Genomic DNA, 115,343 nt, shown 5'->3' with positions numbered 1-115,343 from the left:
GACATGACACAGGTTCGAGAAGTCACGAGTCCAGCACCGCAAGCGGGTGGTTCGACGCGGCGCGGCTGGGTCGGCGTCGGCGCCGTGACGGGCGCCACGTTCACGGTCGTCACCTCCGAGATGCTCCCGGTCGGCCTGCTCACCCCGATGAGCGACACCCTGCGGGTCAGCGAGGGGGCGGCCGGACTCTCGCTCACCGCGACCGGCTTCGTCGCGGCGGCGGCCTCACCCCTGCTGCCCGCGGCACTGCGGCGGATCGACCGCAAGCTCGTGCTGTGCGGACTGCTCGCGGTCTTGGTGCTCGGCAATCTCGGCTCGGCCTGGGCGCCCAGCTTCGGCGTCATGATGGGCGCGCGGGTGCTGGTCGGCATCGCGATCGGCGGCGTCTGGGCGATCGCGGCGAGCATGGCGGCGCGCCTGGTGCCCGCGCGCTCGGTCGGCACCGCGACCGCACTGGTGTTCAGCGGTGTCGCGGTGGCTTCGGTGATCGGCGTCCCGACCGGCACCTACCTCGGCGCGCTCGCAGGCTGGCGCACGGCGTTCGTCGTCACCGCAGGGCTCGCACTCGCGGTGCTGCTCACGGCGGCGGCGGTAGTGCCGAAACTGTCCGCGACACAGGGCGTTTCACTGCGCGCCGCGCTGCGCCTGACCCGACGACCGCAGATGAGCACCGGACTGTTGGTGATCGCCTTCCTGGTGACCGGGCACTTCGCCGCCTACACCTACATCCGTCCACTGCTGGAGAAGGTGACCGGGGTCGGCGCGAGCACCATCGGCACCCTGCTGCTGATCTACGGAATCGCCGGTGTACTAGGCAATTTCGGCGCGGGCAGCACCGGCGTCCGCAATCCGCGGCGGACCCTGCTGACCATCGGCGTGCCCCTGGCCGCCACCGTGCTGCTGGTGCCGATACTCGGCGGATCCCTGATCCTGGCGGTGGTGCTCATGGTGGTGTGGGGCCTGTCCTACGGCGGGGTCTCGGTCACTGCGCAGAACTGGGTCTTCGCCGCCGCACCGGACGCCAACGAGGGCGCGTCCTCGTTGAACGCGGGCGTCTTCAACGGCGCCATCGCGCTCGGCTCGTTGCTCGGCGGCCGGATGGCGGACGCGTTCGGCGTCACCTCGGCGATGTGGCTCGGTGGCGTGCTGGTGCTCATCGCGCTGGCGATCGCCACCGTCAGCCCCACACCGGGCCGGTCCGAGCAGCGCGGATAGCGAAAAACGAGGTGCGGCGCAGATCATCGGCCGCATAGCATCGGCCCATGTCCCTACGCGCCGTTCCCGCCTCGATGGACCCGACCGTGGTCGGGTCCATCGACGACGAGTTGGACCGGATCGCGCGCGAGTATCGCGTCTCGGTGCGGCTGGCCATCGAAAGCGGTAGTCGTGCTTGGGGTTTCCCGTCTCCCGACTCGGACTACGACTGCCGGTTCGTCTACGTGGCGAGCCTGGACACCTACCTTTCCCCTTGGCGCACCCGCGATGTCATCGAGACACCGCTGGCGGGGCTGCTCGACGTGAACGGCTGGGACCTCGCCAAGGCGCTGCGCCTGCTGGTCGCGGGCAACGCGGTGCTCATCGAATGGCTGATGTCGCCGATCGTGTACCGCGGCGACCCCGCGTTCCGCGACGAACTCCGCGCCTTGGCCGACGACGTCGCCGACCGCAGCCGGGTAGCCCGGCACTACCTGCATCTGGGCAGCAAGCAGTGGGAGTTGTTCGACCGCAACAGATCACTGAAGAAGGTGTTCTATTCGCTGCGCCCCGCCATGGCGCTGCGGTGGCTGCGTCAGCATCCGGACGCGGCGGTCGCGCCGATGCATCTGCCGACCCTGATGGACCAGTGCGAGCTACCCGCAGATCTGGTCGCCGCCGTAGCGGAGTTGACCGAACTGAAGTCGCGGACCCGCGAAATGGGCAGTGGCACAGTGCCGGTGCCGATCGCCTCGTTCATCGCGACCGAATTCGACCTGGCCGCAGACGCTTTCCCGAAGACCCGGGAACCGGACCTGGCGCACGCGCGCGCTCGCACGGCGGAGTTCTTCCGCCGCGAAGCCACGCGTTAGCGGGTTACGCCTCGGCGAGCGCGGCGGCGTACGCCTGGGCCAGCCGGCCGGTGGCGGTCGGCCGTTCAGGGTCCGGGCGCGGTACGCCCAGGTGGGATTCGCGCAGTTCGTCCATGAAGTCCGCCCAGAGGTCAGGGCCGCCCTGTTCGAGCAGTTCGGCGCGCACCCGCAGTCGCCTGGTCGTCGGGCGGTGCCGCAACCCCCACGAGCCGAGCTGCGCCATGATCGGCACCAGTTGCACGGCCGCCTCGGTCAGCCGATATTCCGCCTTCTGCCCGGGCCTGCTGTCCTCTCGGCTGAGCAAGCCCGCGCTGACCAGCCGCTTGAGCCGGTCGGACAGGATGTTCGAGGCGATGCCCTCCTCCGACCCGGCCAGCAGTTCCCGGAAGTAGCGCCTGTTCCCGAACATCACGTCACGCAGCACCAGCAGGGTCCACCGGTCCCCGATGACCTCGATCGTCGCGTTGATCGGGCAGCCCGAGCGTCCCTCGTCGCGCATCCACCACTCCTGTCCCGCGGCATCCCTTCGAAACTTCTGCTTGCAATATACAACCAGTTGCCCCTACGCTGTGCACAAGCGATTGCGAAATGCAACCAGTAGTGAAAAGGACAGCATCATGCCGAAGCTCCGTGTACACAATCTGGCGATCTCATTGGACGGCTACGTCGCCGGACCGAACCAGAGCCCGGAGAATCCGCTGGGCGAAGGCGGCGAACGCCTGCACGAGTGGGTGTTCCAGACCCGAGCGGGCCGCGAAATGACGGGCAGCGCGGGCGGCGAGAGCGGCATCGACGACGACTTCATCCGCGCGGGCGATGCGGGCATCGGCGCAACGATCATGGGCCGCAACATGTTCGGGCCGATCCGCGGCCCGTGGGAGAACGAGGACTGGCAGGGCTGGTGGGGCGACAACCCGCCGTACCACCACGACACCTTCGTCATGACCCATCACGCGCGTCCGTCGTTGCCGATGGCGGGCGGGACGGTCTTCCACTTCGTGAACGACACGCCGGAAAAGGTGCTCCAGCAAGCTTTTACGGCCGCCGACGGCAAGGACGTCCGGCTGGGCGGCGGTGCCGCCACGGTACGTCAGTTCCTGCGGGCCGGCCTGGTCGACGAACTGCACCTGCCGGTGGTCCCGATCCTGCTCGGCGGCGGCGAACGACTCTACGACGATCTCGGCACGCTGCCGGGTTACCAGGTGAGTTCCGTGGTCTGCTCCCCCGCGGTCACCCACGTCCAGTTCACCCGCAAGTCCTGACCGGCAGGTCCCCGGAAACGGTGAAAGGCCCCGCACCGAGCCGGTGTGAGGCCTTTCAAAAGCTGGGGAGCGAGATCAGAGAACGCGAACGTCCTGCGCCTGCGGGCCCTTCTGACCCTGGCCGATTTCGAACTCCACGCGCTGCCCCTCGTCGAGGGACCGGAAACCCGAGCCGCTAACAGCCGAGTAATGCACGAAGACGTCGGGGCCTCCGCCGTCTTGCGCGATGAAGCCGAAGCCCTTCTCGCTGTTGAACCACTTCACAATGCCCTGAGCCATTTCATACTTTCTGTAGACGAGCCAGATTCTGACAATGGAATGTCCTGGTCTCGTAGATCAACGATGCCATGATCCGACGAATTTCTCCACACGTACCCCCACCAACTGTGAGCAATCCAACCCTCACGGTGGGGTGTGGCCCTCACCTCCCATGCTCCGACAGGCCCCGATCCGGGAACACGACGCGAAACAGCCGCGCGGGCACCTGAGATTCCTGCCAGGCGCGTTCGTCGCTGTCCTCCGACGAATCGGCCTGGGCGGCCTTGACGGCATAGTTGGCGGCGTGCACGACATGGCCCGCGGCGTGCGCGGTGGCCGCGGCATGTCCGGCGGAGCGGGCCGCGTATTCGCCCGCGCCCTCGAGCCCGTGCGCCGCGTCGTGCGCGGCGAACGCGGCCCGGCGCGCCTCGGGCATGGTCAGCTCGCCGCGCACCCAGGCGCGCGCCGCCTCGATCGCCGCGCGCGGCCGTGCGTCGTCCGGGCGTGCGCGCTCGAACAGCGGCAACACATGTTCGGCGCAGGCGGCGGCCCAGAGCGCCAATGCGGTGTGGTCGCCTCGGTTGAGGGTCATGATCCCGCTCCGATCGCCTCGATCCGCACGGCCCCACTCCTCTTCGACGAGCACCCGCCGATCCTTGGTTCACATCCAGTTGCCCTGTGCCGCAATGGCCGTCGACGCCCGCTGCACCAGACGCCGATAAGTCATCCTACGACTTTTCCCGGTGTCGCGCAGCACATCTCGGTCAGGAACGGAGGTATCGCACCTGACGCGGCTTGGCCTCGGCGTGCGTCGCGCGCCCGGAAAGATGCTCGGGCACACCGACCTCCCACCACGCCCCCGCCTCGGTCCAGGAGGACGGTTGCGTGCGGACGACCAGCACCGCGGGCTTGGATTCCCGGATCGCGGCAGTCCTGGCCTCGGCATAGGCGGCCCGGAATTCGGCCAGGTCGGTCGCGGTATACACGGCACAACCCAACGCTCGCGCATGCGCGGCGAAATCCACCCGGGGCGGGTCGGCATGGGTGCTGCGGCAATCGGCGTAAAAGTTGTTGAATGGTGCGCCGCCCTGGCCTTCCTGCAATCGGGCGATTACCGCATAACCGTCGTTGTCGCAGACCACTGCGACGAACGGATGCCCGGCGAAAGCCGCGGAGAAAAGTTCGGAATTCAACATGAGATAGGAACCGTCGCCGAGCAGCGTGGTGACCAAACCGTCGGTATGTGCCATGGCGGCGCCCCACGCACCCGCGAGCTCATAGCCCATACACGAAAAGCCGTATTCCACGTCCATCGTCGGCGTGGCACCGGTGGCCCGCCAGCCGCCGACCAGCTCGCCGGGCATGCCGCCCGAGGCCGTCATGACGTAGTCGCTCGGGCCGCTCAGCTCGTTGACGACGCTCACCACCTGGGCGTAGCTCGGTGTGCCCGGGGTGGGCGCGCGGAGGTCGTCGATATGCGCGTCCCAGGTGCCGCGATGGTGGGCGGCGCGGGACGTCCACTGCGGGTCGACGCGCCATTGCGCCAACTGCTCGGTCAGGTCGGTGAGGGTGGCGTCGGCGTCGCCCACCACCGCGAGTGCGCCGTGTTTGACCGCGTCGAAGCGCGCCGCGTTGATTGTGACCAGGCGGACGTCCGGCGCGAACACGGTCCACGACGCAGTCGTGAAGTCCTGCAACCGCGTTCCGACCGCGAGCACCAGATCAGCCGTCGCGGCCATGACATTCGCGGAGGCCGAGCCGGTGACCCCGAGCGGACCGCCGTAGAGCGGATGCGCGTGCGGTACCAGCGTGCGACCCGCCGTCGTCTCCACCACCGGAATGCCATGGCGTTCGGCGAATTCCAGGACGGTACGGCCTGCGCCCGAATAGCGCACGCCGCCCCCGAGCACGAGCAACGGTCGCGTCGACGCACGCAACGCCGCTGCGGCCTCGGCCAATGCGCGGCGATCAGGACGGGCACGCACGAGGCGGTGCACCACCGGCGCGAACAGCGCGTCGGGGAAGTCGTAGGTCTCGGCCTGTACATCCTGCGGCAGGGCCAGCGTCACCGGGCCGGCGTCGGCCGCATCGGTGAGCACCCGAACTGCCTGCGGCAGTGTGGAAATCAACTGCTCCGGCCGGGTGATCCGATCGAAGTACCGGCTCACCGCGCGGAACGCGTCGTTGACCGTCGCGGTCGCATCGCCGAAATGTTCGACCTGCTGCAGCACCGGGTCGGGCGCGCGGGTGGTGAAGGTGTCGCCCGGAAGCAGCAGCAGGGGAAGACGATTGGCATGCGCCACGCCGGCCGCGGTAACCATGTTCAACGCACCGGGACCGATCGAGGAGGTCGCGACGCCGACCTGGCGCCGGTGCGTCGCCTTCGCGTAGCCGACCGCGGCCAGCGCCATGCCCTGTTCGGTATTGCCACGCCAGACCGGGATCTCGTCGCGCCGCTCGTGCAGCGCGGTACCGAGACCGAGCACGTTCCCGTGCCCGAAGATGCCGAAAACCGCCGGGAACAGCGGGACTTCGCGACCGTCCAGCGTCTCCGAGCGCTGCGCGACCAGCCACGCGACCAGGGCCTGTGCCGCAGTCAGTTTCATCCGATCCGTCCTTCGTGAGTGGTGACGGGGCAGCGCGGATCCCGCGGTTCGTCGTCCCAGCTGCCGCGTACCCAGCTGTGCGCCGGGTCGTCGCAGAAGGCCATCGAGCGCTGCGGCCCCGGACCCGCGAGCACGTTGAGGTAGTACATCGGGTAGCCCGGCGCGGCGATGCACGGTCCGTGATAACCGTGCGGGACCAGGAAGACGTCGCCGTCCCGCACCGCGACGTTCTCGTCCAGCAGGCCGTCGGCGGTATAGGTGCGGTGCATACCGAAACCCGTCCGGGACGGGGTGATGCCGTCGCGTCCGGCGATGCGGAAGTAATAGATCTCCTCGTTGACGACCTCGCAGTCGCTCGCCTCGTCGTGCTTGTGCGGCGGATAGGACGACCAGTTGCCGTCGGGGGTGATCAACTCACAGGCGTTCAGCTTGTCGGCGTGCTCCCACACCCCCGGCACCCCGAAGTTGGTCACCTGGCGGGTGGCCCGGCCCGCGCCGCGGACATCGACCGGCACCTGCTCGGCGGGACCGTATTTCGGGGTCAGCCGGTTCGCGCAACGGGCCATCGGCAGTGCGACCTCGAGCGCGCCCTGCGCGTGCAGCGTGACTTCGGCGTCACGCGGGACGTACGCGAAATCCGTCACCCGGGTGAAAACCGAGTCCCGGCCGGCCAATTCGAAGGTCATGTCGTCGACCTGCACCGTGCACGACCCGGACAGCGGGAGCACGAACGCCTCGAACTCGCCGGTACGCAACACCCGGGTCTGGCCGGGCGCCAAGGTGAGCACGCGCAGCCCGGTGTAGTTCCAGCCGGCGTCCTGCGGCGCGAGGAAGACCGGATCGTTTCCCGCACCGAGGGTTCCGGCCGGTCGGTGCAGCTTCATCGCGCCTCCCGCAGCATCTTCGCCGCCTGGTCGACGGCCGCGGCCACGTCACCGTCCGGCGGGTACAGCAGCGTGCGACCGACGACCAGACCGCGGACCACGTCGTGGCCGAGCGCGCCATCCCAGAAGGCGAGGTCGGCCGCGGGGTCACCCGACGGGGCGCCGCCCAGCACCACGACGGGGAGCGTGGTCGCGTCGAGGACCGAAACATCCTGTGGGGCCGGGATCTTCAACCAGGTGTACGCGGAGGTGACGCCGAGTCCGGAGGCCACCGTGATCGCCCTGGACAGCGACGGCGCGTCCTTGCTCATCACCAGCGACCCGGACTCGTTGCGGTGATAGGGCAACGGTTCGACCATCGCCATCAACCCGTTCGCGGCCAGTTCCGAGACCGCCTGCGCGCAGGCCTGCAGGGTCGGCACCGTGCCCGCATCCGAATCGACCAGGCGGAGCAGCATTTTGCCGCCGTCGAGGCGGAACCGGGCCAGCGAGTCCGCGTCGTAGCCGGTGAATCGGTCGTCGATCTCCCACTCCGCGCCGGCCAGACCGCCGCGGTTCATCGAGCCGATCACCACCTTGTCGTCCAGCGCGTCCAGCAGCAGCAGTTCCTCGACGATATCCGGGGAACCGAGCACACCGTCGACATCCGGGTGCGCGAGCGCGATCAGCAACCGCTCCAGCAGCGTGCGCCGGTCGGCCATGGCGGTGCGGTCCGATCCGACGCCCAGGGCGCCGCGGGCCGGGTGATCGGCGGCGACCAGAAACAGGGTTTGCTTGTCCGCGAGCAGATTCGCGCGACGCACCCGCTTCGCATAGGCCCGTTCGACCGCCGCCGGGTCCGTCGCGCGGACGCGCAGCAGCTCACGCCAGCGTTCGTCGGTCAAATGCACCGTAGTTCCTCCGATTCCGGGTTCACCCGCTGATTCAGCGGCATAGCAGTTCCTCGATTTCCGCGTCCGTCGGCATGGCATCGGCGCACGCCAGACGCGAGGCCACCAGTGCGCCCGCGGCATTGGCGTAGGTGGCGATGCGGTGCGGATCCCAGTCCGAGAGCAGGCCGTGGATCAGGGCGCCGCCGAAACCATCCCCCGCACCCAGCCCGCACACCACCTCGACCCGGCACGGGGGCACCGTCCAGCGCTCGTATTCGGTCGCCACGAGCACGCCCTCGGCACCCCGCTTGATCACCGCCAGCCGCACGCCCCGCGCGAGCAGCCGGTCCGCCGCCGCATCGGGATCGGCGGTGCCCACGGCGACTTGGACCTCGGTGCGATTGCCGACGACCACGGTGACGTGATCGATCATCCAACCGATCTCCTGCTGCGCGGTCGCGACATCCGGCCAGAACATCGGCCGATAGTCGAGATCGAGCACCGTGTGCCCGCGACGTGCGCGATGCTGCAGCACCGCGCGCTGCGTGCCGCGGCCGGGTTCCGCGCTGACGCCCGTCCCGGTGACCCACAGCAGCGGCACCGAATCCACTACGTCCCAGGGCACCTCGTCCACGGTGAGCGTGAGATCCGGCGCGATGGGCGCGCGATAGAACAGCAGCGGCGGGTCGGCGGGCGGGTTCAGCTCGCAGAACACCACCGGCGTCAGCAGGTCCGGGGCGGTCGACACGTAGTCGGCGCGGACCCCGGACGCACCCAACGCCTTTCGTACATAGTCCCCGAAACCGTCCGGCCCGACCTTGGTCAGCACCGCGCTGTCCCGGCCGAGCCGGGCGGCGGCCACCGCGACGTTGGTCGCGGTGCCGCCCAGCGATTTCGCGAACGATTCGACCTCGGCGAGGCCGACGCCGCTCTGCTGCGGATAGAGGTCGACGCCGACGCGGCCGATCGTCAGCACCTCCAGGGCGGTCACGACACCACCCGCTGCAATTCGTGTTGCAGCGCGTCCAATTCGGCTCCGCCCGCCATCTGCCGGGTCAGCTCCGAGACATCGATCTCCGACTTCTCGTACGAGCCCAGCATGGCGCCGCGCTTGAGCAGCAGGAAACGATCGCCGACCGGGTAGGCGTGATGCGGGTTGTGCGTGATGAGGATGACGCCTAGGCCCCGATCCCGCGCCTGCACCACGTATTTCAGCACCACACCCGCCTGTTTGACGCCCAGCGCGGCGGTCGGTTCGTCGAGGATCAGCACTTTGGCGCCGTAGTGCACGGCCCGCGCGATCGCGACGCACTGCCGTTGCCCGCCGGACAGCGTGCCGACCGGTTGCTCCATGTCCCGCAACTCGATACCCATGTCCGACAGACCTTTACGCGCGATCGCCCGTCCTTTCGCGCGGTCCAGCAGCCGGAACGGGCCGTAACCCACGGTGGGCTCCGAGCCGAGCACGAAGTTGCGCCAGACGCTCATCAGCGGGACCACCGCCAGATCCTGGTAGACGGTGGCGATGCCGTGATCCAAGGCCGCACGCGGGGAGGACAATCGGACCGCCTCGCCCTCGATCCGCAGCTCGCCCCGATCGTGCTGGTGCACGCCCGCAAGGATTTTGATCAGCGTCGACTTGCCCGCGCCGTTGTCACCCAGGATGCAGGTGACCTCACCCGGGTTCACCACGGTCGACACCTCTTGCAGTGCGACCACACCGCCGTAGCTCTTGCCGAGGTCGATCGCCTCGATGAGGGGGACGCCCGTCGCATCGCCCCGCGCTGCTGTAGTCATCGGCGTACCCTTTCGGCTCGCTTCTGGAATCTGTTGTTGACCAGCACCGCCGCCAGCAGGAGCACGCCCAGGAACAGCATGAACCAGTCGCTGTCCCAGCGCGCGAACACGATGCCCTGGCGGGCCATGCCGAAGATCAGCGCGCCGATCGCGGCGCCGACGGCCGAACCGAAACCACCGGTCAGCAGACAGCCGCCGACCACCGCCGCGATGATGTAGTGCAGTTCGAGCCCCACGCCCTGATTCGCCTGCACACTGGCGAAGCGCAGGATGCTGCACGAACCGACCACCCAGCCGGCGAAGGCCGTGGTCATGAAGAGGATGATCTTCGTCCGATCGGCGGGCACGCCCACCGCCCGCGCGTTCGGCAGCGCACCGCCGACCGCGAAGATCCAGTTGCCGAACCTGGTGCGCACCAGCACGATCGCGGCGATCGCGGTCAGCACGATCCACCAGATGACCGAGGCCTGGATCCGGGCGTCGCCGATGTTCAACGTCGAGGCGAACACCCACCCGGCCGAGTTGTAGCCCTCGGCACTCCGAATACCCGACACCTGAACGGTTCCGGTGACCAGGCGGGTCACGCCGAGGTTGAGGCCTTGCAGCGCAAGGAAAGTGCCGAGCGTGACGATGAAACTCGGTAGCCCGGTGCGCATCACGAGCCAGCCGTTGAACGCGCCGACCAGCAGGGCCAGCACCAGCGAGGCCAGTAGCGCGAACCAGACGTTCCATCCGGCGTGCACCGCCAGCAACGCGGTGACCAACGCCGTCGAAGCGGTCATCACACCTGCCGACAGATCGAATTCGCCACCGATCATCAACAGCGCCACCGCGACCGCCATGATGCCGAGCGTCGACGAATCGTCCAGCCAGGTCGCGACGCCGAGCGGGCTCAGGAAGCGCTCGGTGATGATCGAGAAGAACACGAACACGAGCAGTGCGCCGAGTGCGGCGCCGATCTCGGGCCGGACGGCGAGCCGTTGCAGCAGAGACGGTCCGTCCTGCGCGGCCGGTGTGGTCTCGGTCGTTTTTGTGGCAGTAGTCATCTCATTCACTCCTGACCTCACCGCGTGCCCTGTGCCACGAGCGCGGCGACGGCATCGACGTTGTTCTTGTCGACGAAGGCCGGACCCGTCTGCACCGGTGCGCCGCCACCGACGGTGTTCAGGTTCGTCCGGTAGGCCTGCAACAGGACCACCGGCAGGTAGCCCTGCTCGTACTGCTGCTGGTCGACCGCGAACAGCAGTTTGCCGCCGCGAATCGCCTCCACCACATCGGTATTGAGGTCGAAGGTGGCGACCGTGGCCGCCGAGCGGGACTCCTGCACCGCGTCGACGGCGCGGGCGGCGACCTGAGAGTTCAGGGTGAGCACCGCGTCGATCGAGTGATCCGCCTCCAGCGCCCCCTTGATGCGGGACTGCGCATCGGTCGGATTGTTGATGTCCACTTGGAGTGTCGCCGCGTTGCCGAAGGCTTTGCTCGCCCCCTCGCAGCGTTGGTTGGCGCCGATATTGCCCGCCTCGTGGATCACGCAGAGCATCTTGGTCTTCTTCGCGTCGGCCAGTCGCTTGCCGGCCGACTGCCCGGCCAGCGACTCGCTCTGTCCCACATGGCCGATGGCGCCATACTTGACGCTCTCCGCCTCGCCGGAGTTGATGGTCACCAGCGGAATGCCCGCGGCGACCGCCTTTTCGATCGAAGGCCGCAGCGCGTCAGGGTTGGCCATCGAGACGACCAGCCCGTCCACGCCTTGGGCGACCGCGTTGTCGATGAGCTTGGCCTGCTGGCTCGGATCGCCCGAGGAGTTGTATTCGACCCGGACCCCGAGATCCTTACCCGCCGCCTCTGCGCCGTTCTTGACCACGTTCCAGAACGCGTCGCCCGGGCTGCCGTGCGTGACCACCGCGACCGAGTTCAATGTGCCCGCGGCAACGGGGCTTTGGCTCGGCGCGACCACGTCGGCGCCCGGCCCGCTACACGCGGCGAGGACCGCGGCCGCGGCGAGCCACGGCACCAGGCGGCACGAGCGTTGCCACCCGCGGTGCAGTCGATGAGACATCGTTGTCATCACTTCCCTACTGGATCGGTGCGGCCGTCGACACGAGGCCCGCGAGGTGGCGCAGGCTGCGTTCGGTATGCCGGCTCGGCAACTCCGCCGAGTCGGTGGGCTGCAGGGCGGTGTCCTGCTCCATCACGTACCAGCCGCGGTAGCCCGCGGCCTGCATGCTGTGCACCAGCGCGGCGACATCGACGTCACCGTCGCCGAGTGGGACGTACAGGCCTTGCCGCACTGCTTCGCTGTATTCCATTGCACCGCCTCGCACTTCGTCGGCAACGGCGATGCGCACGTCCTTCAGGTGCACGTGCCCGATCCGGTCGGCATGGCGCTGCGCGAGCCGCACCGGATCGGTTCCGCCGATCAGCAGATGGCCGGTGTCCAAGCACAGGTCGAGCTCCGAATCGGCAAGGAAGCGTTCGACTTCCGCCTCGGTCTCGACATGCGTACCGACGTGCGGATGCAGCACCGTGCGCAGGCCGTGCTCCGTGGCGATATCGCGGATGGCGGCGGCGGTGCCGATCAGGGTGCGCCATTCGTCGTCGTCGAGTTGCGGGCGGGCATCGTATCCGCCGAGCCCGGTGGCGGCGGCCAGCACGACCACGTCGGCGCCGGTGGCGGCGAACAGGGCGATCGACTCCCGGGCCGCTTCGATCGCCCGCTCCGGCGCCTCGTGCAGCACCAGCGCCAGGAATCCGCCCACCGACGAGATGCCGAACGTCCCCAGCAGCGACCGCAGTTCGTCGGGGTCGCGGGGCAGATATCCGGGCGGGCCGAGTTCGGTGGCGGTCAGGCCGAGGGCAGCCATTTCCGCGAGGACGGTGCGCGCGTCGAGCACGTGCCCCCAACCGGGAACCTCGCAGACTCCCCAGGAGATTGGTGCGGCCGCGATGCGCAGCGGGTAGAGCGGTTCGGTCATCAGGACTTCTCCGACCTTCGATGTCGAGTTGGAGCGCTCCATGCGATTGGAGCGCTCCAACTATGTAACGTGGGTCATAGTGTGTCAAGAGGGCGCCCGTTGGCCAGAATATCGCTACTACCTGGTAATACATGGCCGATCAGGCGAAACGATCAGAAACCATATCGCGCCGATAGTCCGATTAGAGCGCTCTATTGATTAGCGCGCTCCAACCTTGTAACGTCCGACACTGCACACATCATCGAACCGGGAACGGAGGCGACATGGCACGGCCCACCATGGAGGATGTCGCCGAGCGCGCCGGCGTCTCCCGGGCGCTGGTATCTCTGGTCATGCGCAACTCCCCCAAGGTGAGCGAACATCGTCGCCGTGCCGTGCTGCAAGCCGCGAAAGATCTCGGCTACCAACCGCACATCATGGCGCGCTCGCTGGCCAGCCGGACCTCGAACATCGTCGGCGTCATGGTCTCCGACCTGCGCAACGCCTTCTTCGCCGATGTCGTCGAGGGAATGGACACCGCCGCACAGGAATCCGGCCTCGAACTCATCCTCAACACCGGCCGGCGCAGCGCCGCTCGCGAACGCAGCGCCCTCGAGAGTCTGCTCGCGTTCCGTCCCGGCGGCATCATCCTGCTCTCGCCGATTTTGCCCGCCGCCGCCATTCGCGATGCGGCACAACAGGCTCCGCTGGTCCTGGTGTCGCGGAGTTCGGCCATTCCCGACGTCGACACCGTCAACGACGACGGCGAGGTGGGCGCCGCTTTGGCCGTGGATCATCTTGTCTGCCTGGGGCATCGGCGAATCGTGCACCTCGACGGCGGCGGCGCGTTCACCGCGGCGCCGCGCCGCAAGGGCTACCGCGCCGCGATGGAACGGCACGGCCTCGAGCCGATGGTGATCCCCAGCGAACACACCGATGCCGCCGGTATCGCCGCGGTCCGCAAACTGCTGAATCTGTTCTCCCGCGACAGCTTTCCGACCGCGCTGGTGTGCGGCAACGACTTCAACGCCGTCGGCGCCATGTCCGCGCTCGAAGAAGCCGGTTTACGCGTGCCCGACGATGTCTCCGTCGTCGGCTACGACAACACTTCGCTCGCCGCGCTGCGCCACGTCTCCCTCACCACCATCGATCAGCCGCGCATCCAAATGGGCCGTCTCGCCATCGAAGCGCTAGTCGAACGGCTACGCGACGACCGCACCGAGCCGGTCCGTCGCCGCCTGCAGCCCTCGCTCGTCGTCCGCGCGACGACCGGCGCCCCCAGCAACTGAATTCTCGCTGCCCACAAGGCAGTTCCGCACGTTCTCAGGAGGAGAGCCGATGTCATCCCATCAAGCCGTCACCCTCGGTCTCGCCGGCACCGGCCGGATCGGCACCGCGCACGCCGAAACCCTCAAGAATCTGCCGAATGTCGCCAACGTCGTCGTAGCCGACGCCGACGCCGACCGGGCCCGCGCCACCGCCACCAAACTCGGTGTCGAATTCGCCCCCGACCTCGACGCCCTGTTCGCCGCCGACCTCGACGGCATCGTCATCGCCACCGCCACCGACTCCCATCCCGAACTCATCCTGCGCGCCGTAGCCGCCGGCATCCCCGTCTTCTGCGAAAAGCCCGTCGCCGCCGACATCGAAGGCACCCTCGCAGTCCTCAACCACCTCGAATCCTCCACCGTCCCAGTGCAGATCGGCTTCCAACGCCGTTTCGACGCCGGCTACCGCGCCGCCCGCGACGCCGTCGCCGCCGGCTCCCTCGGCTGGCTGCACACCCTGCGCGCCACCACCCTCGACCCCACCCCACCCCCCGCCGACTACATCCCCCGCTCCGGCGGCATCTTCCGCGACTGCGGCGTCCACGACTTCGACATCATCCGCTGGGTGACCGGCCGCGAAATAGTCTCCGTCTACGCCACCGGCACCAACCAGGGCGAACCCTTCTTCACCGCCGCCAACGACGTAGACACCGCCGCCGTCATCCTGCATCTGGACAACGACACCCTCGCCACTGTCTCCCTCACCCGCTACAACGGCGCAGGCTACGACGTCCGCCTAGAAGCCCTCGGCGCCAAAGGAAACGCCATAGTCGGTTTGGACGACCGCTCCCCCCTCACCTCGGTAGAACCCGACTACCTCCCCTCCACCTTCCCCGCCTACCCCGGATTCATGGAGCGGTTCCGCCGGGCGTACACCGACGAACTGGTCGCGTTCGTTGCGGTGGCGACGGGGAAGCTCGAAAACCCTTGCAGTCCAGTGGATGCGTTGGAGGCGTTTTATGTGGCCGAGGCGTGTGAGCTTTCACGGCGGGAGGGGCGGCCGGTTCAAGTCTCCCGAGTCCGCCGCTGATCTTGAGAAATGTCGGCGCCGGCTGTAGGCATGGCTACAGCCGGCTCCACCGCTGGAAGGAACAGCTTGGTCGGTGAGCATCGCTAGACGGAAAGCCTGCAGAAGCTCCCCTCCTATCGCGCCGTCTCCTCGAACAGGTTGGCGTGACGACCTTTCAGCACGCCGCCGCAATTGACGCCAGGATCGCCGAAGGACATGACGGATCGCGACCGTAATCCCCCCACGATCGACGGATGAACGACAACCATGATCGATCGACTGGTAGATCGGCCACCGAACTTGCGAATCGACTCGAAGGCCCGATGGCTAACGTGTCGGCACTAGAACAGCGCTATCACCGCAAGCCCAATAATCAGCGTTGACCCAAAAGCAGCTCCTCCGCACAACGCAGCCCTCGCGGGCGATGCGGCGTCGATCCTGCTCAAAATCACGGTCAGTAGCCCGACGATGGTGGCCACCGCGACCAGGAGGCACAGGGACAGCACCGCTACAGGCGCATCGTCCGACAATTTGGCTTCGATCTCTATAGGCGGCGTTGCCAAGGCAACGCCCGGATTCGCCGTGATCACATGCTTCTCCTGCGGGGGCGAAGGGGATGGCCAGACAGCTGCCAGCGACGCGGTAGCTGGCTCGCCGATTGACCTGGTTACGCTGTTCATGTGAGCTCCGTTCTGGTTCGTCGATAGAGGTAGATCGGGGTTTCCGAAGCTGTCCCCGCCCCTGGCCGGGTGGGGGCAGCGCTCCTAACGCATGGCCCGAAGGCCAGAAAGCGTGATGCTCAATAGTTGCTATCGATAAAGCGGTCGATTCTGCTGGAGGGTCTATTCGCAGGGTCGAGCAGTCGTCGATGGACAGACAATCACTGCTTCCGTGAGTAGCACGACCGACTAGCTGATGAAGCCGGCTGAAACACCCAATCGAGCAAGGGATTGCAGGGTGCGCGATGACCACGATCACGCTTCGGCGACAACAGTTTCAGTCATAACTGGCCGCACAGGGTGTCGACCGTGCAGCAAAGTACGCCATGGCTCCCATTCGGGCGCCACAACCATGAGGTCTTACGCCGTCGATCGAGACGTCACTGACGGGTTCCTAGAGGACGCTGTTAGCTTGCACGCGCCAGCACGTTATCCAAAAGCGCGTCAGCGTCGGCTCGTCGATCATGCTGTTTAAGTGAATGAAGGATGCGCAGCACGTCGCGTTCCGACCGGTTTCCGGCGTAGGTGATTATGGTCTCCGTCGCCTCAGCCATGCCCAGGTCACGGCAAGAAATGACAGCGTTCGCCGTCTCCGCTGGCGGGGCTTCACTGCCGACATAACGGATGAGACCGTTGGCCCGCTCGAAGTTGCCGACCGAGATGTACACGGCGAGATCCTTGGCAGGCGGCCACGCGACGTCGGGGGTCACGAATTTGCGCCGGTCCCCCTTAGAGTGGGGGACCGGCGCAACGACCGGAGTGATGGCGGCAGCGGAGATGGTCCGTTCAGCCGGCTTTGCGGCCGCACGCTCCCGGAGTCGCTCGAGATCGTCCCACGAGATGACAGCGCCCGGACCCGCCTTAACCAGCGCAAGACTGTGCAGTTCCCGAAGGTGTATCGCCTTCGGGCGCTTCCGTTTGCCGTTCGCCAGGTCGGCCAAGACCGACTTGGACAGGTACCTACTCTTGAGCTCGGCCAGCTCCGCGCGCACCTCGTCCGCACGGGCCTCGTCCGCCCGAGCGCTCAGCTCCTTCTTCAACTCCTTCAATCTCTCCGCGACAGCGTCCACGATGGCTCTGCAGGAGAGGCCGGTCAGGCCTATCAAATCGCGTATCGCCTCGGCGAGCTCCAGCCACTCCTGCGACAGCTTGTTGCGGTCGAGGTCAGCAAACTTCCCTAGCTGCGGCAAACGGATCGCCTCCATTCAGTCGTTGGTACGAACCTTGCCATTCTCCTTCGTGGAACGTTCCTTTCCAATAGGTTCCTCCAGTTTCGCCTGACCTACTTTCATGCCGAAAATTTCTGCGCCTGTCCCAGATTTCGAACCATAGACTCCACTGTCCTGATATCCAGGACAGTGGAGTTTCGGGAAAGCCGGAGTCGGGACACGGAACCCACACTTTCGGGACACGAGTCTGTAATGTCGATCCGCACCACCTTCACGTGTCCCACTTTCTTTCAGGACACGATCACGTCCCCGATCCACGGGCCGATGCTGTTCAGTAGTTAAGGAAGCCGACACCAGCGATCCACGCCCAACCAGTTGGGCGCTTGCAGGAGTCCGGCTCGTCCCTTGACCGTGGAAGGTGGGTTTCAATATGGCTGTGCCGTCATGGGAGGATCCCCAGCTAGGCGCTATGAAACGCGTAGCGCTCTGGCTGGTGCAGTCCGTCGGCGTCGGCGAGCTGTTCACGAAGTCACAGCTTCGTGAGGCGTTTCCCGGAACGTCGCAGATCGATCGGCGCATGCGCGACTTGCGTGACTTCGGTTGGCGCATCGACACCAACCGAGAGGACCCCGCGCTCGGGTCACACGAGCAACGGTTCGTAAAGCAAGGCGACCCGGTGTGGGAGCCGGGTAAGGCGACGAGGAAGGCCGGCGCAACCGTTACTGCCGCTGAGCGGCACGCCCTGCTCATGCGCGACGGGCACAAATGTCGTTCATGTGGAATCGGTCCCGGCGAGCAGTACGCCGGAACCTACGTCACGTCGCAGCTTGATGTCGCTCGCCGTCCGGTACGGATGCCTACGGGTGAAGTTGTCGTGCAGCTGGTGATCGAATGCAACCGTTGCCGCGTCGGAGGACGCGATTTGACAGCGAACCTCGATGATGTCCTCACACGGGTCACCCGCTTGCCCGTCTACGAACGGAAGATGCTCGCCGGCTGGGTTGAGCAAGACGCGCGCAACTTCAGTGATGCGGAAGAATTATGGGCGGCTTACCGAACACTGCCGGCAGACGCCCGGGAGAAGGTCCGTGCCGCTCTGCAATAACAACATGGCGCCGCGGACACGCTACCGTTCCTACTGAGGAGAATTTGAGACATGTTCACCGACTTCGGAAGCCCACCGAACGCTGCCAGCACGCGCTCGCTGGTCGACCAGCGGGTTGAGGAGCAGCACAAAAATGCTGGCGTCGCAGAGACCTTGACTGTTGAATGGCGCGGTCGGCCGCTGCACGTCGAGGTCATCGACATGCCGCTAGAGGTACTCTATTACAACCCTGGCACGCATCGGATTCGCGCGCAGCGAAGTCTGGATTCAGATCGCGATGCTGCCCTCAGTGCAGATCCGTGGAGTTCCGAAGGGCAAGACTATCTGCGGCACTTGCTGACTGTTCGCCCAGCGCAGCCAGACCACCGCGACCCTGACTTCGATGCCTTGATCGACAGCCTCAAACAACACAAGCAGATCGAGCCGGGTCTGATCACCCGCGACGGCATACTCGTCAATGGAAATACACGCTGCGCAGCACTTCGTGATCCCGATGCCGATATCGGCGCCACCAGCATGCGGGTCGGCGTACTGCCGGAGTCCTGCACCTGGGACGACATAAACGACGTCGAGATTTCACTCCAGTTGCGTCCCGATAAGAGACGCGACTACTCATATATCAACCGTCTGCTGGCAATAGACGAGCAAAGAGTTCAGCTCAATCGCGAGCTCTCGGCGATCGCCAAGGCGTTCCACTCCACAGTCAAGGCGTGCGAACGCGATATCTGGGTTTTTGCGCAACTACAGGATCTAATCAAACGCAGCGCTACCCCTGGAGGAGCATCTCTACGATTGATGGATTTCGAGGGTGCCCAAGAAAGACTCGCTGAGCTATATCGAATCTATGAGAAGGAGCACAGCAAGAGCAAGGAAAAGGCTGACCTTCTCAAGGAAGCCCGTCTTGCAGCGATCGTGCTGGAGTTTTCCAAGACAGACGTCCGGACCATCGGAGGTGATTTCCATAGCCGGTACCTGGACAGGACATTGCCGGAAGAGTTCAAAGCGGCCGATACTACCACTCCTTCTACCGTTCAGATTCCAGGCTTGAATCGATCAGTTAAGGCAGCAGGAGCAGAGGTGGCAGCGGCACGTGCATTCACCGACGTCGTCCTGCGGGCGAAGACGATCGAGTCCGTTGGCACCGCAGCGTCTTCAACCGAGCATACGGCTGCGCTAAAGACCATCAAATCGGTTCGCGATGCATTCGACGAGGCCATCGACTCTGCAGGTCGGGATGCTCGGCTGAGGAAGAAACAGCTTGCTGCGCCTGACCGGATCGTCGAGGCCTGCAAGGATCTGGAGCAATCCATAACCGACCTGGTGCTATCTCGGGGCAGTGCCAGTCTCGATGAGGGAGCATTCGACGATGCTTTTGTTCAGCTCCGTGCAGTCCTCGACAAATTGGCAATTGAGGCACAACGCACTATCGACCTCCCTGGCGAGGGACTTTCATGGCTGATCGCCGCGCTGGATGTGAAGCGACCGCAGTCGTGAGTGATGTCAATAGCGCACCCTCCCTGCGTCTAGGCTTCGACGTCACGCGCACACGGGTCGAGTTGCGAACCCTGCCTGCCTTCCAAAGCGACTTTGCCCAGCTCACAGCTCGAATCGCGACAAGGGGACAACGCGGTCCGCTCTCCGCGGAGGTCGATCTCGATGACTTTTTGGTCAATCTGAACGAGCTGGCTACCTGGATTCACCCCGACGTCGACTGGGCTCCTGATCTCATCGAACTTGTCAACGGGGTGCTCGATGACGCTGAGACCGTAGAGCACAATCTCGAGGACCGACGTCCAGAGGGCCCTGCCGATGCTGTCCAGCTGACTGACGTCATCGACTTGCTCGGCACAGAATGGACTGCCGACCTGACCTCGTTTCAACAGCGCGACATAGCTCGATTGCTCTCACTGCGCCACGGTGCCAACTTCAGTGTCCCCGGCGCCGGCAAGACACGCGTCGCACTCGCGGTCTATGCGGCTATGCGCGAGCGCGGGGAGGCCGAACGGCTCTTGGTCGTTGGACCGAAGTCGGCCTACGAGTCCTGGGAGTTCGAAAGCTCCACATGCTTCAAAGAACCGCTACGCACCGGCGTGGTGGGAAATGTAGACGACCCCCTCGCGGAGCTCCGCATCGTGAACTACGAGCGGCTCGACCGTTCACTGGGCAACCTGGCTGATTGGCTGCGGGCACGACCGTCGATGGTGGTGCTCGACGAAGCCCACCGTATGAAGCTCGGCGCCAGCGGCACTTATGGTTCCGCATGCCTCGCTCTCGGTCCGTTGGCGAATAGGAGGCTGATCCTAACCGGTACACCAGCCCCCAATGGGGCAAGGGATCTCGAGAACTTGCTGTCGTTCGTATGGCCAGGGCATGGAAAACGAGTGGTCACCGAGGCTGTCGGGGGTGGAGATCTTGCCTACGCGAGCACAATTCTCCGCCCTCTGTTCACACGCACCACCAAAGACGAGCTCGGCCTGCCGCCGTTCCAGCCAAAGATCCGCTATATCAGCATGCCTCCAGTGCACGCAGAGATCTACGAGGCTCTGAAGGGCAACTTTTCTGCTCGCGCGGAAGGCTCGCGCGGCAGTATCGAAGCGCTGGGCCGGGCAATGCTTCGGCTGCTCATGGCGGCCATCAGTCCTGCTCTGCTGTTGGAAGGAGCGAGCCAATACGAACCGCTCGAGTATCGACTTCCGCCGCTGGAACCTTCCCCCGAAGACTCACTTTTCGAGCTTCTGCAGAAACTTCCGAGTCTGGGGCTGTCACCGAAGTACCAGGAGACACTGCAGATCGTTGCGGACAATACTTCCAACGGTCGCAAAACGCTGGTGTGGACAACATTCGTTCGGAGTCTTACGACCCTCGAGAAATTGCTTGAAGGCTATAATCCGGCCGTCGTCTATGGCGGAACCGTCGATCGTGACGAACAGCTACGCCGTTTTCGCCAAGATCCAGATTGTCATGTTTTGCTATCCAATCCTGCCACCCTAGGCGAGGGCATCAATCTCCATCAGGTTTGCCATGATGCCGTGTACGTGGACCGTGATTTCATGGCCGGACGGTTCCTGCAGAGCTTGGATCGCATTCACCGCCTGGGCTTGGCACCTGGTACCGAGACGCGTGTAACGATTCTGGCTACCCGCCACACAGTCGATGAAATAGTTGCGCTGCGGCTGGACGAGAAACTCGAGTTCATGGGCCGAATCCTCGATGATCCTGGGGTCCAGCAGCTCGCTGACCTGCAGGAAGAACCCGCAACCGGTGCCGGCATGGACGCCGCAGATGTACGCGCGCTGCTACGCCACCTCGACACAGGAAAGGACAGCCGTGACCCACTGTGATCGCGCTACCAATCCACCAATGCCTTGGCCAGGTTCCGATAGTCGAGCAGTCTCCCCTGTTTGGTTACTTCCTCCCACGCACCCTGCTGCTCTGAACTACCATATGCAGCAACGGCATTCGACAGCTCGTCGTATGCAATATGGTAGGTCGCATCGACCTCGCCAGTCCCTCGCGCGATCGAAGCAAGCCGACTAGGTAGCGGTTCTGCCGTCACGGTTACGAGATGAGGCAATCGTCCACGGCGATGCCTGATCATGTTGCCATTTTCGTGGCGGATGTTCTGCACCCGATCGGAGCGAATAGTCCATTTGCATGCAATTGCCGCGTGAAGCCACGGATGCCTTGTGCTGGTAGGCGTGCCAAGCAGTCCAACCAGCACGTCGGGCTTGATCAGGTAGTCGGTGCCAAGTGTCACACGGAGGTTCGGATCGTGGGCGATCGCTGCGTCCACACCAGCTAGATGCTGATATTGCGCATAGCCGACGATGCTCTGTCCACGAGCGAAATCCCACTTCCGCCTAGGATCCAGTAGCGGCAACTCGCTGACCAAGTTCGCGAGCACCATAGTCTCGAGCAAGCCACCCGGGTTCACCGGCGGCACATCAGGCGTTGTATCTGTCGAATTCGGGTTCGGCGCACCAAGTTGCTCGAGCGCGTGGGCCGCAAGCCGCAAGCTCGTCGGGTTGTCGACGTCCGCGGAGTTGGGAACCCACTTCCAGCCGAGCTTGTTCTTCTTGCTCGGCTTCCAGCCCAGCAGCTCCGTCCTGAACGAGGCGCTCATAGCTGGCAAATCTAGCTTGTCCGGAGCGTCCGCTGATCATCTTCGCGTCGATCCCATATGATCGCTCACATGTTCGGGTCCGTCTTCCAAGACGCTGGTGACTGCAGTCACGCTGTCCTCCAGTGTTACATGCTCCCAGAGGCGGACCACCCTCCAACCCTCCGCTGCCAGAGCAACATCCGCGGCACGATCACGCTCCATATTCCGGCGAAGCTTTGGCGCCCAATACCATTCGTTGGTCGTCGGCTGCCGTCCGTGCTCCGGGCAAACGTGCCAGAAGCAGCCGTCCACAAAGACCGCGACCTTGCGGGCCGTGAAAACGATGTCCGGCCGAACCTTCATCGAGCCGAGATCGAGCCTGAAGTCCTTGCGATACCGGTAGCCGAGCCGGTGCAACGCACTTCGCAACGCGATCTCCGGCTTGGTACCTGTTCGCCGGTTGGCTCGCATGTTGCGCGAACGGCCCTCGTTGAGCGGCGCAGGGTAGAGGCCGCGCTCGTGGGCTCTGGCCCTGGCGGATCGTTCCTCAGTCACATCTGTCACAGTTCCGGGCAGGCGGGTGTGGTGCAAGAAGGTGTAGTACTGAAAGATACTCCCGCACACACCACCACTCGACCGAGGCCTCCACACCGAAAGGCACTAGCGTGACCGACCTTCGCGCCGTAGAGAGTTGCGCAAGCAAACAGATCGTTGGGGGCGTAGTGATGGTGGATCGCATGATGAGCCTGCTCGTTCGACGCGACGGGGCGAGGACATGACTCGAAGTGGATCGAAGAGCGCGACCAAGGCGTCGAAGGAGCCCGAGTTCACCTCGATCGAGATCTGCGCCGGTGCCGGCGGCCAGGCCGTCGGCCTGCATCAGGCAGGCTTCGGCCATCTAGCGCTCGTCGAGATCGACCAGTATGCGGCCAAAACTCTCGAACTCAACATCGAAGACCACCAGTTGTGGACGTGGGAGCGGAAGCACTGCGACATCCTCGAGGCCGATGTCAAAGAGTTCGACCCCTTCGACACCACCCTCATGAAAAAGAGCTCCGGGCTACTGCGCCAGCGTGGGCTGGATCTGCTGGCCGGCGGCGTGCCGTGCCCGCCGTTCTCTCATGCCGGAAAACAGCTCGGTAAACACGATGAGCGCGACCTCTTCCCTCGGATGCTGGAGCTGGTCGAGATCCTGCAACCACGGGCTGTGATGATCGAGAACGTCCGCGGGCTCATGGATCCAAAATTTGCGGACTACCGCAAGTTGATTCAGGACGAGTTGGAACAACTCGACTACGTCGTCTGCAAATGGGGAGTCCTGGAAGCTGCCGACTTCGGTGTACCGCAGCTCCGTCCTCGTGCAATCCTCGTCGCGTTTCGCCGTGAGGTGCTCGGAGACCTCGAATACGTATGGCCCACTGCCACACATGAAGACCCGGTCAGTGTCCTGGAGAGCCTCGAATCCTCCATGCTGGAACGGTTCGAAGCGTACTTCGACGGTGAGCACTCGAAGCGAGCTCACGCCGCCTACGCACGGTGGCGCAAGAAGGCGGCCGATCGCGACGCTGAGCTCAAGGGCAAGGGAGGAGGCATCGCACCCACCCTGGTCGGCGGATCCAAGAAGCACGGCGGCGCAGATCTCGGGCCGAGCCGAGCAAAAACCGCCTGGAAGCAACTGGGCATCTCAGGAATGGGCGTCGCCAACGACATCAAGACCTGCGCAGAGAAGCGGAGCGAGGACCGAGACCTTTTCGGCCCCGACGGTCCCATGCTCACTGTAAAGCAGGCCGCTATCATTCAAGGTTTCCCGGATGAGTGGGAATTCTCGGGCGGAAAGACCGCGCAGTATCGCCAAGTAGGAAATGCGTTCCCACCACCCGTAGCAAGAGCCGTGGGCAAGTCGATCCTCGAAGTACTGAAAGCAGCCAAGAAGCGCGACCAGCGAAGTACCAAGCGCGGCACGAAGAAGACACCTACGCCCGTCAGCCCTACTCAGGAGCAGTTCGAGCTGTGGGGTACCGATGATGCGGCAACGCTGGGCTGATCCGCTTGCGATCACCGTCAACTCGATACCTGAGCCGAGGTCATGCGGGAAGCAAACGCCCGATGACCTCGGCTAACTGCTTTACATTCCTGCACTCGTGCATGGTCACGTGCTCTGCGTACACCTCGGCTGCGGAGTCGCCCGTGGCCCAGGAGCGGGAGGGTTCTGGGTTCAGCCAGTAGGCGTGCTTGGCTCGGTCGCACATCACCTGTAACGCTTCGAGGTTGGGGTTGGTGCGGTTGGTGCGGGCGTCACCGAGGATCAGCAGCGAGGTGCGGGGGCCCAGGGCTTCGAGGTACTGGTCCACGAATCCTTGCAGCGCTTCGCCGTAGTTGGAGCTGCCGTAGCGAGTTACGTTGGCTTCGCGGATGATTCGGGCGGCCAGGTGGGGGTGGGTGGGTCGCCGGGGGTGAAGTGGGAAGTGATTTCGTCGCAGGTGTCGATGAAGCCGAAGCTGCGGACCTTGGTGAATTGGTCTTGGAGGGCTTGGACGAGGTGGAGGGTGAATTCGGAGAAGCCGGTGACGGAGCCGGAGAGGTCGGCGAGGACGACGAGGTCGGGGCGGCCGTGTTTGCGGGCGCGCAGGACGGGGTCGATGGGGACGCCGCCGGTGGCCATGGAGCGGCGCAGGGTGCGGCGCATATCGATGTGACCGCGGACGGATTTGCGGCGGCGGGTGGCGAGGCGGGTGGCGAGTTTGCGGGCCAAAGGGTTTACCAGGCGGCGCATTTCGGCGAGGTCCTGTTCGCGGGCGCCGAGGAAATCGATCTGGTCGGAGCTGGTGTCGACGCCGCGGCGGGCGATGTATTCGGTGCCGCGCAGTTGAGCGGAGCGCAGGCGGGCCTCGGATTGGACGGCGGTGCGGAATCGGTTGAGGCGGCGGGCGGCTTCGATGGTGTGGACGGTGTCATCGAGGGGCGACGAGCCGCTCATGCCGGCGACGACGCGGTCCACAAGCTCTTCGGGGCGAAGGGATTTCATGGTCAGGTAGGAGGACCAGCCTGCGCCGGACGCGGTGGTGACGGGTGTGGTGGATCGACCGGAGCCCGCGCCCCCGTAGGCGCCGAGTTCGGTGAGCGCCTGGCGGGCGAGTTCGGCGGCCGCTGCGGGATCGTCGTCTACCAGCGCAGCCACCAGGCGATCCCGCAGCGCGGCAATGGATTCCGGGGTGGCGGGGGTCGAGGCCTGCGGCTGCTCGGTGGTCAGGAAGTAGAGGTCGAAGAGCTGGTCGAAGACGGCACGCTGGCCGTTGCGGCGCAGCAGGCACGCCGCCATCCCGGACCGCAACCGATTGCGGTCGGACAGGCCGAGCGCGACCATTGCCGCTGCGGCATCGAGGGTTTCGCTGGGGCCGGCGGTGATGCCGTGATCCCGCAGCAGACCCACGAACTCGACCAAACGGTCCGTCATCGTCTCGGGAGGCTGGGAGCCGACAGTCATCTCGATACACCTTCGTCCGGCTCCGGCAAACCCAGCTTCTCGCTCGCAATCCGGTGGTCCGCTTGATATTTCAGCAGCACGCCGAGCGTCGAGCGGATCACGTTGCCGGTGACGGCGCGCGCGCCCAGCGCGACGAGAGTCCGTGCCCAGTCGACGGTTTCGGCGACGGACGGCGGCTTGCGCAACGACAGTTCGCGCAGTGCGCCGACGACCCGCACCACGGGTTCGCCGAGCGCTTCGTCCAGTTCCGGCACCTTCAACCGGACGATGGCTCGCTCCAATTCAGCTGTGGGGTAGTCGATGTGGAGATACAGGCAGCGGCGCTTCAGTGCGTCGGAGAGGTCGCGGTTGGCGTTGGAGGTGACGAGGACGAACGGCGCGCGGACGGCGGTGACGGTGCCGAGTTCGGGGATGCTGACCTGATAGTCGCCGAGGACCTCGAGCAGCAGCCCTTCGAGTTCCACATCGGCTTTGTCGAGTTCGTCGATGAGCAGCACGGTGGGGTCCGGGTTGCGGATGGCGGCGAGCAACGGGCGGGCGAGCAGGAACTCGTCGGTGAAGACGTGGTCGCGGGTGCTGTCCCAGTCTTCACGCTCGGAGGTGATGCGCAGCAGCTGTTTGGCGTGATTCCACTCGTAGAGGGCACGGGCCTCGTCGATGCCTTCGTAGCATTGCAGCCGGATGAGATCGGCGGCCGCCGCGGCGGCGACGGCCTTGGCGAGCTCGGTTTTGCCGACGCCGGCCGGTCCCTCGATCAGGAGGGGTTTGCCGAGGTGCCCGGCGAGGAAGACCGCGGTGGCGATATCCAGGGACGGAAGGTACCCGGCCGCGGTGAGCCGCTGCGTGACCGCGTCGACGGAGTCGAAGAACTTACTCATCGGTAGCCAGTCTAGAACGCCCCGCTACCAGGGCTTGAACTGAACCGCACTCGAGGTTCTACCGTCGAGCCATGATCTTCACCGACATCGAACGCGCCTATCTCGCCGGTCAGCGGCTGGCCCGCCTCGCCACCGTCTCCGCCAAGGGCGCACCGCAGCTCACCGCCTTGGGGTTCCGGCTCAACGCGGACGACACCATCGATATCGGCGGGCCGAATCATGTTGCGACACAACGCTACAAGAACATACTCGGGAACCCCCGGGTCAGCCTGCTGATCGACGACATGACGCCGGACGAGCCGGGCGCCGTCAAACCCGGCTGGGGTCGCGGCATCGAGATCCGGGGCGTGGTGGAAACCCTGACGGTGGACGTGCCGCCGGTCGCGCCGGACTGGTTCTCGAACGACATCATCCGCATCCACCCCCGCCGGATCAAGAGCTGGCACCTCGACCACGCCAATCCGGACGGAGAGTCACGCAACGTCAGCTGAGGGGCACGAAGCCCCGTCCTGTGCCGTTGATCATGAATTCCCGAGTTGGACCACAGGGAACCGCCCCGCCCCGAGTAAGCTCGTCGTTTGCTGTCAACGGGCAGGCTGCCGCGCAGCGGACGACACCCGCTCATGGGCCGGAATCGGGAGACTCATGTTCATTGCGATCGCCGCGACGATGACGGTCATCCTGATCTGGTCGTGCCTGTCCCGGACGATGGCGCGCTGGAAGGTGACCGCACCGCTGGCGATGGTGCTGGTCGGCGCGGTGGTCAGCTGGAGCAGCGACCACTGGCTGACCGCGGCGATCAACACCGACACGGCACAGCGGATCGTCGAATTCATTTTGGCGCTGTTCCTTTTCACCGATGCGACCGAGGTGCGCGACGGCCTGTCGGGGCGGCGGCACACCGGGATCTTCCGGCTGCTCTTCCTCGCCTTCCCGTTGAGCCTCGGTGCCGCGTATCTGCTCGGATTCGTGCTGCTGCCGGGTGTTTCGTGGACCGTGCTGCTGTTGATCGCGTGCATCGTGATCCCGATCGACCTGGTGCCCGCGCAGGCGATCGTGCGGGATCTGCGGGTGCCGGAACGGGTTCGGCACGCGCTCAACGTGGAGAGCGGATTCAACGACGGACTCGTCGCCCCGATCTTCCTGTTCGCGCTGGCCGCGGCGGAGGCCAGCGCGGACTCCGACCAGGCGCTGAACGCCCTCGGTCACGCGGTGCCCGCGGTGGTGAAATCGATCCTCATCGGACTGTCCATCGGGGCGCTGGCCGGATATTGCATGACCTTCGCCGCCCGCAAACGCTGGACGGACGCGCGCGCCGTACGCATCGGGACTATCGCGATTCCCGTGCTCACCTACAGCGTCGCGGTCTGGCTCGACGGCAACGGATTCGTGGCCGCCTTCCTGGCGGGCATCGCCTACAGCACGACCCGGCACGAACTGCCCGGCGAGCCACTGCAATCGACCGAGGACGTCGCCGAGTTCTCCGGGCTGGCAATGTGGTTCATCGTCGGCAATGTGGCGGCGGCGACGCTGTCCTGGCTCAGCTGGCAGGTCATCGTCTACGGGCTGCTCGCGTTGACGCTGGTCCGCCTCGTGCCGGTCGCGCTCTCGTTGCTCGGTTCGCCGTTCACCAGGCGGGAGCGGCTCATGATCGGCCTGCTCGGGCCGCGCGGTGTGGCGTCGATCGTGTTCGCGCTGCTGGCCTTCAACGGCTTGCGCAACGATGACGACGCGTTCCTCGTGATCGGCGTGACCCTGGTGGTGGTCGTCGGCAGCGTGATCCTGCACGGCATCGGGGCGCCGCTGATCGCGGAACGTCTCGGTAAGCGACGGCGCGACAAGGGAATAGCCGCGGGGGCAGGATAGGCCTGGGCTCACAGCCGATCCGTGTATGGGGGTTAACCCCTAATACCAATGACTGAAATTCTCCGGAATGGGGACAACACCCGTGACGTGGCGCGCCGGATGCGCGAGAGTGAGACCGTGCAGTCGGTGCTGCGCCGGGTATGCCGGGGGCGCCTCGCGAAGTAGCGGCGACACAGTTGATCCCGACCTGTTCGCGGCGCGCATGTCAGCGACCGCTGTGCGACGTGGACAGACCGCAGCCGGGGGATGGTGAACGCACAGTTCGCCGCAGAGTGAAAGGATCCACGTTGTTCTCCACCACCAAGTCCACGCCGTCGCGGCGTCTGCTGGCGCGGGCCGCCGTCGCCGGTGCGATCGTCGCTGTTCCGTTGACCGCCATGGCCATTCCGGCCTCGGCGGACGCGAACATCGCCGTGCCGGGCGTCACCGAGGTCCGGCACCGGCCGCACCACAACCACAACTGCGATTTCGGCCCGTTCGAGAACTGGCGCTGCAACAACGGCCCGTTCGACCGCGGCAGGCACGACGACCCGTTCTGGCAGTTCCGCCAGAACCGCCCGCACGGCCTGTTCGGCAGCAGCTAGTCCCCGGAAACGACGGTGGCCCGGCACCATTCGGGTGCCGGGCCACGCGCAGTCGGAAACCTACGCGGTTTCGGTGATCGGCCGGTCGACCCAGCTCATCAGGCCGCGCAGCTTGGCGCCGGTGACCTCGATCGGGTGCTCGGCATTCTGCTTGCGCAGACCCTCGAGCTCCTTGTTGCCACCCTCGACGTTGGCGACGAGGCGCTTGACGAAGGTGCCGTCCTGGATGTCCTTGAGGATGTCCTGCATCCGCTTCTTGGTGTCGGCGTCGATGACCCGCGGGCCCGACAGGTAGCCACCGAACTCGGCGGTGTCGGAGACCGAGTAGTTCATCCGGGCGATGCCGCCCTCGTACATCAGGTCGACGATGAGCTTGAGCTCGTGCAGCACCTCGAAGTACGCCATCTCCGGCGCGTAACCGGCTTCGACCATGACCTCGAAACCGGTCTTGACCAGTTCCTCGGTGCCGCCGCAGAGCACGGCCTGCTCGCCGAACAGGTCGGTCTCGGTCTCTTCCTTGAAGGTGGTCTTGATGACGCCGGCACGCGCGCCGCCGATCGCCTTCGCGTAGGACAGGGCCAGCGCCTGACCCTCGCCCTTCGGATCCTGGTCGACCGCGATCAGCGCGGGCACGCCCTTACCGTCGACGAACTGACGACGCACCAGGTGGCCGGGGCCCTTCGGCGCGACCATCGCGACGGTGATGAACTCCGGCGCCTTGATCAGGCCGAAGTGGATGTTGAGGCCGTGGCCGAAGAACAGCGCGTCGCCGTCCTTCAGGTTGGGCTCGATGTCGTTGGTGAAGATCGACGCCTGGGCGGTGTCGGGGGCCAGCACCATGATCACGTCGGCCCATGCCGAAACCTCGGCCGGCGTACCGACGGTCAGGCCCGCCTCCTCGGCCTTGGGCCGCGACTTCGAACCCTCCGCGAGGCCGACGCGGACCTCGACACCGGAGTCGCGCAGGCTCAGCGAGTGCGCGTGGCCCTGGCTGCCGTAGCCGATGACAGCGACCTTGCGGCCCTGGATGATCGACAGGTCGGCGTCGTCGTCGTAGAACATCTCGACTGCCACTGGTTGGTTCCCTTCTGGATTTTTCTGTATAGGTCTGAGATTTGCGAGCGCTAGCGCGTCGCCGTGATCGACTTCGGCCCACGGCCGACGGCGACCACACCGGACTGCACGATCTCCCGGATGCCGTACGGCTCCAGCATGCGCAGCAGCGCGTCGAGCTTGGACCGGGTGCCGGTCGCCTCGACGGTGAGCGCGTCCGGGGAGACGTCGATCACTTTCGCCCGGAAGAGCGTAACCGCCTCGATCACCTGGGTCCGCACGCTGGCATCCGCACGCACCTTCACCAGGATCAGCTCGCGGGCCACCGAGCTGTCGGAGTCCTGCTCGACGATCTTGATGACGTTCACCAGCTTGTTGAGCTGCTTGGTGACCTGCTCGAGCGGCAGGTCCTCGACGGTGACGACGATGGTCATCCGGGAGATCTCCGGCAGCTCGGTGCCGCCGACGGCCAGCGACTCGATATTGAAGCCGCGGCGCGAGAACAGTGCCGCAACCCGAGCCAGCACGCCCGGCTTGTCCTCGACCAGCACACTCAAAGTGTGTGTCGTGCTCACTGCTCACTCCCCTTGTTCTTCTCGTGCGACATCGCCTCGTGGATGACGGCGGGCTCGGCGGCCTGCTCGTCCTCGTCGAACAGCGGGCGGATGCCGCGGGCGGCCATGATCTCGTCGTTGCTGGTGCCCGCGGCGACCATCGGCCACACCTGGGCGTCCTTGCCGACGATGAAGTCGATCACCACGGGGCGGTCGTTGATGGCCTGTGCCTCGCGGATCGCGGCCTCCACGTCCTCCTCGCGCTCGACCCGGATGCCGTGGCAGCCAAGAGCTTCGGCGAGCTTGACGAAGTCGGGGATGCGCAGGGTGTGCGTGCCGAGATCGGTGTTGGAGTAGCGCTCCTCGTAGAACAGCGTCTGCCACTGCCGGACCATGCCGAGGTTGCCGTTGTTGATCAGCGCGACCTTGATCGGCACGCCCTCGACGGCGCAGGTGGCCAGCTCCTGGTTGGTCATCTGGAAGCAGCCGTCACCGTCGACCGCCCACACCTCTTTCTCCGGCGCGCCCATCTTGGCGCCCATGGCGGCGGGCACGGCGTAGCCCATGGTGCCCAGACCGCCGGAATTCAGCCAGGTGCGCGGCTTTTCGTACTTGATGAACTGCGCGGCCCACATCTGGTGCTGGCCGACGCCGGCACAGTAGACGGCATCGGGCCCGGCCAGGCGGCCCAGGGCTTCGATGACGAATTCGGGCGAGAGCGAACCGTCGCTGGGCGTGGTCCAGCCGAGCGGGTAGCTCTTGCGCACGCCGTCCAGGTACTTCCACCAGTCGGCCAGATCGAGCAGCGGTGTCGTGGCGGTCGGCTCGGCCTTCAGCGTCTCGATCAGCTCGATGATCACCTCGCGGCAGTCGCCCACGATCGGGACGTCGGCGTGCCGGTTCTTGCCGATCTCGGCCGGGTCGATATCGGCGTGGATCACCCGGGCGTCCGGCGCGAACGAGTCGAGCTGACCGGTGACCCGGTCGTCGAAGCGCGCGCCGAGGGTGATCAGCAGATCCGAGCGTTGCAGTGCCGCAACGGCTCCCACCGTGCCGTGCATGCCGGGCATGCCCATGTTGAGCTGGTGACTGTCCGGGAACGCGCCGCGCGCCATCAGCGTGGTGACCACGGGGATGCCGGTCAGCTCGGCCAGTTCCAGCAGTTCCGGCGAGGCGTCGGCCTTGATCACGCCGCCGCCGACGTAGAGCACCGGCGACTTGGCTTCCAGGATCATCCGCGCGGCCTCGCGCACCTGCTTGCCGTGTGGCTTGGTCACCGGACGGTAGCCGGGCAGCCGCATCTCCGGCGGCCAGCTGAAGGTCGTCTGCATCTGCAGCACGTCCTTCGGGATGTCGACGAGCACCGCGCCCGGCCGGCCGCTGGCGGCCAGGTAGAACGCCTCGGCGATGATGCGCGGGATGTCCACGCCCTCGGTGATGAGGAAGTTGTGCTTGGTGATCGGCATGGTGATGCCGGAGATGTCGGCCTCTTGGAAGGCGTCCGTGCCGATCAGTCCGCGACCGACCTGCCCGGTGATCGCGACGATCGGCACCGAGTCCATCTGCGCGTCGGCGATCGGGGTGACCAGGTTGGTGGCGCCCGGACCGGAGGTGGCCATGCAGACCCCGACCTTGCCGGTGGCCTGCGCGTAGCCGGTCGCGGCGTGACCCGCGCCCTGCTCGTGCCGGACCAGCACGTGGCGCACCTTGGTCGAGTCGAACAGCGGGTCGTAGACCGGGAGAATCGCGCCGCCGGGAATGCCGAATACCGTGTCGACGCCGAGCTCTTCGAGCGAACGGACGACCGACTGCGCGCCGGTGACCCGCTCGGGCGGGACCTGGCGGCGGTTGGCCTGCGTCGTCGAGCTGCCGGCGCCCGGCTGATGGGCCGCAGGCGCCGGCCTGCGGGCCGAGGGCCCGGGCCGTGCGGTAGGTGCACTCACCGTCTTGTTCCTAACTGCTTGTCGTTCTGACCCCGGATTTGTGTCTGACATGCGGTGTCTTGCGACTCGCCCTGTCGGACAATTCGTCCGAACACAAAAAAGCCCCCGACAGCGCATGGCTGTTCGAGGGTGGCGCGTCGCAACGCGAGCTGACGTATTCGACTCAGGTAGTCAGGCTCAACGCTGGACGCGCCGGCCGATTACGAGCAACTCGTTTCGGTTCACGCGCATGACGGTATGTGTGCGTTGGCCGAAGAGTCAAACAGCTCCCATTATGTGGGATAGTGCGGCTGCTTGGGTCCTTCACCAGGATGCGAGGATGGTGGTGTGTCATCACCGCATCAGTCCGTGCCACCGGCTAAATCGTCCCACACCGCCACCGAGGGATCGGATACGGGTAGCGCCTCGACCGCCACTGTGATCCGCATCCCACGCCTGGCCTTCCTAGGCGTGTTCATCCTTCTGATGTGCATGTTCTTCATGTTCGTCGGCTGGCCCGCCGGGCTGTGGCCGCTGCTGCTGATCCCCGTCGCGGTGGCCGTCTGGGTGCAGCGGACCCAGACCACGGTGTCCGATGCCGGGCTCGATCTGCGGACCGTATTCGGCTCGCGGCACCTGGACTGGTCTCAGCTGAAGGGGGTGCGTATCCCGAAGCGTGGATACGTGCGCGCCGATCTGGTGGACGGCACCGAGGTGAAATTACCCGCGGTGAGTTATGACCGGGTGCGGGATCTGGCGGCGGCCTCGCACGGGTGGATTCCCGATCCGTATGTGGTGCCCAAGGAAGAGCCGGCCGACAATTCGGCGGACGCGGAATCGGCCGACGAGTCGAGTGATGACACCGCGAGCGCTGAAAGCGCGAACACCGATGCCGACGGCAAAACCGAGAACACCCCCGGGGACAAGAACGCGCAATAAGGCGCGCGCCGGAACAAACGGCCGACGCTACGATGTTGTCGGCTATGCGATGCGGTCACCGCGTCGGGCGGATCCGTCCCGGCGCGCACCCCGCGAGCCCGACGGGCCGGCACCTCCGGCGACACCGTCAGCGCCGACGACCACCACTCGCGGCGACCACGACACCGCACCACCTGGCACGGACCGGGCCGACGGCCACGAGCCGCGCCCGACCGGCAGTAAGCCCACCTCCACGCGGGAGTACCGTGAAACGGCCGCGGAGCCAGCTCCGCGCCCGTCGCACCGCAGCCCCCGCGACCAGACCGAGGACCCTCTATGCCACCGCTTCGTTCACGCACCACCACCGTCGGCCGCAATGCCGCAGGCGCCCGCGCGCTCTGGCGCGCCACCGGCATGACCGACACCGATTTCGGCAAGCCGATCATCGCCATCGCGAACTCCTACACCCAGTTCGTGCCCGGCCATGTGCACCTGAAGAACGTCGGCGAGATCGTTGCCGAGGCGGTACGGGCCGCCGGCGGTGTGCCCCGCGAATTCCACACCATCGCTGTCGACGACGGCATCGCGATGGGCCACGGCGGCATGCTCTACTCGCTGCCCTCGCGCGAAATCATCGCCGACTCCGTGGAATACATGGCGAACGCGCACACCGCCGACGCGCTGGTGTGCATCTCCAACTGCGACAAGATCACCCCCGGCATGCTGAATGCCGCTATGCGGCTGAACATTCCGGCGGTGTTCGTCTCCGGCGGGCCGATGGAGGCCGGTAAGGCCGTCGTGGTCGGCGGCGTCGCGCAGGCCCCGACCGACCTGATCACCGCGATCTCCGCGAGCGCGAATCAGGCTGTGTCCGAGGAGGGTTTGTCGGAGGTCGAACGGTCCGCCTGCCCGACCTGCGGGTCGTGCTCGGGCATGTTCACCGCGAACTCGATGAACTGCCTCACCGAGGCGCTGGGACTCGCGTTGCCGGGCAACGGTTCCACGCTGGCCACCCACGAAGCGCGCCGGGCGCTGTTCGAGCGGGCGGGCACCGTGATCGTCGATATCGCCAACCGCTGGTACCGCGCGGACGACGCGTCGGTGCTGCCGCGGAACGTGGCCGATGCCAAGGCTTTCCGCAACGCGATGGCGCTCGACGTCGCGATGGGCGGCTCCACCAACACGGTGCTGCACACGCTGGCCGCCGCGCAGGAGGGCGAGATCGACTTCGATCTGCACACCATCGAGGAGACCAGCCGCCGGGTGCCGACCCTGTCCAAGGTGTCGCCCAACTCCGACTACCACATGGAGGACGTGCACCGGGCCGGCGGCATTCCCGCCATCCTGGGCGAGCTGCGCCGTGCCGGACTGCTCGAAACCGAGGTGCGCACGGTGCATTCGCGCAGCTTCGACGAGTGGCTCGACACCTGGGACATCCGCTCCGGCAAGGCTTCCGACGAGGCGATCGAGCTGTTCCACGCCGCGCCGGGCGGCGTGCGCACGACCGAGCCGTTCTCCACCGCGAATCGCTGGTCCTCGCTCGACACCGATGCCGCGGGCGGGTGCATCCGCGATATCGAGCACGCGTACACGAAGGAGGGCGGCCTGGTCGTGTTGCGCGGCAACGTCGCTCCCGACGGCGCCGTGCTCAAGACCGCGGGCATCGACGAGGAACTGTTCACCTTCCAGGGGCCCGCGCTCGTCGTGGAATCCCAGGAGGAGGCGGTCTCGGTGATCCTCAACAAGACGATCAAGCCCGGTGACGTGCTCGTCGTCCGTTACGAAGGTCCCGCGGGCGGGCCCGGCATGCAGGAGATGTTGCACCCCACCGCGTTCCTCAAGGGCGCGGGGCTGGGCAAGCAGTGCGCGCTGATCACCGACGGTCGTTTCTCCGGCGGCACCTCGGGTCTGTCCATCGGCCACATCTCCCCCGAGGCGGCCAGCGGCGGCACCATCGGCTTGATCGAGAACGGCGACCAGATCCGCATCGACGTCAGCACCCGGTCGCTCGAGGTGCTGGTGGACGACGCCGTGCTGGCCGAGCGCCGCGCCAAAATGGAAGCCGCCGAACGCCCTTGGCAGCCGGTGAACCGCGACCGTCCGGTCACCACGGCGCTGCGCGCCTACGCCGCGCTCGCCACGTCGGCCGACAAGGGCGCGGTCCGCTACGTGCCGTAAGCCCTACAACGACGATGGCGCCCTCCGCGGAGGGCGCCATCGCTGTTTTCGCCGTCGGATCAGTCGAAGGGACCGATTCCGGTCAGGGGGTTGCCGCCGTGCAGGTACCAGTAGGCGAGTACGGCGGCGACGATGGCCAGGACGAGCACCACGAAGGAACCGGCGAACGGGCGGGTGGCCCAGCCGCGGTTGCGATCGAGCGCCCAGCGGCCCGGCCCGGTGAGAACGAGAACGGCGGTGGTGCCGACGAGGATGCTCTCCATTTCGACGCCGGTCTGCACGCCCGCCTTGTATTGGAAGCCGGGGATCATGCCCTGCTTCCAGGCCCACGCGTCGAGGATGACGGCGAGCAGGGCGCCCGCGGCGAACGGCGTGGTCAGGCCGAGCACGAGCAGCACACCGCCGCCGAGCTCACCGACCGTGACCAGGATGGCCGACAGGGTGGGGTGATCCCAGCCGCCGTTGGCCATCATGTCGCGGGTGCCGTCCAGGCCGGGGCCGTGGAACCAGCCGGTGAGCTTCTGCAGGCCGTGATAGATGAACGTGCCGCCGACCACCAGGCGCAGCAGGAACAAGCCGAAATCCAGGGTGCCGCGCTGGGTTTCGCGGTTGCGGCGGCGCAGCCGAGCGGTGTCGCCCGGCGGGTTCGCGGCGGGCGGGATGCTCGCGTAGGCGTAGGTCGGGGTGTCCGCCGACAGACCGTCCGCACCGACGGTCGGCACGTCGGGACCGGGGTCGAGGCCGAGTTCGTCCTCCGTGCGCGGCACGTCCTTGGTCAGCTTCGGGAACTGCTCGGTCGGCGAATCGAAGGGGCTGCTGACGCCCCGACCGGTGGACGACACCGCCGACTGCTCGGCCGTGGACGGCGTCGAACCCTGGGCCGCCGAGGATTCGGAAGTGTCTTTCGACTTGTCGGTCACGGCCAATACCTTAAGCCGCGCTCCCCCGGAACAGGCCCCGAACACGGCGCACGAGACGCTGTGTCACGGGCAACAGCGCCACGCCCGATTCCGGGCCTGCCCGCCCCAGGACGAAATACCCGGGCGCAAAGGTGGGGCGAAGGGGCGCGGGCGAGAAGATTTCCGTAACGTCTGAGCTATGAGGTTGGTTGGCATTGGTCGCGTCGCGGTGACCGTGGCGGTGGGGTCCGCGCTGGTGACCGGATGCGCGCGGTTCGATGATTCGGCGTCGAGCCCGTTCACCCCTGAGCCGACGCTGCACGGCGCGAACATCGACCCGAAGAAGCCGTCGCAGCCGCCCACCTCCACCACCCGCCCCAGCGGTCCGTGCATCGACCCGGATCCGGCCGTGGTGGCCACCTGCTTGGACACCACCGGTGGTTTGGTCGCACTCGGCGACGGCGCACTGGTCGCCGAGCGCCGCACCGGACGCATCCTCAAGGTCGCCCCCGAGACGCCGACCACCGAATTCGCCCGGGTGGACGTGGACGGCTCCAGCGACGGCGGCCTGAGCGACATCGTGCTCTCCCCCACCTTCCACGAGGACGGGCTGATCTACGCCTACATCACCACCGCAAGCGACAACCGGGTGGTGCGGATCGCCGAGGGCGGCGGACCGCCCAAGGACATCCTGACCGGAATCCCGAAGGGGCCGAGCGGAAATCACGGTGCCATCGAATTCGCCACGCCCGGCCAGATGCTGGTGCTCACCGGCGACGCGGGCAATCCCGGCGCGGCGAGTTCACCGGCCTCGCTGGCGGGCAAGCTGCTGCGGGTGAACTCGCCGGCCCCCGGCGCCAACGCCGAGGTCGCCCTGTCCGGCATCGGGATCGCGGGCGATATCTGCCGGGACAACAAGGACAGCGTCTGGATCACCGACCGCACCGCGGTCGAGGACCGGCTGCAACGGCTCGGCGGCGACGGCAGCGTCACCACCGCGTGGACCTGGCCCGACCGTCCCGGTGTCGCGGGCTGCGCCGCCGCCACCGATGGCGTGGCGATCTCACTGACCAAGGGAAAGGCGCTGGCCATCGCGGCCGCCGACCCGAACACCCACGCCGTCACCGCCGCCCCCACCATGCTCGCGCAGGACAAGTACGGGCAGCTCGGTGGCGCGGCGGTCGGCCCCGACGGCACCATCTGGGTGGGCACGGTGAACAAGACCGACGGCCAACCGGGGCCGAATGACGATCGGGTGGTACGCATTCCGCCGCCGCAGGCGGGTGGCGGCGGCCCGGACTAGCCGCAGACACCGATCAGGGGCCGACTCCGCGGAGTCGGCCCCTGATCTGTTCCGGCACTCAGCTGCAAGCGGCGATGACGAGTTCGCGCACCCGCGCGGCGTCGGCCTGACCACGGGTGGCCTTCATGACGTCGCCGACGATCTTGCCCGCGGCCTGCACCTTGCCGGAGCGGATCTTCTCGGCGATATCGGGGTTCGCGGCGAGCGCCTTCTCCACTTCGGCCTGTAGCGCGCTGTCGTCGCTGACCATGCCCAAGCCCTTGGCCTCGACGATCTGCGCCGGATCGCCCTCGCCCGCCAGCACGAAATCGACGACCTGCTTGGCGACCTTGTTGTTCACCGTCTTCGCCTCGACCAGGTTGATCACCGCGGCGACCTGGGCCGGGGTGATCGGCAGGTCCTCCAGCGAAACCTCGCGCTCCTTGGCCTTTTCGGTCAGGTAGGCGACCCACCACGAGCGGGCTTCGTTGGCCGGGGCGCCCGCGTCGACGGTGGCGATGATCAGATCGAGCGCACCCGCGTTCACCAGATCGCGCATCACCTCGTCCGACAGGCCCCAGTCGGCCTGGATCCGGGCCCGGCGCAACCACGGGTACTCCGGAATGGTGCCGCGCAGCTGTTCCACCCAGTCCGCCGCGGGCGCAACGGGTTCCAGATCCGGTTCGGGGAAGTAGCGGTAGTCCTCGGCGGTCTCCTTGACCCGGCCCGGCGAGGTGGTGCCGTCGGTCTCGTGGAAATGCCTGGTCTCCTGCACGATGCTGCCGCCGCCGGCCAGCACCGCGGCCTGCCTGCGCATCTCGAACCGCACCGCGACCTCGACGCTCTTGAGTGAGTTGACGTTCTTGGTCTCGGTGCGGGTGCCGAACTCCGTTGCGCCGATATCCATCAGCGAGACGTTGGCGTCGCAGCGCAGCGAACCCTGCTCCATCTTGACGTCGGACACATCGAGCGATTTGAGCACCTCACGCAGCGCGGTCACATAGGCACGCGCCACCTCCGGCGCCCGCTCCCCCGCACCGGTGATCGGCTTGGTGACGATCTCGATCAGCGGCACACCCGCGCGGTTGTAGTCGAGCAGCGAGTGGCTGGCGCCGTGGATGCGGCCCGTGGCACCGCCGACGTGGGTCGACTTGCCGGTGTCCTCCTCCATGTGCGCGCGCTCGATCTCCACCCGGAACGTGCTGCCGTCGTCGAGCACCACGTCGAGGTGACCGTTCGTGGCGATCGGCTCGTCGTACTGGCTGATCTGATAGTTCTTCGGCTGGTCGGGGTAGAAGTAGTTCTTGCGCGCGAACCGTCCCCACGGCGTGATCGAACAGTTCAGCGCGAGCCCGATGCGAATCGCCGACTCGACGGCCTTCTCGTTCACCACCGGCAGCGAGCCGGGCAGTCCGAGGCACACCGGGCACACCTGGGTGTTCGGCTCGGCGCCGAATTCGGTCGGGCAACCGCAGAACATCTTGGTCGCGGTGGACAGCTCGACGTGAACCTCCATGCCAAGCACCGGCTCGAACCGGGCGATGACATCCGAATAGTCCATCAAGTCGACTGTGGGCGCACTCATGCCTGCGCCTCGCTGACGCTCAGCTCCGGCATGACCGCACCGGTGGCTGTGCCCATTTTTCGCTCGCTGCGCTCACTCATGCCTGACAGTCTATGTAAGCCGTTCGACCCGATCGCAGGGGCTCATACCCCGCCTACTTCGGCGGGATGCGCTGGGTCAACCAGGCCGTGACGTAGGTGAGAACCTCGGGTGCGACGCTGGTCTCGATGTCGACGTATTCCTTGGGGTTACCGGTCTGGGTGGGTTGCATCAGGTGGTTCAGACCGGGGAAGACATGGACCGTCGCGTCCGGGTTACCGGCGAGGTTCGCGCGCATCGGCCCTTCGCTCTGCGCGGGCGGCACCTGCAGATCCTTGCCGCCGTAGAACGCGAGCACCGGCATGCGCAGCGCCTGCAGCGCCGGGGCCGGGTCGTAGGCGATCAACGCCGCGAAGTACGTGGTCATGCTGGCGTCGATCTGCTCGTCGGTCGCCCGCTGGTCGGGCGGGGACTCGGCGTTCTGCTTGCGCGCCAATGCCTTCGCGCCCGCGATGTCACCGGCCTTCAGCAGCGCCGAGATCTCGGTGGTCTGGCGCACCGACTTGTCCAGCTCGTCGGCGGGTGTTTCGTTCGCCGCGCCGATCAGCTTGGTCTGCTCGATCAGCACGTCCGCGCCGCTCACAGCGGGTCCGGCCATCGCGATGACGAAGGCGACGCCGCTGTCCGGGCGGGCGGCGACCAGCGGGGCGAGATAGCCGCCCTCGCTGTGGCCGAACAGGCCGACCCGCGTCGGGTCGATGTCCGGACGGCCGCGCAGGAAGCCGACGCCGGCCGCGGCGTCACCGGCGAGATCGGTGTAGTTCGCGTCGTCCAGCTTGCCGCTCGTGCCGCCGACTCCACGGTCATCGGTGCGCAGCACCGCGTAACCCGCCTTGGTCAGGCTGTCCGCGATCACCAGGAAAGGCTTGTGCCCGAACAGTTCTTCGTCGCGGTTCTGCGGGCCGCTGCCGGTGATCATGAGGACGGCCGGGAACTTGCCGTTGCCTTCCGGTTTGGTCAGCGTGCCCGCGATGGTGATGTCGCCGTTGCGGTAGGTGACGTCCTCGGACTGGTACGGGAACGGAGGCTGCGGGGTCTGCGGACGGGTCAGCGGGGCGATCGTGCCGCGCTGCAACGACAGCTTGAAAGTCTGTCCGCCCTGGACGAAGTCGCCGTTGATCCGGTCGGCGCCCTTGTCGTAGATGCCTTGGAACTTCGGATCGCCGGGCACGTCGGCGATCGCCCAGGACACCCCGTCGCGATCGGAGCGCACATCCTTCAACTCGACCGCCGACATGCCCTGCTTCGGGATGTCGATGGTGGCCGTGCCCTTGTCGGTGAACGTCACCCCGACCTCCACCGGCTGCCCGGGTATCTCGATCGCCCCGTGCCAGTCGCCCGTGGTCGGTTCCGGTGGGTTCGAATCCGACCGCGAACACCCCGCGACCAACACGGCAATGACGAACAGAGCCAACGCGACAACTCGCCCGGTGCGCATGCGATCAACAGTACAGAGCGAAATCGGAAGGTCCGCCGGAACGTTTTGGGGATATCAGAAACGGCGAGTGCCCGCAGTGCCGGCGACTTTCCTCGCCGAGTCGACTGGACGAACGCTCCGGCACGCGCGGGGACACCCGCAGGACTTGTCAACCGACCGTCCCGCGGGCGCGGGAGCGGGCGGGGGCCGACGAAGACCACACGCGGGCGAGGTCCAGAAGGTGACGGAGTTCGGTGTCGAAGTCTTGGGCGGTCGGGAAGGGTTGCGGGACAGGGCCGTAGCCGGGCGGGGTGCGGCCGGCGCGGCGGGCGTGCGCGGCCTGCTGAAGACAGGCCGCGTAGTCGCGCAACTGCTGATCAGGTGTGTTTCGCCGGGGTGGCGCGGGATCGGCGGGGAGGTAGGGGCCGAGATGCAGTAGTGCGTCGCGGATCTCGACGGTCATGCGCACCAAGCGCGCGGTGGAGTCGCCGCTGCGCTGTCCACTCGCGGCGGGGTCCATGACGATCTCGGGGACCGCGGCGGTGACCGCACACCACAGCGGCCGCAACCGGCGGCAGATGCGGCCGTCGCGATCCCAGCCCACCAGCCCGGCCAACCGGCCGAGGACGGGGACCACGAACAGGGTCGCGACGACGAGCGCGGTATCGAACGTGAACAGGAACTCCACCCGCGCGATATGCGGATACGCGATATCCCACCCGAAAGCCCACCGCAGCCACGGGAGCTGCTGCTCGAGCCAGAACGGCACGCACGCGACGACGATCGAGCAGCAGACCACCTGTACGAAGGTGCCGAGCGTGCCGCGGCGCAGTTCCCGGACGGACAACCGGACCAGTACCACCGAGGCCGCCGCCTGCGGCAGGGCGAACGCCGTCCAGACAACGATGCCGCCCCAGTTGGTCGTCTGATCGCTCAGCCGGCCCGCGCCCGCCGCCACCGGACCGGCGAGCACTATCACCACGGTCGACAGCACCGCAATGCAGTTGTAAACGCGCTGGCGCCAACGCGTCTCGGCCGGGTCCGCCTCGGTCTCCCACAGCCGGCTCAGTCCGTAGAGATACATGCCGGTCATGACGATGCAGCCCAGCGCGAGCTGATTCGACAGACTGGCGATATCGGGCGTCGGCGTACATCGATACAGCAGCAGCCCGGCCAGCGTCCACCCGATCAACCAGTTGATCAGCCGGTCGCTCATCGTCTCCCTGGCGAAGACCAGCCTGGCTGCGCCGACCGCCGCGACATAACCGATCACCCACCATGCGACGGACCCGGGCACCGGCGACCCCACGACCGAACTCCTGACCTGCGCCGCGGAATCGCGTAAGCGAACGACCGTTACTCGCCGCGCGCGTAGCGGACGGAGTCGGCGAGCGCGGCCAGGTCGAGGATGAGAGCGGGGTTCTCGTCTCGGAGTTCGCGGAATTCGAGCATCGCGTCGTCGACGGTGGTGCGGCGGGCCGAGGCGATGAGGGCGCGGCGGACGTAGGCGCCGAGCGGGAGGTCGGCGGCGTGGGCGCGGCGACCGAAGGTGGCCAGCGTGGCGGCGGGCAGGTCGTAGGCGTCCACGAGCGCGACGGCGGCCGAGTCGATCTCGGGCGTCAGGTCACGGCCCTCGGATTCCAGGAATTCGACGACGGTGTCGTCGGAGCTGCGGCGGTCGGCCAGCGCGATCAGCTCCGCCCGCAGGTAGGCGGCCAGCTGGAGACCGGCGGCGTCGGCGCGGCGGCGCAGAACGGTCCGGGCAGCGTCGGGCAGGTCGTGCACAGCGGGGTCGGCCATGCCAGCCAGGGTAACTCGGCGATCCGCGGTCAGGCGCCGACCCGCTGCGGCCCGGGGACACAGCGGATCGGCAGGCCCGGATCAGCCGAAGAACGCCTCGGCTTCCTGGTAGCGCTCGGACGGCACCCGCTTGAGCTGTTTGGTGGCCTCGGACAGCGGGACGAGTTCGATGGCGCTGCCGTGCAGGGCGACCATCTGCCCGAACTGACCGGCGTGCACCGCCTCCGCGGCGTGCAGGCCGAAACGGGTGGCGAGGACGCGATCGTAGGGCGTCGGGCTGCCGCCGCGCTGCACGTGACCGAGCACGGTGGTCCGGACCTCCTTGCCGATGCGGCGTTCGATCTCCGCGCCGAGCTGCTGGGCGACACCGGTGAACCGTTCGTGCCCGAACTCGTCGATCCCGCCCGCGCGCAGCGCGAAGCCGGAATCCTCGGCGGGATGCGAACCTTCGGCGACGACGCAGATGAAATGCTTGTCGCCGCGCTGGAAACGGCGCTTGATCATGGTGCACACCTGGTCCACGTCGAACGGCACCTCGGGCACCAGCGTCAGGTGCGCGCCGGCCGCCATACCCGCGTTCACCGCGATCCAGCCCGCGTGCCGGCCCATCACCTCGACCAGCATCACGCGCTGATGCGATTCCGCGGTGGTGTGCAGCCGGTCGATCGCCTCGCTGGCGATGCTCAGTGCCGTGTCGTGGCCGAAAGTCACGTCGGTGCAGTCGATGTCGTTGTCGATGGTCTTGGGCACGCCGACCACCGGCACGCCTTCGTCGGACAGCCAGCTGGCCGCGGTGAGCGTGCCCTCGCCACCGATCGGGATCAACGCGTCGATGCCGTTGTCGTCGAGGGTGCGCTTGATCCGGCCGAGACCGGCGCGCAGGACGTCGGGATTGGTGCGAGCGGTGCCGAGGATGGTGCCGCCCTTGGCGAGTAACCGGTCGGTGCGATCGTCGTTGTGGATCTGAATCTTGCGATCTTCCAATAGACCACGCCAACCGTCCTCGAAGCCGACGATCGCGTCGCCGTAGCGGCCGTTCGCGGTGCGAACGACAGCACGGATGACCGCGTTCAGTCCAGGGCAGTCGCCGCCTCCGGTCAAAACTCCGATGCGCATGGCCGCTATCTTGCCCGGCTCGGCCACGCGCGGCAGGTCGACCCCCATAAACCCTGCGTAACAGCGTGCGCGGACCCGGCCTGACGGCGGCTGCGTGCGTGTCAGTAGATGTAGACGATCGCGTTCGCCCCGCCGGTACAGGTGACCAGACCATCGCGCGTGACGCACTCCATCGTGTAGTCCTGCTGGGTGGCGGGACTGAACGCGGCGACCGGACGGGTGCCGTCGGTGTCCGGGCCGGTGCCGTACGCCTTGCGCACCTCCTCCGCGAATTCGCAGGTGGTGGCCGAGGTACCGATGGCGGAGTAGGTGAAACGGCCCATGGGTGGATACTTCGTCGCACACCCTTTGGCGTTGGCGGGTACCGGCGCGAGGGTCGGGGTGACCGGGTCCGGTGTGAACTGGTCCCGCAGCAACCAGCCGCCGACGCCGATCAGCGCGAGCGCGACGATCACGCAGGCGGCGATCAATCTCGGCCTGCCCGAACGCGATCGACGCTCGGCCTGGACCGGGGTTTCCGGCTCTTTGGTCGAATCATCTTGTCGCTGCTCGATATTCGGCTCGACATCCGCGCGGTACACCCGGCTGCTGCCGAGACCTGAGGCCCGTTGAACCACCGCGCCCTGGCGCGATTCACCGCGGCCGGAGTCTGTTCGCTGCGGCTCCCGCGGGAGATCGGTACGGCTGGGCGGGTCGGTGCGCTGCGCGCGCGGCGGGCCGACGAAGCTCCGTCCCGGGTCGGGTCGCCTCGGTCCGGTGTCCACCGGCGCGCGCCCGCCCGGCGGCCGCGCGATCGCGTCCGTCGGCAGGGCGCTCGGGTTCGGGTCGTCCGGGGAGACCGCCGGGAACACCACCGTCGGTGGCGCTTTGGGCGACACCAGGTGCATCCGGTCGGTGGGCAACTGCGAGATCGCGACCACCGCGCGGCCGGTGAGCGCCGATTTCGCGGCCGAGGCCAAGCCGCCCGCGGTCGAGTAGCGGTCGGCGGGCTGCTTCGCCATGCCACGCACGACCACCTCGTCCAGCGCGGCGGGCACGCCCGCGCGCACCAGGCTCGGTCGCGGCGGCGGCGCCGAAAGATGGGACCGGATCAGTACACTCATCGCGTCGGCCTGGAAAGGCTGTGTGCCGGTGAGGCATTCGTAGAGGACGCAGGCCAGCGAGTAGACATCGGCGGTCCCGGTGACCGGCCCGTTCTCGAAACGCTCCGGCGCGATGTAGCTGTACGAACCGATCGCGGCGGCGCCGGTGCCGGTCATGTCGGGGTCCTGCGCGGACCGGGCGATACCGAAGTCGGCGAGGTAGGCGAACTCCGAGGCGGTGACCAGAATGTTGGCGGGCTTGACGTCGCGGTGCACCAGCCCCTCGGCGTGCGCGGCATCCAGCGCCGACGCGATCTGCTCGAGGATGCCGATGGCGCGGGCCGGCGACAGTGGCCCCTCGCCGCGCAGCACCGAACGCAGGTCGTGCCCGCGCACCAGGCGCATGTCGATGTAGAGCACGCCGTCGATCTCGCCCCAGTCGTGGATCGGGATGACGTGCGGTTCGGCCAGCCGCGCGGCCGCCTGCGACTCCCGCCGGAACCGCTGCTGGAAGACGGGATCCTTCGCGAGGTCGGTGGGCAGCAGTTTGACCGCGACCACCCGGTCCTTCACCGTGTCGTAGGCCTCGTACACCTCGCCCATGCCGCCGCGGCCCAGTAGGGAGCGCAACTGGTACGGACCGAAAACCGTGCCGATCCGCGTCCGCGGTCCATCCACCCCGTTACCTCCACTCACGCGCGCGACCCGGCGCACCACAACCGTAGGCCCTGCCGGGCCCACATCCGATACGTCGGGATTTTCGGGTGTCGCCGTTACCCGGTCAAGTGCGCCGGATCAGGCCGGGCACGTGCCGCCGGACAGCTCGTCGATGTGCTGGGAAATGAGCGTCGCCAGCTTGTCCAGGATCGTCATACCGTCGGAGAACGCGCCCGAATCCGCCTGCGCGGCGAACGCGACGGCGATCTGCCCGGACGGCGCCGAGATCACGCCGAACTGCCGGACCAGATACGCCCCCTTCGGGTCCGGGCCCCAGCCGCCCTTGAACTCCGCGCCGGAGAAGGCGCCGAGGCCCCAGCGCTGGCTCGGCTGCACCTGCTCCATCAGGTCGATGACGTTCGCGGTCGCAGGCAGGCAGGGCAGCCGGGAGGCGAAGCGGACCTGTTCGGTGAGCGACCAATCCGCCTGACCGAACGCCGAATGCTCGGGCCTGGACCGGGTGGCGGGCACGGTGGTCTTGCTGTCCCCGCCCTCCCGCAACACCGACTGCACGGCCTGCGCCGCGTCCTGACCGCTGCCGAGCGACTGCCAGAGCGTGTCGGCGGCGGCGTTGTCGGAGGCCGTGATCGCCGCGGAGGCGGCGTAATTGGAGCTGCTGGAATCGCGGCGCAGTGCGGCGATCGTCAACGGCACCTTCATGGTCGACCAGGCGGGCCCGGTGCTCCAGTCGCCGAAGCTGACCACCTGGTCGCCGCCCACCGGCATGATCGCCATGCCCAGATGCCCGCGGACCCCGGCCTGCAACTCGGCGACCCCGGCCGCGAGCGTACCGGGCACGGTGATCGACAGACCCTTTTGATCCGCGTGCGAGGCGGCCTCGGTGATGCTGGTCTGCTCCGCCGACGACTGCTCGGCACCGGTGCCGCAGCCGGACGCCAAGAGCATGGCTAATACCGCGCCGCCCAACGCTTTTCGCATTCGAGCCGCACGGAATCGATCAATATACATACACCACCGCGTTTTCACCGCCGCTGCACGTGACCAGCTGGCCCTCGCTGCGGCAACTCATCGTGTAGGCCCGGCCGGTGACCGGGCTGGTCGCCACGACTGTGCGCGGCGCATCGCGCGAACCGCCTTGCGCGGTATTCATTTCGGCGTAGGCCCGCCGGACTTCCTCGGCGAACTGGCAACTCGTCACGGCGGAGCCGGTGGCCGACTGGGTGAACGCGCCCTGCACCGGTGTGCCCTGGTTGCAGGGCTTCGCACCGGCGGGCAGCGTGACCGCACCCGGCTTCGTCGGCGTGGTCGTGACCGGCGGCGTGGACGAGGTCGCCGGCGCCGGGGCCGCTGCACTCGTCGATGGTCCGGGGGCGGCCGCCTGCTGATCGGACGTCGTCTTCGGTTGTACGGTGCCCGAGCCGAACACCTGCCAGCCCACCACACCGCCGACCGAGATCACCACGATGGTGGCCACCGCGATCAGGATGGGCAGCACGATGGAGCGGCCCTTCGCGGGCGGGGCGTACTGGTCGTCGTCGTACTCGTCGTAGTCGTCGGCGTAGCCCGGATCGCCGTGATCTCGCTGATTCGCATAATTGCTCTGCGGCGGGTAGTCGCCGCGAGCATGACTGCCCGGCCCGGAATACGCTGCGGGACCACCGTATTCGTCTGGAGTCGCATACGGGTCCGCGGCGGAGTAGGCAGCGGGGGCCGAATAAGCCTGGGTCGGTGCATGGTCGGCCGGGTAGTCCTCGACCTGGCCCGGCGCGGGATAGCCGGGCGCGTCCGGGTACTTCCGCGTCTCGTAGGCCGGGGCATCCGAATACGCCTGTCCGCCCACGAACGGCTCGTCGGCGGAGTACGCCTGCGCACCCGGATGCTCCGAATACGCCTGCGGACCGGGATGATCGGGATACCCACGCGGATCCGACTGTTCCGGATACCCTTGCCCACCAGCCTGCGCGGCACCCGACAGACCATGATCCGCGTCGTACCGCGAACCCGAATACCCTTGCGCCCCAGCCTGGCCTGGAAACTCCGGTCCATCGCCTCGCGCCGAATATGCCTGCGGGCCAGGCTGACCGGTGTCCCCCAGCGGGCCGTACCCCTCCGCATAACCCCGCGAACCAGGTTGGTCCGAGTAGGCCTGCGAACCAGCCTGGTCCGAATACGCCCGATGCTCGGCATACCCCGCCAAGTCGGGTCGATCCGCGACTTCCGGCGTGCCAGACCGCTCCGAATAGCCTTGCGCAGCAGAGTCGTCCGTGAAGCCCGGCGCGCCGGACGGCCCCGGGTAGCCCTGCACGGCAGGGTCCTCGGCGAAGCCCGACCCACCGGACAGCGCCGAATACCCGCGCGCAGCAGAGTCGTCCGTGAAGCCCGGTCCGCCGGACGGTTCTGGATAATCCTGCGTGTCAGAATTTTCGGCGAACCTCGAGGCGCCGGGATATTCCGAGCTGCCGGGTTGCGTTGGGAAATTGGGCGTGCCGGATTTCTCCGGGTGCCCCGATGGGTTCGGCTGCGCTGAATATCCCTGCGCGCCGGAAGGGTTCGGGTAGCCGGGGTGCGCTGAGAATCCTTGCGGACCGGGCTGCTCCGGGTAGCGAGGAGCATCGGGGCGCTCCGGATATTCCGGTGGACCCGGCTGGGCGGCGAACCCTTGCGGGGCCGAATAGCCCTGCGCGGCGCCCTGATCGGTGTACAGGTGGGCGTCCGGGAACGGGCGCATCGGTGGGAGCGACTGGTCCCGCATCGGCGGGAGCGCCTGGTCCGGTGTCCAGCGCGGGGGCGGGCCGAGCGGCGCCACCGGCTCCTGCTCCGACAGCGTGGTGAACTGGATTTCGGTCGGGCGCACCACCGTCGGCGCGCTCGGCAGGATCACCGCCGAGATCTCGCCGGTCGACTCCGGCGGCACCGCGCCGCGATTCTGTGCGGGCGCGCGGACGACGAGCATCGGCCCGGTCGGCGGCGCGGTGGTCAGCGCGGCGCGCGCGGCCGCGGCCATCTCGGACGCGCTCGGCCAGCGATCGGCCGGATCCTTGGCCATGCCGCGGCTGATCACCGCGTCGAATCCGGCCGGAATGCCGGCCTGCTGCGCGCTCGCGCGCGGCGGCGAATCGGCGAGGTGCGAGCGGATGAGCACGTTCATGCTGGCGGCGGGGAACGGGCTGGCGCCGGTCAGGCATTCGTGCAGCACGCAGGCCAGGGAATAGATGTCGGCGCGGCCGGTGATCTCGGCGACGTCGAACCGTTCGGGCGCCATGTAGATGTAGGAACCGACCGCCATGCCGACGACCGTGACGGCGCTGTCGCCCTGGGTGTGTGCGATGCCGAAATCGGCGAGGTAGGCGTGATCGCCCGCGGTGACCAGGATGTTCGCCGGTTTCACATCGCGATGCACCAGGCCGCCCGCGTGCGCGGCGTCCAGCGCCGACGCGATCTGCTCGATGATGCCCACCGCGCGTACCGGGGTCAACGGTCCCTCGCTGCGCAACAGCGTGCGCAGGTCGACGCCCGGTATCAGCTGCATGTCGATGAACAGCACACCGTCGATCACGCCCCAGTCGTGGATCGGGATGATGTGCGGTTCGGCCACCCGCGCGGCCGCCTGCGATTCGCGCCGGAAGCGCACCTGGTACACGGGGTCACCGGCGAGTTCCTCGTGCAGCAGCTTGACCGCCACCACCCGATCCTTCACCGTGTCGTAGGCCTCGTAGACCTCGCCCATGCCCCCCTTGCCCAGCAGCGATCGCAATTCGTACGGCCCGAACCGTGTGCCGGTTCTCGGTCCAGGTGACTCCACCCCGTCAATCCTCCACATCCCGGGCCAGGAGTGCACGTTTATGATCTCGTGACCTTGCCCGTCAAAGAGTGGATTCTCCGGGTGTCACCACCCCGTGGTCAAACGCAAAGACGATCGCCGCGGCCCGATCGCGCAGCTCCAGCTTGCCGAATATGTGCCCGACATGGCTTTTCACCGTCACTTCCGAGATGCCGAGTTCGCGGGCGATTTCGGCGTTCACCCGGCCGCGGCCGATCAGCTCGAGCACCTCGTACTCGCGCGCGGTCAGCTCGGCGAGCCGGGCGCCGGACCGCGTCGGGCTCGGCCGGATCCGGCGGTAGGTCGAGAGCACCCGCTCGGTGACCGACGGGTCGAGCCAGGCGCCGCCGCCCGCGACGGTCCGCACCGCGCGGATCAGATCCTCGGCCGGCGAATCCTTGAGGATGAAGCCCGCCGCGCCCGCGCGCAGCGCACCGGAGAGCAGCTGATCGTCGTCGAAGGTGGTCAGCACCAATACCGGTGGCGCGCCGTCGCGGGCTCGCAGGATGCGGGTGGCGTCGATGCCGCCGACCCGTTTCATGCGCAGGTCCATCAGCACTACGTCGGGCCGTTCGGCGGCGACCGCGGCGAGCACCTCGTCGCCGTCGGCGCATTCGCTGACCACGAACCCGTCGCGCCTGCGCAGGATCCGGCGCAGGCCGCCGCGGACCAGTTCCTGGTCGTCGACCACCAGAACGGTCACCGCGTCCTCGGCGCCCGCGGGCGATGCCGCTGTCACATACCCTCCTGGGTTCGGCGGGAGATCGGCTCCCACACCGTGCAGAACATGCCGCCGCGGGTGGGCGCGAGCGGGATGGCGGCCCGCACCGACCAACCGTCCGCGCACGGACCCGCGATCAGCTCGCCACCGAGCAGTTCGGCCCGCTGCCGCATCCCGGACAGACCCATGCCGGTGCCGAGCTGTGCGGGCAGCCCGACCGGCAAGCTGTTGTCGACCGTCAGCGCGACCGCCGTGCCGTCGACCGTCACCCGCACGGTCGCCGTACTGCCCGGCGCGTGCTTGACGACATTGGCCAGCGATTCCTGACCGATCCGATAGAGCGCGAGGCCGACCGCGGGCGAGACCTCACGCAGATCGTCGGTGCACCGGTACCCCGCGTCCAGGCCTGCTCGGGCGAAATCGCCGACCAGCGCCTCGATGTCCTGCACGGTCGGCTCGGGCACCAGCTTCGACGGTCGCGCGTCGAGCAGCCCGACCGTGCGCCGGATGTCGGCCATGGCCTGACGACCGAGTTGCTCGGCCTCGGCGAGCGCCTCCACCGCCTCGTCGACATCGCGGTCGGTGCGCAGCGCGTGCCGGGCCGCAGTGATGTGCAGCAGGGTGATGCTCAGCGAGTGCGCGATCACGTCGTGCACCTCGCGGGCGATCCGGCGGCGTTCTTCGTCGGCGGCCTGGGCCGCGCGAATGTCCTGATACCCGCGCTCCTGATAGAGCGAGCGGCGTTGATATTGCAGCATCAGCCCGGCCATCCAGCCGAACGCGACGGCGACCACGTAGGTCGGCAGGCCCTGTGCCATATCCCGATACAGGTCGAACACGACCAGCTCGAGCATCATCGCGAGGGTGATCGGGACGCTGACCCATTTCGGCGCGATCGCCGCCACCTCACCCGCCGCGGCCACCAGCACGAACGGCGCGAGGTCGGGCGAGACCGGCTGGAGCAGGAACAGTGCCTCGGCGACCATGGCGAGCAGGCCGAGCGTCAGCGGCCGCGGCATCACCCCGAGGAAGGCGTACATCGGGCCGAACGCGGCGGTCAGCAGCACCGCGATGATCGGCAGGACCGTCGGAAAGTAGCTGTGCCGCTGGATCGCCGCCGCGACGGCGACGACGAACAGCGACAGATCCACGGCCACGATGACCGAGGGCGGGTAGTCGAACGGCAGTTCCTCGACCCGGCGTTGAAACGAGGTGACGGGTTCCCGGACGAATTCGGCGATCCGCGCCCTGGACTGCCGCCAGCCCAGCGCCACCCGGCGCCGCGCGCGGGTCGCCCGCCCCGGCTCACCGGCCGGCGCGGCGACGCCGATCACACCCATGCGGTAAGGCTAACCGCCCGATACCGGGCAATACATCGTTCCCCGAGCGGTCCGTTTCTCCTACCGTGGTCGGAGACCGATTCGGGTCCCTGGCACGAAGACAGGCCCCTGTGCGCTCCGTAGCGTGAAATGCGTCGTCGCACGGAAGGCGAGGCTCATGTCCTGGGAAGATCAGCACACCCGTACCGAAATCGTGCACCTCGTCCTGGCCCGTGCCGCGGTGGACCCGGCCGATCCGCATCTGTTCGCCGGCATCCCTGGCTTGCGCAGGCTCTTCGGTGATGCGGACGGCCTCCTGCTCGCGCTGCGCTATCGGTGGAACAACCATCTCGACGCGAAGCTGGATCAGGCATTGACGCGCGGGCAGTCCGCGATCGACGCTTACCTCGAGCTGGCCGCCGAGCAACCGGTCCTGCGCGCGGTCCTGGACGCCCAGTACCGGCGGCGCAGGCAGACATCGGAAGCCATGGCTCGCTAGCACGACGAGAGACGAACAATTGGTGACCGACAGACCACAGCGGGGGGCAGCGATGCCGAAGGCGGCCATGCTCGAATTGTCCGGCGTCACCAAGGAATACCGGGTGGGCGGGCAGTCGGTCCGGGCGCTCGACGGGATCGACCTACGCATCGAGACCGGCGAATTCACCTCGATCATCGGGCCCTCCGGTTCCGGCAAGAGCACGCTGCTGCACCTGCTCGGCGCGCTGGACACCCCGGACACCGGCTCGATCCGGTTCCAGGGCAACGAGATCGGCGCGCTGGACGACGAGCGCCAGTCCGAGTTCCGCCGCCACCGCGTCGGTTTCGTCTTCCAGTTCTTCAACCTGCTGCCCACGATGTCCGCCTGGGAGAACGTCGCGATACCGAAGCTGCTGGACGGCACCGGTTTACGCAAGGCCAAACCGCGGGCGCTGGAGTTGCTCGACCGGGTCGGCCTGCGCGACCGGGCCGAACATCGTCCGGCCGAGCTGTCCGGTGGTCAGATGCAGCGGGTCGCGGTGGCCCGGGCGCTGATCATGGATCCGCCGCTGGTCCTGGCCGACGAGCCCACCGGCAACCTCGATTCCAAGACCGGCGCCGCGATCCTCGAATTGCTCGGCGAGCTGGCCGGTTCCGGTAATTCGGTGGTCATGGTGACCCACGACATGGGCGCGGTGGCGTACTGCGATCGGGTGGTCACCCTGCGCGACGGCCGGATCGGCTCGAACGAACCCGCAGAGCGATCGGCCATCGCGTGATCCGCGCCGCGTGGGATCGCCTGCGGCTGTTCAATATCGGCGAACTCCTCGCCCACCGGGGGCGGACCATGATGTCGCTGGTGGTGCTGGGGGTTTCGGCGGGTCTGCTGGTCGCGGTGCTGAGCATCTCCGGTTCGGTCACCGGATCGGTGCAGCGGCTCACGGAAAGCCTCGGCGGCCGGGCGGCGCTCGAGGTCACCGGTGTCACCGACGCGGGCTTCGATCAGCAACTGCTGCAACGGATCGCGAACACGCCCGGCGTGGACAAGGCGGTGCCGATGCTGCGGGCGCAGATCGGCGCGGGCGCGGACCGCGCACTGCTGATCGGCGCCGATCAGAACATCAGCGCATTGGGCAGCGAGCTGGCCGGGCCGCTGGCCGCGCAGACGGGCAAATTGCTCTCGGTGCCCAACGGCGTCCTGGTCGGTGCGGCGATGGGGCACGAGGAGGGCGCACAGTTCACGCTGGGTTCGGCCACCGTCACGGTCGCGGGTGTGCTCGATGAGCAGACCTCGAAGCGGCTCAACGGTGGTCATCTGGTCGCCGCGCCGCTCGGGCTCGCGCAGCGGCTGACTGAGCGGCAAGGTCGCCTCGACTCGATCCAGATCATCCCCGCGCCGGGCGCCTCGGTGGCCACGCTGCGCACCGAACTCACCGCGGCGGTCGACGGTCGCGCGGTGGTCGCCGAGCCGAGCCTGCGCACCGCGCAGGCGGGCGGCGCGATCCAGCTCGTGCGCTACTCGACCACGATGGCTTCGGCTGCGGCGCTGATCGTTTCAGCGTTCCTCATCTACAACGCGATGAGTATGGCGATCGCGCAGCGCAGGCCGATGCTCTCGCTGCTGCGCGCCCTCGGCGGCAAGCGCGGGCCGATGGTGCGGGATCTGCTGGCCGAGGCCGCTCTGCTCGGGCTGTGCGGCGGCGCGGTCGGCGCGGTCATCGGTATCTTCATGGGGCGCATCGCGATCGGTCAGCTCCCCGCCGCGGTGATGTCGTCGGTGGAGGCGCGCACCGAGTACCTGGTGCCGGGTTACGCCGTGCCGTTCGCGATCGCGGCGTGCGTCCTGGCCAGCGTGCTCGCGGCGGGCATCGCCGCGCGGCAGGTGTACAAGGTGGAGCCGATCGAAGCGCTGGTTCCGGTGGGCGTCGGCCGGGCCGATACCGCGAGTGCCGCATTGCGTTGGGTCGCAGTGGTACTCGGGCTCGCGCTGGTGGCCTGCTCGGTGGCGGTCGCCGAAATCGACCTGGGCCGTTACTCGCTCGGCGCCGTCTCGACCGCGATCATTGCGGCCGTGGTGCTCTGCTTCGCGGCGATCGGGCCGATCGTCCGGTGCGCCGCGGCGACCGCGCGCATGTTCGGCGCGGCCGGCGCCCTCGGCGCCACCACGCTGGAGCGCGCACCGCGGCGGGTCTGGGCCACCGTGATGACCGTCCTGATCGGTGTCGCCGCCACGGTGTCGATGGGTGGCGCGACGACCAACATGGTGGACTCCGCGACGACCACGTTCCAGGATCTGGCCAAGAACGACGTCTACGTCAGTCCCGCGTCGATGGCCCAGTTCCCCACCGGCCCTTTGCTGCCCGCCGGGCTGAAGGATCAGATCGCCGCGGTCCCGGGCGTCCGGTCGGTGAGCCCGGCGCAGATGGCCTTCGCCACCCTCGGCGCCGGACGGGTGATGCTGCAAGGCTTTCCGGCCGACGCGCGCGAGACCCGGATGCACATGCTGGACGCGCCCGCGGCCACCCGCCTGTCCGCCGGAGAGGGGGTCGCGATCTCCCGGGACATCGCCCGGGATCTCGGCGTGGGCGTCGGGTCCCAGCTGACACTGCCGACCCCGACCGGCGCGCACACCGTGACCGTGCTGCAAGTGATTCCGTACTTCTCGGCGATCGCGGGCGTGGTCATGATGGACCTCGACCTGCTGCGCCGGTGGTACGAGCGACCCGGCGAGACGATCGTGTCCGCGAACATCGCGCCCGGCGCGGACCGCGCGGCCGTGCTGGCCGCGATCCGGCAGGTGGTCCCGCCGCAGATCCACGTGGACACCGGGCCGAATACCGTTGTCGCCGCGGCATCCAGCATCCGGCAGGGTTCGGCGATGAGCAACGCGATCCTGTGGATCGTGGTGCTCGTGGCCACGGTGGCACTGCTGAACACCTTGATGTTGTCCGTGCTCGAGCGGCGTAGAGAGCTGGGCGTCCTGCGGGCGATGGGCACGAATCGCGGCTTCCTGATGCGCTCGGTGCTCGCGGAGGCCGCCGGGATCGGATTGGTCGGCGCCGCACTCGGTCTCGTCGTCGGCCTGGCCGTGCAGTACCTGGCCACCGTCGCCATCGCGCACGCACTGACCATCGATGTCACCTACCAGCCACGACCGATCCTGCTGGCCTACGGCGCGGCCGCGCTCGTACTGGCACTGCTCGGCTCGATCCCGCCCGCCTTGCGCGCGGCCCGGCTGCCGATCGTGGCCGCGCTGGCGGTCGACTGAATTCCGCTGCTACAGCGGCAGACTGGTGAACCAGGCCTTGAACTTCTGCTGGGTCAGACCGAAGCCGGAATCCGGCAGGCTGTCGGTGATCGACACCTGCGCGAAGAACAAATAGTTGGCCCGGGCCGGATCGTTCTCGAAGCTCACCACCAGGTACCCGTCCGGCAGACCGCTGTCCTTCTTCTGCCACCGGTAGGTCGTGTACTGCTTGCCGTTGGCGGACTCGCTCGCCTTGGTGTTCGACGGCAGCGCGCGGGCCGCGGCTTTCGCATCCTCGGCGCTCTTGAACGCGATCGCGGTGAAGTCGGGCTGGTCGATCGGCACGCCCCAGCAGTTCCAGGCCGTCTCCCAGTTCGCGAAGTCGGGCACGCCGTCCTCGCTGGACACCTTCTTGCCCGCTTTGCCGGTGCCGAGGAAGCAGGTCTTGTCCTGGTAGCCCTTGCCGCTGCCGACCCCGTATTTGGTGTCGACACCCTGCGGCAGGATCTTCGGGAACGCCTTGGCCAAGGCGTCGGCGTCGGTCGAGGCGACGGCAGCGGGCGGCTGGCCCGGATCGCTCGGCGACGACGAATCCGACGAGGTCACCTGGGCGATCACCACTCCCGCGACGACCAGCACGACGATGGCGATCAGCGCGATCACCACGATGAGGGCCGTGTTCGAGCGGCGTTGCGGCGGCATCGGATAGCCGGTGGCGGGCGCGTAAGCCATCGGCGGCGGTCCCGATGGCGGGAACGACTGCCCGGCAACGGAATTCGGCGGTCCGTACCCGCTGCCACCCGGAAAGGACTGTCCGGCACCGGCAGTGAGCGGTGCGTCCGGATAACCGCCGGAGTATTGCTGGGCAGCACCGGACGCGGCATCCTGGTATCCGCCGGACGGGTACGGCGTACCGGCACTGGGCGGTGCGTCCACATAACCTGCGGCGGAGAACTGCTGTCCCGCAGGGGAACTCGGTCCGTACTGCTTCCACTCCACCGAGCCGGCCGCTGCGGCCTGCGGCACATAGGTCGGCGCCGCCTGATACGCACCCTGGCTCGGCGGTGCTGCCTGATACGTAGCTTGGCTCGGCGGCGGCTGGGCGATCACGGTCGGCGCCGGGGTGTACGGCAGCGGCGGAACCTGGCCGCTGAGCGCTTGTCTCGCGGCCGCGGCGAAATCGGCGCAGGAGGCGAACCGGTGATCGGGTCGCTTCGCCATCGCCACCGCGATCACCGTGTCCAGCGCCGGGGACAGACCGGCCCGGCGGGCCGCGGCCGACGGCGGCGGCAGTTGCAGGTGGCCGCGGATGATGTCGGCGGGCGCGGGCGCGTCGAACGGCGCGATCCCGGTCAGCAGCCAGAACAGCGCACAGGCCAGCGAGTATTGGTCGGAGCGGTGATCGAGGTGCGCGCCGGTCATCTGTTCCGGCGAGGCGTAGGCCAGTGTCGCGGTGAACATCCCGGTCTGGGTCAAGTGGGTGGAATCCTCACGCAGCCGGGCGATGCCGAAGTCGGTGAGGAACACCCGCTCGCGGTTTCCGCCGCCGGACCGGGCCAGCATGATGTTCGCGGGCTTCACGTCGCGGTGCAGCACGCCCATGCCGTGCGCGTAATCCAGTGCGTCGGCGACACCTTCGATGATCTGCACCGCCCGCTCCGGCGGCAGGTTCTGCGGGTTGACCGTGGCGGCGTCGACGCCGTCGACGTACTGCATGGAGATCCACAGCTGATCGTCCTCGGTGCCGCGGTCGTACACCTGGACGATGTTCGGATGATCGAGCTGCGCGGCCAGGTCGGCCTCGCGCTCGAACCGGGCGCGCACCTCGACGTCGGTGAACAGCTCGCGGTTGAGGAGTTTCAGCGCGGTCTGCCGGGGCAGCCTGGGATGTCGGGCCAGATAGACCGATCCCATACCGCCTTGCCCGAGCATTTTCTCGATGGTGAACCCGGCGAACACCTCCCCGCTGGTCAGCAATACGGTCCCTTCCGATTTTCACCGCGGCTCACGAATGCCGCGTCCCTGCGCTCCCTCAGATCCTGGAGCATAGCGGGTAACGCCGTGGCCACGCGGTTTCGAATTCTTCGCGACGATCGGCAAAACTATGGTGGGGCGTTCATGATGGCCTCACGCCCGGTCATCGACCGGGGCCGACCGATGAGCTAAATTTTGCACCGCCGACGAACAGCGATCACGCAAGGGTGGTGGGGAGGACGCGTGGTGAAGTCGACGGGAACAGGTTTCGGGTATCGCGTCGCCTTGCGCGCGACCGCTCTGCTCACGCTGCTCGTGGTGACCTCGTGCGCGCTGCTGCCCGGTGAGCGCGATCGCGACGAGCGCCCCGCCGTCGTCGTCGATACCGCCGGATCGTTCCGGCCCGGCCTCTCGGTGTCCATTCCCGATTCGCTGGCGGCCGATTTCACCCAGCTGCAACCGAACCTGGGCGGCCAGGTCGGCTTGGCGATCATGCCGGTCGGCGGCGGCCGGATGACCATCTTCGGCGACTGGGTCAGCGGCATCGCCTGGTCGACCATCAAGGTGCCGCTGGCCATCGCGGCGCTACGGCACGACCCGGACGAGAGTGTTTTCGAGAACGCCGAAGCCGCGATCACCGTCTCCGACAACGGCGCCGCCGAAGCACTGTGGGAATCGCTCGGCGACGGACTGGAGGCGGCACAGGCGGTACAGGACGTGATCGACGAGGCGGGCGACTCCACCACCGGCCTGGCCGGGCCGCGAACCAGGTTGGACTACACCGCTTTCGGGCAGACCGAGTGGACGCTGGCCAACCAGGTGCGCTTCGCGTCCCGGCTACCCTGCCTGCCCGAGACGTTCCAGGTGCCCGAACTGATGGCCGAGATCACGCCCGACCAGTCCTGGGGGCTCGGCAATCTCGAAGGCGCCGCGTTCAAGGGCGGCTGGGGGCCCGACGACGAGACCGGCATCTACACGGTCCGCCAGTTCGGCGTGGTGCCGACGCAGAACGGGATGGTGGCCGTCGCCCTTGCGGCGCAAGCGGATTCGGGTACCTACGAGGATTCCACCGCCATCCTGAGCAGGCTGGCGGTGCTGCTCGGCAGGCACCTGGCCGAACTGCGCGGCGGCACCTGCGCGCACTGAGCGCGCCGGCTAGCCCGGAACGACCAGACCGGATTCGTAGGCCAGCACGACGGCCTGCGCCCGATCGCGCAGGTTCAGCTTCGAGAAGACCTTGGAGACATGGGTTTTCACGGTCTGCTCGGCGACGAACAAGGATTCCGCGATCTCGGTGTTGGACATGCCCTTCGCGATCAGTTCCAGCACCTCCCGCTCGCGCGGGGTCAGCGTGGCCAGTGCGGGCGCGGGTTTGGCGCGCGCGGCCGAGCGGCGGCTGGTGACATCGGCGATGAGCCTGCGGGTGACCGTCGGCGCGAGCAGCGCTTGGCCGTCGGCGACCACCCGGACGGCGCGCACGAGTTCCTCCGCGGGCGCGTCCTTGAGCAGGAAGCCGCTCGCGCCGATGCTCAGCGCCTCGTACACGTAGTCGTCGATATCGAAGGTGGTGAGCATCAGCACCCGCACCGGCGGATCGAACCCGGCGGCGAGGATCGCGCGGGCCGCGTCGAGACCGTTCATCTCCGGCATCCGGACGTCCATCAGCACCACGTCCGGGCGCAGCCGCTTGGCCTCGGCCACCGCGATCTTGCCGTCCGGGGCATCGCCCACCACGCTGATGTCGGTCTGGGCGGCGAGCAGGGCGCCGAAGCCCTGCCGCACCATCGCCTGGTCGTCGGCGATCAACACGGTTATTGCCACCGCACCACCCTATGCGGACCCGGCCCCGACCAGCGAGACGGCTCAGTTACCGGCTTGACCGAGCAGCGTCGAATCCAGCGACGCGGCCGGATGCAGCGGCAGCCGGGCGTGCACCTCGAAACCGCCGTCCGCGCTCGGCCCCGCGGTGACCTCGCCGCCGACCGCCAGGGCACGGGCCTGCATGCCCGCGATGCCGTGCCCGCCGTTGCCGATCGGCTTGCCGGCCGACGCGCTGGGCCCGTTGTGCACGACGAGTTCCAGGACCGGCCCGTCGACCCGTAGCCGTACCTGGATCGCCGCCTCCGGCGCGTGCCGCGAAGCATTCGACAGCGACTCCTGCGCGATCCGGTACAGCGCGAGACCAGGCGCGTCGGGAACGGATTCGAGCGCTCCGTCGATCGTCCACGCGATCCGCACGCCCGCGCGCAGCGCACCCTCGAACAAGCTTGGCACGTCGGCGGCCTTGGGTTGCGGCGTGTGCTCCGGGGCCTGGCCGTCGCTGCGCAGCACGCCGAGCATGCCGCGGATCTCGTTGAGGGCCTCGCGCGCGGTCGCGCCGATGGACTCGAATTCGGCTCGGGCAGCGGGGGTTACACCTTCCACCCGATAGGGCGCGGTCTGCGCCTGCACCACCACCAGGGACATGTGATGGGCGACCACATCGTGCAGATCGCGGGCGATGCGCGCCTTCTCCTCGAGGATGGCGCGGCGGGCGCGCTCGACCTCGTTCTCCTCTTCCTGGCGCACCAACTGCTTGCGCGAGGCCACCAGCCACCGGACCAGCAGCCCGAACAGCACCACCGCGCCGAGCGCGATCGGCCAGCCCCACACCGAACTGCCCAGCTCGCCGCTCTGATCCGACATCGTCGTGCCGAGCAGCAGCGAGGTCGCGACCCACGCGACACCGATGATCGGCGGCGTCGCCCGCACCGCCACCGCGAGCAGCAGGATGAACAAACTCAGGATGTGCACGACCTGCATCGGCAGCTCGTTGTGCGGCTGATGTGGAATCGCCAGCGCGATGATCATCCCGGAGCCCGCCGAGATCGCCCAGCCCAATGGCGGGTTGAGCCGCACGAGCAGCACCGGGAACGCCGCGAGCGCCGCGATGAACGGCTGCACCGGGGGCGCGACGCTGTGCGTGAGATGCAGCGTCGGCCAGGCCACCGCGTAGAAGATGAGGGCGACGAGGACGGTCAGCGTGTCGAACCACATCTGCCCCGACATCCGCCTCATCCGGGCACGACTCTTCTGCATCATGTCTACGACAGTAGAAACCGGGTCGTGCTGGCACGTCATACCGTCGGGTGATTTCGCACCCCGTACCACGGTGCGAGACATTCGCCCTGCTCACCCACGGGCCGCACGCCCGAAACCGGTCCTCGGCGTGAGGTCGGTGAGGGGCGCGCGTTCCTAGCGTCTAGCCCATGAGCACACCGACCCCCGCAGGGCCCGCAACGGCGCGGCCCGCGCAGGCCGCAAGCCGCACCGCCCGGCGGGCCGCCGCCCTCACCGCCGCCGCGCTGACCACCATGGCGGCCACCGTGTTCCTCGCGCCCGCCCCGCACGCCGCGGCGGCCTCGGCGGGGCCCGCCGAGAGCGCGATGGCACGAATCGCGGTCGCGGAGTTGACCTCCGGTGGTCCAGGTTCGCTCACCGCGATTCCGGACGACTTCGCCGCCCGCTTCGGCTATCGGCCGAGCACACTCGACGGACTGGTGGTGAACCCGCAGGGCGACTGCTCGTCGCCGGTGACGCTGCCCGCCGAATTCGATACCGCCTGCAAAGCCCACGACCTCGGCTACGACCTGCTGCGCTACGCCGAGGAGCACGGCGAACCGCTCGGCCCCTGGGCGCGGCAGGCGCTCGACGCCACCCTGGATCGGCACATGCACGAGGCATGCGGCACCCGCGCGGACACGTTCTCTCGCGCACGCTGCGAAACCATGGCGACGATCGCCGCCACCTTCGTCGACCTCAACTCGCGCCGCCAGGATTATGGCGCCCCCGTCACCGAGTCCCTCCTCGGCGCCGCCGACCCCGGCTCCACCACCAGCTGGCAGTTGCTCGGCATCCTCGCCGCCGGTGTCACCGGCCTCGCCGCTGCCCTCACCCTCCGCACCCGCACCAATTCGACTGCCGCCCAGGGGGTCCAAGGATGACAAGCACACTCCCCTCGCGCGCCGACAACGGCGGATCGACCTCGCCGCGCCCGACAAGACAAGGCGCACACCGGATCCGCCCCACCCCACCGACCTCCGCAGTACGCGAACCCGTCACCACAACAACGGCAGACGTCGCCACCACGCCGACACCTGCGGCGCAATTCAGGGTGCGCGAGGATGCCGCCGCGACTTACGCGCCCGTGCGCGAAATGCGCAGCGGGATCGTCGGGATCGGCGTAGCGGCCACCTCTGCGATGCACGGCGCGGGCCGCGAAGATGCCACCGCGATCGTGGGATCGAATTCGGGGACGCGCGGCGCGGTTCGTGCGGGTGGCACGGCGGAGTCCGGGGTGAATGCACAGGCCGCAGTAGCGGCGTCACCGCGGGCGGTTCGAGAGCGTGATGTCGCTGTGTTGCAGGCGGTTTCGCCCGGGGGGTGGGGTGGCGATTCCGCGGGTGAGCGGATCGGGCGAGGGCGCAATCGGTTGTGGCGGTCCGTGATTCGTGCCGTGCCGGGTGCGGTCGGGCGGGCGGTGCGTCCGCGGGTCGGGACCACTCTCGGGATCGGGGTCGGGGTGCTGGTGTCACTCGGCCCCGGACTGTTGCCGCGCACCGCCGGGGCGCAGGCGATTCTCACCGCGTTGCTGGTGGCGGTCGGCTTGGGGGTTGCGGGGATTGTTCGATTCGTGGTGCGGCGCCGGGGGTTCGACGTCAATCGGCGGTGGCCCGGGGTGCAAGCGCCGTTGCTTGCGGGGATGGCGCTGCTCGTGACGGCGGCGGGGGCGCATGCGTGGCATTGGCAGAACCAGTTGCGGAGCGCGATGGACGCTGCGCCGATCGGGGCCGGGTATTGGGTGCGGTGGTTGGTCGAAGCCGCGCTGATCGCGGGGGTGGTCATCGGAGGGACGCGGGGAGCCGGTTGGGTCCTGCGCAAACTCGGTTGGGCGCGCGGCGTTTCGCTGGCGGCGGTGGTCGGGGCGCTGCTGTATTTCGTGGCGACGCCGACGGTGGTCGGGTGGCGGCAGTCGGCGTATGCGAGCGCCAACGCGATGGTGGATCCGACGCTGGTGCAGCCGGTTTCGAACACCAGGTCGGGTAGTGCCGGGTCGGCGGTGAGCTGGTCCTCGCTCGGGGCGGAGGGGCGCAAGTTCGTCAGCGGATCGCCCGCCGGACCGATTCGGGTCTACGTCGGAGTGGAGTCCGCGCCGAGCCTGGAATCGCGTGTCGCGCTGGCAGTTCGCGAACTGGAACGCTCGGGTGCGTTCGACCGGTCCAATCTCGTGTTGATGGTGCCGACGGGTTCGGGCTGGATCGACAAAAACGCCGTGCGCGGTTTCGAGGAGCGCTTCGGCAGCGATGTCGCGCTGGTCGGCCTGCAGTACTCGTTCGCGCCGAGCTGGGTCACCTTCGTGTTCGGCCGCGATCAGGCGGTCACCGCGGCCCGCGCGTTGTTCACCGCCGTCGAGGATCGCATCCGCACCCTGGACCACAAGCCGCGGCTCTACCTCTACGGTCAGAGCCTCGGCGCGTTCGGCGGCAGTTCGGTTTTCGCCGACGACGCCGACCAGGATCGCCGGACCTGCGCCGCCCTTTGGGCCGGACCACCTGCCGGACAGGTACATCGGGCGGGCGCGACCGTCCTGGCCAACAGCTCGGACCCGGTGGTGCACTGGTCCCCCGCCCTGCTCTGGCGCGCACCCGACCTCACCGGCACCCGCCCGGACGCACCCCTGCCGCACTGGCTGCCCGCGGTCAGCTTCATCCAGACCACCGCCGACCTCCTCGCCGCCCTCAACGCACCCGCCGGACACGGCCACCGCTACGGCACCGACCAGGGCACCTCAATGGGCACCTGCTGAGGTTGCGCACGCACCCGATGAGGCATGACCGGGCGGCCCTCGTAGCCCCAGCCGGGATGCTCGCACGACCAGCCGGGACATCCGCCGAATCGACCGGCCATTGCAAGCATCCTGACGATCGGCAGCCTACGGCCGGCTCGCCGACCACAGCATCCACCCGGGCACGCCGATGGGCACCTACTGAGGTTGCGACCGCACCCCATAAGCACGACCACGCGGCCCTCGTGACCTCAGCACGACCACCGGTCAGGTGCGGCGGACAGCTCAGCGGCTGAACGGTCGCGTCGCCTTGAAATTGTTGAGCAGGAAGCTCTAGACAGCAGCGAGTCGACCGGCCATTGCCCCGCCCGGCGAGCATCCTGAGCCCCGCCCGGCGAGCATCCCGAGCCCCGCCCGGCGAGCATCCCGAGCCCCGCCCGGCGAGCATCCCGACGATCGGCCGTCCACGACCGGCTCGCCGACCACAGCTCACTCGGTAAGCCCAGGATCCTGGCAGCCCAAGCCTCACTCGACATACCACGGCGCACTTTGCCCCCACGGCGTGTTCGGCGCAACACACTCGGCCGCTACACGGACCGCCCCACACGCTCGACCACTGCGCGTCCAGCCGCCACACGCTCGACCACTGCGCGCTCGACCGCCACACGCTCGACCACTGCGCGCTCGGCCGCCACACGCTCGACCACTGCGCGCTCGGCCACCGCGCGCCGACCACCGCGGGCTCCGCCACCGCACGCCGACCACCGCGGGCTCCGCCACCGCACGCCGACCACCGCGGGCTCCGCCACCACCCGCTCAACCGCCGCATGCTCGGCCGACCTCGGCGCGCGGAGTGGCCTTCCAGGTCCGGGATTTGCCTGGGCAGGCGAATCGGGGGACGGAGCCGAGGTAGAACGTGTTCTAATCGTCGGCATGGCCTTTGTCATCGACGCTTCCGTGGACATCGACGCGCCCGCCGAGCGGGTCTGGCAGGTGATCACCGACTTTCCGCACTACGGCGAGTGGAATCCTTTTGTCAGCGAATGCCGTAGCTCGCTGGTGCCGGGTGAACCCATCGATATGGTCGTGCACCTGGGCGGGCGGCCGCGACGTCAGCGCGAATGGATTCGCTCGCATACGCCGGGGCATGAGCTGAGCTATTCGATGAAGCCGGCGCCCTTCGGTGCCCTGCACAGCCTGCGGTCGCACACCCTGACTCCGCTCGGCGATCACCGCACGCGGTACGAGTCCCACTTCGAACTCAACGGCTGGCTGCATCCCCTGGTGGTCACCCTGCTCGGCAAGCATCTGAGGGCCGGCTTCGCCGGAATGACCGCGGGTGTCCAGCAGCGAGCCGAAGCGCTGCGCACTCCCTGACTCTCCCCCCGCACCCTTTCTGACCTCCCGCACCCCGACTCGCCGGATGACACACCGGCGAGAAAATCAGAAAGGGTGCGGCAAAGAGCACCCTGGGCGCGGACTGCCCAACGAACGAGACGATACGGTTCGTCTTGACATTGCACGGTAAGGCTGGCATGCTCGCTGCAACGAGACGGATCGTCTCGCGATGAAAGGATCGACACATGACCAGAACCTGGTTCATCACCGGTGCCAACCGCGGACTCGGCCGGGCCTTCACGGTGGCCGCGCTCGCCGAGGGTGACCGGGTCGTCGCGACCGCTCGCGACCCGCGCACCATGGCCGATCTGGCCGAGGAGCGACTCACCGTGCTGCCGTTGGATGTTCGCGATCGCGCGAACGTGATCGCCACGGTGGACCAGGCTTTCGCGCTGATGGGCACGATCGACGTGATCGTGAACAACGCGGGCTACGGCCTGGTCGGCGCGATCGAGGAACTCACCGAAGCACAGATCCGCGACCAGATGGACACCAACTTCTATGGTGCGCTCTGGGTTTCGCAGGCCGCGGTGCCGCATCTGCGCGCGCAGGGCCACGGGCGCATAGTGCAGATCTCGACGGTCGGCGCGGTGGGCAGCCTCCCGCTGTTCGGCATGTACAACGCGAGCAAGTGGGCGCTGGAAGGTTTCAGCGCTTCGCTCGCCGACGAACTGCGCCCCTTCGGGATCTCGGTCACCCTCGCGCAGATGGGCGGTTTCGACACCGACTGGGCGAAGTCGAGCATGCAGTTCGGCAGCGGACTACCGGCCTACGAGGGACTGCGCGCCGGAATCCTCGGCATGCCGGACTACCCGGACCCGAGCGCCCCGCCGCCGGTCACCGACAACCCCGAATGGCAGGAGCCCGCACCGGAAGTCGGCGCGGCAGCGTTGATCGCCCTGGTGAACATGCCGAATCCGCCGGTGCGCAAGGTCATCGGCCCGGGCGCGCACCAGATGGTCACCATGGCCCTGGACCAGCGCCGCCAGGATTACCTGACCGACCCCGAATTCACCTGGCCCGCTTAGCCGCTCGCGAATGCGTGCCCGCCTCGGACACCCCCGAATCGGGCACGCCTCGGGTTCGCGACGAGGTACCCACTGCACGAATTTGGGACGGACGCGGATCTCTGCTGATATGCATGCCGGCAGGAACCCCCGGCGAGTGACCGATCGGGCACGCCTCGGGTCCGGGGCGAGCCACCCATTGCGTGAATTCGGGTCGGACGCTGATTCCCGGTGACGTGGCACGTCAGCAGAGATCTCCGGTGCATGACCGGAAGATGTTGCCCGGACGGCGAACTCCTCGCTGTCCGGGCAGCACCGCTCAGGCGATCGGTCCGCGCGCACCTTCGTATGCCGCGCCGACCCGGTAGAGCCGGTCGTCGGCGAGGGCGGGCGCCATGATCTGCAGGCCGACCGGCATGCCGTCGTCCTTGCTCAGCCCGGACGGCACCGACATGGCCGGGTGCCCGGCCAGGTTGGTGGGCAGGGTGCACAGGTCGGACAGGTACATGGCCAGCGGGTCGTCGACCTTCTCGCCCAGCTTCCACGGGGTGAACGGGCTAGTCGGCGAGACGAGCACGTCGACCTGCTCGTAGGCCTTGTCGAAGTCGCGCGCGATCAGCGTGCGCACCTTCAGCGCTTGACCGTAGTACTCGTCGTAGTACCCGGACGACAGCGCGTAGGTGCCGATCATGATGCGGCGCTTGACTTCCGGGCCGAAACCGGCGGCCCGGGTCGCGGCCATCACCTGTTCGGCGCTGTGCTGGCCGTCGTCGGCGACGCGCAGGCCGTAGCGCATCGCGTCGAACCGGGCGAGGTTCGAGGACACCTCGCTGGGCATGACGAGATAGTAGGCAGACAGGGCGTATTCGAAGTGCGGGCAGGACACCTCGATCACCTCGGCGCCGAGCTCCTTGAGCACCGCCACTGCGGCGTCGAAGGATTCGAGCACGCCCGGCTGGTAGCTGTCGGAGTGCAGTTCCTTCACCACACCGACTTTCACGCCGCTCAGATCACCCTTGGCGCCTTCGCGCGCCGCGGCGACCACCGGGGGCACCGGCACGTTGCGCGAGGTGGAGTCGCGCGGGTCGTGCCCGGCGATCACCTCGTGCAGCAGCGCGGTGTCCAGCACGGTCCGGCCGCAGGGCCCACCCTGATCCAGCGAGGACGCGCAGGCGACCAGGCCGTAGCGGGAGACGGTGCCGTAGGTCGGCTTGGTGCCGACGGTCGCCGTCACCGCGGCGGGCTGGCGGATGGAACCGCCGGTGTCAGTGCCGATGGCCAGCGGCGCCTGGTACGCGGCGAGCGCGGCGGCCGAGCCACCGCCCGAACCACCGGGAATCCTGGTGGTATCCCAGGGATTACGGGTCGGGCCGTAGGCCGAGTTCTCGGTGGACGAGCCCATCGCGAACTCGTCCATGTTGGTCTTGCCGAGGATCGGGATGCCCGCCGCGCGCAACCGCGTGGTCAGCGTCGCGTCGTAGGGCGCGACCCAGCCCTCGAGGATCTTCGACCCGCAGGTGGTCGGCATGTCGGTGGTGGTGAAAACGTCCTTGAGCGCCAACGGAACTCCGGCCAGCGGCGACGCGGGCGCGGTGCCCGCGGCGAGCGCGGCGTCCACCGCGGCGGCCGACTCGAGCGCCTGTTCCCCCGCCACGTGCAGGAACGCGTGGTACTCGCCGTCGACCTCGGCGATCCGGTCCAGGTGCGCCTGGGTGACCGCGACGGAGGACACCTCGCCACCGTGGATCTTGCCGGCCAGCTCGGCCGCCGACAGCGAAGTCAGCTCGCTCATTCGGCTTCTCCCAGGATCTGCGGAACCATGAACCGCTGCTCTTCGGCGGCCGGGGCGCCGGACAGCGCCTGCTCGGGCGTCAGGCAGGGCACGACCTCGTCGGGACGGGTCACGTTGGTCGTCGGATTCGGCGACGCGGTGGCCGGGACGTCGGCGGCGGCGACCTCGGAAATGGTCCGCACGTGGCTCAGGATCGAATCCAGCTGCCCGGCGAACTGATCCAGTTCGGCATCGGACAGCGCGAGCCGGGACAGCCGGGCGAGGTGTGCGACCTCGTCACGGGAGATGGCGGGCACCGCGGGACCCCTTTCGGCTTCGGTATCAACAATTTCGTTCGCGCGTATCGCATTCGTGGCAGGGCGCGAACGTCGTTTCGTATCGTGTACACGGGTAGCGTACGGACTACGAGCCTAGCCACCGCACACGCCACCCACACCCGCACCCCGGCGACCGGTCCTCCGTGTCATCGCCGCGCAGTAGGCTGATCGGGCCGCCGAGGGTAACTGAAACTGGTGAAGCGGCGGGACGACACGGCTTCTCGAACTAGCTCGACACGCCGTATTGTCACGAAATCGCCGCGTGGCGTACATCACTGGCCGCACTTCGGGTCGATAACCCGGCCCCAGGGGTGTAAGTATTGCGTGACCCGGGTATCCGTTCAGAGCCTCGGCCGCCCAAGGAAAGGAAAGCACGTGTCGTACCTGCTCCGCGTGCAACTTCCGGATCGACCGGGAAGCCTCGGTGCGCTCGCGCTCGCCCTCGGCTCTGTCGGCGCCGACATCCTCTCGCTGGACGTGGTGGAGCGCGGCGCCGGGTTCGCCGTCGACGACCTCGTCGTCGAGGTGCCCCAGGGCGCGCTGCCCGACACCTTGATCACCGCCGCCGAATCGATCGGCGACGTGCGGGTCGACTCCATCCGCCCGTACTCGGGCGTGCTGGACACCCACCGCGAACTCGAACTGATCGACCAGGTGGCCAGCGCCAAGGACGACCGGTTGCAGGTGCTCGTCGACGGCGTGCCCCGGGTGCTGCGGGTCGGCTGGAGCACCATCATCGACATGGGGCCGCAGGGCGCCTACCGGGTGGTCGGCAGCCCGAGTGCGCCTGAGACACAAGCGGGTTCGGCGCCGTGGATGCCGTTGGAGAAGCCCGCCATCCTCGACCCGGAATCCGAATGGGTGCCCGAGATCTGGCGGGACATGGATACCAAGCTCGCCGCCGCGCCGCTCGGCAACACCGGCAAGGTGCTGCTGCTCGGGCGCCCCGGCGGCCCGGACTTCCGGCCTTCGGAGGTCGCCCGCCTCGGCTATCTCGCGGGCATCGTGGCCACCGTGCTCGGCTAGGTGCCGGCCTCGGCATCCGGCCGGATGCCACCATGGCGGCACCGGACGGGACTTCGAGACAGGGCTTGACGCCGGGATCTACGGCGCGAGAACCAAGCGCAGCACCGTCAGGAGTTCGCCTGCGGGCGTGTGCCAGTCGCGGTCGGGGGTGGGGACGAAGCCGTAGCGATCGTAGATGCGGCGCGCGTCGACCATCGCGGGCATGGTCGTGAGCGCCACTGCCGCAAAGCCTTCCGCCTTCGCGATGTCGATCACGGTGCGCACCAACGCGGTTCCCGCGCCGAGGCCGCGCGCGGTCTTGGCCACGGCCAGCATCCGGAACTCGAGTTCGCCGGGACGCGCGATCTCGGCGTAGGGCGTGCCGGGGCGAGCGACGGTGAGCGAGCCGACGATCCGGCCGGCGTGCACGGCCACCAGCAGTTCCGCGGACGCGCCGCGATGGGCGGTATCGGCGAGCTCGGCCGCGTACGGGGTGCCCGCGCGGACGAATCCCTCGCCGACGTACACCTCGACGGTCAGTTCACCGACCGCCGCGTACTCGTCCGGTCGCGCGGGCCGAATCTCCAACCGCGGGTCCTTGGCATCGATGGCAGCGTTCGGATCCATACCCGGCATCGTGCCATTCGACGTAACCCGGTCTACGTCACACCTGCCCGCACTCAGGAACCGAGGCTCGGCCGGGCCCCGGGATGTGCGATCGACCAGCTCTGCGGATTGCGCGGCGAATAGACCACGTCGATGAGGTCGCCGATCGACGGCCAGGCGTTGACGTCCCAGGCAAAGCGCCCGTAGACGACCGTGCCCGACACCGACGGCCCGGTCAGATTGCCGGTGATCGTCACGTATTGCTCGCCCTGGGCGTCCGGACGCGGGCTCACACCGGTGACGTAGAGCGTGCCCGCTTCCGCCTGTGTGGGCCGGAAGCCGCCGCGGCCGCGCAGATAGAGCACGACCATCCCCGCCACTGCGAGGACCATGATCAGCAGCATTCCGAATTCGAGCATGTGCCCATGCTATTGCCTCGCCGGCGCGGCTCCGGCGCTACACCGCGGCGAGTTCGCTGGTGCCGTGGTCGGTGCGGCGGACCTGCCACACCACGCTGCGCGTACGCACCGAACGCCCGTTGCCGCGATCGATCAGGGCCCGATTGTTGGTGGTGTAGACGAGTTGGGCGCCGCGCGAATTGGTTTCGGGGTTCTGGAAGAGCTGGATCAGGCGATCGGTTTCCTCCGCGGGCAGGTGCGCGCCGATATCGTCGACGGCCAGCACCCGGCCCGAATCGAGGGCGTCCAGCATGGTCGGCAGAATGCGCAGCAGCGAGACCGTCGCGGTGGATTCGTCGGCGAGGTCGAACGGGTTGTCGATGCCGTCGTGCACCAGGCCGAGGCCGACGCCGCGCCGCGCCACCATCCGGGCGTACAGCGCGTCCCTGGCGGATTTCATGTTGGTGAGCTCGCGTTCGAGCAGCACCGGCGTGACGCCGCCCTCGCGCAGCAGCCGGTCGGCGAAGTCCGCCGAGGTGGCGCACAGTTCGATCTGCTTGCCGATCGCCGCGATCTCGGCATCCAGATCGCGCAGGTAATCGGCGTACATCGGATCGTGCTCGGCGATCAGCAGATCGGTGATCCCGAGTTCGGCGGTGCGCAGCAGCATCAGCAGCCGCGCGGCGTTCTCCGGCGAGCGCGACAGGTGCCCGCCGAGGCGGTGCGCGACGGCGGCGGTATCGGCCGGTCCGAGCTGGACCTCGAGCATGGACTCGAACCAGCGATAGGCGGGCACCAGCGCGTCCGCGTACATCTGCCCGGCCAGGCTGAGCAGCAAGGCATTCGGGCGCACCAGCGGCACCAGCGCCGCGATGCCGTAGCGCGCCGCCTCGAACATCGGCCCGATCTTGATCTGTTCCCCGTTGCGCTCGAACACGATTCGCTTGCGCGAGCGCGGCTGGGTGTAGAGCCACTCGGCCGTCACGTCGGCGTTGTCCAGACGGAAGCCGTAGGTGTAGGGCACGCCCTCGGCAACGAAGCTCGCCACGAATTCCGAAGGGCGGTCCGCGAATCCGAGATGCGGCGTGCGCACCGGGCCGGCGTAGGGATCCCACCCGGTGACCGAATGCAGCACCGCGTCGCGCATCTGCGCGAGCGCGTCGATCAGGTTGGTCTTGCCCGCCGCCGCGGTGCCGTGGATCGCAGTGACCGGTACCGCCACCGGCCCACTCCCCTTGGTGAGCCGCAACTCCTGCTCCTCGGCCAGCGATCTGTGATTGGTCACCTGAAAACTGCGCAGCATCCCGCCATCCTGTCGCCCGGCGGCCGGCACCGCGACAGCAGGGCCGCGGCAGCCGCGGACGCGAACTCGACAAATTCATAGCGATTGCGCATACACAAAGCTTGACGGCCTGTTCACCCCCTGGACGACCACGCGACCTGCCCTGATCGCCCGACAAACCACCTGGTGCCGGGTTAGCATGCTGGACGCTGCGGCACCCCGCGGCCGATACGCAGAAAACGCTCGAAACCGATGGGTAGTGATCAGGTATGACGGTTCGTCGCCTTGTTGTCCGAAGCTCCGTCGCCGCCGCGCTCGCCCTCGGGTCGATCGCGGTCGTCGCGCCGCACGCGGCCGCCGACACATGTAGCGACGGCACCGCGCGCATCTTCTTCGCCAATGCCGAGCCCGCGTGCGTGACCGGCACGACCAGCTACCGCACCCAGACGATCGCGAAGGTGTGCTCGATGCCGGGGGCCGACGTGGTCGCCGAGGCCACCTTCCCGAAGCTGCGTGGGAAGGCGGTCACCCAGCGACTCGAACTGACCAACGGCACGTGCGGACGTTTCGAGATCGCGACCCAGGAGAGCGCCACCGTCTCCGTCACCCAGAACTAGTCGTCCGCGCCGCCCAGCAGCAGGGCGCTGTCGCCGAACTCGTGCCACAGGTATCCCGTCTCCAGTGCCGCCGCGTAGGCCGCGCGGACCGTGGCCTCTCCCGCCACCGCGACCAGCAGGTCCAGGTGGGAAGCGCCCGGCGCGTGCCAGCCGGTGATCAACCCGTCCACGACGCGGGCGGGCCGCCCCGCGCCCAGGACCAGCTCGGTCCAGCCGAGTACCGGATGCACGACGCCCGCGGCGTCACCGGCGGTTTCGAGCGCCCTGGTCACTGTGGTGCCGACCGCGATGACGCGCCCGCCCGCGGCCTTCGTGTCGTTCACCCGGCGTGCGGTCGACGCCGGGACGGTGAGCCGCTCCGGACTCGGCGGCTCCCCCGCCTCCGGTGACGAGACACCGGTGTGCAGGGTGATCGGGGCGAGACCGACACCGGCCGCGACCAGGTCGAGTACCAGTCGCTCGGTGAACGGCCTTGCCGCGCTGGGCATCTCCGCGCTTCCCGGCACCCGGCCGAACACCGTTTCGTAGTAGGACGGCGACCATCGCTGCGGCACATACGAATAGGTGATCGGGTAGCCGTAGACCGCGAACAGCTGCCGCGGGTCGGCGGTGAGGTCGGCCACCCAGAGCCGGCGAGCGCCCGCCAACCACGGCGACCGCAGCGTGGCGCGCACGCCGTCCGGCAGCCTGATCACCGCGCCCGCCGAAAGCTCTTCCGCCGGAAAGGGAGTGCGGGCGGTGGTGCGCACCTCGACCACCCAGCCGCCGTCGTCCAGCCAGGTCGCGAAGTGCAGCGCCATCGGCCGATCGTCGAGCCTGCCGTCCACCGCGGCGGCCAGCGTCGCCGAATTGTTCACCACCACAAGGTCACCGGGCCGCAGCTGTCGTGGCAGTTCGCGGAACCGGGCGTGCGTGAGTCCCGCCCCGGCGACCAGCAGCCGCACCTCGTCCCGGGCCAGGCCGCGCGCCTCCGGCGGGGCGACCGCGTTGCGTTCGGGCGGGAGAACGAACCGCGGCCGATCGACGAGCACGGTCATGACCGGTGCCCCACCGCGAAATCGGCGGCGGCGTAGCGCCCGTTCTTGGGCTTCTCGTCGAGCAGCCGCAACAGCGCGGGGACGACGGTCTCGGGTTCCGGACGATCGGAGATGTCGTCACCGGGGAAGGCCGCCTGGTGCATCGCGGTCCGCATATCGCCCGGATCGAACGCGTAGATCGACAATTGCGGATGCTCGGCACCCAGAATCGCGGTGAGCTGGTCGAGCGCCGCCTTCGACGAACCGTAGCCGCCCCATTCCGGATACGGCTCGAGCGCGGCGTCCGAACTGAGGTTCACCACGCTGCCGTCCGCCGCCAGCAGCGGCAGCGCGAACTGCACCACGGCGAGCGGCGCGACGACATTGGTCCGGTACACCAGCTCGAGTTCGTCGAGCGGATAGTCGGCGAGGCGGACCAGCGGGCTCGGCCCGAGCGCGCTCGCGTTGTTCACCACCAGCGCGAGTTCCCCTGCACCACCGGCTACTTCGGCCAGCTCCGCACGGTGCGCCGGATCGGTCACATCGCCGGGGACCGCGACGAACGCGGCCCCGAGTTCCGTGGTCACCCGGGCGAGCCGTTCGGCGTCCCGGGCCGTCCCGATCACCCGCCAGCCCCGATGCACGAGCGCGTGGGCGAGCGCCCGGCCGAATCCGGCGGAGGCGCCGGTGATCAGTGCGGTACGACGAGCCATGATGACCTCCTGGTAGTGCCTACCGGTCGATCCTCATACCTCGAGATAGGTTCAGGTCAAGGGTGCGACGACGGGCACCTCGCGCGCGGTCGAATCCGGCTGTCCTGCTTACTCTTCCGGTTCGGACTCGGCTTCGGACTGCGGCGTCACCGCGTCCGGCCCAGCCTCCAGCAGCAACCGGAACCCGTCCTCGTCGAGGATCGGCACCCCGAGTTCCTCCGCCTTGGCCGCCTTCGAGCCCGGCGAATCCCCGATCACCACGAACGCGGTCTTCTTCGACACCGAACCCGCAGCCTTGCCGCCGCGCATCAGAATGGCCTCCTTCGCGCCGTCGCGGGAGAACCCGTCCAGCGAGCCGGTGACGACGATGGAGAGCCCTTCGAGCGTGCGCTCGATGGACTCGTCGCGCTCGTCGGCCATCCGCACGCCCGCGGCGCGCCACTTGCCGACGATCGCGCGATGCCATTCGACGGTGAACCATTCCGCGACCGCCGCCGCGATGGTGGGCCCGACCCCGTCCGCGGCGGCCAGCTCCTCGGCCGAGGCGTCCTGGATCCGGTCGAGACTGCCGAACTCCCGCGCCAATACCCGTGCGGCGGTGGGCCCGACGTGCCGGATCGACAACGCCACCAGCACCCGCCACAGCGGCCGGCCCTTGGCCGCGTCCAGGTTGTCCAGGAGGCGACGGCCGTTCGCGGACAACCCGCCGTCCTTGTTGACGAACAGGGTGGTCGCCAGCAGGCGGGATTCATCGAGGTCGAACAGATCACCCTCGTCGGTGATCACCCCCGACTTCAACAGGTCGTTCGCCGCCTCGTAGCCGAGCGACTCGATATCGAACGCGCCGCGACCCGCCACGTGGAACACCCGCTCGCGCAGCTGGGCGGGACAGAACTGCTGGTTCGGGCAGCGAATATCGGCGTCGCCCTCCTTCTGCGGCGCCAATTCGGTGCCGCAGGCCGGGCAGTGCGTCGGCATCACGAACGCGCGTTCCGCGCCGGTGCGCGCGTCCACCACCGGACCCAGCACCTCGGGAATCACGTCGCCCGCCTTGCGGATGGTGACCGTGTCGCCGATCAGCACGCCCTTGCGTTCGACCTCCGACGCGTTGTGCAGCGTGGCCATCGAGACCGTCGACCCCGCGATGGACACCGGCTCCATCACCGCGAACGGGGTGACCCGTCCGGTGCGACCGACGTTAACCTCGATGTTCAGCAGCTTGGTCGTCGCCTCTTCCGGCGGATACTTGTAGGCGATCGCCCAGCGTGGCGCGCGCGAGGTGGACCCGAGCCTGCGCTGCAGGGCCATCTCGTCGATCTTGACGACCTGCCCGTCGATCTCGTGCTCGATATCGTGGCGATGCTCGCCCCAGTACGCGACGCGTTCGATGACGGCGTCGATGCCCTGCACCAGTTTGGTGTGCTCGGACACCGGCAGGCCCCAGGCCGCCAGCGCCCGATAGGCCTCGTGCTGCGAGGCCGGGGCGTAGCCTTCGATACGGCCGAAGCCGTGACAGATCATCCGCAGCCGGCGGCGGGCGGTGACCGCGGGGTCCTTCTGCCGCAGCGAGCCGGCCGCGGTATTGCGCGGATTGGCATACGGCGGTTTGCCCTCGGCCACGATGGCCGCGTTGAGCGTTTCGAAGTCCTCGAGCCGCATGTACGCCTCGCCGCGCACCTCGAGCAAGGCCGGGATCGGGAACTCGGCGCTGGGCGTCAGCTCGCCCGGGATGTCCTCGATGGTGCGCGCGTTGAGCGTCACGTCCTCGCCCGTGCGCCCGTCACCGCGGGTCGCCCCGCGCACCAGCCGCCCGTTCTCGTACACCAGGTTCAGCGCGACGCCGTCGATCTTCACCTCGCACAGATAGTGCAGATCGGGCCCGGTCTCGGCCTCGACGCGGCTCGCCCAGGTGCGCAGCTCGTCGAAGTCGAACACGTTGTCCAGCGACAGCATCCGCTCCAGGTGGTCGACCGCGGTGAAGTCGGTCGCGAACCCGCCGCCGACCAGCTGGGTCGGCGAATCCGGGGTGAGCAGATCGGGGTGCTGCTCCTCCATGGCCTGCAGGCGGCGCAGCAGCGTGTCGAACTCGCCGTCGGTGATGATCGGCGAGTCGCGCACGTAGTAGCGGAACTGATGCTCGCGCACCTCGTCCGCCAACTGCTGCCACTGCACGCGTTGCTCGGCCGTCGCCGGGGCGGGTGCGTTCGTGTCGTTGTCCACCGCACTGCTGTCACTCACCCAACGCACATTAGCCGAGGCCACCGACATCTCACGGCAGTGTTCGCGCACGTCGCGGCCCCGCGTCGGCGCCCCGCACCTCACTCGAAGGCGAGGGACTCCGGGTCCTCGGCGTAGGCGCGCGCGAGCTCGGCGGCGCGGCTCAGGGCCTGGCGGGCCCAGCTCAGCGGTGCGTTGCCCAGGCCGCACGCCGGGCTGATCAGGATCTGGGTCGCCAGGGTCGAGCGGGGGAAGCCGAGCCGATCGACCAGGCGGACACCGGGTTCGGCGAGCGCACGCCAGTCCGGCATGGCGGCGCCGGGGGTGGTGGGCACCGCACCGAGTACCAGATGTTTGCCGGCATCGAGCAACTCGCCCACCGGGTCGAGGTCCTTCGTGCCGATCGTGGCCAGATCGAATCCGATTGCGGCCGCACTGGTTCGGCGCATGAAGCCGAGCGCGGGCGGAGCGGCACAGCTGTGCAGCAGCACCGGCGCGGACTGCGCCGCGAGCACGGAGTCGAGCGTGGCGAGCGCTTCGGGTTCCGGCATGGCGCGCACCGTGTCCAGCACGCTGACACCGCGCAGCGATCCGTCGAGCACCGCCGTCAACGACGGTTCGTCCACTTGCAGCAGCACTGGCGCGCCGAGCCGTTTACCCACCTCGGCGACGTGCTCACGCAGCCCCTCGGCGAGCGACTCCGAAAGATCGCGCAGCGCACCGGAATCGGTCAGCACCAGGTGCCCGTGCGGCAGTTCCACCTGCGCCGCCAACGTCAGCGGACCTGCGACCTGTAGCTTGATCGGACCACTCGAACCCGTTGTCTCCCAGACCTCTTCGAGCGCGTCGAGGTCGGCGCGGAGCAGGTCGCGGGCCCGCCTGGACAGCGCGCCCGGCCGCGGCGCGAGCCGGTAACCGCGGGTTGTGGTGTCGAAGCGCATGTCCACCAGCAGGGCCGACATGCGCCCGATCAGGTCCGCGCCCGCGCCCCGCCCCGGCAGCTCCGCCAGGTGCGGCAGCTCCGGCAGCTCGCCGAGGATGGTCGCGGCGGCTTCCCGCGGGTCGGTGCCCGGCCACGAACCGACGCCCGTCGCGATACCGCCGCGCAGGAGGGGGCGCGCCGCGACCTCGCCGTCGGCTTCGCTGTCGCGTCCCTCGCCTATGCCGTCCTGATACACCGTTGCCCGTTTCCGTCGGTCGATCATCGTGTGCGCACACCGGTACCCGATGCGCTCCGATCATTGTGCGCGCCCAGCGAATTCCACGAAGCGCCGCGGACCTCGATACCGAGACGGCACGCTGCCGCCGCGGCGGCTCGAATCATCGTGTCGCGGCGGCGGCTTCGCTGTTCGCGGCGGCGCTGTCCGCCCCGCCGGTACCGGAAATGGTGCCGCTGCCGATCACTTCGTCACCCAGCTCGTCCGGGCGGTACAGCACGACCGCCTGACCGCGGGCGACACCGGTCAGCGGCGCGCGCAAACGCACCGTGAGCCCGGTGCCGACGGCCTCGGCGATCGCGGGTGCGGTGCCGCCGTGCGCGCGCACCTGCGCGACGCACTCGATCGGCCCCTCGGGCGCGGTGCCCGAGGTCCAGATGGCCCGCTCGGCGTCGACGGTCCACACCTGGAGGTCCTCGGCCGAGCCGACCCGGACGGTGCCGGAATCGGGGTCGATGCCCGTCACGTAGCGCGGCTTGCCGTCGGCCGCCGGACCCGGCAGGCCGAGTCCCTTGCGCTGGCCGATTGTGAACCCGTGCACGCCTTCGTGTTCGCCGAGCACCTGCCCGTCGGCGTCGACCACCGCGCCGGGCCGGATGCCGATCTTCGCGCCGAGGAAGGCGCGGGTGTCACCGGAGGGAATGAAGCAGATGTCATGGGAGTCGGGCTTGTTCGCGACGGCCAGCCCGCGCTCGGCGGCCTCCTCGCGGATCCGCGGCTTCGGGGTGTCGCCCACCGGGAACATGGCGCGCGAGAGCTGCTCGGCGTTCAGCACGGCGAGCACGTAGGACTGGTCCTTGTCGGCGTCCACGGCGCGGCGCAGCACACCGTCGTCGAGGCGCGCGTAGTGCCCGGTGACCACGGCGTCGAAGCCGAGCGCCACCGCGCGGTCGGCCAGCGCCGAGAACTTGATCTTCTCGTTGCAGCGCAGGCACGGGTTCGGCGTCTCTCCCGCCGCGTAGGCGGCGACGAAATCGTCGATCACGTCTTCCTTGAAGCGGTCCGCGAAATCCCAGACGTAGAACGGGATGCCGAGCACGTCGGCGGCACGCCGGGCATCGCCCGCGTCCTCCTTCGAGCAGCAACCCCGCGAACCGGTCCGCAGTGTGCCGGGCGTCGCGGACAGTGCCAGATGCACGCCGACCACCTCGTGACCCGCGTCGACCGCTCGCGCCGCCGCCACCGCCGAATCGACACCACCACTCATCGCGGCGAGTACCCGCATCAAACACCTCCCTTCGCACCGGCCAGACCCGCGGCCCTGGCCCGCTGCACCACCTGGGGCAGCACCTCCAACAATCGGTCCACCTCGGCGCGGGTCGAGGTGTGCCCCAACGAGAATCGCAACGATCCACGGGCCTGCCACGGCTCGACGCCCATGGCGATCAGCACGTGACTCGGCGACGCGACACCGGCGGTGCACGCCGAGCCGGTCGAGCATTCCACCCCGGCCGCGTCGAGCAGCATCAGCAGCGAATCACCTTCGCAGCCGGGGAAAGTGAAGTGCGCGTTGCCGGGCAGCCGCCGCTCGCCGGGGGCGCCGTTGAGCACCGCGTCCGGCTCGACGGCCTGGACGCCGTCGATCAGGCAGTCCCGCAGGGCGGTCAGTTCCGCGGTGCGCGTGGGCAATTCGCGCACGGTATGGCGCAGCGCGGTGGCCAGGCCGACCGCGGCGGCGATATCGGAGGTCCCGGAACGCAAGTCGCGCTCGTGCCCGCCGCCGTGCAGCAGCGGCACGCAGGGCACCTCCCGGCCCAGCAGCAGCACGCCGATGCCGTGCGGGCCGCCGACCTTGTGCCCGGCGAAGCTCGCCGCCGAGAGGTTGCTCGCGGCGAAATCGATCGGCAGCTGCGCCGCGGCCTGCACCGCGTCGCTGTGCATGGGCACGCCGAATTCCTGTGCCACGGAGGCTAATTCGCCGATCGGCTGGATGCTGCCGACCTCGTTGTTCGCCCACATCACGGTGACGAGCGCAACGTCGCCGGGGTCGGCGGCGAGCGCGGCGCGCAAGGTGCGCGGCGAGACCACGCCCTCGGCGTCCACCGGCAGCCAGGTCACCCGCGCGCCCTCGTGCTGTTCCAGCCACTCGACCGCGTCGATCACCGCGTGATGCTCGATCGAACTCGCGATGATCCGGGTCCGGCGCGGCTCGGCGTCGCGACGCGCCCAGTAGATGCCCTTGACCGCCAGGTTGTCGCTCTCGGTACCGCCGGAGGTGAAGATGACCTCCGAGGGCCGGGCGCCCAGATCGGCGGCGATCGATTCGCGCGCCTCCTCCAGCGTGCGGCGGGCGGCACGGCCCGAGCCGTGCAGCGACGACGCGTTCCCCACCAGCCCGAGCGCAGCCGTCATCGCCTCGATGGCGGCAGGCACCATCGGCGTGGTGGCCGCATGATCGAGGTAGACCGTCTGGGGCGCCGCACTGTGCTCCGGACCCGAAAAACCCGCCATCATGACCTAGAAAGCCTATCCCAGCGTTGACCTGCGTATCTGCGGGGTGTCCCCCCAGTGAGCTATGACTCACCTACCAACCAGAACCCGGTGACGGTGTTCGGCTATTCCCGGCAGGCGTGTCTGCGCACGCGGTCGACGACCGGGTCAGTTCCCGATCGGGTACTGGAAAACGGCGGGGACGAAGGTGGCGACCTTGCGCAGCCATTCGGGCCAGGTCGCCGGGTCCAGCGCCATCGATCCGACGTCGTTGAAGACGCAGCCCTGCTGCACCGGCACACCGTCGAAGCGGTCCTTCAGCCAGGTGGTCTCCTTCGCCCACGCGATCGCCAACAAGGAGAAGTGCTCGCTGAAGTTGTCGCGCATGTATTCGACGCGGGCGTTCGGGTCCTCGCAGTAATGCGCATAGAGGTCGTTGACCGGGCCGACCGGAACGATCCAGTCGGGATTGGACTGGAACATGAAGACCGGCATATCGGGAGTCGAGTGACCCATCCGCAGCCTCTCGAACACCGCGGCGGGCACCGGATCGCTGAACACGTCCGGGCTGTCGAACAGGCCCGGCAGGTTCACGAACGGCAGCACCGCGGCCGACCACAGGCAGAACGGGGCCTTCACCGCCGCCATCGCTTTGCCGAAGCCGTTCATGTGCTGGTCGTAATACTGTGCCAGTTCCGGATATTCGCGCGCGGCGGACAACATGCCCGACAGCAGCAGGCCGGAGCCGGCGTTGTTGCTGGCCAGCTTGATCATCCGGACCAGGTCGGCGGGGATGCCGCCCATCGCCGAACCGACGACGTTGAGTTCCGGTGCGTAGGACGCCTTGAGTTCGGCCGCGTGACCGGTGGCGATGGCACCGCCGGAATAGCCGAGCAGACCCACCTTGGTGGCGGCCCCTTCGAGTCCGAGCAGATCGAAGTTCTCCGCGGCGCGGATGCTGTCCAGCGTGATCCGCGCGTTGAGCGGACCCGCGCCGAAGGCCATGTCGGGGCCGTCGTAATCGGGCATGTTCAGGGCCCAGCCCAGCCCGACCGTGGTGATCGCGTTGATGAACTCGACCGGAATATTGAGCGCCCCGGTGATATTCGGCGGCACGGAGGCCAATTGCAGCACGTAGGACGGTGAACAGTATTTCGCGCTGGAGTCCGGGGCGAATTGATAGGAGAGCAGATTGCGCGGCACGCCATTGTTGTCGCCGCGCGGTTTGACCACCGTGGTGACCGCCGCGATGGGTTCGTCCCTGGTGTTGGTGGAACGGAAGGACAACTGCCAGGCGTCGACGTTGTACGGCAGCACCGAATACAGCGAGACGTGGACCTCGCGTGCCGCGATGATCTCGCCGGGCTGCTTGGCCGCCACGACGGCCGGGTCCGGCTCATAGAAGGCCGGGTCGAATTCCGGCGGCGTCGGCGGGATGGGAAAAGGCAGCACCGGCTGCACGGGAACCGGTTCGGCCGCCACGGTACCGGCCGTGGCCACCAGGCTGACCGCACACAACACCGCGAACGGCACGGTCGACCACCGGCGCAACAGGTACCGCAGTCCGACGACACGCATGGCGCACTCCTCGACGAGAGATCACAACGACGAACGATCAGTGTTAGGGCGAAACATCCGCCGAGATTGCCGACTCGATGCCGTTTCATTCGATCCCGCGTCGTACACGGACCTCCACGAAAACAGCGAGTCCCTCACCTCGACCCCTGCGATGCGGTGCAATGTATCACTATGAGTAGCCCCACATTCGCTATGCGCTTGTGTCGTACTCCATCAATTGCAAACCACCCGGTTTGCATCGTCAATCGGCACCCGACCGAAATAGGCCGACCAGCACTCGCCACTGTGCACAATCGGTGCAGGTGAAATCATGCGGATCTTTCGTGGCCGACACCGCCGACGCTGCGAAGCGGCCGCCGCGCGCACCGGATGTGATGATTCGAGCAGCACGTTTTCCGACTCTGCCGAAGTAGGGGTGAATGCCGGTGCCGCATCGTGAGGACGCCGAGAACGCGACCGCGCCCGACGCGGTGCTCGACCGCCTGCACGCCTTCGCCGCCGCCTTGATCAGCGAATTCACCGTCGGAGCCGCGCCATACGACCAGTTGTCGCCCACTTTGATGGACGCGGACTTCCGGCCCGGCGCGGAACTGAACGTCGACCTGTTCTTCGAGTTCGCGCGCACCGGCGTCGAGCCGTCCGAGGCCGAGACGCAACCGCTGGTGGACCGGGCGGTGGGCCTCGTCCGGCAAGGCATGGAACTCACCGAAGCGATGACCAACTATCGCCTGGGTGTGTCGTTCCTGTGGTCGCAGCTGATGCAGAAGTGGTCGGCCGAGCAGGAGCCACCGCTGCCCGCGGCGTTGCCCTTTCAGCTCAACGACTATCTGGGCCTGGTCACCACCCGGATCGCGGCCGCGGTGGTCGAGGACATCCGCCAACCCCGCTGGGACATCATCGAACGGCACCGGGAGATCGCCGACGCCCTGCTCAACGGGCGCGATCCGGTCGAGTGGGCGACCGGCCAGGACATCGCGATCGCGCCCGCGTTCCTGATCGCCGTGGTACGCCTGGGCGACCCGAGCCCCGGCTCGGTCACATTGCTGCGCAACACTTTTCACGCCATGCCCGGCGCCTTCCTGCGCCGTGACGGCGGCGGCTGGACCGCGCTCATCCCGTACGACACCGCCGTCGAGGAAGACGCCGCCGTCGCCTCGTTGGCGGCACAGCTCACCACGATCTCGGCCGGGCAACCGCAGCTGTGGATCGGCGTCGCGGCGGCGGTGCGCCACGCCGATATCCCCGCCGCCTACGCGGAAGCGCAGGCCGTGGCCGAGGTCGCGCGGAGCACCCGCTGGCCCGAGTTGGTCTGCCGCCGACAGGCGATGATGTTCGAATACCTGGTCGCGACGGCCAAACCGGCCAGGACCGCCCTGGTCGGCCTGCTCGAGCCGCTCGCGGATCAGCCGGTGCTGCGCGAAACCCTCGGCCTGTTCATCGATCGCGACTTCAACCAGAACGCGGTGGCCCGCGAGATGTTCGTGCACCGCAACACGATCACCTACCGGCTGAACCGGGTCGCCGAACTCACCGGACTCGATCCGCAACGCCCCTCGGGCATCGCGACGCTCATGGCCGCGCGCATCGCCGAATCACTCGGCACGCCATAGTCGCTCGTCACGAACCGGGCCGATCGTCTGGAACGACAAAGAGCGGCAAGGGTTTTCCCCGCCGCTCCCGCCGATCGATCGAGCTATCCGGTAACCGCTTCCGCCCGGCGCGCGCGCCCGCGCAGCAGCGGGAGCCGACGCACCGGCCTGCGTACCTCGGGTGCGTCCGAGGCGACGGACGGGTCCTGGACCCGGGTCGATCCGGCCTCGATCCAGACCGTGGCGTCGAACTCGCCGTGCCGCGACAGTTCCGTGCCGCGCACCGCGGCCGCGCACCGCCGCGCCAGATCCCGCCGGTCGGTGCCCGGCTGCTGTAGCGGCTCGAGCACCACCTCGGCGATCATGCCGCGCGAACGAAGCACTCGCTTGGCCGACGACGCGAAGGTGTCCTCGCCCACGAATCCCGGTACCGTGCACTGCTTTCCGTGCCGGTCCAGGTAGCGCAGCCGCACCGGCTGCACCGCGGTCCCGGTGTCGACCGCGGCCTGGAACAGCGCGGGTCGCATGCTGCCGTACGCGCGGCCACACCAGGTGGTGCCCTCCGGGAACACCGCGATCCGCTCGCCCGCCGCGAGCCGGGCGCCGATCTGCGCGACCACACCGGGCAGCGCACGCAGCTTCTCCCGCTCGATCGGGATGACGCGCATCAGCGTGGCGAGTTTGCCGAGCACCGGCCAGTCGACCATGTCGGCGCGGGCGACGAAGCCCAGCGGCTGCACCGCGGCCAGCGCGACGATATCGGTCCAGCCGATATGCCCGGCCACGACCATGACCCCGGCGCCCCGCTCGCCATACGCAACGGGCGCGGTGCTGCCCTCATCGACAGCGCCGCGCCCGTTCGTGTCGACCCGCCGGTCGACTATTCGCAATTCCATACCGAGACAACTCAACAGGGTCCGCGCGTAGCCGCGCTGGAGATGTTCTCGTTTGCCCTGCGGGGTAACCAGATTCACCATCGGGAAGCTGATCAGCAGCCCGGCCACGCCGAGTAACCTGCCGAGCACGCGCCCGGTGCCGACCGCATCGATCGGCTCGATGCAGCCGGGCCCGCACGGGCTCGACGGCATCCACGAGTGTGCTTTCGCTTCGGCGGGTGGTGCGTCGAACACCATGTCGCTCACCGTCCTCCGTCGAAATTGGCGGCTGCGCCCTGCAACCGCTCGAGGTAGCGGGTGTTGATCGTGTCCAGCCCGAGCAGCACGACGAAGTCGGCGACCGCGAAGTCCGGATCGTGCGCGGGCTCGCCGCAGATCTCCGCGCCCAGGCGCAGATAACCGCGCAGCAGCGGCGGCAGCTTGGGTCGCGCGGGCGGGGTCAGCTCGTCGAGGGTCTGGCCGTCGACCACGACCGGCCGATAGGGCCGCACCCGGTGCTCGGGATCGGAGGCGTGCCGGCCGAGCAGCAGGTCACGCACGCCGCGGACGTTCACGCCGGGCGCGTCGGCGGGCGCGTCCTGCATCGGCACGGACGCGCAGCCCATCACCCAGTCGTAGCCGGTGAGCTGGATGTAGTGCAGGATGCCCGCCCACATCAGGGTGAGCACCGAACCATTGCGGTGCTCCGGCACGACGCAGGCCCGGCCCATCTCCACAATCCGCCGTCCGGTCGGATCCAGTTGGGACAGTTCGAATTCCGTGGCGGTGTAGTACCCGCCCGCGGCGGCGACCTTGTCCGGCGGCAGCATGCGGTAGCAGCCGACGAACTCCTCGGTCAGATCGTCGCGCACGAGCATGTGGTCGCAGTGGTCGTCGAACCGGTCGGCGTCCAGTCCGGTGCCGTTGTCGGGAATCTTGAAACCGGGCTCGTTCGCGAAGACGCCGTAACGTAGCCGTTGCGCCGCGATGCGGTGCTCGGTGTCGGAGGAAACGACCAACGAGTACCGTGCTCGGTGCTCCCCGGCGTCCGTCGAGCGGGCCGGAGCGGTCAACACCGACGTGATCGCGCCCTTCGCCCGGTCGCCACCCCTGATCGAATCGCTGAGCGATGCTGTCATATCCGTGATGAAGCCAGGCTGAAACTGCGCTGGAGCAACCTCGAAGTGTCCCCGCGATGCCGGTTCGGTGAACGAGATGCGGATCACACCGCGCGTTCACCCCGGCGTCGCACCGCGTTCGCGCCCACGCGCCGAAAACGCGGCTTTCAGCCGTCGGAAGCGTTGTCCGTGAACACCATTCGAACGCGACGCGAACAGCACGAAGTCGCACCGCGGGTGGCGCGATGCGACTTCACGTCGGGTTCGGGCGGGGTGCGCCGCGAACTGTCAAGCGGCGGTACGTTCCTCGGCGCCGACCCGTCGCTGCGCCTTGTCCACCTCGGCGAAACCGGGACGGCCGGTGCCGATGAAGGCGACCAGCCAGGAGGCGACGGCGGCGAACCGGTTGCGGAAGCCGACGAGATAGAACAGGTGCACCGCGAGCCAGACGAACCAGGCGAGCACGCCCCGGAAGGTGATCTTGTCGGTGAGCTTGGTGACCGCGCTGAACCGGCTGATCACCGCCATGCTGCCCTTGTCCCAGTACTTGAACGCGGTCCCGGCGGGCTTCTTGCGGCGGATGATGTCGGCGGCGTGCCTGCCCTCCTGCATGGCCACCGGCGACTGTCCCGGGTAGCCGTTGAGCGAGGTCATATCGCCGATCGCGTAGATATCGGCGTAGCCGCCGACGGTGAGGTCGGGATTGATCAGCAGCCGGCCCGCGCGGTCGGTCGCCACGCCGGTGGCCTCGGCCAGGATCTTCGCGAAGCCGCCCGCCTGCACACCCGCCGACCAGACGACCGTCTCGGCCGCGATGCCGTGCTCGACCCCGGTCTTGTCCTTGACGGTGACCTTGCCGTGCTCGATATCGGTGACGAAGGTGCCGAGCAGCACCTCGACGCCCGAGCGGGTCAACGACTTCTTCGCGTACTCCGAGAGCCCACCGCCGAACGGGGGCAGCACCTCGCCCGCGCCCTCGACCAGGGTCACCGAAACCTCTTGGTGGTAATACCGTTTCGCCAGCTCTTTGAGCTGACCCGCGACCTCGACGCCGGTGGCGCCCGCGCCGACCACGACGAAGCTCAGCAGCCTGCGCCTGGTCTCCTCGTCGGCGCCCGCGGCCTCGGCGAACACCCGCTGGATCTGCGCGCGCAGCAGTTTCGCGTCATCGATGGTCTTGAGCGAGAAGGTCTTCTCGGCGAAATCGTCGCGGCCGAAATAGGACTGGCTGGCACCGGTGGCGGCGATCAGCGAACCGTAGCGGATCCGGTGCTGCGTGCCGTCCTGCTCATAAGTGACGATCGCCTTGTCCGGGTCGATGGCGACCACCTTGCCGAGGCGCACGTCGGCCTCGCGGTGGCGGCGCAGAATGCCCGCGATCGGCGGGGCGATCTCATCCGATGCCAGCACACCGGTCGCTACCTGGTACAACAACGGTTGGAACAGGTGCTCCGGCGTGCTGGAGATCAGCACGTAATCGATACCCGACTTCGCAAGTTGCTTGGCGGCGGACAGCCCGCCGAATCCCGATCCGACGATGACAACACCCGCGGTCTCGATTCCCGCATCCACGTACTGCATGACAGCCTCCTTCTCTCATTACCAACCGTCATCCGGAAGCGAGATATTTCAGGTGTCAGGGCGCATAATGCAGATGACTCTTATCTCGATCCGTCATTAATCGGAGGCGCTGTGGAACTACGGCAGCTCACCTACTTCGTCGCCGTCTGCGAGGAGCTCAGCTTCAGCGGAGCGGCCGCACGGTGCTTTATCTCACAGTCCGCGATCAGCCATCAGATCTCCCGGCTCGAGCGCGACCTCGGCGTGCAACTGTTCGAACGCTCGACAAGATCAGTGGTACCCACCGACGCCACCGCACGGCTACTTCCCCTTGCGAAACAGATGCTGAGCCTGGAATCGGCGATCCGGGCGGCGGTGCGCACGGTGGGCCCGCGGATCCGGCTCGCCGCGAACATGTCCTTCGCGACCAGATCGCTGTCCGCCATCGCAGGCGCGCGAGCGACGCACCCGGAGGCCGAGATCGAATTCGTGATCAAACCGTTCCGGCAGCGGATCACCGCGGTCGCGGACGGCGACTGCGACCTCGCGCTCATCCGTGGCAGCGTCGATCAGCCGGGATTGGAGGTGGAGAAGTTGTGGGTGGAGGATCTGGTGATCGCGACCTCGAGCGCGCATCCGCTCGCCACCCGAGAGACGGTGACGCTGTCCGACCTGAGCCGCTATCCCCTGCTGCTCCCGCCGGAACAGGAACAGGTGCTGTTGCACACCGTGATTCGGTCCGCGTTCGCCGAGCTGCCCACCGGTCCCACCTTCGGCCCGCCGATCCCGCCCGACCACACCGCGACGCTCGAATTGATCAACCGGCCGGACGCGTGGACCGTCCTCTACGCGGAAAGTTCCACCGAGGGCCTGGTCGTACTGAAGCTGGCCGAACAGAAACTGCGCATCCCGGTCTCGGCGGTGCTGCGCAGCGACGCGCGCCGCTCCCCGATCCTCACCACCTTGCTCGCCGGGTTGCACCGCAACTGAATCCACACCGGTATCAGCGCGCCCGCCATTTCTTGGCGGGCGAACTCAGGTCCGACGATCGACAAAGCTTGGGTCCACACTGATTGTTCCAGTGAGCCGCCAAACACCACGTTCGAAGATCAAGTCACCTGACACGACGATGGGTTGCTTGCTCTGGTGCGCACGGATCGCCCATACGTATTCCTCACCAGCCAGTGGTACGTGAACCTTTCGGGGGCGACCGTCCACATGTGTGGACAGCACAATGCTTGTGGCTTCTTGATCCTCGTCGCCAAGGTCGTCCCGATTGAGCGTGCGCACAGTACCGAGCAATGTCACGTAGCGTGGTGGTTCCTCACGCCTGACAAGCCGTTCCCGCACCCGCGGCAATCCAGCCATTGCGTTTCGATCGACAATGATCCGCGAGGCACTGATTTCAGGTGGCGGCATCGTTGCTGCCCAATCGAACGACAAATCAAGCGCACGTAGCGTTTCCGGCTGAGTCATTTCCAGGACCGACTCGACCAGACTGGCACTAAGCCCCAGCTGCCCAGCGTTGTCCAGAGCGCGCTCGTCCCAATCGAGGGCCAGCTGCCGGGTCGACTGCAGACCTGTTGCCAACGTTGTCATCACCTTACGGGGAAAAGGCACAGCCGAAGATCCGTCCCCGTGCTGCGGCACGACATCGCCGAGCCGCGTGACTACGGTGAATACGAAGCTACCGCGTTTTGTGTGTCCGAGGCGGATGTCCTCTTCGAGGAAGTCGGTGACCGTTGCCGATCTCCTACCACGGTGCGAATGCGTCGGATCATCAGCAGTCGTCGCAGCGGCCCTCAACATCGTGAACAGCGCTTCCAACGTCGTCTCTGCTTGACGAAATGGGATCGTCCCGTCGGTCATTTCTTGATCAAGCCGGACAAAGAAGAGATCGGCACGCGCCGCAACGATGCGTTCGGCCAACTGCCGGGGATCCCAGTCGTAGATCGTGGCGAGCGCCTGGAGAGTGTCACGAAAACGCACGGGAAAGTCGACGTAGTCCGTAGCCAGGGGCACCATGACCCGGCCTTGAAGGCCATCGTCCCCTGGCAGGCGCCAGATTTCCTTTACGTCGTCGTCACGAGCTTCCAGCTGCCAGTCATGACTAGCCAGATACTGTGAGACGGCCGGCGGCGACAACAAGGACGCGACCTCAGACAGAGCGTCGAGCGGAGCTTTCTTCACCACTGACCTCCTTCGCCGATTACCTGCATGATGCCCCGAAGACTGCCCACGTCAAACAGGTTGCACCTGGGCAGGTGCACTGTCTTGCTGGCCTTACCATCCTCGATCTCGCCAAGCTTCTTCGCATGTTCCCAGTACATACGGCTCGAGCTGGTCAAACCCGCTTCGGAAAGATCGAGTAGCTGGTCAGGATTCTCGGGTATGAGCAGCACTCCGAGCAGCGCCGGTGCAAACCGTTTGGGGCTCACCAGCTTGAGGAACCGATCACGTTTCAGTGTCCACGCCAGGTGATCAACCTCTAGTAACCGACTCTGTGTCGTGCACTTGAGCTGCATCTCGAACTCTGGGCAGTAGTACCTCGTGTACTCCGCAGACGCGACAATCGTGATGTCGACGCCGTCGTAATCTGTCTCATGGCTCTTGATCGAGCAGCCAGCCGCTGCAGCCACCATGCGAACAAACGCCAGGCTGAATTGTTCCTGCCGCGCGGTCATCGGCAAGCCACCATCCGGACTCAACGACACAGACTGGGCTCCGAGACTTTCACCGCCTTTTACCATGCCACCCCTCCCGGCGTCCCCTTCGGGCTTACAGAGCGCGTATGTTTCGCAAACTCTAGCTGCTCACGTCACCCGATTGCACTGCAACGAAAGAGGTGGCCCCGACTGAATTTCAGTCGGGGCCACTACTTTTGGTCGGCCGGGATCAGCCCTTGTGGGTCTTGACCGCCTCGGTCAGCTGCGGCGCCACGTTGAACAAGTCGCCGACGATGCCGTAGTCCGCGATCTCGAAGATCGGGGCCTCTTCGTCCTTGTTGACCGCGACGATGGTCTTCGAGGTCTGCATGCCGGCCCGGTGCTGGATGGCACCGGAGATGCCGAGCGCGATGTAGAGCTGCGGCGAGACCGTCTTACCGGTCTGGCCCACCTGGAACTGGCCCGGGTAGTAGCCGGAGTCGACCGCGGCACGCGAGGCGCCGACGGCGGCACCCAGCGAGTCGGCCAGCGCCTCGACGACCGAGAAGTTGTCGGCGGAACCGACACCACGGCCACCGGAGACGACGATGGTCGCCTCGGTGAGCTCCGGACGGTCACCGGCGACGACCGGCTCCCGCGAGGTCACCTTGGTCACGCCGTCTTCCTGCGCGGGCACGTCGACGGTGACCTTCTCACCGGCGCCGGCCTGCGCGGACGCCTCGATGGCGCCCGGGCGCACCGAGATCACCGGCACGTCGCCGGTGGCCTTGGCGTCGACGGTGAACGCGCCACCGAAGATGGAGTGCACGGCGGTGCCGTCGGACTTCACGTCGATCACGTCGACCAGCAGGCCGGAGCCGATACGCGCGGCGAGGCGGCCCGACACCTCCTTGCCCTCGGCCGAGGCGGCGACGATGACGGCGGCAGGCGAGGCCTGCTCGGTCAACCCGGCGAGCACGTCGACCTTCGGGGTGACCAGGAAGTTGTCCACATCGTCGGACTCGGCGATGTAGATCTTCTCGGCGCCCGCCGCGGCGAGCGCGTCGGCCAGCTTCTCGCCGGTGCCCGCGGTGCCCAGCACCACGGCGGCCGGGGTGCCCAGGTTGCGGGCGGCGGTCAGGAGCTCGGTGCTGACCTTCTTGATCGCACCGTCCGCGTGCTCGATGAGCACAAGTACTTCAGCCATTTGTGTTCTCTCCTAAGCAGTCTCGGCGCGAAATCAGATGATCTTCTGACCGACGAGGTACTGGGCGATCTTGGTGCCGCCGTCGCCCTCGTCCGCGATCTTCTCGCCCGCGGTGCGCGGCGGCTTCGGGGTGGCCGCGCTGACCGCGCTGCCGGCGTTCGCGACGCCCACGGTCGACGGGTCGACGCCCAGGTCGGCCAGCGTGAAGGTCTGCACTTCCTTCTTCTTCGCGGCCATGATGCCCTTGAAGGACGGGAAGCGCGGCTCGTTGATCTTCTCGGTGACGCTGACGATCGCCGGGAGGGTGGCCTCCAGTTTGAACACGCCGTCGTCGGTCTCGCGCTCGCCGGTGATCTTGTCACCGTCGACGGTGAGCTTGCGCAGGTGCGTCAGCTGCGGCAGGCCCAGGTACTCGGCGATGATGGCCGGCACGGCGCCCGCGCGGCCGTCGGTCGCCTCGTTGCCCGCGATGACCAGCTCGACACCCTCGACCTGGCCGAGCGCGCTCGCCAGCACCCACGCGGTCTGCACGGCGTCGGAGCCGTGGATCGCCGGGTCGTTGATGTGGATGGCCTTGTCGGCGCCCATGGACAGCGCCTTGCGGATGGCCTCGGTCGCGCGATCGGGACCGGCGGCCAGCACGGTGACCTCACCGCCCTGAGCTTCCTTGATCAGCAGCGCTTCTTCGACGGCGCGCTCGTTGATCTCGTCGAGGACGGCGTCGGCGGCTTCGCGATCGAGGGTGAAGTCACCATCGGTCAGCTTGCGCTCGGACCAGGTGTCGGGAACCTGCTTGATGAGTACGACGATGTTCGGCATCGGTCTTCGTCGACCTCCTGTTCTGGTTACACGTGTGGGTGGTCGCACGAGCGGGGAGCCGTACGTCCGTGTGAGTAGCTCGGGCGTGACATTACCCTACGCTAAGTTACTCATGGGTAACTTATCCTCTTCTCTCTCACAACGCCAGCCCCGGCGATATGGTGCGCCGGTCCGGGAGGCGGGTGCGAGTGTCTCGCAACTAGACGTACCAGTAACGTGCGAATGATGAGCGAGGCTGTGATCCCTGCCGCAGTGGACGAAACTTCCGGCACGAACAACGCCGAACCGCTGCCGTTGACCGGCGAGCGGACCGTGCCCGGCATTGCCGAGGAGAACTACTGGTTCCGCAGGCACGAGATCGCCTACGCCGAACTGCTGCCCCGCTGCGCCGGAAAAACCGTGCTGGAGGCCGGATCCGGCGAAGGCTACGGGGCCGACATGATCGCCGGCGTCGCGACCAAGGTCACCGGCGTCGACTACGACACGGGCGCGGTCGAGCACGTGCGCGCGCGGTACCCGCGCGTCGAGATGATCCAGGGCAATCTCGCCGCACTGCCGCTCGCCGACGCCTCGGTCGACGTGGTGGTGAATTTCCAAGTGATCGAACACCTCTGGGATCAAGCCCAATTCCTCCGGGAATGCCTGCGGGTGCTGCGACCCGGCGGCGAACTGCTGATCAGCACGCCCAACCGGATCACCTTCTCGCCCGGACGCGATACCCCGCTCAACCCGTTCCACACCCGCGAACTGAACGCCGCCGAACTCACCGAGCTGCTGGTCGAGGCCGGGTTCGAGGTCGCCGAGCTGACCGGCGTGCACCACGGCCCGAGTCTGAAAGCGTTGGACGCCAAGCACGGCGGCTCGTTCATCGACGCCCAGATCGAGCGCGCGCTGGCCGGTGAGCCGTGGCCGGCCGAGCTGACCGCCGACGTCGCCGCCGTCACCATCGACGATTTCGTGCTGATCGCCGACGACATCGACGCGAGCCTCGACCTGGTCGCCATCGCGGTGAAGCCTTGACCGGGGCGGTACCCGGCCAGTTCACCCTGGTGCTGCACTCGCACCTGCCCTGGCTCGCGCACCACGGCCGCTGGCCGGTCGGCGAGGAATGGCTCTACCAATCCTGGGCCGCCTCTTACCTTCCCGTCGCCGAAGTACTGAGAACCCTTGCCGCCGAGGGGCATTCGCACCTGCTCAGCCTGGGTATCACGCCGGTGCTCGCCGCGCAGTTGGACGACCCGCACTGCCTCGCGGGCATGCACCACTGGCTCGGCAACTGGCAGCTGCGCGCCGACGAGGCCGCGATGGCGGGCAACCGCGCGCTCGGCGGGCACGAACATCGTTTGGCCACAGCGGCTCTCGCGGATTTCGAAACACGCTGGCGGCACGGCGCGGCACCGGTCTGGCGCGAACTCATCGACGCCGACGCCATCGAACTGCTGGGCGGACCGCTCGCGCATCCGTTCCAACCGCTGCTCGACCCGCGGCTGCGCCAGTTCCAGCTCAGCGAGGGCCTCGGCGATGCCCGGCATCGCTGGGGCCACACCCCCACCGGGATCTGGGCGCCCGAATGCGGTTACACCCCCGGCATGGAAGCGGGCTACGCCGCCGCGGGTGTGACGCATTTCATGGTCGACGGGCCCGCCCTGCGCGGCGACACCACCCTCGGGCGGCCGGTACGCGAGTCCGATGTGGTCGCGTTCGGGCGCGATCTGCACGTCAGCTACCGGGTGTGGTCGCCGAAGTCCGGCTATCCCGGGCAGAGCGCCTACCGTGACTTTCATCACTACGACCACGCGACGGGCCTCAAGCCCGCGCGGGTCACCGGCAAGACGGTGGCCGGTCCGGACAAGGCGCCCTACGACCCGGAACTCGCCGCCGCGGCGGTGGTGCGCGATGTGGATGATTTCGTCCAGACGGTGCGCGAGCGACTGATCGGCGAATCCGAGCGGATCGGCCGGCCCGCGTTGGTGGTGGCCGCGTTCGACACCGAATTGTTCGGCCACTGGTGGCACGAGGGCCCGCAGTGGTTGGCCCAGGTGTTGCGGGCGCTGCCCGCAGCGGGCATCACCGTCGGCACGCTCGCCGACGCCCGAGAACGCGGATTCGTCGGTGCCCCTGTGCCTTTGGCGGATTCGTCGTGGGGTTCCGGCAAAGACTGGCGGGTCTGGGCCGGTGACCAGGTGCGCGACCTGGTGGAACTCAACGACGACATCGTCCGGCTCGCCCTCGACACCATCGACAAGATGCGGGCCGCCGATGACGGCCGCGGGCTCCGCGACAACGTTGCCGACCAGTTGCTTCGCGAGGCGATCCTCACCGTGTCCAGCGACTGGGCCTTCATGGTCAGCAAGGACTCCGCCGCGGGCTACGCGCGCGACCGCGCACACCGGCACGCGCACGCCGTGCGGGAGATCGCGGCCGCCGTCGGCGCGGGCCAAGTCGCCAAAGCACGCCAGTTGGCGGCAGGATGGGGGGCGGCTGACGGACTGTTCCCCGGTGTGGATGCCCGGCGGCTCGCGAGCGCCGGCACCGGAGCACACGTCGCAGTGCCTGCCCAGCACGCCGCCGCAGGATCGGGCCCCGTTGAACGGTCCACCGCAGAAGGACATGCATGAAGATTTTGATGGTGTCGTGGGAGTACCCGCCGGTCGTGGTCGGCGGGTTGGGCAGGCATGTGCACCACCTGGCGACCGAGCTGGCCAAGGCCGGCCACGAAGTGGTCGTGCTCGCGCGCAGGCCGTCCGGCACCGACTCCTCGACCCATCCGACCCACTCCTTCATCGCCGAGGGGGTGCTGGTCGTGGCCGTCGCGGAGGATCCGCCGGTGTTCGACTTCGGCGAGGACATGCTGGCCTGGACGCTGGCGATGGGCCACGCCATGGTGCGCGCGGGTATCGCGCTCGGCAAACCGGGCATCGGTGACGGCTGGGCGCCCGACGTGGTGCACGCGCACGACTGGCTCGTCGCGCACCCGGGTATCGCGCTGGCCGAGTACTACGACGTGCCGCTGGTCTCGACCATCCACGCCACCGAAGCGGGCAGGCACAGCGGCTGGGTCGCGGGCAAGGTCAACCGGCAGGTGCATTCGGTCGAGTGGTGGCTGGCCAACGAATCCGACGCGCTGATCACCTGCTCGACCTCCATGCAGGACGAGGTGGAACGGCTCTACGGGCCCGAGCGGGTGCCGATGACGGTGATCCGCAACGGAATCGACGTAGGCGCCTGGACCTTTCGGCCGCGCTCGCCGCGTACCGGGCCGCCGCGGCTGCTGTACGTCGGCCGACTCGAATACGAGAAGGGCGTGCAGGACGCGATCGCCGCGCTGCCGCGGATCCGGCGCGCGCACCCCGGCACCACGCTCACCATCGCCGGAGTCGGCACCCAGTTCGAGTGGCTGCGCGAACGCGCCCGGGTGCACCGGGTGGCCCGCGCGGTCACCTTCGCCGGACAGCTCGACCACACCGAACTCCTCGGCTGGCTGCACGGCGCCGACGCCATCGTGCTGCCGAGCCGGTACGAGCCGTTCGGCATCGTCGCGCTCGAAGCCGCCGCGGCGGGCACCCCGCTGATCACCTCCACCGCGGGCGGGCTCGGCGAAGCCGTGATCGACGGCGTCACCGGCGCCTCGTTCGAACCGGCCGACGTCGACGGCCTGGTCGAGGCGGCCCGCGCCACCCTCGACGACCCGGCCGCCGCCCAGGACCGCGCCTACGCCGCCCGCGAACGCCTCACCGCCGACTTCGCCTGGGACGTGGTCGCCGCCGAAACCGCCCAGGTCTACCACGCCGCCAAACGCCGCGTCCGCAACCCCCTGGGCCGCCCCACCATCATCGAACGCCCCCTCCCCGAACGAGACCCGAAGTAGTCGCGACTCGTCGCGGCGGGTCGTGCGTAGACTGACGTCATGAGCGCGATTCGCAAAGAGTTGCACCACTTGGTGGACCAGTTGCCCGAAGCCGAGCTGCGCCCTGCCTTGGAACTCATCCGAGGCCAACTCAACGACGACGCGGGCATTGATGACACCGGGAAGCCGGAGCGGAACCTGCCCTTCTTCGCGTCCTTTGCGGCCGAACCCGATCTAGCCGAAACACACGAGGAAGTACTGCGCTCCGAGCTGGGACGCTGAGGCATGCTCCTGTGCGACACAGGAGTTCTTCTCGCCGCCGGCAATATCAAAGACCGTCATCACAAGCCATGCCTCGAGCTGCTACGGCACGCGACCGGGCCGCTGTTGGTACCCGCACCGGTCCTAGGGGAAATCGGATACCTACTCGAAACACGAGTAGGGCCGAAGGCTGAGGTCACATTCCTCGAGTCGTTCGGCGACAACGGTTTTCGTCTCATCAATCTGGAGAATGAGGATATTCCACGGGTCAAAGAGCTGGTAGCCAGCTATCTTGATCTGCCTCTGGGCATCGTCGACGCTGCCGTTATCACCATCGCGGAACGCCTCGGACTGAGCGAAATCGCAACGGTGGATCGACGTCACTTCACGATTGTTCGCCCTCGGCACATAGACGCATTCCGTCTCGTGCCGGATTGAGTCGGCTACGCCTCCATCTTCTTGACCACACGCTGCACCGTCAGCCAGGTGCGCGTGGTGATGTCCTTGCCGTACGTCTTGTCCAGCCAGCTCATGAAGTCCGGGGTCTTGCCCGGTTCGCTGTTGTCGACGACGGCGAGAAAGGTGCGGCACGGCTTGTCGTAGCCGACGATGCGGGTCAGCGGATCGGGCTGGGCCGGCAGCTTGCCCGGCGCCTTCGCCCTGTCCTTGAGGAAGGTCGCCACCAGATAGGTGCCGCGTCCGTGGGTCAGTCCGGGGAACGGGTCGCTGTCGAGCAGCGCGCGTAGTTCGGCGTGACTGCGGATGATGGTGCCGCCGGGAATCCCGAGTTCCCGATTGAGCGCCTGCTGGATCCGATCTTCCAGCTCGACGATATCGGTGTCCGCGCTGCGGAACACGATGTTGCCGCTGGCCAGCACCGAAGCGACCTTGTCGAACCCGAGTCCTTCGAACACGCCGCGCAACTTGTCGTTGCTCATGTTCTTTCCGCTCGGCGCGATCCCCCGCAACAGCGCGGCGTAGGTGTGCATACCGCAGACGCTACCGAGTGCGGCGGGCCGCAGCGACTAGGCCGTCGTGGTGGCGCCGTTCTTCTTGCGCTCGATGTCCTCGAGCGCGGCGAGGTACTTGGCGCGCTCCTCGGCGCCGGCTTCCCAGGCGGCCTTGCGGTTCTTGACCACCTTCGCGGGGGCGCCGACGGCGATGCTGTAGTCGGGGATCTCGCCCTTCACCACCGCGTGCGCGCCGAGCACACAGCCGCGGCCGACCCGGGTTTCGCGCAGCACGGTGACCTTCGCGGCGATCCACGTGTCGGGGCCGATGCGCACCGGGCTCTTCACGATGCCCTGGTCCTTGATCGGGAGCGTGATGTCGTCCATCTTGTGGTCGAAGTCGCAGATATAGCACCAGTCGGCGACCAGGGTGGATTCGCCGATCTCGATATCGAGGTAGGTGTTGACGACGTTGTCCTTGCCGAACACCACCTTGTCGCCGATGCGCAGCGAACCCTCGTGGCAGCGGATGGCGTTGCCGTCGCCGATGTGCACCCAGCGGCCGATCTCCATCCGGCCCAGCTCGGGGGTCGCGTGCACCTCCACCCGCTTGCCGAGGAAGACCATGCCACGCAGCACGATATGCGGGTTGGCCAGGCGGAACTTGAGCAGCCGGTAGTAGCGCACCAGATACCAGGGGGTGTACGCCCGGTTGGCGAGCACCCAGCGCAGCGAGGCCGCCGTCAGAAAACGGGCCTGCTGCGGATCCCGGCGGCGCGATCCACGCCAGCGCGAGCGCAACGGCGCGCCCCACATGCTCGTCACGTACGGCTCTCCTGTCCTGGTCCAACGACTGGTCGCGCGCCCGGGCGGCGACGGGGTAGAGCCTAGTTGGCGTGGTCGGACGCAGTCCATCCGCAGGCCACCCGCCCCGGAACCGCACCACTTGACGGACGTGCGGGTGCGGCTCCCGTACAGTGGCTCCGACGCCGGGGGCGGCGTCCCGGAATCCACACGCGTACACCCGAAACCGGGTTGCTGCGCCGACGGTGGGTCGACACCCTTTAGTCTCGTCCGAGCGGAAACGACGACAGGAGTGCAGCAGGTGCGTAGCGGCGGCATACTGGCCAGTTCCCGGTGGCGACCGTCGCGGGTGCGGCTGGCCGCGTCGCTGGCCGCGATCAGCGCGCTGGCCTTGACCGGCTGCGGCACCGACGTCGACGACATCACGGTCGGGCCCGGCAAGGGCTGGCCCGCCGCCTTCCACGACGGTCGCAACGCGGGCACCAGTCCGGTCACCGGCGCCAAGAAGATCGCGCTGAGCTGGTCGCGCCCGATCGGCGGGCCGATCGCCCAGCCGGTCACCATCGGTCCCGACGGGCAGTTCTTCCTGACCACGCTCTCGCGCGACTGCATGCTCTTCTCGGGCCAGATGGCCACCGGCCGCAAGCGCTTCTGCAGCAAACTAGGCCCGAGCGCGATCTCCGCGCCGAGCGTGGTCGACGGCACGACCAACGTCTATGTCGGCGACGACGACGCGGTCAACTCCTACAACTATCTCGGGCAGCCGCGCTGGCGGACACCGATCGGCGGCACCCCGGTCTCGACGCAATTCACCGGCGACGGAAAGCTGTTGGTCGTCACGCAGTCCGGTCAGGTCGATGTGCTGTCCCGGCAGACCGGCGAGCGGACCGCGCCGACCACCCAGTTGCTCGGTGAGCCGGACTTCTTGGAGTATCCGAATCTGACCCGTCCGGCGGCCGGTCAGGGGCTCGACGACTGCCGCACCGGCGGCCCGCAATGCCCGGTCGCGAACATCTCCGCGGTCGACGTCGCGAGCGGCCGCTTCTTCGTGACGGTGTGGAAGCCGGGGCAGCCCGCTGCGGCCTTGGTCGCACTGCGCTACGCGGACAACAAGATTCAGCAGGAGTGGAGCGCCGAGCTGCTCTCCGGCGGCAGCGGCACCAGCCCGGTGCTGTCCAGCGACGGCAAGACGCTCTACGTCGGCGACAACAGCAAGCGGCTGATCGCGGTGGACACCGCCGACGGCCGCACCAAATGGGTGCATCAGCTGGAATGGGCTCCGCAGGGCGGCTTTTCGGTATCCGACGACGGCCTGATCATCCCGGCCGGCGACGACGGCTACCTGCTCGCCCTCCGCGACACCGGTGACACCGCGGAAACCGTCTGGGAGCGTAAAGATCTCGCCCTGCGCGGCACGCCGGTGCAGACCGCGGGCGGCACCGGCTACACCACCGCCGCGATCGGCGACGGCCTCAACCTGATCACCTTCGACACCAAGACCGGCGCCACCATCGACTCCGATGTTCTGCCCGGCGCCCAGGGCAGCACCACCGGCACCTCCATCGGCCCCAAGGGCGAAGTCCTGGTAGCCACCCGCATCGGCGAACTCTTCACCTTCGAACCCGAGCGCTGACCCGAAGGGTCAATCCTTGCCCGCGACGGCCGTGCACAGGAATGCGGTGGGCGTGCGGCCTATTCGGGTGATGACCAGCGTAAAAGGTTGGCTTCCTTGTGGTTTGAGGGTGCGGCGGAGTTTGTCGGGGTCGACGTCGACGCCGCGGACCAGGATCTCCAGCGGGCCGCAGTCGTGGCCGCGCAGTGCGGCGCGCAGGGATTTCTCGCGGTAGTCGAGGCGCTCGACGATGCGGAAGCCGCGGGTGCCCGGCGGGACGGTGTCGCCGGTGAGGTAGGCGATGCGCGGATCCAGTTGCCAGAGGCCGTGTTTCGCGGCGTAGTGCCGCACCAGGCCGGCCCGGACCACCGCGCCGTCGGGATCGATGAGCCACGCGCCGGGCGCCTGCTCGGGGATATCGTCGGGGTCCGCGTCGGTGAGGGTGAAAGATGTTCCGGCCGAGGACAGTACGGTCGCGCGACGACGAACCGCGGGGTCGGTGAGCCCACTCGACCACAGGCACGCCTCGCGGACCGCGCCGTCGAGCGAGGCGACCTCGATCTCGCCGGACCAGTCGAGCCGATCGAAATCCAGTCCGGGCGCACACTTCACGACCAGATCGCGCGCCGGGTAGGCGGCGAGCAGGTCGGGCAGCGGCGGTTGCAGCTTGGCGGGATCGTGGGTGCGTTTGCCGTCGGCCCGTCGCGCCGGGTCCGCGACCACGACGGTGTCCCGGCTCACCGGCACCAGCGCGTCCGGCTTGGCCAGCAAGACATTTCGGGATTCGGCCAGGTTGTGTGCGGCCATCGCCAGCCGCACCTCGTCGAGGTCGCTGCCGAGCACCGCGGGACACACGCGCGCCAGCTCGGCCGATTCGGCCCCGATCGAACAGGTCACGTCGTGCACGGCACGCCCGGCCAATCGGACGGCCCGATGCCGGGCGACCAGCGTCGGCGTCGCCTGCTGCAGGGCGTCGTCGGTGAACAACCACGTCCCCGCGGCGGCGAGCTTGACGGCCGCCTTGCGTCGCAGCCGCACCGTCTCCACGAGCGCGGCCGCCCGTGTGCCGTGCTTGCGCCGCACCCGTTCCAGATCGCGCAGCAGCGCGGCCGGGGTCAGCTCCAGCCGGTCCACCTCGGACAGCGCGGCCTTACCCGCCGAGCTGCCGAGGAAGGCGACATCCGGACGACCGAAGCCGTAACCCACTACTTGGCGGCGGAGTGCGGCTTCACGCCGGTGATCATCGCGTTGTAGAAGAACTGGCGGGGCACCACGCGACGCATCACGTTCTCGTCCAGCCAGCTCAGCCGCAGCCACGCCTTGTACATGGCCATCCGGTAGCCCATGGTGAGCTTCTCGTCCGGCACGGCCGCCTCGAAGGTGCGCACCGGCCAGCCCCACAGCGCCGCCGCGAACTCCTCGGTGGTCGCCTTGACCTCGATCGCACCGGCCGAGCGCGCCATGCTCTCCAGATCGCTGGGATCGAACGTGTGCAGGTCGACGACCGCCTCGAGCGCCGCGGCCCGCGAGGACTCGTCGAGCTCGGTCTGCGGACGCCGCCACCCGGCCAGCTGCGGCAGCTTGGTGACGGTGGTGGTGGCCTTCCAGGTGATCCGGCCGAGCCAACGCGCGTAGAAGTTGCCCGCGGTGGTCGGCTCGCCGGCGAACACGAAGCGCCCGCCCGGCTTGAGCACGCGCAGGCATTCCTTCAGTGCCAGTTCGACATCCGGGATGTGGTGCAGCACCGCGTGCCCGCACACCAGGTCGAAGGTGTCGTCCTCGTACGGGATGGTTTCGGCGTCGGCGACCCGGCCGTCCACGTCGAGGCCGAGGTTCTGCGCGTTGCGCAGCGCGACCTTCACCATGCCCGGCGACAGGTCGGTGACCGAACCGGACTTGGCCACGCCGCCCTGCATCAGGTTCAGCAGGAAGAAGCCGGTGCCGCAGCCCAGCTCGAGGGCGCGCTCGTACGGCAGCGGGGCGGGGCCGACGGCCGCGTCGAACCGGCCACGGGCATATTCGATGCAGCGCTCGTCATAGGAGATCGACCATTTGTCGTCGTAGGTCTCGGCTTCCCAGTCGTGGTAGAGGACCTGGGCGAGCTTCGTATCCTTGCGCGCTGCTTCGACCTCGGCCTCGGTGGCGTGCGGGTTCGGCGCGGGGTCGTCAGGGCGTACCGTCATGGCAGCCAAGCCTACCCAAGGTCAACCGATGATCTTGCCGTCGGCCCACCCAACAGGACGCCCACCGGATCGGCGGCCGGACAGCAACCTGTTCCGATCAGGCGATCTTCCGGAAACCCCTGTTCAGCACGCCCGCGACGACGAACCGCTGCACGCCTCAGCGCCCGACGAACGCGGCCGCTCCGGGACCGTTCGCCAGGCAGGACTCGGTGCCGATCCGGCGGTCCTCGGTCATGAACAGATCAGACCATTCGGTCTGTGCACGATCCAACCCGTGCGGGCCCGCCTCGAACACCGCCTTGGCCGCGGCGAGCGCCCGGCCCGGGGCCGCGGTGAACTGCTGGGCCCAGCGCAACGCGGCGGTGTACACGTCGTCGGGCGGCACCACCTCGTCGACCAGGCCGAGCGTCAGCGCCTCGGCGGGCTCGACGAACCGGCCGCTGTAGACGAGATCCTTGGCCGGGCCGGGCCCGATCAACAGCGCGAGCCGCCGGATGCCGGCGAGCGGGATCAGCCCCGCCTTGATCTGCGGCAGGCCGAGTTTGACGTTGTCACCGATGATCCGCCGGTCCGCGCCCAGCGCGAGCTCGAGTCCCGCGCCGAGACCGTAGCCGCTGATCGCCGCGACCGTCGGCTGCGGCAGCCGGGCCAGGCAGCCGAGATGGCCCTGCAGATCCGCGGCCAGCGCCCGCGCCTGATCTGCGCCCAGTGCGCCCAGCTCGGCCAGATCGTCGCCCGCGGAGAACACCCGCTCGTCGCCGTAGACCATGACCGCGGCCACCGTCGGGTCGGCCGCGACCTCCTCGGCCGCCTCGGCCAGTTCGCGCGCCAGCTGCAGGTTCAGCAGGTTCAACGGCGGGCGGTCGATCCGGAGGACGGCCACGCGGCGCGCGGCATCACCCTCCGGCAGCTCCAGGGTCACGAATTCGGCCATGGGAGCAGACGCTACCGGGTGCCCGGCCGCGGCCTCACTTGCGGACGGATCCCTTGAGCTTGCTCGGATCCGGCAGATCGGTCAGGTAGCGCCCGTTGTCCGGGAACATCAGTACCCGCCGCCCGTCCCGCTCGACCAGTTCCGGCATGATCGGCTCGATCACCGGTTCAGCGGCGAGAATCTCTGCGGTGGAGCCGAATTCGCTGAGCCCCTGCAACTGCGACCAGGTGGGCGGCAACAGGATGTCGGTGCCCGCCCGCCACCGCCGCAGCGCCTCGGCCGCGGTACGCCAATTCACCTCCGCCGCTTCGGAGGTGGCGCCGTCGGCCAGCTGCCCGGCGGGAAGCACCGCGACGAAGAAGCGGGTGTCGTAGCGGCGCGGCTCGACCACCGGCGTGATCCAATTCGCCCACGGCCGAAGCAGATCCGCGCGCAGCACCAGGTGCTCCGCGGCGAGGAAACCGGCCAGCGACAGCTCGCGACGTTCCAGCCGGCCGCGCGCCGCGCGGTAGCCGGTGGTGTCGGAGACCACCGTGTCGGCGGTCGGACCGGCGAGCAGCACCCCGCATTCCTCGAAGGTCTCCCGCACCGCGGCGCAGACCAGCGCCTTGGCCCGCGCTTCGGTGGTCGCGAATCGCTCGGCCCACCAGGCGGGTTCGGGTCCGGCCCAGGCGATATCGGCGGTGCCGTCGGTGGGATCGACGCCGCCGCCGGGGAACACGGTCATGCCGGCCGCGAACGCCATCGCGCCGACCCGGCGCTGCAGGAAGATCTCGGGCCCGGCGGCGCTGTCGCGCACCAGCAGCACCGTCGACGCATCCTTGACCGGCGGGGCAACCTGAGAGCCGGCCGCGGTATTTGTCTCACTCACCCCTGCACAGTAACCCGCGCGCGGTACACGCTGTCACGGGTAGGTGCGGTCAGCGGGTGCGATGTTTTCCGGCCCGGCGGGCGCGCCGGGCGAAGTAGCGGCCGTCCACCTGGTCGAGCGCGATCGACTGACGGAACGCGTCGCTGAGGTTCTCCGAGGTGAGCACATCGGTGAGCAAACCCTGCGCGATCACCTCGCCCTCGTTGAGCAGCAGGCCGTGCGTGAAGCCGGGCGGGATCTCCTCGACGTGGTGGGTGACCAGCACGATGGCCGGCGCGTCCGGATCGGCGGCCAGATCGCCGAGCCGTTCCACCAGTTCTTCGCGGCCACCCAAATCCAGGCCCGCGGCGGGCTCGTCGAGCAGCAGCAGTTCCGGATCGGTCATCAGCGCGCGGGCGATGAGCACCCGCTTGCGCTCCCCCTCGGACAGGGTGCCGTAGGTGCGATCGGAAAGATGTTCGGCGCCCAGGCTTTCCAGCATGTCGACGGCGCGGTCGGTGTCGACGTCGTCGTAGCGTTCCCGCCAGCGGCCGAGCACGGCGTAGCCCGCCGACACCACCAGATCGCTGACCTTCTCCTCGCGCGGCACCCGGCCGGCCACGGCCGCGGAGGACAGGCCGATCCGCGGGCGCAATTCGCTGATGTCGACCTTGCCGAGCACTTCGCCGAGCAGATGCGCCACGCCGGAGGTGGGGTGCAGCTCGGCGGCCGCCATGCGCAGCAGCGAGGTCTTGCCCGCGCCGTTGGGGCCGAGCACGACCCAGCGTTCGTCGAGCTCGACCTGCCAGGTCACCGGGCCGACGAGCGTGTGGCCCGAACGACGAACAGTGACGTCGGTGAAATCGATGAGCAGATCCGGATCCGGTTGTGGCACGCGGTCCATCTTGGCCCACCCATGGGATCACTGGCCAACGCGGGCGGGGGTGCGTGGCGCGTGTCGCCGGGTCAACGTTTGCGGCCGAGCGCGAAGAGACCGCGTAGCCGCTGGTCGTCGTCGTGCCCGGCCCCGGGATGCCGCTCGTTCCGCTCGGGCGACTTGTGTAGCAGTCGCGCCACGAGGAAGGCCAGTGGAACCGACAGCAGCACCCAGACGGCGAGAATCACCAGCAGCGTCGTCATAGCTGGTCCATCCCTTCGGTCGACATAGCCGCGTTGCCTTGGGTCTTCGAGCCTCCGCTCGGCAGGCCCGGCGAGATAGAGCACAACGTCCTCGAGTGATACCCCGATTCGGCCCGCCCGAAGCCTCTTCGGTCCTCGCGACTGTTCCGGACGGTCACCCGGTTTGCGCGGGGACCGCTATCACTGTCATCGAGCCGGGCGCCACTTCCGTGAACCCGGCGTCGCGCACGGCCACTGCCGATCCGTGTGCGACCGCATCCGCCAACACTTTCCATTGTCGCGCGTCGGCTTCCCGGACGGCACAACGAAATTCTCGCTCGGCCCAGCAGCGCGCCTGCGCCACGGTCAGCGCACCCGCCAGCAACATGCTGGCATGACCGACCTGCGCGGCGGCCTTGCCGAGCGTCATGCCGAGCGCCGAATTCACCCACAGCACCGGCAGTTCCGCCGGGGCAGGGCCCGGGTCATCGTGCTCGAGGTCGGTGCCACCGATCTGCAACCGCTTGATCCGCGGATCGACCGCGCCGACCGGTCCGGGGACGAACGCGCGCGCCTGCGCCCCGCCGACCTCGGCGGTGACGCCCTCGACCTCGTTCGCGGCGAGCCACTGGGCGCCGCGGGCTCGCCTGCTCACCTTGCGGATGCGCGAGCGCTTCCAGGCCAGGTAGCGCTCGGCCCATTCGCCGCCGGGACCGACCCGTTCATCCAGGCACAACGCCACCGACGCGGTGGCGGCCGCGGCGAGCAAAGCGCTGCGCGGCGGCGGGTCCTGTTTGGGCAGGTGCAGCACGATCTGCATGGCCTGCACCAAGGCCGGATCGTCCGGGTCGCCCGCGCCGCCGTAGCCCGCCGCCAGTTCCGCGTGCCGGACGCGGAAGCCCTCCTCATCGAATTCGACTGCCCGCCCCGGACTTTCGTGTTCGTCCCGGATTCCGGCCGCGCATTCCGGGATGTTCGACATCACTCCACCTTGATCGTCAGCGAAAACGTCTGCGCGGGTGCGATGCCCTGCTCCCACGGGCGCATGTAGTCCATCGTGAGCTGAGTGACGCCCGCGCCCTCGCCGACGAAAGTCCACTCCGAGGTGCCGCCCGCGCCGGGCGCCACCGGCACCGACGGGTCCTGCTTGAACGTCGGTTCGCCTTGCACCCGAGCCACATTCGGGTCCAGGCCGGAGATCTGCCAGGAGAAGCCGGTGGACGGATTCGCGGGCAGGGTCAGCACCAGCGACTGCCCGATGGTGAGTCGGCGCTCCTGCCCGTTGGCCTCCTGCGTCGCGTTCAGCACCGAGAACGCGGAGCCGGACGTCGGCGCCGCCGCGGACGTCGGCTTCGCGTCGGCGGAGTCGTCCTTGCCGCATCCGACGACCGACAGCCCGACTAACAGCACCAGCAGAGTTTTGCGCACCGAAAGCTCCGATCGCCCGATGATCATGGTCGGCGTCAGCCTACCGACGACGCCGACCCGAGCGGGACATCGACACCGGCTACCCGGCGCTCAGCCCAGCGGCACGCGCCGGAGCAATCCGTCCCGGGCGTCGGCGGCCTCCACCTCGTGCCGGGTGACGCCGAGGACGTACAGCACCGCGTCCAGGTAGGGGTGCGACAGCGCCGCGTCGGCGACCTCGCGCAGCGCAGGCTTGGCGTTGAACGCGACGCCGAGGCCCGCGGCATTGAGCATGTCGATGTCGTTCGCGCCGTCCCCGACGGCGACGGTCTGTTCCATCGGCACGCCCGCCTCGGCGGCGAACTTGCGCAGCGCGGTCGCCTTGGCGGCCCGGTCGACGATCTCGCCGACCACGCGGCCGGTGAGCTTGCCGCCGATGATCTCCAAGGTGTTGGCCTGCACGAAATCCAGTTCCAGCTCGTGCGCGAGCGGCTCGATCACCTGACGGAACCCGCCCGACACCACACCGCAGCGGAAGCCGAGCCGGCGCAGCGTGCGAATGGTGGTGCGGGCACCGGGCGTCAGCTCGATCCGGTCGGCCACCTCGTCGATCACCGACTCGTCCAGGCCGGCCAGGGTCGCGACGCGCTGACGCAGCGATTCGGCGAAGTCGATCTCGCCCGCCATCGCGGACTCGGTGACCTTGCGGACCTCCTCCTCGACGCCCGCGTGCGCGGCGAGCATCTCGATCACCTCGCCCTGGATGAGCGTCGAGTCGACGTCGAAGACGATGAGGCGCTTGGCCCGCCGGGCCAGGCCGGCCCGCTCGACCGCGACGTCGACCTGCTCGGCCACCGCGATCTCGGCCAGCGCGGTACGCAGTCGCGAGTCGGTGCCTGCCCCGGTATCGGTCGCGGTGACCAGCAATTCCATTCCGGTGACCGGATAGTCGGCGATGCCGCGAATGGTGTCGATGTTCGCGCCGAGCGCGGCGAGCTGCCGCGACACCGCGCTGAACGCGTGCGCGGTGACGGGGGCGCCCAGGATCACCACCGCGTGGGTGGACATCGGCTGCCTGCCGATCTCCGCGTCCACCTCGACATCGACGTGCATGCCGACGGTGTTCATCGCTTCTTCGAGTTCGTCCTGCAGGGACTCGGCGTCACCCGGGCAGGTGACCAGCACGCCGAGCGTCAGCCGGCCGCGGATCACCACCTGCTCGACGTCGAGCAGGTCCACGTGGTGCCGGGACATCGCGGCGAGCAGCACGGACGTCACACCGGGACGGTCGGGTCCGGTGACGGTGACGAGAACGGTGGTGTCGGTCAACTGATGTGCTCCAGGGTCGTGGTGCGCCGTCGCTGTGCTTGACCTCGTTGTCACGTCGCTCCGGGCGATGATGCCCTGCGGTGAGCGCAAGCTCCCGCAGAAACGAGTGTGCACCTGCCGTCACCAGCAGGTGCACACTCGTCGTCGTAATCCTTATGCCTACTTGGTCGCGACCGCGCCCTCGTGGACATCGTGGGCGTGCTTGCCCGAACCCCAGCCCACGTGCGCCTCGGCCCGCATCCGCTCGACCATGTGCGGGTAGTGCAGTTCGAAGGCGGGACGCTCGGACCGGATCCGGGGCAGCTCGTAGAAGTTGTGCCGCGGCGGCGGGCAGGTGGTGGCCCACTCCAACGAGTTGCCGTAGCCCCACGGATCGTCCACGGTGACGACCTCGCCGTAGCGGAAGCTCTTGAAGACGTTCCACACGAACGGCAGCATCGAGGCGCCGAGGATGAACGCGCCGATGGTGGAAATCGTGTTCAGCGTGGTGAATCCATCGCTGGGCAGGTAGTCCGCGTAGCGGCGCGGCATACCCTCGGCGCCCAGCCAGTGCTGGACGAGGAAGGTGGTGTGGAAGCCGACGAAGGTGGTCCAGAAGTGCCACTTGCCCAGGCGCTCGTCCATCATCCGGCCGGTGATCTTCGGGAACCAGAAGTAGATGCCGGCGAAGGTGGCGAACACGATGGTGCCGAAGAGCACGTAGTGGAAGTGCGCGACCACGAAGTACGAGTCGGTGACGTGGAAGTCCAGCGGCGGCGAGGCCAGGATGACGCCGGACAGACCGCCGAAGAGGAAGGTCACCAGGAAGCCGATCGACCACAGCATCGGCGTCTCGAAGGTCAGCTGGCCGCGCCACATGGTGCCGATCCAGTTGAAGAACTTCACACCGGTCGGGACGGCGATCAGGAAGGTCATGAACGAGAAGTACGGCAGCAGCACAGCGCCGGTGGCGTACATGTGGTGCGCCCACACCGCGATCGAGAGCGCGGCGATGCCGAGCGTCGCGTAGACCAGGGTGGTGTAACCGAAGATCGGCTTACGCGAGAAGACCGGGAAGATCTCGGACACGATGCCGAAGAACGGCAGCGCGATGATGTACACCTCGGGGTGGCCGAAGAACCAGAACAGATGCTGGTAGAGCAGCACGCCACCGGTGGCCGGGTCGTAGATGTGGCCGCCGAGGTGCCGGTCGTAGGCCAGGCCGAACAGCGCGGCGGTGAGCAGCGGGAAGGCAAGCAGGACAAGCACGCTGGTGACGGCGATGTTCCAGGTGAAGATCGGCAACCGGAACATGGTCATGCCGGGGGCACGCAGGCAGACGACGGTGGTCAGCATGTTGACGCCACCGAGGATGGTGCCCAGACCCGAGACGGCCAGACCGAGGATCCACAGGTCCGCGCCGACGCCCGGCGAGTGCAGGATGTCGGTGAGCGGGGTGTAGGCGGTCCAGCCGAAGTCGGCGGCGCCACCCGGGGTGATGAAGCCCGCGGTCGCCATCGTGCCGCCGAACAGGTACAGCCAGTAGCTGAACGCGTTCAGACGCGGGAAGGCGACGTCGGGGGCGCCGATCTGCAGCGGCAGCACGATGTTCGCGAAGCCGAACACGATCGCGGTCGCGTAGAACAGCAGCATGATCGTGCCGTGCATGGTGAACAGCTGGTTGAACTGCTCGGGCGAGAGGAACTGCAGACCGGGGCGGGCCAGCTCGGCGCGCATCATCAGCGCCATCAGACCACCGATGAGGAAGAAGCTCATCGCGGTCACCAGGTACATGACACCGAGCACCTTGGGGTCGGTGGTGGTGACCATCTTGTAGAGAAAAGAACCCTTCGGCCCGGTCCGTGCCGGATACGGCCGAGTCGCTTCCAACTGCTGGACTGGCTGGGGCTCTACCGCAGTCACTGATCCTCCTGAAGGTGCCTTTAGGTCGCTCCGCAGGCTCCGCTGCTTGCATCCATCCCCGGGTCGGAACAGACGACAGTTCGCTTGCGCTTCTGGAATCGTAAACCGTGCTGCCGCAGCAATCCGCACGGGTCCTACTCTGTGTCGTATTTCGTTGATGGGCACAGCGCTGGTCCGGCGGACCGACCTGTCCGCACAACACGCTACCGATGAGTTCGCCCGGCGGCGACCGAGGCGCACCGGGTGCGGCGGGCGGCGCGCGGCGGCGGTGACCTCTCCCCCGCCGGACCGGTCGGCGCATGTACCCTCACCCGCATGCCGCTGAGCGCCTTCGTTCGTACCCGAAACCGCACAGCTACTCCCGGATCCGGCAGCGCCCGTGTGGCGCCGCGCCGGCTGGCCGCCGTCGTCGCGCTCGCCGCCACCGTCGTCGCGGCGGGGTGCAGCAAGACCGACGACGCGAGCACCATCGTGCGCACCACGACCAATATCGCGGGGGCGGGCGTGGTGGGGCTGGAACGCGACACCACGCGCGCGTGCCCGCTGCCGAGCGCACCGGACGCGGCCAACGGCAGCACCCGCACGGTGACCCACGCCGCGGGCGTCTCGGAGGTGCCCGCCGACCCGAAGCGCATCGTCGTGCTGACCACCTCCGCCCTGGACGCGACCTGCGCGGTCGGGCTGTGGGAGCGCGTGGTCGGCGCGGTGACCATCGACGGACCGAGCCCGCAGCCGGCCTATCTCGGCACCGGCGTGCTGAAGATTCCCGGCGTCGGCACCGCGGCCCAGCCGAACCCGGCCCTGATCGCCGCGCAGCATCCGGACCTCATCATCGGCGACATCCCCACGGCCACAGCGAGTTTCGATGCGTTGCAGGCGATCGCGCCCACCGTGCTGGTCGGCGCGAACAATAGCTGGCAAGCCGAATTCACCGCGCTCGCAGCCGGTTTGGGCCGTAAGGCGGCCGCCGACGCCGCGCTGGAGGATTACCGCACCGCCGCTACCGACACCGGCAACGTGCTCAGCTCCGGCCAGACGCAGGCCTCGGTGCTCCGATTCACCGGCGATACCAACCAGATTCAGGGCAGCAACAGTTTCGCGGGCCAGATCCTCGCGGACGCGGGCGTGCAGCGGCCGCAGGCCCAGCGCGGCACCACCTTCGACGTACGGCCCGACGAGTTCGCCGGCAAGCTCGAGGGCGATCTGATCTATGTGCTGCTGGCCGGCGCGGACGGGAAGAAGCACGGCGAGCAGGTGATGCGCTCGGCGGCGTTCAAGGATCTCGGCGCCTCGACCGACAAGCGGGTCTTCGCGGTCGAGGACACCGTCTGGCACGGCAACGGTCTCACCGCCGCGCGGGCGCTGCTCACCGATCTGACCGGCACCCTGAACGGATTCGTCACCGACTGACCGCGGCGGTACCAGATACCGCGGTACCCCCTGGGGTGAAAAACGCACACCCTGGGAGGGACCGCGTCCAGCGCTTGGGTTGCTGTCGAAGTTCGCCCTCGTAGCCGAGATTAGAGGCAAGCAAGAAACCTCTTCTCCGAGACTTCGAGGGACGGACATCATGAACACGCTGACCGCATCGCAGACCGACAACCTCCGCCTGCTGCCGCTCGCGCGGCCCGTCGCCGTGGTCGATCCGAACGCGGTCGTGGCGTCCACCCCCGATTGCGCCCTCACCTACGCCGAGCTGGACCGCTGGTCCAACCGCCTGGGTCGGCTGCTGCTCGGGCTCGGCGCCGGCCTCGACACCCGCGTCGCGATCGCGATCGACGACGAGATCGAATCGGTGGTCGCCGAGCGCGCCACGGTGAAGATCGGCGCCATCCCGGTCCCGGCCACCGGCGACGCCTCGTTCGCCCTCGGCACCACGGTCGGGGTCACCACCAAGGCCCGCCGCGGCGAGCTCACCGACGCGATCGACTGGCTGGTGCTCGACGATCGCTCGACCCTGCAGCGCTACCTCGCGGGCTCCGACGCCCCGCTCACCCCCGCCGACCACCCGCTCGCGGCCTGAGCTGCGACAGGCGCGCCCGACGTCGTTCGGGCGCGCCTGTCGCGTGTCCGGGTACCACATGTCGGCAAACACCCATCGGTGCACACGTCATCGGTTCAGAATGAACCTGTCGCGAAGCTGTGCGGCAGGTACTACCACTACCGCGGAAGCCAGCGGCGGTCACAGCCGCGCAGCTGTGAGCGGTAAGAACGTAGGACTATTCATGCAACAGCCTTCCCTCGCATCCCTCGAGACCGCTACCGGTCTGCCCGAAGGCGCCTTCCCGCTCTCGGCGGCCCAGCGCGGCATCTGGTTCGCACAGCACATCGCCGGCGACACTCCCATCTCGATCGCCCAGTACGTCGAGTTGCGCGGTCCGATCGAGCTGGACCTGCTCGCCCGCGCGGCCCGGCAGGCCGGTCGCGAATTCGGCACCGGCTATCTGCGATTGGTGGAGGTAGCCGGTCAGCCGTTCCAGTTCGTCGACCCCACCCTGGACGACAACCTGATCACGCTGGACCTGCGCGGCGAGCCGGATCCCGAAGCCGCCGCGCACGCCTGGATGCGCGCGGAATACAACGCGCCGCTCGAACTCACCCGCGACCGGCTGGTCCGGGTGGTGATGCTGCGGCTGGCCGAGGACCGCTGGTACTGGTACTCCCGCATCCATCACATCGTGCTGGACGGCATGGGCGCGCTGACGATGGTGCAGCGCACCGGGGAGCTGTACAACGCGGCGCTCGCGGGCGAGGAGCCGCCCGCGGCCAAGGCCGAGGATCTGCGCAAGATCGTCGAGGCCGATCTCGCCTACCGCACCTCGGATCGGTTCGCGGCCGACCGCGAGCACTGGCTGACCCATCTGGACGGGGTGGCCGATCCGGTCAGCCTCGCGGGCCGCACCGCCGAGGTCGACGCGCATCCCAGCCGCTTCGCCGGTGCGTTGCCGCCGGACACCGCGGTCCTGCTGGAGTCCGTCGCCAAGGAGGCCGATTCCGGCGTCGCGCCGACCGTGGTCGCCGCCTTCGGCGCCTACCTGGCGGCGATGACCGGTGCCGCCGAAGTGGTACTGAGCCTGCCGGTTTCGGCACGCACCACCGCGATCCTGCGGCGTTCCGGCGGGATGATCGCCAATGTGGTGCCGTTGCGGCTGCGGCTGACCCCGGCCACCACGGTGGGCGAGGTGATCCGGGCCGCGCAGGGCGAGCTGACCAGCGCGCTGCGCAGGCAGCGGTACCGGCAGGAGGACATCTTCCGCGACCTGGGCTGGTCGATGGACGAGGCCGCGTCCTTCGGCCCCTCGGTGAACCTGATGATGGTGGACACCAGGATTCAGCTCGGCCCGGTGACCGGGCGGTTGCACGTGCTGACCTCGGGTCTGATCGATGACCTGTTCCTCAATTTCTATCCCGGCGTGGGCGGCGAGAGCACCCACATCGACTTCCAGGCCAACGCGAACCTGTACAGCGACACCGAATTGGCCGCGCAGCATCGACGCTTCCTGCGCTTTCTGCACGAGTTCCTCACGGCCGGGCCGGATGCGGCGCTCTCGACGGTGCCGGTGGTGTCCGAGGAGGAACGGGCCGAACTGGTGCCCGCCACGGGGGCCGAAGGTGTGGCCGCCCGCACTCTTCCCGAAATCCTCACGGCCGGAGCACGTCTCGATCCGGACGCGATCGCGATCCGCGCCGGCGACGTCGCGCTCACCTACCGGGAGGTCGACGAGCGCACAAATCGCCTCGCCCGGGTGCTGATCGCGGCAGGAGCCGGACCTGAACGCGCCGTGGCGATCTCGATCCCGCGCTCGCTGGAATCCGTGCTGGCCACCCTCGCGGTCGCCAAGACCGGGGCGGCGTTCGTCCCGATCGACCCGACCTATCCGGCCGATCGGATCGAGCACATGGTCGGCGACAGCGGCGTCGTCGCGGGCCTGACGGTCGCGGCGGCGCGGACCGCGTTGCCGGACCGGGTGCACTGGTTGACCCTCGACGACGCGGACACCGATCACATCGTGGCCGAACAGGACTCGGCCGCCGTCACCGCCGCCGAACGCACCGGCGCGCTGCACCTCGACCAGATCGCCTACCTCATCTACACCTCGGGTTCCACCGGTCTGCCCAAGGGTGTGGCGGTGTCGCATCGCGGACTGGCGAACCTCGCGACCGGCTCCGCCGCCGGATTCGGGGTCACCGCGGACTCCGTGGTCGCACACGCGGTTTCGCCGAGTTTCGACATCTCGGTCGAGGAGATCCTGGTGACGCTCGCGACGGGCGCCACCCTCGCGATCGTGCCCCCCGCGGCCTACGCGGGCGAGGAGCTGGCCGAGGTGCTGCGGGCACACCGCGTCACGCATTTGAATGTCACTCCGGCAGTGGTCGGTTCGCTGGACCCGGCGAGCCTGCCCGAGCTGCGGACGGTGATCGTGGGCGGTGACGCCTGCCCGCCGGAGCTGGTGGCCAAGTGGGCGGGCCGCACGCTGCTCAACGGCTACGGCCCCACCGAGACCACGGTGACCGCGACCCTCAGCGGGCCGCTGGTGCCGGGCGCACCGGTCACCATCGGCGGCCTGGCCCGCGGTGTCGCCGCCGTCGTGCTGGACCCCTGGCTGCGCCCGGTGCCACCCGGCACCCTGGGGGAGCTTTATCTCGCGGGCCCCGGCCTGGCGCGCGGATATCACCGGCGCAACGGGCTCACGGCAGGCCGGTTCGTCGCCGACCCGTACGCTGCGGGCGCGCGGATGTATCGCACCGGCGACCTGGTGCGCTGGCACCGCCACGGTGACCGGCTCGAGCTGGAGTACCAGGGCCGCAGCGATTTCCAGGTGAAGGTGCGCGGCTTCCGGATCGAGCTGGGCGAGATCGATGCGGCGCTGCAGCGACTGCCCGAGATCGATTTCGCGATCACGCTCGGCGCCGAGACCGGCACGGGCGCGACCGCGTTGGTGTCCTACGTCCTGCCGCGGCCCGGCGCCGAGGTGCATCCCGAGGCGTTGAAAGCGGCTGCCGGAGAGACACTCCCGGCGTACATGGTGCCGGCCGTGGTGATGGTGCTCGAGCACGTTCCGCTCACCCCGCTCGGCAAGGTGGACCGCAAAGCGCTGCCCGCACCGGATTTCGGCACCCGCGCGCTCGTCAGCCGGGCGCCGTCCACGCCGCGCGAGCAGACCCTCGCCGCGCTCTTCGCGGAGGTACTCGGCCTCGACCAGGTCGGCGTCGACGAGAGCTTCTTCGCGCTCGGCGGCGACAGCATCGTCTCCATTCAGCTCGTGTCGCGGGCGAAGGCCGCGGGCCTCGGCCTCAGCGCGCGAGATGTGTTCGAGCGCAAGACCGTTGCCGCGCTGGCCGCCGTCGCGACCGAGGTGCCCGCGCAGGTGGTGCACGAACTGCCGGGCGGTGGCGTCGGCGAAGTCGAACTGACCCCGATCGTGCACGCCATGCTGGCGCAGGGCGATACCTGGCCACGTTTCGCGCAAGCGGTACTCGTCGGCCTGCCCGCGAATTTCGAGCGGAAACAGGTCGTCGCCGCGGTGCAGGCACTGCTGGACCGGCACGATCTGCTGCGCTCTACGCTGCGCCGAACCGACGACGGCTGGTCCTGGACGGTGGCCGAACCGGGCGCCATCGACGCCGAGTCCCTGGTCGAGGCGGTGCGGGCGGACGCGGACAGCGCGGAACGCGAATTGCAGCGCGCCGCCGACCTGCTCGATCCGGCGGCAGGCGTGGTCGCGCGTTTCGTACTGCTCGAAGCGGACGAGCCCGCGCTCTGGCTGGTGCTGCACCATCTGGTGACCGACGGCGTCTCCTGGCGCATCCTGCTGCCGGACCTCGCGACCGCCGCCATGGGCGGCACCCTCGCGCCGGTCGGCACCTCGTTCCGGCGCTGGGCGCACGGCCAAGCCGAGCAAGCCGCCGAACGCACCGCCGAACTGCCGCTCTGGCAGGAGATCCTGGCGACGCCGGACCCGGCGTTCGGCACCGCTACCTTGGATCCCGAGGTCGATGTCGTCGCCACCATGGCCCAGCGGCAAACGGTGATCGTCCCCGAGATCGCGGCCGCCGTGCTGACCACCGCTCCCGACCGATTCCATTGCAGCGCGGACGATGTGCTGCTGGCCGCGCTCGCGCTGGCGGTCGGCCGGTGGCGGGACCGGCACGCGACGCTGTTTACGCTGGAAGGCCACGGCCGGGCGGAGGAGATCTTGCCCGGCGCCGACGTCGCGCGCACGGTCGGCTGGTTCACCAGTGTGTATCCCGTGGCGATCGACCTGACGGGGATCGATCTGGACGAGGCGTTCGCCGGTGGGGCCGCGGCAGGCGCGGCGATCAAGGCGGCGAAGGAACAGCTGCGCACGGTGCCGGACAAGGGCATCGGCTTCGGCATGCTGCGCTATCTGCACGCCGAGTCTGCCGCGGCGCTCGCCGCCGGTCCGACCCCGCAGATCAGCTTCAACTATCTGGGCCGGGCGACCACCGGCGCGGACACGGGACCTTGGCTGCCGCAACGTTTCACGGCGACGCAGGACGATCGGGCGCCCTTGGCCGCGGTCGTCGACATCAACGCCGTGCGCACCGACGCGGGTCTGGAAGTGACCTGGGCCTACGCCTCCCGACTGCTCGCCGCCGCCGAGGTGGACCAGCTGGCCGAGCTGTGGGCCGAGGCGCTGCGCGGGCTCGCCGCGCACGCGACGAGCGCGGGAGCGGGCGGACGCACGCCCTCGGACTTCGACCTCGTCCCGGTCACCCAGGCCCAGATCGACACCTGGGAGAGCGATTACCGCGACCTCGCCGACGTCTGGCCGCTCTCGCCCCTGCAGTACGGCCTGCTCTTCCATGCGCTGTACGACTCGGACACCGCCGACGGCTACACCGTGCAATCCCTGCTCACCCTGGCGGGCACGGTCGACGCGGCCCGATTGCGCACGGCCGCACAGGCATTGGTGTCCAGACACGAGAATCTGCGGGTCGCCTTCGTGGAAACCGACGACGGCCCACGCCAGCTCGTGCTGGCCGCGGCCGAGATCGGCTGGCACGAGGTGGATCTGACCGGCATCGCCGATCCCGATCAGCGGCAGCGCGAACTCGATCGGGTGATCGCGCTGGACGCGCACACCCGATTCGAACTCACCAAGCCGCCGTTGATCCGGTGCACGCTGATCCGCACCGACGCCGAGGCGTACCGGTTCGTGTTGACCAATCACCATCTGGTGCTCGACGGTTGGTCGACGCCGCTGCTGGTGCGCGAACTGCTGACGCTCTACGTCACCTCGGGCGATGCGACCGCGCTGGCGCCCGCGCACTCCTACCGCGAATTCCTCGGCTGGCTGCGCGAACAGGACAACGACGCCTCGATCGCCGCATGGCGGCAGTCGCTGGCCGGTATCGACACCCCCACCCGCGCGGTGCCCACCCTGGCCGGGATCGAATCGACCGAGACGGGGATGCTGTCCACCGACCTGTCCGCCGACACGGTCGCCCGTCTGGAAGCCGCCGCGCGTGAATCCGGCGCCACCGTCAATACTCTGGTGCAGGCGAGCTGGGCGATGCTGCTCGCGATGCGTACCGGCCGCACCGATGTGGTGTTCGGCGGCACCGTGTCCGGGCGTCCCCCGGAGCTGGCCGGTGTCGAAGAGATGGTGGGCCTGTTCATCAATACGCTGCCCGTGCGGGTGCAGCTCGATCCGGCCGAGCAGGTGGTCGATCTGCTCGCCCGGCTGCAAGCCGAGCAGGCTCGGTTGCTCGATCATCAGCACGTCGGCCTGGCGGCCATCCATCAGGCCGTGGGGCTCGCCGAATTGTTCGACACACTCACGGTTTTCGAGTCGTATCCGATCGACCGCGAGGCCCTGTCCCA

Annotated in this window: 102 protein-coding genes (1 of these 102 cut by a window edge); 36 read left to right on the top strand and 66 right to left on the bottom strand. The window is 68.2% G+C overall.

The window, feature by feature from the left end:
• Nucleotides 1–3: 3 nt before the first annotated feature.
• Together TY25_RS03700 and TY25_RS03695 are read left to right on the top strand one after the other, a co-directional pair.
• Nucleotides 4–1,215, top strand: coding sequence for an MFS transporter (locus TY25_RS03700; RefSeq protein WP_042254080.1), 1,212 nt, complete (start codon nucleotides 4–6; stop codon nucleotides 1,213–1,215).
• Between the two features lie 47 nt (nucleotides 1,216–1,262).
• On the top strand, nucleotides 1,263–2,066 hold the full coding sequence (locus TY25_RS03695) for a nucleotidyltransferase domain-containing protein (protein ID WP_172595818.1): 804 nt from the start codon (nucleotides 1,263–1,265) through the stop codon (nucleotides 2,064–2,066).
• 4 nt (nucleotides 2,067–2,070) lie between these two features.
• Here the strand turns inward: TY25_RS03695 and TY25_RS03690 are convergent, their stop codons facing one another.
• Entirely contained in the window at nucleotides 2,071–2,565 is a 495-nt protein-coding gene (locus TY25_RS03690; RefSeq protein WP_042254077.1) for a winged helix-turn-helix transcriptional regulator, read from the bottom strand.
• 118 nt (nucleotides 2,566–2,683) lie between these two features.
• On the opposite strand from TY25_RS03690, the gene TY25_RS03685 reads away from it, so the two are divergent.
• Nucleotides 2,684–3,328 (top strand): dihydrofolate reductase family protein, encoded by a 645-nt coding sequence (locus tag TY25_RS03685; protein WP_042254076.1) that lies wholly within the window; start codon nucleotides 2,684–2,686, stop codon nucleotides 3,326–3,328.
• A gap of 75 nt (nucleotides 3,329–3,403) precedes the next feature.
• Here TY25_RS03685 and TY25_RS03680 read toward each other — a convergent pair whose 3' ends face one another.
• From TY25_RS03680 to TY25_RS03635, 10 genes are all read right to left on the bottom strand, one after another.
• Nucleotides 3,404–3,607: a cold-shock protein gene (locus TY25_RS03680; RefSeq protein ID WP_014987157.1), complete on the bottom strand. Its 204-nt coding sequence runs from the start codon at nucleotides 3,605–3,607 to the stop codon at nucleotides 3,404–3,406.
• A gap of 142 nt (nucleotides 3,608–3,749) precedes the next feature.
• On the bottom strand, nucleotides 3,750–4,178 hold the full coding sequence (locus TY25_RS03675) for a putative immunity protein (RefSeq protein ID WP_042254222.1): 429 nt from the start codon (nucleotides 4,176–4,178) through the stop codon (nucleotides 3,750–3,752).
• 172 nt (nucleotides 4,179–4,350) lie between these two features.
• Nucleotides 4,351–6,192 (bottom strand): 3D-(3,5/4)-trihydroxycyclohexane-1,2-dione acylhydrolase (decyclizing), encoded by a 1,842-nt coding sequence (gene iolD / locus TY25_RS03670; protein WP_042254074.1) that lies wholly within the window; start codon nucleotides 6,190–6,192, stop codon nucleotides 4,351–4,353.
• Nucleotides 6,189–7,076 (bottom strand): 5-deoxy-glucuronate isomerase, encoded by an 888-nt coding sequence (gene iolB, locus TY25_RS03665; RefSeq protein WP_042254073.1) that lies wholly within the window; start codon nucleotides 7,074–7,076, stop codon nucleotides 6,189–6,191. Before iolB ends, iolD begins: the two co-directional genes overlap by 4 nt.
• Nucleotides 7,073–7,966, bottom strand: coding sequence for a Cgl0159 family (beta/alpha)8-fold protein (locus TY25_RS03660; protein ID WP_042254072.1), 894 nt, complete (start codon nucleotides 7,964–7,966; stop codon nucleotides 7,073–7,075). The genes iolB and TY25_RS03660 overlap by 4 nt, the downstream gene beginning before the upstream one ends.
• Before the next feature lie 34 nt (nucleotides 7,967–8,000).
• Nucleotides 8,001–8,939, bottom strand: coding sequence for a 5-dehydro-2-deoxygluconokinase (gene iolC, locus TY25_RS03655; RefSeq protein ID WP_042254071.1), 939 nt, complete (start codon nucleotides 8,937–8,939; stop codon nucleotides 8,001–8,003).
• Nucleotides 8,936–9,745 carry an ATP-binding cassette domain-containing protein gene (locus tag TY25_RS03650; protein WP_042254070.1) on the bottom strand — a complete coding sequence of 270 codons (810 nt, stop codon included), beginning with the start codon at nucleotides 9,743–9,745 and terminating at the stop codon, nucleotides 8,936–8,938. Before TY25_RS03650 ends, iolC begins: the two co-directional genes overlap by 4 nt.
• The gene (locus TY25_RS03645) at nucleotides 9,742–10,791 is read right to left on the bottom strand and encodes an ABC transporter permease (protein WP_042254069.1); all 1,050 of its coding nucleotides are present in this window, start codon (nucleotides 10,789–10,791) and stop codon (nucleotides 9,742–9,744) included. Before TY25_RS03645 ends, TY25_RS03650 begins: the two co-directional genes overlap by 4 nt.
• Before the next feature lie 17 nt (nucleotides 10,792–10,808).
• Nucleotides 10,809–11,813 carry a sugar ABC transporter substrate-binding protein gene (locus TY25_RS03640; RefSeq protein ID WP_226887223.1) on the bottom strand — a complete coding sequence of 335 codons (1,005 nt, stop codon included), beginning with the start codon at nucleotides 11,811–11,813 and terminating at the stop codon, nucleotides 10,809–10,811.
• A 7-nt stretch (nucleotides 11,814–11,820) separates the two neighbouring features.
• Nucleotides 11,821–12,720 carry a TIM barrel protein gene (locus tag TY25_RS03635; RefSeq protein WP_042254066.1) on the bottom strand — a complete coding sequence of 300 codons (900 nt, stop codon included), beginning with the start codon at nucleotides 12,718–12,720 and terminating at the stop codon, nucleotides 11,821–11,823.
• Nucleotides 12,721–12,983: 263 nt separating this feature from the next.
• Between TY25_RS03635 and TY25_RS03630 the strand changes: the two genes are divergently transcribed.
• Together TY25_RS03630 and TY25_RS03625 are read left to right on the top strand one after the other, a co-directional pair.
• On the top strand, nucleotides 12,984–13,988 hold the full coding sequence (locus TY25_RS03630; protein ID WP_042254065.1) for a LacI family DNA-binding transcriptional regulator: 1,005 nt from the start codon (nucleotides 12,984–12,986) through the stop codon (nucleotides 13,986–13,988).
• 49 nt (nucleotides 13,989–14,037) lie between these two features.
• Complete coding sequence (locus tag TY25_RS03625; protein ID WP_042254064.1) at nucleotides 14,038–15,057, top strand: Gfo/Idh/MocA family protein; 1,020 nt, start codon at nucleotides 14,038–14,040, stop codon at nucleotides 15,055–15,057.
• Between the two features lie 320 nt (nucleotides 15,058–15,377).
• Here the strand turns inward: TY25_RS03625 and TY25_RS42390 are convergent, their stop codons facing one another.
• Both TY25_RS42390 and TY25_RS03620 read right to left on the bottom strand, forming a co-directional pair.
• Nucleotides 15,378–15,626, bottom strand: coding sequence for a hypothetical protein (locus TY25_RS42390; RefSeq protein WP_201773636.1), 249 nt, complete (start codon nucleotides 15,624–15,626; stop codon nucleotides 15,378–15,380).
• A 536-nt stretch (nucleotides 15,627–16,162) separates the two neighbouring features.
• Complete coding sequence (locus TY25_RS03620) at nucleotides 16,163–16,960, bottom strand: hypothetical protein (protein ID WP_042254063.1); 798 nt, start codon at nucleotides 16,958–16,960, stop codon at nucleotides 16,163–16,165.
• A 433-nt stretch (nucleotides 16,961–17,393) separates the two neighbouring features.
• On the opposite strand from TY25_RS03620, the gene TY25_RS03615 reads away from it, so the two are divergent.
• From TY25_RS03615 to TY25_RS03605, 3 genes are read left to right on the top strand one after another with little or no spacing between them, the layout of a single operon-like run.
• Nucleotides 17,394–18,029, top strand: a complete 636-nt coding sequence (locus TY25_RS03615; protein ID WP_088607311.1) for a KpnI family restriction enzyme N-terminal domain-containing protein — start codon at nucleotides 17,394–17,396, stop codon at nucleotides 18,027–18,029.
• Between the two features lie 51 nt (nucleotides 18,030–18,080).
• A complete protein-coding gene (locus TY25_RS03610) occupies nucleotides 18,081–19,523 on the top strand; it encodes a hypothetical protein (protein ID WP_042254060.1) in 1,443 nt (480 codons plus the stop codon).
• Nucleotides 19,520–21,370 (top strand): DEAD/DEAH box helicase, encoded by a 1,851-nt coding sequence (locus tag TY25_RS03605; protein WP_172595817.1) that lies wholly within the window; start codon nucleotides 19,520–19,522, stop codon nucleotides 21,368–21,370. The genes TY25_RS03610 and TY25_RS03605 overlap by 4 nt, the downstream gene beginning before the upstream one ends.
• A gap of 5 nt (nucleotides 21,371–21,375) precedes the next feature.
• Here TY25_RS03605 and TY25_RS03600 read toward each other — a convergent pair whose 3' ends face one another.
• The gene (locus tag TY25_RS03600) at nucleotides 21,376–22,152 is read right to left on the bottom strand and encodes an NgoMIV family type II restriction endonuclease (RefSeq protein ID WP_042254058.1); all 777 of its coding nucleotides are present in this window, start codon (nucleotides 22,150–22,152) and stop codon (nucleotides 21,376–21,378) included.
• Between the two features lie 36 nt (nucleotides 22,153–22,188).
• Nucleotides 22,189–22,686 (bottom strand): very short patch repair endonuclease, encoded by a 498-nt coding sequence (locus TY25_RS03595; RefSeq protein WP_226887222.1) that lies wholly within the window; start codon nucleotides 22,684–22,686, stop codon nucleotides 22,189–22,191.
• Between the two features lie 220 nt (nucleotides 22,687–22,906).
• On the opposite strand from TY25_RS03595, the gene TY25_RS03590 reads away from it, so the two are divergent.
• Nucleotides 22,907–24,175, top strand: a complete 1,269-nt coding sequence (locus TY25_RS03590; protein WP_042254057.1) for a DNA cytosine methyltransferase — start codon at nucleotides 22,907–22,909, stop codon at nucleotides 24,173–24,175.
• 40 nt (nucleotides 24,176–24,215) lie between these two features.
• On the opposite strand, the gene TY25_RS44405 is transcribed toward TY25_RS03590, so the two are convergent.
• Genes TY25_RS44405 through TY25_RS03580 form a run of 3 tightly spaced genes read right to left on the bottom strand, consistent with a single transcriptional unit; the run spans nucleotide 24,216 to nucleotide 26,493 of the window.
• Nucleotides 24,216–24,482 carry a VWA domain-containing protein gene (locus tag TY25_RS44405; protein WP_269082720.1) on the bottom strand — a complete coding sequence of 89 codons (267 nt, stop codon included), beginning with the start codon at nucleotides 24,480–24,482 and terminating at the stop codon, nucleotides 24,216–24,218.
• A 44-nt stretch (nucleotides 24,483–24,526) separates the two neighbouring features.
• A complete protein-coding gene (locus tag TY25_RS44400) occupies nucleotides 24,527–25,615 on the bottom strand; it encodes a VWA domain-containing protein (RefSeq protein WP_269082719.1) in 1,089 nt (362 codons plus the stop codon).
• On the bottom strand, nucleotides 25,612–26,493 hold the full coding sequence (locus TY25_RS03580) for an AAA family ATPase (protein ID WP_042254056.1): 882 nt from the start codon (nucleotides 26,491–26,493) through the stop codon (nucleotides 25,612–25,614). Before TY25_RS03580 ends, TY25_RS44400 begins: the two co-directional genes overlap by 4 nt.
• A 71-nt stretch (nucleotides 26,494–26,564) precedes the next feature.
• Between TY25_RS03580 and TY25_RS03575 the strand changes: the two genes are divergently transcribed.
• From TY25_RS03575 to TY25_RS03565, 3 genes are all read left to right on the top strand, one after another.
• Complete coding sequence (locus tag TY25_RS03575) at nucleotides 26,565–26,984, top strand: PPOX class F420-dependent oxidoreductase (RefSeq protein ID WP_042254055.1); 420 nt, start codon at nucleotides 26,565–26,567, stop codon at nucleotides 26,982–26,984.
• A gap of 154 nt (nucleotides 26,985–27,138) precedes the next feature.
• Nucleotides 27,139–28,359 carry a cation:proton antiporter gene (locus TY25_RS03570; protein ID WP_042254054.1) on the top strand — a complete coding sequence of 407 codons (1,221 nt, stop codon included), beginning with the start codon at nucleotides 27,139–27,141 and terminating at the stop codon, nucleotides 28,357–28,359.
• 287 nt (nucleotides 28,360–28,646) lie between these two features.
• Nucleotides 28,647–28,943: a hypothetical protein gene (locus TY25_RS03565; RefSeq protein ID WP_029898460.1), complete on the top strand. Its 297-nt coding sequence runs from the start codon at nucleotides 28,647–28,649 to the stop codon at nucleotides 28,941–28,943.
• 60 nt (nucleotides 28,944–29,003) lie between these two features.
• Here the strand turns inward: TY25_RS03565 and ilvC are convergent, their stop codons facing one another.
• The 3 genes from ilvC to TY25_RS03550 form a co-directional block, all read right to left on the bottom strand.
• The gene (gene ilvC, locus TY25_RS03560) at nucleotides 29,004–30,005 is read right to left on the bottom strand and encodes a ketol-acid reductoisomerase (protein ID WP_171904443.1); all 1,002 of its coding nucleotides are present in this window, start codon (nucleotides 30,003–30,005) and stop codon (nucleotides 29,004–29,006) included.
• Nucleotides 30,006–30,067: 62 nt separating this feature from the next.
• Complete coding sequence (ilvN, locus tag TY25_RS03555) at nucleotides 30,068–30,571, bottom strand: acetolactate synthase small subunit (RefSeq protein ID WP_042254053.1); 504 nt, start codon at nucleotides 30,569–30,571, stop codon at nucleotides 30,068–30,070.
• On the bottom strand, nucleotides 30,568–32,493 hold the full coding sequence (locus tag TY25_RS03550) for an acetolactate synthase large subunit (RefSeq protein WP_042254052.1): 1,926 nt from the start codon (nucleotides 32,491–32,493) through the stop codon (nucleotides 30,568–30,570). Before TY25_RS03550 ends, ilvN begins: the two co-directional genes overlap by 4 nt.
• 450 nt (nucleotides 32,494–32,943) lie before the next feature.
• On the opposite strand from TY25_RS03550, the gene TY25_RS03545 reads away from it, so the two are divergent.
• Nucleotides 32,944–33,411 carry a PH domain-containing protein gene (locus TY25_RS03545; RefSeq protein ID WP_226887220.1) on the top strand — a complete coding sequence of 156 codons (468 nt, stop codon included), beginning with the start codon at nucleotides 32,944–32,946 and terminating at the stop codon, nucleotides 33,409–33,411.
• Between the two features lie 315 nt (nucleotides 33,412–33,726).
• Nucleotides 33,727–35,568: a dihydroxy-acid dehydratase gene (ilvD, locus tag TY25_RS03540; protein ID WP_042254049.1), complete on the top strand. Its 1,842-nt coding sequence runs from the start codon at nucleotides 33,727–33,729 to the stop codon at nucleotides 35,566–35,568.
• Between the two features lie 59 nt (nucleotides 35,569–35,627).
• On the opposite strand, the gene TY25_RS03535 is transcribed toward ilvD, so the two are convergent.
• Nucleotides 35,628–36,488, bottom strand: a complete 861-nt coding sequence (locus TY25_RS03535; RefSeq protein ID WP_052382786.1) for a DoxX family protein — start codon at nucleotides 36,486–36,488, stop codon at nucleotides 35,628–35,630.
• Nucleotides 36,489–36,666: 178 nt separating this feature from the next.
• On the opposite strand from TY25_RS03535, the gene TY25_RS03530 reads away from it, so the two are divergent.
• Nucleotides 36,667–37,770, top strand: a complete 1,104-nt coding sequence (locus TY25_RS03530) for a PQQ-dependent sugar dehydrogenase (protein ID WP_042254047.1) — start codon at nucleotides 36,667–36,669, stop codon at nucleotides 37,768–37,770.
• 58 nt (nucleotides 37,771–37,828) lie between these two features.
• Here the strand turns inward: TY25_RS03530 and gatB are convergent, their stop codons facing one another.
• The 10 genes from gatB to TY25_RS03475 all read right to left on the bottom strand — a co-directional run bounded on the left by gatB (nucleotide 37,829) and on the right by TY25_RS03475 (nucleotide 51,386).
• A complete protein-coding gene (gene gatB / locus TY25_RS03525; protein WP_042254046.1) occupies nucleotides 37,829–39,334 on the bottom strand; it encodes an Asp-tRNA(Asn)/Glu-tRNA(Gln) amidotransferase subunit GatB in 1,506 nt (501 codons plus the stop codon).
• Nucleotides 39,335–39,467: 133 nt separating this feature from the next.
• Nucleotides 39,468–40,850: an alpha/beta hydrolase family protein gene (locus TY25_RS03520; protein ID WP_042254044.1), complete on the bottom strand. Its 1,383-nt coding sequence runs from the start codon at nucleotides 40,848–40,850 to the stop codon at nucleotides 39,468–39,470.
• Nucleotides 40,851–40,998: 148 nt separating this feature from the next.
• Nucleotides 40,999–42,138: an MAB_1171c family putative transporter gene (locus TY25_RS03515; RefSeq protein WP_042254043.1), complete on the bottom strand. Its 1,140-nt coding sequence runs from the start codon at nucleotides 42,136–42,138 to the stop codon at nucleotides 40,999–41,001.
• 47 nt (nucleotides 42,139–42,185) lie between these two features.
• The gene (locus TY25_RS03510; RefSeq protein ID WP_042254041.1) at nucleotides 42,186–42,629 is read right to left on the bottom strand and encodes a hypothetical protein; all 444 of its coding nucleotides are present in this window, start codon (nucleotides 42,627–42,629) and stop codon (nucleotides 42,186–42,188) included.
• An 81-nt stretch (nucleotides 42,630–42,710) separates the two neighbouring features.
• The gene (locus TY25_RS03505; RefSeq protein ID WP_042254218.1) at nucleotides 42,711–43,745 is read right to left on the bottom strand and encodes an ATP-dependent 6-phosphofructokinase; all 1,035 of its coding nucleotides are present in this window, start codon (nucleotides 43,743–43,745) and stop codon (nucleotides 42,711–42,713) included.
• Between the two features lie 101 nt (nucleotides 43,746–43,846).
• Nucleotides 43,847–45,505 (bottom strand): serine/threonine-protein kinase, encoded by a 1,659-nt coding sequence (locus tag TY25_RS03500; RefSeq protein ID WP_042254216.1) that lies wholly within the window; start codon nucleotides 45,503–45,505, stop codon nucleotides 43,847–43,849.
• Nucleotides 45,506–45,622: 117 nt separating this feature from the next.
• Nucleotides 45,623–46,450: a serine hydrolase gene (locus TY25_RS03495; RefSeq protein ID WP_081868644.1), complete on the bottom strand. Its 828-nt coding sequence runs from the start codon at nucleotides 46,448–46,450 to the stop codon at nucleotides 45,623–45,625.
• Between the two features lie 52 nt (nucleotides 46,451–46,502).
• Complete coding sequence (locus tag TY25_RS44625) at nucleotides 46,503–49,307, bottom strand: serine/threonine-protein kinase (protein ID WP_342448133.1); 2,805 nt, start codon at nucleotides 49,305–49,307, stop codon at nucleotides 46,503–46,505.
• A 61-nt stretch (nucleotides 49,308–49,368) separates the two neighbouring features.
• Nucleotides 49,369–50,064 carry a response regulator gene (locus TY25_RS03480; RefSeq protein WP_029898430.1) on the bottom strand — a complete coding sequence of 232 codons (696 nt, stop codon included), beginning with the start codon at nucleotides 50,062–50,064 and terminating at the stop codon, nucleotides 49,369–49,371.
• Nucleotides 50,061–51,386, bottom strand: a complete 1,326-nt coding sequence (locus TY25_RS03475) for a sensor histidine kinase (protein ID WP_042254037.1) — start codon at nucleotides 51,384–51,386, stop codon at nucleotides 50,061–50,063. The genes TY25_RS03480 and TY25_RS03475 overlap by 4 nt, the downstream gene beginning before the upstream one ends.
• 157 nt (nucleotides 51,387–51,543) lie before the next feature.
• On the opposite strand from TY25_RS03475, the gene TY25_RS03470 reads away from it, so the two are divergent.
• The 3 genes from TY25_RS03470 to TY25_RS03460 are packed head-to-tail and all read left to right on the top strand — an operon-like array spanning nucleotide 51,544 to nucleotide 55,113.
• Nucleotides 51,544–51,864, top strand: a complete 321-nt coding sequence (locus tag TY25_RS03470; RefSeq protein ID WP_029898425.1) for a hypothetical protein — start codon at nucleotides 51,544–51,546, stop codon at nucleotides 51,862–51,864.
• A gap of 52 nt (nucleotides 51,865–51,916) precedes the next feature.
• Entirely contained in the window at nucleotides 51,917–52,624 is a 708-nt protein-coding gene (locus TY25_RS03465; RefSeq protein ID WP_042254036.1) for an ABC transporter ATP-binding protein, read from the top strand.
• On the top strand, nucleotides 52,621–55,113 hold the full coding sequence (locus tag TY25_RS03460) for an FtsX-like permease family protein (RefSeq protein WP_042254034.1): 2,493 nt from the start codon (nucleotides 52,621–52,623) through the stop codon (nucleotides 55,111–55,113). Before TY25_RS03465 ends, TY25_RS03460 begins: the two co-directional genes overlap by 4 nt.
• Nucleotides 55,114–55,122: 9 nt before the next feature.
• Here the strand turns inward: TY25_RS03460 and TY25_RS03455 are convergent, their stop codons facing one another.
• Nucleotides 55,123–57,069 carry a serine/threonine-protein kinase gene (locus tag TY25_RS03455; protein WP_042254033.1) on the bottom strand — a complete coding sequence of 649 codons (1,947 nt, stop codon included), beginning with the start codon at nucleotides 57,067–57,069 and terminating at the stop codon, nucleotides 55,123–55,125.
• A 240-nt stretch (nucleotides 57,070–57,309) separates the two neighbouring features.
• Between TY25_RS03455 and TY25_RS03450 the strand changes: the two genes are divergently transcribed.
• A complete protein-coding gene (locus TY25_RS03450) occupies nucleotides 57,310–58,212 on the top strand; it encodes a serine hydrolase (RefSeq protein ID WP_042254032.1) in 903 nt (300 codons plus the stop codon).
• A gap of 9 nt (nucleotides 58,213–58,221) precedes the next feature.
• On the opposite strand, the gene TY25_RS03445 is transcribed toward TY25_RS03450, so the two are convergent.
• Nucleotides 58,222–58,887 (bottom strand): response regulator, encoded by a 666-nt coding sequence (locus TY25_RS03445; RefSeq protein WP_042254031.1) that lies wholly within the window; start codon nucleotides 58,885–58,887, stop codon nucleotides 58,222–58,224.
• 42 nt (nucleotides 58,888–58,929) lie between these two features.
• Complete coding sequence (locus TY25_RS03440) at nucleotides 58,930–60,147, bottom strand: sensor histidine kinase (RefSeq protein WP_370466262.1); 1,218 nt, start codon at nucleotides 60,145–60,147, stop codon at nucleotides 58,930–58,932.
• Between the two features lie 167 nt (nucleotides 60,148–60,314).
• Here TY25_RS03440 and TY25_RS03435 point away from each other — a divergent pair, with 167 nt between their 5' ends.
• The 4 genes from TY25_RS03435 to TY25_RS03415 all read left to right on the top strand — a co-directional run bounded on the left by TY25_RS03435 (nucleotide 60,315) and on the right by TY25_RS03415 (nucleotide 65,316).
• Nucleotides 60,315–61,049, top strand: coding sequence for a hypothetical protein (locus TY25_RS03435; protein ID WP_052382771.1), 735 nt, complete (start codon nucleotides 60,315–60,317; stop codon nucleotides 61,047–61,049).
• A 500-nt stretch (nucleotides 61,050–61,549) separates the two neighbouring features.
• Entirely contained in the window at nucleotides 61,550–62,911 is a 1,362-nt protein-coding gene (locus TY25_RS03430) for an alpha/beta-hydrolase family protein (protein WP_169744316.1), read from the top strand.
• Nucleotides 62,912–63,823: 912 nt separating this feature from the next.
• Complete coding sequence (locus TY25_RS03420) at nucleotides 63,824–64,267, top strand: SRPBCC domain-containing protein (RefSeq protein WP_042254027.1); 444 nt, start codon at nucleotides 63,824–63,826, stop codon at nucleotides 64,265–64,267.
• Between the two features lie 206 nt (nucleotides 64,268–64,473).
• Nucleotides 64,474–65,316: an SDR family NAD(P)-dependent oxidoreductase gene (locus tag TY25_RS03415; protein ID WP_042254026.1), complete on the top strand. Its 843-nt coding sequence runs from the start codon at nucleotides 64,474–64,476 to the stop codon at nucleotides 65,314–65,316.
• Nucleotides 65,317–65,614: 298 nt separating this feature from the next.
• On the opposite strand, the gene gatA is transcribed toward TY25_RS03415, so the two are convergent.
• Both gatA and gatC read right to left on the bottom strand, forming a co-directional pair.
• Entirely contained in the window at nucleotides 65,615–67,087 is a 1,473-nt protein-coding gene (gene gatA, locus TY25_RS03410) for an Asp-tRNA(Asn)/Glu-tRNA(Gln) amidotransferase subunit GatA (RefSeq protein ID WP_014987210.1), read from the bottom strand.
• On the bottom strand, nucleotides 67,084–67,383 hold the full coding sequence (gene gatC, locus TY25_RS03405; protein ID WP_014987211.1) for an Asp-tRNA(Asn)/Glu-tRNA(Gln) amidotransferase subunit GatC: 300 nt from the start codon (nucleotides 67,381–67,383) through the stop codon (nucleotides 67,084–67,086). The genes gatA and gatC overlap by 4 nt, the downstream gene beginning before the upstream one ends.
• Before the next feature lie 396 nt (nucleotides 67,384–67,779).
• On the opposite strand from gatC, the gene TY25_RS03400 reads away from it, so the two are divergent.
• On the top strand, nucleotides 67,780–68,430 hold the full coding sequence (locus tag TY25_RS03400) for an ACT domain-containing protein (RefSeq protein ID WP_014987212.1): 651 nt from the start codon (nucleotides 67,780–67,782) through the stop codon (nucleotides 68,428–68,430).
• 78 nt (nucleotides 68,431–68,508) lie between these two features.
• On the opposite strand, the gene TY25_RS03395 is transcribed toward TY25_RS03400, so the two are convergent.
• Genes TY25_RS03395 through TY25_RS03385 form a run of 3 tightly spaced genes read right to left on the bottom strand, consistent with a single transcriptional unit; the run spans nucleotide 68,509 to nucleotide 70,716 of the window.
• Nucleotides 68,509–69,036 (bottom strand): GNAT family N-acetyltransferase, encoded by a 528-nt coding sequence (locus tag TY25_RS03395; protein WP_042254024.1) that lies wholly within the window; start codon nucleotides 69,034–69,036, stop codon nucleotides 68,509–68,511.
• Nucleotides 69,037–69,089: 53 nt separating this feature from the next.
• Nucleotides 69,090–69,434: a hypothetical protein gene (locus TY25_RS03390; RefSeq protein ID WP_029898403.1), complete on the bottom strand. Its 345-nt coding sequence runs from the start codon at nucleotides 69,432–69,434 to the stop codon at nucleotides 69,090–69,092.
• Nucleotides 69,435–69,471: 37 nt separating this feature from the next.
• Nucleotides 69,472–70,716, bottom strand: coding sequence for an AAA family ATPase (locus tag TY25_RS03385; protein WP_042254023.1), 1,245 nt, complete (start codon nucleotides 70,714–70,716; stop codon nucleotides 69,472–69,474).
• Nucleotides 70,717–70,964: 248 nt separating this feature from the next.
• Between TY25_RS03385 and TY25_RS03380 the strand changes: the two genes are divergently transcribed.
• A complete protein-coding gene (locus TY25_RS03380; protein WP_042254021.1) occupies nucleotides 70,965–71,312 on the top strand; it encodes a hypothetical protein in 348 nt (115 codons plus the stop codon).
• Here the strand turns inward: TY25_RS03380 and TY25_RS03375 are convergent.
• The 7 genes from TY25_RS03375 to TY25_RS03345 all read right to left on the bottom strand — a co-directional run bounded on the left by TY25_RS03375 (nucleotide 71,309) and on the right by TY25_RS03345 (nucleotide 80,483).
• Nucleotides 71,309–72,349, bottom strand: coding sequence for an S-adenosylmethionine:tRNA ribosyltransferase-isomerase (locus TY25_RS03375; RefSeq protein ID WP_042254019.1), 1,041 nt, complete (start codon nucleotides 72,347–72,349; stop codon nucleotides 71,309–71,311). The two genes, TY25_RS03380 and TY25_RS03375, sit on opposite strands and share 4 nt — an antisense overlap.
• Nucleotides 72,346–73,041, bottom strand: a complete 696-nt coding sequence (locus TY25_RS03370; protein WP_042254018.1) for an SDR family NAD(P)-dependent oxidoreductase — start codon at nucleotides 73,039–73,041, stop codon at nucleotides 72,346–72,348. Before TY25_RS03370 ends, TY25_RS03375 begins: the two co-directional genes overlap by 4 nt.
• 108 nt (nucleotides 73,042–73,149) lie before the next feature.
• Nucleotides 73,150–75,279: an NAD-dependent DNA ligase LigA gene (gene ligA, locus TY25_RS03365; protein WP_226887218.1), complete on the bottom strand. Its 2,130-nt coding sequence runs from the start codon at nucleotides 75,277–75,279 to the stop codon at nucleotides 73,150–73,152.
• An 80-nt stretch (nucleotides 75,280–75,359) separates the two neighbouring features.
• On the bottom strand, nucleotides 75,360–76,463 hold the full coding sequence (locus tag TY25_RS03360; RefSeq protein WP_226887217.1) for a methionine synthase: 1,104 nt from the start codon (nucleotides 76,461–76,463) through the stop codon (nucleotides 75,360–75,362).
• A gap of 115 nt (nucleotides 76,464–76,578) precedes the next feature.
• On the bottom strand, nucleotides 76,579–77,700 hold the full coding sequence (gene mnmA, locus TY25_RS03355; RefSeq protein ID WP_042254017.1) for a tRNA 2-thiouridine(34) synthase MnmA: 1,122 nt from the start codon (nucleotides 77,698–77,700) through the stop codon (nucleotides 76,579–76,581).
• A complete protein-coding gene (locus TY25_RS03350) occupies nucleotides 77,700–78,929 on the bottom strand; it encodes a cysteine desulfurase family protein (RefSeq protein WP_042254015.1) in 1,230 nt (409 codons plus the stop codon). Before TY25_RS03350 ends, mnmA begins: the two co-directional genes overlap by 1 nt.
• Before the next feature lie 144 nt (nucleotides 78,930–79,073).
• A complete protein-coding gene (locus tag TY25_RS03345; RefSeq protein WP_042254014.1) occupies nucleotides 79,074–80,483 on the bottom strand; it encodes a lipase family protein in 1,410 nt (469 codons plus the stop codon).
• A gap of 419 nt (nucleotides 80,484–80,902) precedes the next feature.
• On the opposite strand from TY25_RS03345, the gene TY25_RS40310 reads away from it, so the two are divergent.
• Nucleotides 80,903–82,093: a PucR family transcriptional regulator gene (locus tag TY25_RS40310; protein ID WP_052382770.1), complete on the top strand. Its 1,191-nt coding sequence runs from the start codon at nucleotides 80,903–80,905 to the stop codon at nucleotides 82,091–82,093.
• A gap of 83 nt (nucleotides 82,094–82,176) precedes the next feature.
• On the opposite strand, the gene TY25_RS03335 is transcribed toward TY25_RS40310, so the two are convergent.
• From TY25_RS03335 to TY25_RS03325, 3 genes are all read right to left on the bottom strand, one after another.
• The gene (locus tag TY25_RS03335) at nucleotides 82,177–83,214 is read right to left on the bottom strand and encodes a lysophospholipid acyltransferase family protein (RefSeq protein WP_042254013.1); all 1,038 of its coding nucleotides are present in this window, start codon (nucleotides 83,212–83,214) and stop codon (nucleotides 82,177–82,179) included.
• Complete coding sequence (locus TY25_RS03330) at nucleotides 83,211–84,086, bottom strand: GNAT family N-acetyltransferase (protein ID WP_042254208.1); 876 nt, start codon at nucleotides 84,084–84,086, stop codon at nucleotides 83,211–83,213. Before TY25_RS03330 ends, TY25_RS03335 begins: the two co-directional genes overlap by 4 nt.
• Nucleotides 84,087–84,353: 267 nt before the next feature.
• Nucleotides 84,354–85,646, bottom strand: a complete 1,293-nt coding sequence (locus TY25_RS03325) for an NAD(P)/FAD-dependent oxidoreductase (RefSeq protein WP_042254011.1) — start codon at nucleotides 85,644–85,646, stop codon at nucleotides 84,354–84,356.
• 111 nt (nucleotides 85,647–85,757) lie between these two features.
• On the opposite strand from TY25_RS03325, the gene TY25_RS03320 reads away from it, so the two are divergent.
• On the top strand, nucleotides 85,758–86,615 hold the full coding sequence (locus tag TY25_RS03320) for a LysR family transcriptional regulator (protein WP_042254010.1): 858 nt from the start codon (nucleotides 85,758–85,760) through the stop codon (nucleotides 86,613–86,615).
• 45 nt (nucleotides 86,616–86,660) lie between these two features.
• Here the strand turns inward: TY25_RS03320 and TY25_RS03315 are convergent, their stop codons facing one another.
• The 4 genes from TY25_RS03315 to TY25_RS03300 form a co-directional block, all read right to left on the bottom strand.
• Nucleotides 86,661–87,818 (bottom strand): hypothetical protein, encoded by a 1,158-nt coding sequence (locus TY25_RS03315; RefSeq protein WP_201773634.1) that lies wholly within the window; start codon nucleotides 87,816–87,818, stop codon nucleotides 86,661–86,663.
• Nucleotides 87,812–88,309, bottom strand: a complete 498-nt coding sequence (locus TY25_RS03310) for a DUF4365 domain-containing protein (RefSeq protein WP_201773633.1) — start codon at nucleotides 88,307–88,309, stop codon at nucleotides 87,812–87,814. Before TY25_RS03310 ends, TY25_RS03315 begins: the two co-directional genes overlap by 7 nt.
• Before the next feature lie 211 nt (nucleotides 88,310–88,520).
• Complete coding sequence (locus tag TY25_RS03305; protein ID WP_014987253.1) at nucleotides 88,521–89,477, bottom strand: electron transfer flavoprotein subunit alpha/FixB family protein; 957 nt, start codon at nucleotides 89,475–89,477, stop codon at nucleotides 88,521–88,523.
• Nucleotides 89,478–89,510: 33 nt separating this feature from the next.
• Nucleotides 89,511–90,296, bottom strand: coding sequence for an electron transfer flavoprotein subunit beta/FixA family protein (locus TY25_RS03300; protein WP_014987252.1), 786 nt, complete (start codon nucleotides 90,294–90,296; stop codon nucleotides 89,511–89,513).
• A gap of 222 nt (nucleotides 90,297–90,518) precedes the next feature.
• Between TY25_RS03300 and TY25_RS03295 the strand changes: the two genes are divergently transcribed.
• The 5 genes from TY25_RS03295 to TY25_RS41425 are packed head-to-tail and all read left to right on the top strand — an operon-like array spanning nucleotide 90,519 to nucleotide 94,842.
• Nucleotides 90,519–91,316, top strand: coding sequence for a class I SAM-dependent methyltransferase (locus tag TY25_RS03295; protein ID WP_088607167.1), 798 nt, complete (start codon nucleotides 90,519–90,521; stop codon nucleotides 91,314–91,316).
• Complete coding sequence (locus tag TY25_RS03290; protein ID WP_042254007.1) at nucleotides 91,313–92,914, top strand: 1,4-alpha-glucan branching protein domain-containing protein; 1,602 nt, start codon at nucleotides 91,313–91,315, stop codon at nucleotides 92,912–92,914. The genes TY25_RS03295 and TY25_RS03290 overlap by 4 nt, the downstream gene beginning before the upstream one ends.
• The gene (locus TY25_RS03285; RefSeq protein WP_029898366.1) at nucleotides 92,911–94,164 is read left to right on the top strand and encodes a glycosyltransferase family 4 protein; all 1,254 of its coding nucleotides are present in this window, start codon (nucleotides 92,911–92,913) and stop codon (nucleotides 94,162–94,164) included. The genes TY25_RS03290 and TY25_RS03285 overlap by 4 nt, the downstream gene beginning before the upstream one ends.
• 39 nt (nucleotides 94,165–94,203) lie before the next feature.
• The gene (locus TY25_RS03280; RefSeq protein WP_042254006.1) at nucleotides 94,204–94,425 is read left to right on the top strand and encodes a hypothetical protein; all 222 of its coding nucleotides are present in this window, start codon (nucleotides 94,204–94,206) and stop codon (nucleotides 94,423–94,425) included.
• A gap of 3 nt (nucleotides 94,426–94,428) precedes the next feature.
• Nucleotides 94,429–94,842 (top strand): type II toxin-antitoxin system VapC family toxin, encoded by a 414-nt coding sequence (locus tag TY25_RS41425; RefSeq protein WP_081868643.1) that lies wholly within the window; start codon nucleotides 94,429–94,431, stop codon nucleotides 94,840–94,842.
• A gap of 5 nt (nucleotides 94,843–94,847) precedes the next feature.
• Here the strand turns inward: TY25_RS41425 and TY25_RS03270 are convergent, their stop codons facing one another.
• Both TY25_RS03270 and TY25_RS03265 read right to left on the bottom strand, forming a co-directional pair.
• Nucleotides 94,848–95,393: a DUF1697 domain-containing protein gene (locus tag TY25_RS03270; protein ID WP_042254003.1), complete on the bottom strand. Its 546-nt coding sequence runs from the start codon at nucleotides 95,391–95,393 to the stop codon at nucleotides 94,848–94,850.
• A gap of 36 nt (nucleotides 95,394–95,429) precedes the next feature.
• Nucleotides 95,430–96,179, bottom strand: coding sequence for an acyltransferase (locus TY25_RS03265; protein ID WP_042254002.1), 750 nt, complete (start codon nucleotides 96,177–96,179; stop codon nucleotides 95,430–95,432).
• Nucleotides 96,180–96,459: 280 nt separating this feature from the next.
• Between TY25_RS03265 and TY25_RS03260 the strand changes: the two genes are divergently transcribed.
• Nucleotides 96,460–97,791 carry an outer membrane protein assembly factor BamB family protein gene (locus TY25_RS03260; protein WP_342448132.1) on the top strand — a complete coding sequence of 444 codons (1,332 nt, stop codon included), beginning with the start codon at nucleotides 96,460–96,462 and terminating at the stop codon, nucleotides 97,789–97,791.
• A gap of 9 nt (nucleotides 97,792–97,800) precedes the next feature.
• Here TY25_RS03260 and TY25_RS03255 read toward each other — a convergent pair whose 3' ends face one another.
• From TY25_RS03255 to ctaD, 10 genes are all read right to left on the bottom strand, one after another.
• A complete protein-coding gene (locus TY25_RS03255; RefSeq protein ID WP_042254001.1) occupies nucleotides 97,801–98,976 on the bottom strand; it encodes a class I SAM-dependent methyltransferase in 1,176 nt (391 codons plus the stop codon).
• Nucleotides 98,976–99,953 carry a class I SAM-dependent methyltransferase gene (locus TY25_RS03250; RefSeq protein ID WP_042253999.1) on the bottom strand — a complete coding sequence of 326 codons (978 nt, stop codon included), beginning with the start codon at nucleotides 99,951–99,953 and terminating at the stop codon, nucleotides 98,976–98,978. Before TY25_RS03250 ends, TY25_RS03255 begins: the two co-directional genes overlap by 1 nt.
• A 157-nt stretch (nucleotides 99,954–100,110) precedes the next feature.
• Entirely contained in the window at nucleotides 100,111–100,887 is a 777-nt protein-coding gene (locus tag TY25_RS03245) for an enoyl-CoA hydratase-related protein (RefSeq protein ID WP_042253997.1), read from the bottom strand.
• 34 nt (nucleotides 100,888–100,921) lie between these two features.
• Nucleotides 100,922–101,758, bottom strand: a complete 837-nt coding sequence (locus TY25_RS03240; RefSeq protein ID WP_042253996.1) for an NUDIX hydrolase — start codon at nucleotides 101,756–101,758, stop codon at nucleotides 100,922–100,924.
• A 49-nt stretch (nucleotides 101,759–101,807) separates the two neighbouring features.
• Nucleotides 101,808–102,641, bottom strand: a complete 834-nt coding sequence (locus TY25_RS03235) for an ABC transporter ATP-binding protein (RefSeq protein WP_014987240.1) — start codon at nucleotides 102,639–102,641, stop codon at nucleotides 101,808–101,810.
• Between the two features lie 62 nt (nucleotides 102,642–102,703).
• Nucleotides 102,704–102,877, bottom strand: a complete 174-nt coding sequence (locus TY25_RS42385) for a transmembrane 9 family protein (protein ID WP_146154173.1) — start codon at nucleotides 102,875–102,877, stop codon at nucleotides 102,704–102,706.
• A gap of 154 nt (nucleotides 102,878–103,031) precedes the next feature.
• The gene (locus TY25_RS03230) at nucleotides 103,032–103,838 is read right to left on the bottom strand and encodes an aminoacyl-tRNA hydrolase (protein WP_226887216.1); all 807 of its coding nucleotides are present in this window, start codon (nucleotides 103,836–103,838) and stop codon (nucleotides 103,032–103,034) included.
• Complete coding sequence (locus tag TY25_RS40305) at nucleotides 103,838–104,311, bottom strand: protease inhibitor I42 family protein (RefSeq protein ID WP_052382769.1); 474 nt, start codon at nucleotides 104,309–104,311, stop codon at nucleotides 103,838–103,840. Before TY25_RS40305 ends, TY25_RS03230 begins: the two co-directional genes overlap by 1 nt.
• Nucleotides 104,312–104,374: 63 nt before the next feature.
• Entirely contained in the window at nucleotides 104,375–105,592 is a 1,218-nt protein-coding gene (gene serB, locus TY25_RS03220) for a phosphoserine phosphatase SerB (RefSeq protein WP_042253994.1), read from the bottom strand.
• 159 nt (nucleotides 105,593–105,751) lie between these two features.
• On the bottom strand, nucleotides 105,752–107,494 hold the full coding sequence (gene ctaD, locus TY25_RS03215) for an aa3-type cytochrome oxidase subunit I (protein WP_029898337.1): 1,743 nt from the start codon (nucleotides 107,492–107,494) through the stop codon (nucleotides 105,752–105,754).
• A gap of 381 nt (nucleotides 107,495–107,875) precedes the next feature.
• Between ctaD and TY25_RS03210 the strand changes: the two genes are divergently transcribed.
• The 3 genes from TY25_RS03210 to TY25_RS03200 form a co-directional block, all read left to right on the top strand.
• Nucleotides 107,876–108,904, top strand: coding sequence for an ABC transporter substrate-binding protein (locus TY25_RS03210; protein ID WP_042253993.1), 1,029 nt, complete (start codon nucleotides 107,876–107,878; stop codon nucleotides 108,902–108,904).
• 160 nt (nucleotides 108,905–109,064) lie between these two features.
• Nucleotides 109,065–109,517 carry an AMP-binding protein gene (locus TY25_RS03205; protein ID WP_042253991.1) on the top strand — a complete coding sequence of 151 codons (453 nt, stop codon included), beginning with the start codon at nucleotides 109,065–109,067 and terminating at the stop codon, nucleotides 109,515–109,517.
• A 202-nt stretch (nucleotides 109,518–109,719) separates the two neighbouring features.
• Nucleotides 109,720–115,343, top strand: partial view of a non-ribosomal peptide synthetase gene (locus tag TY25_RS03200; protein WP_042253990.1) — the start only. 7,705 nt of this gene lie beyond the right edge of the window; only the first 5,624 of its 13,329 coding nucleotides appear in the window; it begins with the start codon at nucleotides 109,720–109,722; the stop codon falls past the right edge of the window.

This window comes from Nocardia brasiliensis NBRC 14402 (assembly GCF_000308475.2).
GTDB classification, from domain to species: Bacteria; Actinomycetota; Actinomycetes; order Mycobacteriales; family Mycobacteriaceae; genus Nocardia; species Nocardia brasiliensis.
Note: the sequence above shows the minus strand (reverse complement) of the source record. Positions and strands in the feature narration are given on the sequence as shown.

Bases quoted from the DNA above. Each gene is read 5' to 3' on its own strand.
- TY25_RS03575 (WP_042254055.1), top strand. From the start codon at position 26,565: ATGATCTTCACCGACATCGAACGCGCCTATCTCGCCGGTCAGCGGCTG.
- TY25_RS03570 (WP_042254054.1), top strand. From the start codon at position 27,139: ATGTTCATTGCGATCGCCGCGACGATGACGGTCATCCTGATCTGGTCG.
- TY25_RS03440 (WP_370466262.1), bottom strand. From the start codon at position 60,147: ATGATGCAGAAGAGTCGTGCCCGGATGAGGCGGATGTCGGGGCAGATG.
- TY25_RS40310 (WP_052382770.1), top strand. From the start codon at position 80,903: ATGCCGGTGCCGCATCGTGAGGACGCCGAGAACGCGACCGCGCCCGAC.
- TY25_RS03360 (WP_226887217.1), bottom strand. From the start codon at position 76,463: ATGATCGACCGACGGAAACGGGCAACGGTGTATCAGGACGGCATAGGC.
- TY25_RS03245 (WP_042253997.1), bottom strand. From the start codon at position 100,887: ATGGCCGAATTCGTGACCCTGGAGCTGCCGGAGGGTGATGCCGCGCGC.
- TY25_RS03250 (WP_042253999.1), bottom strand. From the start codon at position 99,953: ATGACGGTACGCCCTGACGACCCCGCGCCGAACCCGCACGCCACCGAG.
- gatB (WP_042254046.1), bottom strand. From the start codon at position 39,334: ATGAGTGCGCCCACAGTCGACTTGATGGACTATTCGGATGTCATCGCC.
- TY25_RS03580 (WP_042254056.1), bottom strand. From the start codon at position 26,493: ATGAGTAAGTTCTTCGACTCCGTCGACGCGGTCACGCAGCGGCTCACC.
- TY25_RS03635 (WP_042254066.1), bottom strand. From the start codon at position 12,720: ATGACCGAACCGCTCTACCCGCTGCGCATCGCGGCCGCACCAATCTCC.
- TY25_RS03380 (WP_042254021.1), top strand. From the start codon at position 70,965: ATGACGGTTCGTCGCCTTGTTGTCCGAAGCTCCGTCGCCGCCGCGCTC.
- TY25_RS03375 (WP_042254019.1), bottom strand. From the start codon at position 72,349: ATGACCGTGCTCGTCGATCGGCCGCGGTTCGTTCTCCCGCCCGAACGC.
- TY25_RS03435 (WP_052382771.1), top strand. From the start codon at position 60,315: ATGAGCACACCGACCCCCGCAGGGCCCGCAACGGCGCGGCCCGCGCAG.
- TY25_RS03300 (WP_014987252.1), bottom strand. From the start codon at position 90,296: ATGCCGAACATCGTCGTACTCATCAAGCAGGTTCCCGACACCTGGTCC.
- TY25_RS03280 (WP_042254006.1), top strand. From the start codon at position 94,204: ATGAGCGCGATTCGCAAAGAGTTGCACCACTTGGTGGACCAGTTGCCC.
- TY25_RS03695 (WP_172595818.1), top strand. From the start codon at position 1,263: ATGTCCCTACGCGCCGTTCCCGCCTCGATGGACCCGACCGTGGTCGGG.
- mnmA (WP_042254017.1), bottom strand. From the start codon at position 77,700: ATGCGGGTACTCGCCGCGATGAGTGGTGGTGTCGATTCGGCGGTGGCG.
- TY25_RS03685 (WP_042254076.1), top strand. From the start codon at position 2,684: ATGCCGAAGCTCCGTGTACACAATCTGGCGATCTCATTGGACGGCTAC.
- TY25_RS03495 (WP_081868644.1), bottom strand. From the start codon at position 46,450: ATGCTCTTGGCGTCCGGCTGCGGCACCGGTGCCGAGCAGTCGTCGGCG.
- TY25_RS03350 (WP_042254015.1), bottom strand. From the start codon at position 78,929: ATGATGGCGGGTTTTTCGGGTCCGGAGCACAGTGCGGCGCCCCAGACG.
- TY25_RS03675 (WP_042254222.1), bottom strand. From the start codon at position 4,178: ATGACCCTCAACCGAGGCGACCACACCGCATTGGCGCTCTGGGCCGCC.
- TY25_RS03370 (WP_042254018.1), bottom strand. From the start codon at position 73,041: ATGGCTCGTCGTACCGCACTGATCACCGGCGCCTCCGCCGGATTCGGC.
- TY25_RS03590 (WP_042254057.1), top strand. From the start codon at position 22,907: ATGACTCGAAGTGGATCGAAGAGCGCGACCAAGGCGTCGAAGGAGCCC.
- TY25_RS03465 (WP_042254036.1), top strand. From the start codon at position 51,917: ATGCCGAAGGCGGCCATGCTCGAATTGTCCGGCGTCACCAAGGAATAC.
- TY25_RS41425 (WP_081868643.1), top strand. From the start codon at position 94,429: ATGCTCCTGTGCGACACAGGAGTTCTTCTCGCCGCCGGCAATATCAAA.
- TY25_RS03530 (WP_042254047.1), top strand. From the start codon at position 36,667: ATGAGGTTGGTTGGCATTGGTCGCGTCGCGGTGACCGTGGCGGTGGGG.
- TY25_RS03345 (WP_042254014.1), bottom strand. From the start codon at position 80,483: ATGCGTGTCGTCGGACTGCGGTACCTGTTGCGCCGGTGGTCGACCGTG.
- TY25_RS03520 (WP_042254044.1), bottom strand. From the start codon at position 40,850: ATGCGCACCGGGCGAGTTGTCGCGTTGGCTCTGTTCGTCATTGCCGTG.
- TY25_RS03650 (WP_042254070.1), bottom strand. From the start codon at position 9,745: ATGACTACAGCAGCGCGGGGCGATGCGACGGGCGTCCCCCTCATCGAG.
- TY25_RS03235 (WP_014987240.1), bottom strand. From the start codon at position 102,641: ATGGACCGCGTGCCACAACCGGATCCGGATCTGCTCATCGATTTCACC.
- TY25_RS03230 (WP_226887216.1), bottom strand. From the start codon at position 103,838: ATGTCGAACATCCCGGAATGCGCGGCCGGAATCCGGGACGAACACGAA.
- iolD (WP_042254074.1), bottom strand. From the start codon at position 6,192: ATGAAACTGACTGCGGCACAGGCCCTGGTCGCGTGGCTGGTCGCGCAG.
- TY25_RS03610 (WP_042254060.1), top strand. From the start codon at position 18,081: ATGTTCACCGACTTCGGAAGCCCACCGAACGCTGCCAGCACGCGCTCG.
- TY25_RS03645 (WP_042254069.1), bottom strand. From the start codon at position 10,791: ATGACTACTGCCACAAAAACGACCGAGACCACACCGGCCGCGCAGGAC.
- TY25_RS03395 (WP_042254024.1), bottom strand. From the start codon at position 69,036: ATGGATCCGAACGCTGCCATCGATGCCAAGGACCCGCGGTTGGAGATT.
- TY25_RS03270 (WP_042254003.1), bottom strand. From the start codon at position 95,393: ATGCACACCTACGCCGCGCTGTTGCGGGGGATCGCGCCGAGCGGAAAG.
- TY25_RS03325 (WP_042254011.1), bottom strand. From the start codon at position 85,646: ATGCAGTACGTGGATGCGGGAATCGAGACCGCGGGTGTTGTCATCGTC.
- TY25_RS03620 (WP_042254063.1), bottom strand. From the start codon at position 16,960: ATGGAGGCGATCCGTTTGCCGCAGCTAGGGAAGTTTGCTGACCTCGAC.
- TY25_RS03310 (WP_201773633.1), bottom strand. From the start codon at position 88,309: ATGACCGCGCGGCAGGAACAATTCAGCCTGGCGTTTGTTCGCATGGTG.
- TY25_RS03295 (WP_088607167.1), top strand. From the start codon at position 90,519: ATGATGAGCGAGGCTGTGATCCCTGCCGCAGTGGACGAAACTTCCGGC.
- TY25_RS03625 (WP_042254064.1), top strand. From the start codon at position 14,038: ATGTCATCCCATCAAGCCGTCACCCTCGGTCTCGCCGGCACCGGCCGG.
- ilvD (WP_042254049.1), top strand. From the start codon at position 33,727: ATGCCACCGCTTCGTTCACGCACCACCACCGTCGGCCGCAATGCCGCA.
- TY25_RS03690 (WP_042254077.1), bottom strand. From the start codon at position 2,565: ATGCGCGACGAGGGACGCTCGGGCTGCCCGATCAACGCGACGATCGAG.
- TY25_RS03475 (WP_042254037.1), bottom strand. From the start codon at position 51,386: ATGGGTGTGATCGGCGTCGCCGCGCCGGCCGGTGAGCCGGGGCGGGCG.
- TY25_RS03600 (WP_042254058.1), bottom strand. From the start codon at position 22,152: ATGAGCGCCTCGTTCAGGACGGAGCTGCTGGGCTGGAAGCCGAGCAAG.
- TY25_RS03385 (WP_042254023.1), bottom strand. From the start codon at position 70,716: ATGCTGCGCAGTTTTCAGGTGACCAATCACAGATCGCTGGCCGAGGAG.
- TY25_RS03285 (WP_029898366.1), top strand. From the start codon at position 92,911: ATGAAGATTTTGATGGTGTCGTGGGAGTACCCGCCGGTCGTGGTCGGC.
- TY25_RS03700 (WP_042254080.1), top strand. From the start codon at position 4: ATGACACAGGTTCGAGAAGTCACGAGTCCAGCACCGCAAGCGGGTGGT.
- TY25_RS03510 (WP_042254041.1), bottom strand. From the start codon at position 42,629: ATGGCCGACCCCGCTGTGCACGACCTGCCCGACGCTGCCCGGACCGTT.
- TY25_RS03420 (WP_042254027.1), top strand. From the start codon at position 63,824: ATGGCCTTTGTCATCGACGCTTCCGTGGACATCGACGCGCCCGCCGAG.
- TY25_RS42385 (WP_146154173.1), bottom strand. From the start codon at position 102,877: ATGACGACGCTGCTGGTGATTCTCGCCGTCTGGGTGCTGCTGTCGGTT.
- gatA (WP_014987210.1), bottom strand. From the start codon at position 67,087: ATGAGCGAGCTGACTTCGCTGTCGGCGGCCGAGCTGGCCGGCAAGATC.
- TY25_RS03205 (WP_042253991.1), top strand. From the start codon at position 109,065: ATGAACACGCTGACCGCATCGCAGACCGACAACCTCCGCCTGCTGCCG.
- TY25_RS03615 (WP_088607311.1), top strand. From the start codon at position 17,394: ATGAAACGCGTAGCGCTCTGGCTGGTGCAGTCCGTCGGCGTCGGCGAG.
- TY25_RS03680 (WP_014987157.1), bottom strand. From the start codon at position 3,607: ATGGCTCAGGGCATTGTGAAGTGGTTCAACAGCGAGAAGGGCTTCGGC.
- TY25_RS44400 (WP_269082719.1), bottom strand. From the start codon at position 25,615: ATGACTGTCGGCTCCCAGCCTCCCGAGACGATGACGGACCGTTTGGTC.
- iolB (WP_042254073.1), bottom strand. From the start codon at position 7,076: ATGAAGCTGCACCGACCGGCCGGAACCCTCGGTGCGGGAAACGATCCG.
- TY25_RS03415 (WP_042254026.1), top strand. From the start codon at position 64,474: ATGACCAGAACCTGGTTCATCACCGGTGCCAACCGCGGACTCGGCCGG.
- TY25_RS03390 (WP_029898403.1), bottom strand. From the start codon at position 69,434: ATGCTCGAATTCGGAATGCTGCTGATCATGGTCCTCGCAGTGGCGGGG.
- TY25_RS03305 (WP_014987253.1), bottom strand. From the start codon at position 89,477: ATGGCTGAAGTACTTGTGCTCATCGAGCACGCGGACGGTGCGATCAAG.
- TY25_RS03330 (WP_042254208.1), bottom strand. From the start codon at position 84,086: ATGACAGCATCGCTCAGCGATTCGATCAGGGGTGGCGACCGGGCGAAG.
- TY25_RS40305 (WP_052382769.1), bottom strand. From the start codon at position 104,311: ATGATCATCGGGCGATCGGAGCTTTCGGTGCGCAAAACTCTGCTGGTG.
- TY25_RS03505 (WP_042254218.1), bottom strand. From the start codon at position 43,745: ATGCGCATCGGAGTTTTGACCGGAGGCGGCGACTGCCCTGGACTGAAC.
- TY25_RS03630 (WP_042254065.1), top strand. From the start codon at position 12,984: ATGGCACGGCCCACCATGGAGGATGTCGCCGAGCGCGCCGGCGTCTCC.
- TY25_RS03640 (WP_226887223.1), bottom strand. From the start codon at position 11,813: ATGACAACGATGTCTCATCGACTGCACCGCGGGTGGCAACGCTCGTGC.
- TY25_RS03470 (WP_029898425.1), top strand. From the start codon at position 51,544: ATGTCCTGGGAAGATCAGCACACCCGTACCGAAATCGTGCACCTCGTC.
- ilvC (WP_171904443.1), bottom strand. From the start codon at position 30,005: ATGTTCTACGACGACGACGCCGACCTGTCGATCATCCAGGGCCGCAAG.